This window comes from Qipengyuania gaetbuli (assembly GCF_020171365.1).
In the GTDB taxonomy this organism is placed as follows: Bacteria; Pseudomonadota; Alphaproteobacteria; order Sphingomonadales; family Sphingomonadaceae; genus Qipengyuania; species Qipengyuania gaetbuli_B.
In genome coordinates this window covers 1,011,921-1,125,519 of record NZ_JAIUZO010000002.1, presented here as the reverse complement: position 1 = coordinate 1,125,519, position 113,599 = coordinate 1,011,921, and the positions used below count along the sequence as shown (strand labels likewise).

General features: G+C 65.4%; 106 protein-coding genes and 1 tRNA gene (2 of these 107 only partly in view). 60 read left to right on the top strand and 47 right to left on the bottom strand.

The genetic code is table 11. The features are described from left to right. Both LCL94_RS06060 and LCL94_RS06055 read left to right on the top strand, forming a co-directional pair. Window positions 1–261, top strand: the 3' portion of a protein-coding gene (locus LCL94_RS06060; protein ID WP_224831426.1) for a PAS domain-containing protein. It extends 300 nt beyond the left edge of the window; 261 of the gene's 561 nt are visible here — the last part of the coding sequence; the start codon falls outside the window, past its left edge; its stop codon occupies window positions 259–261. Beyond that, window positions 258–3,662: a CheR family methyltransferase gene (locus LCL94_RS06055; RefSeq protein WP_224831425.1), complete on the top strand. Its 3,405-nt coding sequence runs from the start codon at window positions 258–260 to the stop codon at window positions 3,660–3,662. The genes LCL94_RS06060 and LCL94_RS06055 overlap by 4 nt, the downstream gene beginning before the upstream one ends. 6 nt (window positions 3,663–3,668) lie before the next feature. Here the strand turns inward: LCL94_RS06055 and LCL94_RS06050 are convergent, their stop codons facing one another. Continuing rightward, window positions 3,669–4,025 (bottom strand): response regulator, encoded by a 357-nt coding sequence (locus tag LCL94_RS06050; RefSeq protein ID WP_160608446.1) that lies wholly within the window; start codon window positions 4,023–4,025, stop codon window positions 3,669–3,671. Window positions 4,026–4,109: 84 nt separating this feature from the next. Beyond that, window positions 4,110–5,507 carry a patatin-like phospholipase family protein gene (locus tag LCL94_RS06045; protein WP_224831424.1) on the bottom strand — a complete coding sequence of 466 codons (1,398 nt, stop codon included), beginning with the start codon at window positions 5,505–5,507 and terminating at the stop codon, window positions 4,110–4,112. Between the two features lie 101 nt (window positions 5,508–5,608). Here LCL94_RS06045 and LCL94_RS06040 point away from each other — a divergent pair, with 101 nt between their 5' ends. Next, on the top strand, window positions 5,609–7,204 hold the full coding sequence (locus tag LCL94_RS06040) for a hypothetical protein (protein WP_224831423.1): 1,596 nt from the start codon (window positions 5,609–5,611) through the stop codon (window positions 7,202–7,204). A gap of 3 nt (window positions 7,205–7,207) precedes the next feature. On the opposite strand, the gene LCL94_RS06035 is transcribed toward LCL94_RS06040, so the two are convergent. Continuing rightward, the gene (locus LCL94_RS06035; protein WP_224831422.1) at window positions 7,208–9,982 is read right to left on the bottom strand and encodes a phosphoenolpyruvate carboxylase; all 2,775 of its coding nucleotides are present in this window, start codon (window positions 9,980–9,982) and stop codon (window positions 7,208–7,210) included. 246 nt (window positions 9,983–10,228) lie between these two features. On the opposite strand from LCL94_RS06035, the gene mtnP reads away from it, so the two are divergent. The 4 genes from mtnP to LCL94_RS06015 all read left to right on the top strand — a co-directional run bounded on the left by mtnP (window position 10,229) and on the right by LCL94_RS06015 (window position 16,382). Next, window positions 10,229–11,101, top strand: coding sequence for an S-methyl-5'-thioadenosine phosphorylase (gene mtnP / locus LCL94_RS06030; RefSeq protein WP_160608442.1), 873 nt, complete (start codon window positions 10,229–10,231; stop codon window positions 11,099–11,101). Continuing rightward, the gene (gene glpD / locus LCL94_RS06025) at window positions 11,098–12,582 is read left to right on the top strand and encodes a glycerol-3-phosphate dehydrogenase (protein WP_224831421.1); all 1,485 of its coding nucleotides are present in this window, start codon (window positions 11,098–11,100) and stop codon (window positions 12,580–12,582) included. Before mtnP ends, glpD begins: the two co-directional genes overlap by 4 nt. An 85-nt stretch (window positions 12,583–12,667) precedes the next feature. Next, window positions 12,668–15,805 (top strand): bifunctional proline dehydrogenase/L-glutamate gamma-semialdehyde dehydrogenase PutA, encoded by a 3,138-nt coding sequence (putA, locus tag LCL94_RS06020; protein ID WP_224831420.1) that lies wholly within the window; start codon window positions 12,668–12,670, stop codon window positions 15,803–15,805. A 49-nt stretch (window positions 15,806–15,854) separates the two neighbouring features. Beyond that, window positions 15,855–16,382, top strand: coding sequence for a hypothetical protein (locus LCL94_RS06015; RefSeq protein WP_224831419.1), 528 nt, complete (start codon window positions 15,855–15,857; stop codon window positions 16,380–16,382). Here LCL94_RS06015 and LCL94_RS06010 read toward each other — a convergent pair. Continuing rightward, window positions 16,379–17,449: an AI-2E family transporter gene (locus LCL94_RS06010; protein WP_224831418.1), complete on the bottom strand. Its 1,071-nt coding sequence runs from the start codon at window positions 17,447–17,449 to the stop codon at window positions 16,379–16,381. The two genes, LCL94_RS06015 and LCL94_RS06010, sit on opposite strands and share 4 nt — an antisense overlap. Window positions 17,450–17,468: 19 nt before the next feature. Further along, window positions 17,469–19,997, bottom strand: coding sequence for a DNA topoisomerase (ATP-hydrolyzing) subunit B (gyrB, locus tag LCL94_RS06005; protein WP_224831417.1), 2,529 nt, complete (start codon window positions 19,995–19,997; stop codon window positions 17,469–17,471). 104 nt (window positions 19,998–20,101) lie between these two features. Between gyrB and LCL94_RS06000 the strand changes: the two genes are divergently transcribed. Next, on the top strand, window positions 20,102–21,529 hold the full coding sequence (locus LCL94_RS06000; protein WP_224832671.1) for a M20/M25/M40 family metallo-hydrolase: 1,428 nt from the start codon (window positions 20,102–20,104) through the stop codon (window positions 21,527–21,529). A 48-nt stretch (window positions 21,530–21,577) separates the two neighbouring features. After that, window positions 21,578–22,963 (top strand): L-serine ammonia-lyase, encoded by a 1,386-nt coding sequence (locus tag LCL94_RS05995; RefSeq protein ID WP_224831416.1) that lies wholly within the window; start codon window positions 21,578–21,580, stop codon window positions 22,961–22,963. Window positions 22,964–22,988: 25 nt separating this feature from the next. On the opposite strand, the gene LCL94_RS05990 is transcribed toward LCL94_RS05995, so the two are convergent. Next, a complete protein-coding gene (locus LCL94_RS05990; protein ID WP_224831415.1) occupies window positions 22,989–23,882 on the bottom strand; it encodes an alpha/beta fold hydrolase in 894 nt (297 codons plus the stop codon). Between the two features lie 187 nt (window positions 23,883–24,069). Here LCL94_RS05990 and LCL94_RS05985 point away from each other — a divergent pair, with 187 nt between their 5' ends. After that, window positions 24,070–24,435 carry a PilZ domain-containing protein gene (locus tag LCL94_RS05985; RefSeq protein WP_224831414.1) on the top strand — a complete coding sequence of 122 codons (366 nt, stop codon included), beginning with the start codon at window positions 24,070–24,072 and terminating at the stop codon, window positions 24,433–24,435. 6 nt (window positions 24,436–24,441) lie between these two features. Here the strand turns inward: LCL94_RS05985 and nadB are convergent, their stop codons facing one another. After that, window positions 24,442–26,019: an L-aspartate oxidase gene (gene nadB / locus LCL94_RS05980; protein WP_224831413.1), complete on the bottom strand. Its 1,578-nt coding sequence runs from the start codon at window positions 26,017–26,019 to the stop codon at window positions 24,442–24,444. 134 nt (window positions 26,020–26,153) lie between these two features. On the opposite strand from nadB, the gene LCL94_RS05975 reads away from it, so the two are divergent. Beyond that, window positions 26,154–26,342 carry a hypothetical protein gene (locus LCL94_RS05975; RefSeq protein WP_160608432.1) on the top strand — a complete coding sequence of 63 codons (189 nt, stop codon included), beginning with the start codon at window positions 26,154–26,156 and terminating at the stop codon, window positions 26,340–26,342. A 3-nt stretch (window positions 26,343–26,345) separates the two neighbouring features. On the opposite strand, the gene LCL94_RS05970 is transcribed toward LCL94_RS05975, so the two are convergent. Further along, window positions 26,346–27,284 carry an ABC transporter ATP-binding protein gene (locus LCL94_RS05970; protein WP_224831412.1) on the bottom strand — a complete coding sequence of 313 codons (939 nt, stop codon included), beginning with the start codon at window positions 27,282–27,284 and terminating at the stop codon, window positions 26,346–26,348. A 55-nt stretch (window positions 27,285–27,339) separates the two neighbouring features. On the opposite strand from LCL94_RS05970, the gene LCL94_RS05965 reads away from it, so the two are divergent. The 3 genes from LCL94_RS05965 to LCL94_RS05955 all read left to right on the top strand — a co-directional run bounded on the left by LCL94_RS05965 (window position 27,340) and on the right by LCL94_RS05955 (window position 29,562). After that, on the top strand, window positions 27,340–27,600 hold the full coding sequence (locus LCL94_RS05965; protein WP_090476750.1) for a zinc-finger domain-containing protein: 261 nt from the start codon (window positions 27,340–27,342) through the stop codon (window positions 27,598–27,600). A gap of 42 nt (window positions 27,601–27,642) precedes the next feature. Further along, window positions 27,643–29,067, top strand: coding sequence for a metalloprotease TldD (gene tldD / locus LCL94_RS05960; protein ID WP_224831411.1), 1,425 nt, complete (start codon window positions 27,643–27,645; stop codon window positions 29,065–29,067). 75 nt (window positions 29,068–29,142) lie between these two features. Next, window positions 29,143–29,562 (top strand): hypothetical protein, encoded by a 420-nt coding sequence (locus LCL94_RS05955; RefSeq protein ID WP_224831410.1) that lies wholly within the window; start codon window positions 29,143–29,145, stop codon window positions 29,560–29,562. Between the two features lie 3 nt (window positions 29,563–29,565). Here the strand turns inward: LCL94_RS05955 and LCL94_RS05950 are convergent, their stop codons facing one another. From LCL94_RS05950 to LCL94_RS05925, 6 genes are all read right to left on the bottom strand, one after another. After that, a complete protein-coding gene (locus tag LCL94_RS05950; RefSeq protein WP_224831409.1) occupies window positions 29,566–30,276 on the bottom strand; it encodes an endonuclease III domain-containing protein in 711 nt (236 codons plus the stop codon). 27 nt (window positions 30,277–30,303) lie between these two features. Further along, complete coding sequence (locus tag LCL94_RS05945) at window positions 30,304–31,224, bottom strand: FkbM family methyltransferase (RefSeq protein WP_224831408.1); 921 nt, start codon at window positions 31,222–31,224, stop codon at window positions 30,304–30,306. Between the two features lie 22 nt (window positions 31,225–31,246). Continuing rightward, window positions 31,247–32,821, bottom strand: a complete 1,575-nt coding sequence (guaA, locus tag LCL94_RS05940; protein WP_224831407.1) for a glutamine-hydrolyzing GMP synthase — start codon at window positions 32,819–32,821, stop codon at window positions 31,247–31,249. A gap of 65 nt (window positions 32,822–32,886) precedes the next feature. Next, window positions 32,887–33,384, bottom strand: coding sequence for a hypothetical protein (locus LCL94_RS05935; RefSeq protein WP_224831406.1), 498 nt, complete (start codon window positions 33,382–33,384; stop codon window positions 32,887–32,889). Between the two features lie 42 nt (window positions 33,385–33,426). After that, entirely contained in the window at window positions 33,427–35,433 is a 2,007-nt protein-coding gene (locus tag LCL94_RS05930; protein ID WP_224831405.1) for a toll/interleukin-1 receptor domain-containing protein, read from the bottom strand. A 541-nt stretch (window positions 35,434–35,974) separates the two neighbouring features. Then, window positions 35,975–37,531, bottom strand: coding sequence for a class I adenylate-forming enzyme family protein (locus LCL94_RS05925; RefSeq protein ID WP_224831404.1), 1,557 nt, complete (start codon window positions 37,529–37,531; stop codon window positions 35,975–35,977). A 370-nt stretch (window positions 37,532–37,901) separates the two neighbouring features. Between LCL94_RS05925 and LCL94_RS05920 the strand changes: the two genes are divergently transcribed. The 4 genes from LCL94_RS05920 to LCL94_RS05905 all read left to right on the top strand — a co-directional run bounded on the left by LCL94_RS05920 (window position 37,902) and on the right by LCL94_RS05905 (window position 42,700). Further along, window positions 37,902–38,414 (top strand): energy transducer TonB, encoded by a 513-nt coding sequence (locus LCL94_RS05920; RefSeq protein ID WP_224831403.1) that lies wholly within the window; start codon window positions 37,902–37,904, stop codon window positions 38,412–38,414. Between the two features lie 599 nt (window positions 38,415–39,013). Beyond that, a complete protein-coding gene (locus LCL94_RS05915) occupies window positions 39,014–41,053 on the top strand; it encodes a ribonucleoside-diphosphate reductase subunit alpha (RefSeq protein WP_224831402.1) in 2,040 nt (679 codons plus the stop codon). A gap of 47 nt (window positions 41,054–41,100) precedes the next feature. After that, window positions 41,101–41,367, top strand: a complete 267-nt coding sequence (locus tag LCL94_RS05910) for a hypothetical protein (protein WP_224831401.1) — start codon at window positions 41,101–41,103, stop codon at window positions 41,365–41,367. A gap of 61 nt (window positions 41,368–41,428) precedes the next feature. Beyond that, window positions 41,429–42,700, top strand: a complete 1,272-nt coding sequence (locus tag LCL94_RS05905; RefSeq protein WP_224831400.1) for a glycosyltransferase — start codon at window positions 41,429–41,431, stop codon at window positions 42,698–42,700. A 68-nt stretch (window positions 42,701–42,768) separates the two neighbouring features. On the opposite strand, the gene LCL94_RS05900 is transcribed toward LCL94_RS05905, so the two are convergent. Next, a complete protein-coding gene (locus tag LCL94_RS05900; protein WP_224831399.1) occupies window positions 42,769–43,014 on the bottom strand; it encodes a DUF2171 domain-containing protein in 246 nt (81 codons plus the stop codon). Between the two features lie 391 nt (window positions 43,015–43,405). Here LCL94_RS05900 and LCL94_RS05895 point away from each other — a divergent pair, with 391 nt between their 5' ends. Beyond that, entirely contained in the window at window positions 43,406–44,464 is a 1,059-nt protein-coding gene (locus LCL94_RS05895) for a ribonucleotide-diphosphate reductase subunit beta (RefSeq protein ID WP_224832670.1), read from the top strand. Between the two features lie 147 nt (window positions 44,465–44,611). Here LCL94_RS05895 and LCL94_RS05890 read toward each other — a convergent pair whose 3' ends face one another. From LCL94_RS05890 to LCL94_RS05875, 4 genes are all read right to left on the bottom strand, one after another. Beyond that, on the bottom strand, window positions 44,612–45,007 hold the full coding sequence (locus LCL94_RS05890; protein WP_224831398.1) for a hypothetical protein: 396 nt from the start codon (window positions 45,005–45,007) through the stop codon (window positions 44,612–44,614). Window positions 45,008–45,052: 45 nt separating this feature from the next. Beyond that, window positions 45,053–45,610 (bottom strand): hypothetical protein, encoded by a 558-nt coding sequence (locus LCL94_RS05885; protein WP_224831397.1) that lies wholly within the window; start codon window positions 45,608–45,610, stop codon window positions 45,053–45,055. A 43-nt stretch (window positions 45,611–45,653) separates the two neighbouring features. Beyond that, entirely contained in the window at window positions 45,654–46,109 is a 456-nt protein-coding gene (locus LCL94_RS05880; RefSeq protein ID WP_224831396.1) for a thermonuclease family protein, read from the bottom strand. A 131-nt stretch (window positions 46,110–46,240) separates the two neighbouring features. Beyond that, on the bottom strand, window positions 46,241–46,378 hold the full coding sequence (locus tag LCL94_RS05875) for a hypothetical protein (RefSeq protein ID WP_224831395.1): 138 nt from the start codon (window positions 46,376–46,378) through the stop codon (window positions 46,241–46,243). A 191-nt stretch (window positions 46,379–46,569) separates the two neighbouring features. On the opposite strand from LCL94_RS05875, the gene LCL94_RS05870 reads away from it, so the two are divergent. From LCL94_RS05870 to LCL94_RS05855, 4 genes are all read left to right on the top strand, one after another. Next, window positions 46,570–47,013 carry a DUF1294 domain-containing protein gene (locus tag LCL94_RS05870; RefSeq protein ID WP_224831394.1) on the top strand — a complete coding sequence of 148 codons (444 nt, stop codon included), beginning with the start codon at window positions 46,570–46,572 and terminating at the stop codon, window positions 47,011–47,013. 79 nt (window positions 47,014–47,092) lie between these two features. After that, the gene (locus LCL94_RS05865) at window positions 47,093–47,347 is read left to right on the top strand and encodes a YdcH family protein (RefSeq protein WP_224831393.1); all 255 of its coding nucleotides are present in this window, start codon (window positions 47,093–47,095) and stop codon (window positions 47,345–47,347) included. 17 nt (window positions 47,348–47,364) lie between these two features. After that, window positions 47,365–47,598 carry a hypothetical protein gene (locus LCL94_RS05860; RefSeq protein WP_224831392.1) on the top strand — a complete coding sequence of 78 codons (234 nt, stop codon included), beginning with the start codon at window positions 47,365–47,367 and terminating at the stop codon, window positions 47,596–47,598. A gap of 190 nt (window positions 47,599–47,788) precedes the next feature. Beyond that, window positions 47,789–48,085, top strand: coding sequence for a DUF1294 domain-containing protein (locus LCL94_RS05855; protein WP_222555263.1), 297 nt, complete (start codon window positions 47,789–47,791; stop codon window positions 48,083–48,085). Between the two features lie 113 nt (window positions 48,086–48,198). On the opposite strand, the gene LCL94_RS05850 is transcribed toward LCL94_RS05855, so the two are convergent. Next, window positions 48,199–48,834: a hypothetical protein gene (locus LCL94_RS05850; protein WP_224831391.1), complete on the bottom strand. Its 636-nt coding sequence runs from the start codon at window positions 48,832–48,834 to the stop codon at window positions 48,199–48,201. 94 nt (window positions 48,835–48,928) lie between these two features. On the opposite strand from LCL94_RS05850, the gene argB reads away from it, so the two are divergent. The 5 genes from argB to LCL94_RS05825 all read left to right on the top strand — a co-directional run bounded on the left by argB (window position 48,929) and on the right by LCL94_RS05825 (window position 52,385). Then, window positions 48,929–49,837 carry an acetylglutamate kinase gene (gene argB / locus LCL94_RS05845; protein WP_224831390.1) on the top strand — a complete coding sequence of 303 codons (909 nt, stop codon included), beginning with the start codon at window positions 48,929–48,931 and terminating at the stop codon, window positions 49,835–49,837. 76 nt (window positions 49,838–49,913) lie between these two features. Next, window positions 49,914–50,198, top strand: a complete 285-nt coding sequence (locus tag LCL94_RS05840; protein WP_224831389.1) for a YggT family protein — start codon at window positions 49,914–49,916, stop codon at window positions 50,196–50,198. Continuing rightward, window positions 50,195–51,088, top strand: a complete 894-nt coding sequence (gene folD / locus LCL94_RS05835; RefSeq protein ID WP_224831388.1) for a bifunctional methylenetetrahydrofolate dehydrogenase/methenyltetrahydrofolate cyclohydrolase FolD — start codon at window positions 50,195–50,197, stop codon at window positions 51,086–51,088. The genes LCL94_RS05840 and folD overlap by 4 nt, the downstream gene beginning before the upstream one ends. Further along, entirely contained in the window at window positions 51,085–51,765 is a 681-nt protein-coding gene (locus tag LCL94_RS05830; RefSeq protein ID WP_224831387.1) for a hypothetical protein, read from the top strand. The genes folD and LCL94_RS05830 overlap by 4 nt, the downstream gene beginning before the upstream one ends. Beyond that, on the top strand, window positions 51,762–52,385 hold the full coding sequence (locus LCL94_RS05825; RefSeq protein ID WP_160608408.1) for a MarC family protein: 624 nt from the start codon (window positions 51,762–51,764) through the stop codon (window positions 52,383–52,385). The genes LCL94_RS05830 and LCL94_RS05825 overlap by 4 nt, the downstream gene beginning before the upstream one ends. 232 nt (window positions 52,386–52,617) lie before the next feature. Here LCL94_RS05825 and LCL94_RS05820 read toward each other — a convergent pair whose 3' ends face one another. Together LCL94_RS05820 and LCL94_RS05815 are read right to left on the bottom strand one after the other, a co-directional pair. Further along, window positions 52,618–53,229: an LON peptidase substrate-binding domain-containing protein gene (locus LCL94_RS05820; protein ID WP_160608406.1), complete on the bottom strand. Its 612-nt coding sequence runs from the start codon at window positions 53,227–53,229 to the stop codon at window positions 52,618–52,620. A gap of 4 nt (window positions 53,230–53,233) precedes the next feature. Beyond that, window positions 53,234–54,151: a tetratricopeptide repeat protein gene (locus tag LCL94_RS05815; protein ID WP_224832669.1), complete on the bottom strand. Its 918-nt coding sequence runs from the start codon at window positions 54,149–54,151 to the stop codon at window positions 53,234–53,236. Between the two features lie 206 nt (window positions 54,152–54,357). Between LCL94_RS05815 and LCL94_RS05810 the strand changes: the two genes are divergently transcribed. Then, window positions 54,358–54,432 (top strand) — tRNA-Gly (locus LCL94_RS05810). Between the two features lie 111 nt (window positions 54,433–54,543). Beyond that, window positions 54,544–56,724, top strand: coding sequence for a TonB-dependent receptor (locus LCL94_RS05805; protein WP_224831386.1), 2,181 nt, complete (start codon window positions 54,544–54,546; stop codon window positions 56,722–56,724). 6 nt (window positions 56,725–56,730) lie between these two features. On the opposite strand, the gene LCL94_RS05800 is transcribed toward LCL94_RS05805, so the two are convergent. The 9 genes from LCL94_RS05800 to LCL94_RS05760 all read right to left on the bottom strand — a co-directional run bounded on the left by LCL94_RS05800 (window position 56,731) and on the right by LCL94_RS05760 (window position 64,803). Next, window positions 56,731–57,906, bottom strand: a complete 1,176-nt coding sequence (locus LCL94_RS05800; protein WP_224831385.1) for a saccharopine dehydrogenase family protein — start codon at window positions 57,904–57,906, stop codon at window positions 56,731–56,733. 55 nt (window positions 57,907–57,961) lie between these two features. Beyond that, window positions 57,962–58,747, bottom strand: a complete 786-nt coding sequence (locus LCL94_RS05795) for an acyl-CoA thioesterase domain-containing protein (protein ID WP_224831384.1) — start codon at window positions 58,745–58,747, stop codon at window positions 57,962–57,964. Further along, window positions 58,744–59,298 (bottom strand): dCTP deaminase, encoded by a 555-nt coding sequence (gene dcd, locus LCL94_RS05790; RefSeq protein ID WP_160608403.1) that lies wholly within the window; start codon window positions 59,296–59,298, stop codon window positions 58,744–58,746. Before dcd ends, LCL94_RS05795 begins: the two co-directional genes overlap by 4 nt. Window positions 59,299–59,504: 206 nt before the next feature. Continuing rightward, window positions 59,505–60,131: a TetR/AcrR family transcriptional regulator gene (locus LCL94_RS05785; RefSeq protein WP_224831383.1), complete on the bottom strand. Its 627-nt coding sequence runs from the start codon at window positions 60,129–60,131 to the stop codon at window positions 59,505–59,507. 91 nt (window positions 60,132–60,222) lie between these two features. Beyond that, complete coding sequence (locus LCL94_RS05780) at window positions 60,223–61,020, bottom strand: DUF1295 domain-containing protein (protein ID WP_224831382.1); 798 nt, start codon at window positions 61,018–61,020, stop codon at window positions 60,223–60,225. Beyond that, window positions 61,017–61,643, bottom strand: a complete 627-nt coding sequence (locus tag LCL94_RS05775) for a 1-acyl-sn-glycerol-3-phosphate acyltransferase (protein ID WP_224831381.1) — start codon at window positions 61,641–61,643, stop codon at window positions 61,017–61,019. The genes LCL94_RS05780 and LCL94_RS05775 overlap by 4 nt, the downstream gene beginning before the upstream one ends. 70 nt (window positions 61,644–61,713) lie before the next feature. Continuing rightward, on the bottom strand, window positions 61,714–63,321 hold the full coding sequence (locus tag LCL94_RS05770; protein ID WP_224831380.1) for a carboxyl transferase domain-containing protein: 1,608 nt from the start codon (window positions 63,319–63,321) through the stop codon (window positions 61,714–61,716). Between the two features lie 10 nt (window positions 63,322–63,331). Continuing rightward, window positions 63,332–63,637: an alkylphosphonate utilization protein gene (locus tag LCL94_RS05765; RefSeq protein ID WP_224831379.1), complete on the bottom strand. Its 306-nt coding sequence runs from the start codon at window positions 63,635–63,637 to the stop codon at window positions 63,332–63,334. Next, entirely contained in the window at window positions 63,634–64,803 is a 1,170-nt protein-coding gene (locus tag LCL94_RS05760; RefSeq protein ID WP_224831378.1) for an acyl-CoA dehydrogenase family protein, read from the bottom strand. The genes LCL94_RS05765 and LCL94_RS05760 overlap by 4 nt, the downstream gene beginning before the upstream one ends. A gap of 155 nt (window positions 64,804–64,958) precedes the next feature. On the opposite strand from LCL94_RS05760, the gene LCL94_RS05755 reads away from it, so the two are divergent. From LCL94_RS05755 to LCL94_RS05740, 4 genes are read left to right on the top strand one after another with little or no spacing between them, the layout of a single operon-like run. Then, window positions 64,959–66,479, top strand: a complete 1,521-nt coding sequence (locus LCL94_RS05755; protein WP_224831377.1) for a sensor histidine kinase — start codon at window positions 64,959–64,961, stop codon at window positions 66,477–66,479. Between the two features lie 45 nt (window positions 66,480–66,524). Further along, a complete protein-coding gene (locus tag LCL94_RS05750; RefSeq protein ID WP_224831376.1) occupies window positions 66,525–67,001 on the top strand; it encodes a hypothetical protein in 477 nt (158 codons plus the stop codon). After that, on the top strand, window positions 66,998–67,765 hold the full coding sequence (locus LCL94_RS05745) for an ATP-binding cassette domain-containing protein (RefSeq protein WP_224831375.1): 768 nt from the start codon (window positions 66,998–67,000) through the stop codon (window positions 67,763–67,765). Before LCL94_RS05750 ends, LCL94_RS05745 begins: the two co-directional genes overlap by 4 nt. Beyond that, window positions 67,762–69,300, top strand: coding sequence for an ABC transporter permease/substrate-binding protein (locus LCL94_RS05740; RefSeq protein WP_224831374.1), 1,539 nt, complete (start codon window positions 67,762–67,764; stop codon window positions 69,298–69,300). The genes LCL94_RS05745 and LCL94_RS05740 overlap by 4 nt, the downstream gene beginning before the upstream one ends. Window position 69,301: 1 nt before the next feature. Here LCL94_RS05740 and LCL94_RS05735 read toward each other — a convergent pair whose 3' ends face one another. From LCL94_RS05735 to lgt, 3 genes are all read right to left on the bottom strand, one after another. Next, window positions 69,302–69,715 (bottom strand): DUF2147 domain-containing protein, encoded by a 414-nt coding sequence (locus LCL94_RS05735; protein ID WP_224831373.1) that lies wholly within the window; start codon window positions 69,713–69,715, stop codon window positions 69,302–69,304. Between the two features lie 64 nt (window positions 69,716–69,779). After that, entirely contained in the window at window positions 69,780–70,835 is a 1,056-nt protein-coding gene (locus LCL94_RS05730; RefSeq protein WP_224831372.1) for a class I SAM-dependent methyltransferase, read from the bottom strand. Next, window positions 70,832–71,731, bottom strand: a complete 900-nt coding sequence (gene lgt, locus LCL94_RS05725; protein ID WP_160608388.1) for a prolipoprotein diacylglyceryl transferase — start codon at window positions 71,729–71,731, stop codon at window positions 70,832–70,834. Before lgt ends, LCL94_RS05730 begins: the two co-directional genes overlap by 4 nt. A gap of 173 nt (window positions 71,732–71,904) precedes the next feature. Here lgt and LCL94_RS05720 point away from each other — a divergent pair, with 173 nt between their 5' ends. From LCL94_RS05720 to LCL94_RS05710, 3 genes are all read left to right on the top strand, one after another. Beyond that, window positions 71,905–73,593: a class I adenylate-forming enzyme family protein gene (locus LCL94_RS05720; protein WP_224831371.1), complete on the top strand. Its 1,689-nt coding sequence runs from the start codon at window positions 71,905–71,907 to the stop codon at window positions 73,591–73,593. 2 nt (window positions 73,594–73,595) lie between these two features. After that, window positions 73,596–76,355, top strand: coding sequence for a [protein-PII] uridylyltransferase (locus LCL94_RS05715; protein WP_224831370.1), 2,760 nt, complete (start codon window positions 73,596–73,598; stop codon window positions 76,353–76,355). 85 nt (window positions 76,356–76,440) lie between these two features. Beyond that, window positions 76,441–79,161, top strand: a complete 2,721-nt coding sequence (locus LCL94_RS05710) for a TonB-dependent receptor (RefSeq protein ID WP_224831369.1) — start codon at window positions 76,441–76,443, stop codon at window positions 79,159–79,161. Window positions 79,162–79,244: 83 nt separating this feature from the next. On the opposite strand, the gene LCL94_RS05705 is transcribed toward LCL94_RS05710, so the two are convergent. Further along, a complete protein-coding gene (locus LCL94_RS05705) occupies window positions 79,245–79,907 on the bottom strand; it encodes a YggS family pyridoxal phosphate-dependent enzyme (RefSeq protein WP_224831368.1) in 663 nt (220 codons plus the stop codon). On the opposite strand from LCL94_RS05705, the gene LCL94_RS05700 reads away from it, so the two are divergent. From LCL94_RS05700 to ald, 4 genes are all read left to right on the top strand, one after another. Beyond that, on the top strand, window positions 79,906–80,487 hold the full coding sequence (locus LCL94_RS05700) for a thiamine phosphate synthase (RefSeq protein ID WP_224831367.1): 582 nt from the start codon (window positions 79,906–79,908) through the stop codon (window positions 80,485–80,487). The two genes, LCL94_RS05705 and LCL94_RS05700, sit on opposite strands and share 2 nt — an antisense overlap. 56 nt (window positions 80,488–80,543) lie before the next feature. Beyond that, complete coding sequence (locus tag LCL94_RS05695) at window positions 80,544–82,883, top strand: FtsK/SpoIIIE family DNA translocase (RefSeq protein WP_224831366.1); 2,340 nt, start codon at window positions 80,544–80,546, stop codon at window positions 82,881–82,883. Between the two features lie 9 nt (window positions 82,884–82,892). Then, window positions 82,893–84,443, top strand: coding sequence for a DUF389 domain-containing protein (locus tag LCL94_RS05690; protein WP_224831365.1), 1,551 nt, complete (start codon window positions 82,893–82,895; stop codon window positions 84,441–84,443). A 78-nt stretch (window positions 84,444–84,521) separates the two neighbouring features. Beyond that, window positions 84,522–85,637, top strand: a complete 1,116-nt coding sequence (gene ald, locus LCL94_RS05685) for an alanine dehydrogenase (RefSeq protein ID WP_224831364.1) — start codon at window positions 84,522–84,524, stop codon at window positions 85,635–85,637. Here ald and LCL94_RS05680 read toward each other — a convergent pair whose 3' ends face one another. From LCL94_RS05680 to LCL94_RS05670, 3 genes are read right to left on the bottom strand one after another with little or no spacing between them, the layout of a single operon-like run. Beyond that, entirely contained in the window at window positions 85,638–86,033 is a 396-nt protein-coding gene (locus tag LCL94_RS05680; RefSeq protein WP_224831363.1) for an acyl-CoA thioesterase, read from the bottom strand. It lies immediately after the preceding gene. Continuing rightward, window positions 86,030–87,415, bottom strand: coding sequence for a hypothetical protein (locus tag LCL94_RS05675; RefSeq protein WP_224831362.1), 1,386 nt, complete (start codon window positions 87,413–87,415; stop codon window positions 86,030–86,032). The genes LCL94_RS05680 and LCL94_RS05675 overlap by 4 nt, the downstream gene beginning before the upstream one ends. Next, window positions 87,412–89,562: a S9 family peptidase gene (locus LCL94_RS05670; protein ID WP_412070774.1), complete on the bottom strand. Its 2,151-nt coding sequence runs from the start codon at window positions 89,560–89,562 to the stop codon at window positions 87,412–87,414. Before LCL94_RS05670 ends, LCL94_RS05675 begins: the two co-directional genes overlap by 4 nt. A gap of 155 nt (window positions 89,563–89,717) precedes the next feature. On the opposite strand from LCL94_RS05670, the gene LCL94_RS05665 reads away from it, so the two are divergent. The 6 genes from LCL94_RS05665 to LCL94_RS05640 all read left to right on the top strand — a co-directional run bounded on the left by LCL94_RS05665 (window position 89,718) and on the right by LCL94_RS05640 (window position 95,429). Beyond that, window positions 89,718–91,523 carry an aminopeptidase P family protein gene (locus tag LCL94_RS05665; RefSeq protein WP_224831361.1) on the top strand — a complete coding sequence of 602 codons (1,806 nt, stop codon included), beginning with the start codon at window positions 89,718–89,720 and terminating at the stop codon, window positions 91,521–91,523. A 60-nt stretch (window positions 91,524–91,583) separates the two neighbouring features. Further along, window positions 91,584–91,979, top strand: a complete 396-nt coding sequence (locus tag LCL94_RS05660; protein ID WP_224831360.1) for a VOC family protein — start codon at window positions 91,584–91,586, stop codon at window positions 91,977–91,979. Beyond that, window positions 91,979–92,377, top strand: a complete 399-nt coding sequence (locus LCL94_RS05655; protein WP_224831359.1) for a cupin — start codon at window positions 91,979–91,981, stop codon at window positions 92,375–92,377. The genes LCL94_RS05660 and LCL94_RS05655 overlap by 1 nt, the downstream gene beginning before the upstream one ends. Before the next feature lie 183 nt (window positions 92,378–92,560). Beyond that, the gene (locus LCL94_RS05650) at window positions 92,561–93,235 is read left to right on the top strand and encodes a hypothetical protein (RefSeq protein WP_224831358.1); all 675 of its coding nucleotides are present in this window, start codon (window positions 92,561–92,563) and stop codon (window positions 93,233–93,235) included. 47 nt (window positions 93,236–93,282) lie between these two features. Then, window positions 93,283–94,017: a response regulator gene (locus LCL94_RS05645; RefSeq protein ID WP_224831357.1), complete on the top strand. Its 735-nt coding sequence runs from the start codon at window positions 93,283–93,285 to the stop codon at window positions 94,015–94,017. After that, complete coding sequence (locus LCL94_RS05640) at window positions 94,017–95,429, top strand: ATP-binding protein (RefSeq protein WP_224831356.1); 1,413 nt, start codon at window positions 94,017–94,019, stop codon at window positions 95,427–95,429. The genes LCL94_RS05645 and LCL94_RS05640 overlap by 1 nt, the downstream gene beginning before the upstream one ends. Here the strand turns inward: LCL94_RS05640 and LCL94_RS05635 are convergent. Beyond that, window positions 95,426–96,952: a helicase HerA-like domain-containing protein gene (locus tag LCL94_RS05635; RefSeq protein WP_224831355.1), complete on the bottom strand. Its 1,527-nt coding sequence runs from the start codon at window positions 96,950–96,952 to the stop codon at window positions 95,426–95,428. The two genes, LCL94_RS05640 and LCL94_RS05635, sit on opposite strands and share 4 nt — an antisense overlap. A gap of 108 nt (window positions 96,953–97,060) precedes the next feature. Between LCL94_RS05635 and pabB the strand changes: the two genes are divergently transcribed. From pabB to LCL94_RS05595, 8 genes are all read left to right on the top strand, one after another. Continuing rightward, entirely contained in the window at window positions 97,061–98,869 is a 1,809-nt protein-coding gene (gene pabB / locus LCL94_RS05630; protein ID WP_224831354.1) for an aminodeoxychorismate synthase component I, read from the top strand. Next, window positions 98,870–99,526, top strand: a complete 657-nt coding sequence (locus LCL94_RS05625) for an RluA family pseudouridine synthase (protein ID WP_224831353.1) — start codon at window positions 98,870–98,872, stop codon at window positions 99,524–99,526. Continuing rightward, window positions 99,519–99,923, top strand: a complete 405-nt coding sequence (arfB, locus tag LCL94_RS05620; RefSeq protein WP_224831352.1) for an alternative ribosome rescue aminoacyl-tRNA hydrolase ArfB — start codon at window positions 99,519–99,521, stop codon at window positions 99,921–99,923. The genes LCL94_RS05625 and arfB overlap by 8 nt, the downstream gene beginning before the upstream one ends. A gap of 131 nt (window positions 99,924–100,054) precedes the next feature. Next, on the top strand, window positions 100,055–100,222 hold the full coding sequence (rpmG, locus tag LCL94_RS05615; RefSeq protein WP_050601641.1) for a 50S ribosomal protein L33: 168 nt from the start codon (window positions 100,055–100,057) through the stop codon (window positions 100,220–100,222). Between the two features lie 90 nt (window positions 100,223–100,312). Further along, window positions 100,313–100,975: a LolA family protein gene (locus LCL94_RS05610; RefSeq protein ID WP_224831351.1), complete on the top strand. Its 663-nt coding sequence runs from the start codon at window positions 100,313–100,315 to the stop codon at window positions 100,973–100,975. A gap of 265 nt (window positions 100,976–101,240) precedes the next feature. Continuing rightward, window positions 101,241–102,038 (top strand): exodeoxyribonuclease III, encoded by a 798-nt coding sequence (gene xth / locus LCL94_RS05605; RefSeq protein WP_224831350.1) that lies wholly within the window; start codon window positions 101,241–101,243, stop codon window positions 102,036–102,038. 35 nt (window positions 102,039–102,073) lie between these two features. Next, entirely contained in the window at window positions 102,074–103,096 is a 1,023-nt protein-coding gene (gene ribA / locus LCL94_RS05600; protein ID WP_224831349.1) for a GTP cyclohydrolase II, read from the top strand. Continuing rightward, window positions 103,093–103,593 (top strand): GNAT family N-acetyltransferase, encoded by a 501-nt coding sequence (locus LCL94_RS05595; RefSeq protein WP_224831348.1) that lies wholly within the window; start codon window positions 103,093–103,095, stop codon window positions 103,591–103,593. Before ribA ends, LCL94_RS05595 begins: the two co-directional genes overlap by 4 nt. On the opposite strand, the gene asd is transcribed toward LCL94_RS05595, so the two are convergent. From asd to recQ, 8 genes are read right to left on the bottom strand one after another with little or no spacing between them, the layout of a single operon-like run. After that, on the bottom strand, window positions 103,590–104,432 hold the full coding sequence (asd, locus tag LCL94_RS05590) for an archaetidylserine decarboxylase (protein ID WP_224831347.1): 843 nt from the start codon (window positions 104,430–104,432) through the stop codon (window positions 103,590–103,592). The genes LCL94_RS05595 and asd overlap by 4 nt on opposite strands. 28 nt (window positions 104,433–104,460) lie before the next feature. Then, entirely contained in the window at window positions 104,461–104,724 is a 264-nt protein-coding gene (locus LCL94_RS05585) for a DksA/TraR family C4-type zinc finger protein (RefSeq protein ID WP_224831346.1), read from the bottom strand. Window positions 104,725–104,772: 48 nt separating this feature from the next. Further along, window positions 104,773–105,786 (bottom strand): right-handed parallel beta-helix repeat-containing protein, encoded by a 1,014-nt coding sequence (locus LCL94_RS05580; protein ID WP_412070773.1) that lies wholly within the window; start codon window positions 105,784–105,786, stop codon window positions 104,773–104,775. Window positions 105,787–105,818: 32 nt separating this feature from the next. After that, entirely contained in the window at window positions 105,819–106,079 is a 261-nt protein-coding gene (locus LCL94_RS05575) for a hypothetical protein (protein ID WP_224831345.1), read from the bottom strand. Continuing rightward, window positions 106,079–107,026, bottom strand: a complete 948-nt coding sequence (locus LCL94_RS05570; protein ID WP_224831344.1) for an alpha/beta hydrolase — start codon at window positions 107,024–107,026, stop codon at window positions 106,079–106,081. Before LCL94_RS05570 ends, LCL94_RS05575 begins: the two co-directional genes overlap by 1 nt. 14 nt (window positions 107,027–107,040) lie before the next feature. Further along, complete coding sequence (locus tag LCL94_RS05565; protein WP_224831343.1) at window positions 107,041–107,244, bottom strand: toxin-antitoxin system HicB family antitoxin; 204 nt, start codon at window positions 107,242–107,244, stop codon at window positions 107,041–107,043. Between the two features lie 23 nt (window positions 107,245–107,267). Then, window positions 107,268–108,179 carry an SPFH domain-containing protein gene (locus LCL94_RS05560; protein ID WP_224831342.1) on the bottom strand — a complete coding sequence of 304 codons (912 nt, stop codon included), beginning with the start codon at window positions 108,177–108,179 and terminating at the stop codon, window positions 107,268–107,270. A 56-nt stretch (window positions 108,180–108,235) separates the two neighbouring features. Continuing rightward, window positions 108,236–110,020 (bottom strand): DNA helicase RecQ, encoded by a 1,785-nt coding sequence (recQ, locus tag LCL94_RS05555; RefSeq protein WP_224831341.1) that lies wholly within the window; start codon window positions 110,018–110,020, stop codon window positions 108,236–108,238. 129 nt (window positions 110,021–110,149) lie between these two features. On the opposite strand from recQ, the gene LCL94_RS05550 reads away from it, so the two are divergent. The 5 genes from LCL94_RS05550 to LCL94_RS05530 all read left to right on the top strand — a co-directional run. Further along, window positions 110,150–110,437, top strand: a complete 288-nt coding sequence (locus LCL94_RS05550) for a hypothetical protein (RefSeq protein WP_160608359.1) — start codon at window positions 110,150–110,152, stop codon at window positions 110,435–110,437. A 92-nt stretch (window positions 110,438–110,529) separates the two neighbouring features. Continuing rightward, the gene (locus LCL94_RS05545; RefSeq protein ID WP_224831340.1) at window positions 110,530–110,730 is read left to right on the top strand and encodes a hypothetical protein; all 201 of its coding nucleotides are present in this window, start codon (window positions 110,530–110,532) and stop codon (window positions 110,728–110,730) included. 5 nt (window positions 110,731–110,735) lie between these two features. Then, window positions 110,736–111,917: an acyl-CoA dehydrogenase family protein gene (locus LCL94_RS05540; RefSeq protein WP_224831339.1), complete on the top strand. Its 1,182-nt coding sequence runs from the start codon at window positions 110,736–110,738 to the stop codon at window positions 111,915–111,917. Between the two features lie 3 nt (window positions 111,918–111,920). Further along, complete coding sequence (locus LCL94_RS05535; protein ID WP_224831338.1) at window positions 111,921–113,144, top strand: CoA transferase; 1,224 nt, start codon at window positions 111,921–111,923, stop codon at window positions 113,142–113,144. 19 nt (window positions 113,145–113,163) lie between these two features. Then, window positions 113,164–113,599, top strand: the 5' end (the start) of a protein-coding gene (locus LCL94_RS05530) for an acetyl-CoA C-acetyltransferase (protein WP_224831337.1). It continues 797 nt past the right edge of the window; 436 of the gene's 1,233 nt are visible here — the first part of the coding sequence; its start codon is at window positions 113,164–113,166; the stop codon falls past the right edge of the window.

Genomic DNA, 113,599 nt, shown 5'->3' with positions numbered 1-113,599 from the left:
CCCTTCCTCAACCTCGTCTACATGACCAAGTTGCAATACAACAATGAAATCGCTTACATATTCGGGTCGCAGTTCGAAATCAGAAGGCACGGCGAAGAAGCCCTGCAGATCTACGAAACGGCGCTGAAACAGGATATCCGCCAGCTCGGTTCGATAGCCGGCGAGATGGGGATCGTCATGCTCGGTACTTACGAGCAGCTGGCATCGAGCCACTCGATCATCGCGAAATTGCGGATGTCGTGGCTGAAGGGGGACGGATGAGCGAAGAGAAGGACAGCCTGCCCCCGGTCGTGGCCATCGGCGCATCTGCCGGCGGTCTCGAAGCTCTGCGCGAACTGTTTGCCGGGCAGACCGAGAGCACCGGAATGTCCTTCGTCGTCGTCCAGCATCTCGATCCGACCCACGAATCGCTGATGGCGCAGCTGATCGAACGCTATACGAAGATGAAGGTGACGCAGGCCGAAGGCGGCGAGGCGCTGGAAGCCGACCACATCTATGTCATTCCCCCGGCCCACGGGCTGGCGATCCATGACAACACGCTGGAGCTGACCGAATTTGCCGACCCGCGCGGCCAGCGCCGGCCGATCGACGATTTCTTCGACAGCCTCGCCCAGGACAGGCAGCACAAGGCCGCATGCGTCATCCTGTCGGGGACAGGTGCGGACGGCAGTCGGGGCTTGCGCGCCATCAAGGAAAACGGCGGGCTGGCAGTGGCTCAGGATCCGGCGACTGCCCGCTACGACGGAATGCCGGTGTCGGCCATCGGGACCGGCCTCGTCGACATCGTGGCCCCGCCTTCGGCCATCATCGAGGCAATCGGCGAATTCTTTGCCCGCACGCCTGGCGACGGCTTGCGGGACGAGGCTCGCGAGGTCGCCGACCGGATCGACGAATTGTGCGATGTGCTGCGCGAAACCGTCGGGCATGATTTCTCGCGCTACAAGCGATCGACACTGGTGCGGCGCGTGGCGCGCCGGATGCAGGTGCTCTCGATCGAGGACGCGGGCGAATATGTGGCCCGCATGCGCAGCGATGCCGACGAATGCCAGGCGCTATTCCAGGACTTGCTCATCAACGTCACGCAGTTCTTCCGCGATGCGGACGATTTCCAGTCGCTCAACGAAAGCGTGATTTCCGAACTCGTGCGCAAGTCGCGCGACGGGCAGGAATTGCGCGTCTGGATTCCGGGCTGTTCGAGCGGCGAGGAAGCCTATTCCATCGCCATGCTCTTTGCAGAGGCGATGCGCCGCTTCGAAAAGCGCCCCTACCTGCAGATTTTCGCTACCGACATCGACGACAAGATGCTCGATATCGCGCGCAGCGCGACATATCCCGTTTCGGCGCTGGTCGATATCCCGAGCGATTACCAGCACCGCTATATCATCGGCGGTACGGACACGTTCTCGGTTACCCCGCAAATTCGCGACCTGGTCAGGTTCAGCCTGCACAATCTCGTAAGCGATCCACCCTTCTCCAAGATCGACCTTATCTCATGCCGCAACCTCCTCATCTATTTCGACGAGGAGTTGCAGAGGCACGTGCTGCCGCTGTTCCATTTTTCCCTGCGCGACAGCGGCTATCTCTTCCTCGGCACATCGGAAGGCATCGGCCGGTTCGAAGACCTGTTCGAGACGCTCGACCAGGGCTCGCGGCTGTTCCGGCGAAAGAATGTGAAGAGCAGCTACAACCTCCAGCTCGGCCGTGGCCAGTCGCCTACCTATGTCCGTCGGCGCGAAAGCAGCATGGCAGGCAATAGCGCACCGCAATCCGGATCGACCGAGGTCGCGGCCCTGCGCCGGATTGCCGAACGCTATGCGCCGGTCAGTTTCCTGATCGATGGCGAGGGCACACTGCTCCAGAAATGGGGTGCCGCAGGTCGCTACCTGGAATTCCCGGACCGGCTCGAACGGACGGTCCACATCCCGACGCTGGCGCGGCCGGGCCTGCGGGAAATCATCGGGCCCATGCTGCGAAAGGTGGTCGAAACGCAGGGCAGGCTCGTCAATCGCGACCTCGCGATAAGCACCGAATTCGGGCGCATCACGGCCTCGGTGCTGTGCGAACCGGTCGCGCCGGGCGGATACCTTATGGTGATCCGCGAGACCGGCACGCTGGAGCCTTTCACGGACGAGGAGCTGGACGATTTCGAGGCCGGTGACGGCCAGCTGCAGTTCCTCGAGGAAGAGCTGCAGAACACACGGCATCGCCTGCGCTCGACGGTCGAAGAACTCGAGACGACCAACGAGGAGCTCAAGAGCTCCAACGAAGAAATGATGTCGATGAATGAGGAGCTCCAGTCCACCAACGAGGAGCTGACCACCGTCAATGACGAGCTCAAGACCAAGGTCGACCAGGTCACCGTCGCCAATGCCGACCTCAAGAACTTCGTCGATTCCACCCACCTCATGGTGCTGGTGGCGGACGGGAAGCTCAACCTGCGCAGTTTCACCGATGCGGCACAGGCCATCTTCGGGATCGACGAACGCGATCTGGGTCGCCCGGTCGACCAGCTTCCCAACAGCCTTGCCGACGATCATTTCGTGAGGCTCGCCCGAAGCGCTGCGGAACAAGGGCGGACGGAAGACTACCGCGCGTCCTCCAAGGACGGTTCGCGCGAATATATCATCCGGGCCATCCCCTATCGCCAGATCGACGGGGCCATCGATGGCGCCACCCTGGTTTTCACCGATGTGACCGAAGCCTTGTCGATGGAGCAGAACCTGCGCGAGGAACGCGAACGCCTGCGCCTCGCGCTGGAAGTCGCCAAGATCGGCGTGTGGGAATACGAGCCTACCTCGGACAAGACCGTTCTCGACAAGACCGAGCGCGAACTGCTCGATCTCGACGAGGACGAAGGCAATACGATGGAGCCGATCCTCGCCCGCCTGCCGTCGGAGGACCGCGACCGGGTCAACAATGCGCTGCGCCGCGCGATGGACGGCGAGAGCGATTACGACGAGGTCTTCGCCCTTCCGCTGAAGGACGGCGGTACGCGATATTTGCACGGACTTGGCCGCCGCATCATGAGCAGCGAGGGCGCCAAGTTCATCGGCGTGACCTACGACATCACCAGCGAACGCGAGACACTGGCCCAGCGCGAAATCCTGCTGCGCGAGATGAACCACCGCGTGAAAAACCTGTTCGCGATCATCGCGGCCATGGTGTCGATTTCGCGCCGCGAGGCGACCGATCTCGACAGCTTTGCCGAAGACCTTCGCGACCGGATCCACGCTCTCGGCCGCTCGCACTCGCTAACCTCGCGGCATACGGACGGATCTTCGGTCACCTTGCGCGAATTGCTCGATACGGTCCTTGCCCCTTCGCATTCCCAGCAGAAGATCACCTTCGAGGGACCGGAGGTCGAAGTGCCGACCGCGAAGCTGACATCGATCGCGCTGATCCTGCACGAGTGGGCGACCAATGCGACCAAACACGGCGGACTGCGTGACCACGACGGATCGCTCGATGTCCGCTGGGACAAGGTCGGGAAAGACCTGCGGATCGACTGGGAGGAATGCTGCTCGATTACCGAGGATGAGGCAGGAGCCGGCTTCGGCACGCGCCTACTAGAGGTAACGACCCGCCAGCTTTCGGGCACGATCACGGGCGAAGCGGTGGCGACCGGCTATCGGCGCAGCCTGACCTTCCCGATCGACAGCTAAGCGGCTTCAGGCGAAGGCGGGGCGCAGGGCGGCAAGCAGGTCCTTGCCGCTGACCGGCTTGTCGAGCCGCTTTTCCTGCTCGAATTCGCTGCGCAGTTCCTCGTGGTGCAGATTGGCGCTGACGAAGACGATATAGGTGCCGTTGCTGCGCAGCTGGCGGGCCAGCGGCCAGACCGGGTTCTGGTTCACATCGATGTCGAGGATGGCAGCACGCGGCATTTCGTTGCCGACCATGGAGAATGCCTCGTCGAGCGAAGTCGCGGGGCCCATCACGTCATAGCCTGCCGATTCCAGAGTCATCTCGAAATCGAAGGCAATCAATGCCTCGTCATCGACGATCAAGACCTTGCTACATGGCGACACGAGTGAAACTTCCCCTTCTTGAGAGGAAAAATTCGCCAATCGACATTTGGTTTCGAAACGAAGCGAAGAAACTGCGCGCCGTTCCTAGCGTGCGTCGATCGGGCTGAGCGGCCACCACGGCCCGCCGGTGCGTTGCGCCTTGTGCCGGCCGAGATCGCGCAGGCAGGCCATGAAGCCGGGCTTGAACATCTCCCCCTCCTTCTTGCAGTCCGCCTCGGGGCAGGTGCATTCGAAGCTGTCCCACTGGTCGGCCGTGGTGACGTAGATGTCGCCATAAGGATTGAGCAGGCGCAGGCCCGCGATCGCGCCGACCTCGCTTTCGTTGACGAGCAGGTCGTAGCCGCGCTTGCCGTTGAGGATTGGGTCGTCCTTGCTGTCGAGGTCGGGGTCGGCGATGCGCACGGTCGGTCCGTTGCGCACCACGAAGAAGGCAGGCGTCACCGCCGCGCGCTCTGCACCTGTCGGGTGATGGTCTTCGGGCAGGCCGGCGTGCTTGCATACGTGGTCGTGCATCCGCTCCATCGAGCGTTCGAAGAAGACCGAGCGCCGCACTCCGCCATCGTACAGCACGCGCGACCCCTTGCTCGACCCGGTAACGCGCAACTGCTGGTGGAACACCGGCATGGCGGACGAGGCCATGGCCGCCGCGCACAGGGCATCGACGGCTTTCTCGTTGTCCGGCTCGTCGCGGACGAGGCCGCGCACGTCGACATAGTGGAACTGGCCGCAATTCGCCTCGACGAAGCCGATATAGCCCGCGATGCTCGACTGGCGCAGCGCATCGAGCAGCGTGCCGTCGCCGTTCTCGAAGATCGCGTCGCGGATCCGGCGGCGCAGCGGCGCGGTCCCGGCCTGGGCGCCGCGAAAGGGGAGCATCTTGAGGCCGGTGTTGAGCACGACCTCGCTCTCCTTCTTCGGCGAATAGCCCCATTCGAGCCGTTCCATCGCGTAGCGGCGCGTCTCGGGCCGGGCCTTTTCGTCGAGCGCCACCATCAGCAGCAGGGTCTGCAGCGAACCGGTCGAAATGCCGGTGATGATACGCACCCCGCGCATGGCGAGGTCGTTGCCGCTGGCATCGTGCAGCGTGCGGAACAGGCCTGCTCCGTAGGCACCCCATTGCCCGCCGCCCGACAGCATCAGGACTTTCTCGCCATGTGCTTTCTCGGGCTTGGCCGGATCGTGCGCCAGCTTCAGCTCGCCGGCCGAATGACCATGCAGCGCGCATTCCTCGACCAGCTTTTCCAGTTCGCGGCCCAGCGGGTCCGGTTCGTGGTCGTTCTCGTCGAAAAGATGGTCGTGCGAGACGGGCGCATCGCGCTGGATATCGCGCACGAAGCGGCTCGGTGCTGCATCGTGGACGTGGTCGTGGAAGTGCGAGCAGGGCACATCGTGCGCGCCCCAGTTCAGCAGCTTGCGGCCGACGAAGAAGATGACGAAGGGCAGGCAGAAGCCGATGACGAGGTAGACAAGGTTTTCCAGCATCGGCACATCCCCCCTTGGCTGGCCCGAGCGGTCGGTTTTTACCAATAGGCCGCAGGGTTACAACTCGATTGGAGAGGGCCGACATCGGGAGGGGGCAAGCGATGCGCATCGAACGCAAGGGCGGCGGACCGTGGCTGAACGAGCATCGCTCGATCGCCACCTTCATGCGCCGCACCGTGGAAATCCACCAGGACGGCGAGCAGGAACTGGTCGACGCCCTGCGCCAGCGGCGCGCGGTGATGGGCGACCTCATCGCCTACGAGGCAGAGCGCGACCGCGAATTGTGCGTGACCGGTTCCGGCTGGTCGCAGAGCAAGGTCTTTCGCGGCTTCTCCAGCCATGTCGAAACCGACGAGGACCACGGTATCTGGTCGGTCCCCGATGGCGCTTTTCGCGACGGGGTCGAGGGGCGCCAGCGCTATGTCATCGTCACCGGCGGGACCAAGATTTTCCGCCTGATGGATTGGCTCGGCAAGCCCGGCCGCGACCTGTCGCTGCGCACGGCAGGCTCGCACAAGGGACAGAGCATCGCCGGACTGGCGGGCACCGGATCGCACGGCTCGACGCTGGGCGAGACGGGCTGCGAGGGTCATGTGCGCGCTGTCCTGCTTTCGACGGGCAAGGGCGAGGCAGTGTGGCTTGCGGACCCTGCGCGACCGGTATTGCGCGACGAATGGGTAACGCAGTTCGCCAGCCTCGGCGATCCGGCGCACTTCGCTGCAGCGCAGGTCCATCTGGGCGGCATGGGCTTCGTCTCCGCCTATCTCATCGAGGCGGTGGACGAGTTCTACTGCGGCCTCGTCAAGCGCGCCCGCCGCCTGCCCGCCGACTGGGGCGCGCTGGTCGCACAGGGGCGCTTTGCCGAAGCCATGGGGGATATCGCGGAAGGCCGCGTGCCTCATTATTACGAGCTCACCTTCGACCCCTTCGCCAAGGACGGGCACGAGGTGCTCGAGACGATCTGGCTCAGGATCGATGCCGAGGCCAAGCCCGCACTCGATGCGGAACCGGTCAGTCGCACCGGCTTCGAGGCGCTGGGCGAGCGTGCGGCCAAGGGCCTGAAGGAAGCGAGCGAGAACCCGCTTGCGCCCTTTATGATCGAGGCCAAGCTGCGCGACCTGATCGATGTGCCGGGCATGCTGTTCGAGGATTTCAAGGAACACGCCTGCGACGAGCGCGACGTGCCGCGCACGCTGTCCCAGCTGACCGCCGAATGGAAACCGCACCGCCTCTTCGGCCTGCGGGTGGACGTCTACAACGCGGCTTTCGCCGTGCCGCTTGACCGCCTGCCCGAAGCGCTGAAGATCGCGCGAGAAATGGCAGCCGGGACCCAGGAGAACATCCGCCACTTCAGCAAAGACTTCGTCTACACCGTGCGCTTTGCGAAGAAGAGCCCGGCGGCGATGGGATTCCTGCGGTTCGAGGACAATGCCATCATCAATATCGACGGCCTGCCCAAGAATTTCCCGCTCGGAACCGATGCGCACGTGGCGGCGCAACGCCTCCAGTACCTGCTCGGCAAGGCGGGCATCCCCTTCTCCATGCACTGGGGCAAGGATGCGCAGATGGATGCAAGCGCAATCGCTGGGCAGTACGGACCCGGCGTTGCCGCTTATCGCGCCGCGCGCGAGGCCCTGCTCGGCGCGGACGCGGAGGTGTTCATCTCCCCCGCGCTCGAGAAATGGGGCCTTGCCTGACGCTCAGCCGTGCGCGCCGAACAGGTTCGCGATGGCGGTGGAGATGCGCAGCGAGAGGCCGTGCGCCTGTTCGATCGGGTCGATGTAGTTCGTGCGGATCGCATCGTAGCCTTCGCCCGCCCCGCGCGGGTACTCCCCGCCCTCGTCCATTGCGAAGTCGCTCTTCTGCGGGAAGCTGGTGGGATAGGCGCGGCGTAGCTGGGCCAGCGCCTCGTCCACCCGCAGCGTGAAGACCATCTCCAGCACGTCGGTCCGGCTGATGTCGTTGGCGCGGCTGAAGACCGGAACCGAGACGACTTTCAGGAACATGTGCTGCATCAGCGCCAGGCGCAGCGATTGCAGCACGCCGATGGTCCGGCGCACGCCTTCGCGTTCGGGATGCGGCTCCTCGTCGGGCACGAGGTCGAACAGGCGGTGCAGTTTCAGCGCATCGACCCTCAGGCGCGAGGCAAGGCGGCGGAAGACGCCGTTGCGGTCGTCCTGGATGAGATACTCCGCCAGCGTCTCGCAGGCGCGGGCGAGGTGGTCTTCGGTACCGCGATAGGGGCGGCTGGCCCAGTATGCGGAATTGAACAGCTCGCCATAGGCGGCGACCGTCTTGATGCTGGCCAGCGCGTTGGAGGCGCGCACCAGTCGCATGATCTGCCGTCCGCGCGGGCTTTCGCGCAGCAGCTCGGCAATGTCCTCGTAATTGCTTTCCGCCGCGCTGCCGACGCCGGCGATGATGTTCACCGGATAGCCCAGCTGCTGGAGGATCGCGTTGTGCGGAATGGCGCGGATCTGGCGCAGGCTCATCTCGCGATCGGCATTGATGTCGCTCTGGCGGCGCGACACGCGGCTGCCGGTCGTGTTGAGCAGGCCAAGGCCGAAGGCGGTGATCGCGCGGCTGTAGGTCCGGCTTTCGAGATGTTCCTGCTGGTGGTCCTTGATCGCGCGGTAGAAATCGAGGCTGAGATCGGTCCGGCGGTAGAAGGCATCCGCCGGGGCTTCGAGGTCGGCGGTGGCAGGTGCCCGTTCGGCAATCTCGGACAAGGTCGCCAGCGCCAGTTCCGGCGTCGAGAAGAACAGGTAGCCGTCGCCCCCCTGGAAGCTCGCTTCGGGTTCGATGCGGATGCCTGCTCGGGCGAAGCGGCGCCGCGCCCAGGGGCTGAGCGGCCATTCGAGCCGGTCCTTGAAGCTCGCGGGATGCGCGCCGCGGCCCATGCCTTCGCCATGCGTGTTGAAGACCAGCGCGGCGACATCGGTCAGCCCGTTCGCGGCCATGGCTTCGGCAAGGCGGCCCTGCAGGCGCTCGATTGCAAGGCTCGCAGGGATCTGCCCGACGAAGCGCCCGGCATCGGAAAAGCCGGTCTGGATCGCCACGCGCCCGCGCTTCCTGGCGTAAGCGCGGTAGTCCTCTTCCGCGAGCAGCGCGTCGAGGAAGCGGCCGCCGTGCTCCAGTGCGCTTTCCGTCTCGAACAGGGGCGAGACATCGACCTTGTCCTCGATCCCGAACAACCGCGCGAAATAGAGCGCCGACAGCACGGTCGCGGGCTGTTCGCACTCGGCGACCAGCATGCGGATCGGCGCATCGGCGTCCACATGCTTGAGAATCTGCGCCATGGCGAGGAACTGCCGCACGGCGGTCGAACTTTCGATCGCGAGCGAGGCGAAGTTGGCGGACAGCGGCTTTGCCTCCGCAAGCAGGTCGCGCAGGGCACCCAGCGCGCCCTGGCTGCCGATATCCAGCTCCTCGCCATTCTCGATCCGCGTGCGGATGGCGTTGTGGAGCTGCTTGGCGTTCACGCGGAAATGGATGTTGCCCATGCCGAGGCCGTCTGCGCGCATCGCGGCGGCCAGCGTCTTCAATGCGACGGCCTTGTCGCCATCCGCCCCTGCGGCCTCCTCCTCGAGCTGCGCGATGAGCGGCGCAAGGCTCAGCAGCTTGTCGGGGTCGCCTGCGGTCAGGCGGTTGGCGGCGGCAGACAGGTCCGCCGGCTTGCCGAGATCGCCGGCGAAATCCGCTGCGCTGCGCTCGGTATGCGCCTGGGCTGCGCGCAGCTTGCCGACCAGTTCGTGGCCTGCATCGATTGCGGCAAGGCTGTCGGCATAGCGGCCGAGCCGCTCGGCCTTTTCGGCCAGGCGGAAGCGGATCGAGGTGTACCACTTGATGTCGGTGCGCCCGTCCATGTCGTAGCCGACCCAGCTGGCGAAGCGGAACGGCAGCGGTTCGAGCTCGCGCCAGCGGTCGGGCCACTTCTTCGCTGCGCAGGATAGCAGCGAGGACACGAGCCGGTCGCGCGCATCCTGCGCATGTGCGAGCGCCTGCATCGCTTCGCCATGTTCATAGTCGAGCGTGATCGCGGTGCGCGTCCCATCGGCCGCATCGACCTTCCCGCCTGTGCTCGCTGCCTGTGCGACTGCGCGGGTCTGGCCGGGCGAGAGCAGGAAGGTGGGGTGCGCGGTAAAGACCACGTGCAGCTGCGGATTGGCCCAGTGCGCCGCGAAATCCTCGAAACTGCCGGCGTCGCTGCAAAAGCCATCGAGCCTGCTTGCCGCTGCATCAGGCGTGACCAGGCAGCGCAGCCGATCGGCCCGTGCGCCCAGCGATTCCGCTTCGAGTTCGCCCACCAGCTGCGCCACGTCCTCCAGCGAAACGTCGCCCGCTTCCAGGGTGCGCGAGATGTCGTGCGCCAGCTGGAAGACCGGGTTGAACAGCGGCGTTTCCTGCGTGCGCGCGTGCAATTCGCGCAGGCGGTCGGCCAGCCGGTCGAAGGATAGCGGGGCAAGGTCGGTCAAACGCGAATTCTCCTGTCGTCTTCCAACTCACGAATGCGCGGCAAAGCGGTTCCCGAGTCAAGCGAAGGCCGCAAATGGTGCCATGAATAGGTTTGCGTTCGCGCAGATGTGCCAAGCGGGTGCTTCGCCCTTTACACCTGACGCGTCATTCTCCACCCATTCCGGCACGTTAACCGCAAGCGCCAACCTTCCTGTCACGGCTTGCGGGCGATGCGTGGCCTCTGGGGCAGGAAACGGGATTTTATCATGAGCGACTGGACCATCGGCATCATCGGCGGATCGGGTCTTTATGCAATCGACGAGCTCGAGGATGCGCAGTGGATCGAGGTGAACTCGCCCTGGGGCGAGCCGTCCGACCAGATCCTGTGCGGCACGATCGGCCATGTGCGGGTGCGCTTCCTGCCGCGGCACGGGCGCGGTCACCCGATCATCCCCTCGAAGATCGAGGCGCGCGCCAACATCGATGCACTGAAGCGTGCGGGCTGCACCGATCTCCTCGCTATCAGCGCAGTGGGATCGCTGGCGGAAGACCTGCCGCCGGGCCGCTTCGTCACGGTCGACCAGTTCATCGACAATACCAAGGGCCGCCCGTCGACCTTCTTCGACAACGGCTTCGTCGCCCATGTGCCCTTCGGCGACCCGGTTTGCCCGCGCCTGTCGAAGCACATTGCCAAGGCGGTCGAGAAGGCCGGTGGCGATGTGACGCAGGGCGCGACCTATCTCGCCATGGAAGGCCCGCAGTTTTCGACCCGCGCGGAAAGCAAGCTCTACCGCCACTGGGGCGCGGAAGTGATCGGCATGACCGGCATGCCCGAGGCCAAGCTCGCCCGCGAGGCGGAGCTGCCCTATGCCCTGCTCGCCATGGTGACCGACTGGGACAGCTGGCGCGATAACGAGGCGACCGTCGACGTGGCGGAAATCGTTGCCCAGATGCAGAAGAATTCCGAACTGGCGAAGAAGGCGCTTGTCGCGTTCTGCAAGGGCCTGCCGAAAAAGCGCAATCCCTCGCCCATCGACCGCACGCTCGACGATGCGGTGATCACCGCACCCGCCCACCACGACAAGGAATTGATGGCCAAGCTCGACGCAGTCGCGGGCCGCCTGTTCCGCGCCCGATGAGCGAGCGCTTCGACCTCCTCGTCATTGGCGGCGGGATCAACGGCGCAGGCATCGCGCGCGATGCCGCCGGCCGCGGCCTGTCGGTGGCGCTGGTGGAGAAGGACGATCTCGCTTCCCACACCTCGTCGGCCAGCACCAAGCTGGTCCACGGCGGCCTGCGCTATCTCGAACATTACGAATTCCGCCTTGTCGCCGAAAGCCTGCGCGAGCGCGAGGTGCTGCTCGCCAATGCGCCGCACATCATCTGGCCGCTGCGCTTCGTCCTGCCGCACGAGCCCGGCATGCGGCCCAAATGGATGCTGCGCGCCGGCCTGTTCCTCTATGACCGGCTGGGCGGGCGCAAGACGCTGCCCGGCTCGCACCGGATCGATTTGCGCAAGGCCCCGCACCGCTCGATCCTGCAGGAACACCTGGTCGCAGGGTTCGAGTATTCGGATTGCTGGGTGGAGGATTCCCGCCTCGTCGTGCTGACCGCGGTGGACGCGCAGGAACGCGGCGCGAAGGTGTGGACGCGGACCGAATGCACCGCGCTCGACAGGCGGGCCGACCACTGGGTGGCAACGCTCGCGGACGAAAACGGGGAGCGCAGGGTCGAGGCGCGGGCCGTGGTCAATGCCGCCGGCCCCTTCGTCGACCGCGTTGCCAAACGCGCCCTCGGCAGCGGGACGCCTGCCCATCTGCGGCTGGTGAAGGGCAGCCATATCATCGTGCCGCGCGCCTATCCGGGCGACCATGCCTATATCTTCCAGCAGGCCGACGGGCGGATCGTCTTCGCCATTCCCTACGAGCGCGATTTCACGCTGATCGGCACGACCGACATGCTCTACGAAGGCGATCTCGACCGCGTGGAAATCAGCGAGGAAGAGAAGGCCTACCTGCGCGAGGCGGCGACGCAGTATCTCAAGAGCGGCATCACCGAGGAAGACATCGTCCACACCTATGCCGGTGTCCGCCCGCTCTACGAGGACAACTCAAAGAGCAATTCGACCGTCACGCGCGATTACGTGTTCGAGCTGGAAACCGATGGCGGGGCGCCGATCCTGTCGGTCTATGGCGGCAAGATTACCACCTATCGCAAGCTCGCCGAACACGCGCTGGCCAAGCTCGGGCGGCACCTCCCGCTGCCATCCGGCCCGTGGACGCAAGACGCGCCCTTGCCCGGCGGCGACATGGAGCGCACCGACTTCGCCCGCTATCTGTGGAGCGCGAGCGAGCGCTATCCCTGGCTGCCACCCGAAATGCTGCTGCGCCTTGCCCGCGCCTACGGGACGCGCCTCGACCGCGTGCTCGGGTCTGCCACTTCGCTGGGCGAACTGGGCGAGCATTTCGGAGGCGATCTCTACGCGGCGGAGCTGCGTTACTTGCGCGATTTCGAATACGCCCGCAGCGCCGAAGACGTGCTGTGGCGCCGCAGCAAGCTGGGCCTGCACCTGCCTGCGGAAAGCGCCCCTGCCGTAGCGGAATGGTTCGCGCGCGGCTGAGACCCGCAGGCACACTTCACAAAGCTTGAAAGCGCCTGCGCGCGGGTCCAAGGGGCGCACGTCCACCCAAGCCCAACGGAGTCGCATGGCTTTGCACGATCCTGCCCGCCTTTCCCCCCTTTCCCGCCAGTCGCTGCGCGAGGCCTATCGCGCGGAAGAAAATGCCTGTGTGGCAGAGCGCCTCGGCCAGGCCGGACGGGCGAGCGAGAAGCATGGCGAGGCGGCTGCTCTGGCGGCGAAGCTGATCGAGGGCGCGCGCCGCCGCAAGGCGAGCGGGATCGACGCATTCCTGCAGCAGTACGGCCTTGCCACCGAAGAAGGCGTGGCGCTGATGTGCCTTGCCGAAGCCCTCCTGCGCGTACCCGATGCGGCCACTGCCGACGCGCTGATCCGCGACAAGATCGGCGATATCGACTGGTCCGAGCACCTTGGCGAAAGTTCCTCCACCTTCGTCAATGCGGCGACCTTCTCGCTGATGCTGACGGGCGAGGTGCTGGAACGCCCCGAAGAAGCACAGAAGGGCATGCGCCGCACGCTCAAGAACGCCGTCACGCGGCTGGGTGAACCGGTCATCCGCAAGGCGACCTTGCAGGCCATGCGCATCCTCGGCGGCCAGTTCGTCTACGGCCGCACCATCGACGAATCGCTCAAGCGCGCCGCGCCCGAACGTGCCAAGGGCCTGACCCACAGCTTCGACATGCTCGGCGAAGGCGCGATGACTTTCGACGATGCCGAACGGTACCGCGCCAGCTACGAACGCGCGATCAACCGGCTCGCCCGCGAAGGCACTGGCGATCCGCGGACCTCGCCCGGCATTTCGGTGAAGCTGTCGGCGCTGCATCCGAAATACACCTTCTTCCACGGCGACAAGGCGGTGGCGGACCTCGTGCCCATGCTGCGCCCGCTGATCGCCAAGGCGCGCGATGCGAACATCCACTTCACCATCGATGCCGAGGAAGCCGACCGGCTGGAGCTGTCGATGGATATCATCGAGGCACTGGCGCAGGACGATGCGCTGTTCGTGCGCGCCGACGGCAGCCGCTACGAAGGCTTCGGCCTCGCCATCCAGGCCTACCAGAAGCGCGGTGTGCCGATGTGCGAATGGGTCGCCCGCCTCGCGCGCAAATACGACCGCAAGTTCTTCGTTCGGCTGGTGAAGGGCGCCTACTGGGACACCGAGATCAAGGTGAGCCACGTGGGCGGCTTCACCGATTTTCCCGTCTTCACGCGCAAGCTGGCGACCGATGTCAGCTACCTCGCCTGCGCGGACACGCTGCTTGGCGCAAGCGACGTGATCTATCCCGCCTTCGCCACGCACAACGCCTATACCGTGGGCGCGATCAAGGCGCTGGCAGGCAGCAAGCCGTTCGAGTTCCAGCGCCTCCACGGCATGGGCGAGGACGTCTACGACGCGCTCGCACAGGTCGAGGGCAATGCGCGCACCAACGTGCGCATCTATGCGCCGACCGGCACGCACAAGGACCTGCTCGCCTATCTCGTGCGGCGCCTGCTGGAGAACGGGGCGAACAGCAGCTTCGTCAACCGCATGGCCGATGCCGAAGTGCCGGTGGCTGATCTCGTCACCGATCCGTGCGCAGATCTCAAGGCGCTGAAGCCTTATCGCAATCCGGCCATCGCGCTGCCCAAGGACATCTTCCCCAACCGCAAGAACTCGGCCGGGGTCGACCTGTCGGATCCGCTCGTGCGCGAGCCGCTGCTCGACCGGCTCGATGCGCTGTCCACCCGCCACTGGCATGCCGAGCCGACCTTCGTGTCGGGTGCCGAGGGCGAGGTTGCCCCGATCAACAAGCCGCACGACCTGACCGCCGAAGTCGGCACGAGGCGGGATTCGCTCGACTTCGAGGTCGAGGAAGCAATCACCCGTGCGCTCGACATCCAGCCGGGCTGGAACGCGCTGGGCGGCGAGAAGCGTGCCCTGCTCCTGGAAGAGGCTGCCGACCTGTTCGAGGCGCATACCGAGGAGTTTCTCTCGCTGTGCCAGCGCGAAGCCGGCAAGACCTTGCAGGACGCGGTGCTCGAACTGCGCGAAGCGGTCGACTTCCTGCGCTATTACGCGGTCGAGGCGCGCCGCCTGTTCTCGGCCCCGATCCCGCTGCCCGGCCCGACGGGCGAGGAAAACCGCCTGACCATGGCAGGGCGCGGCGTGTTCGCCACGATCAGCCCATGGAACTTCCCGCTCGCCATCTTCATCGGACCGGCCGCAGCAGCGCTCGCTGCCGGTAACACCGTGGTCGCCAAGCCTGCCGAACAGACCCCGCTGATCGCGGCTCTGGCCGTCAGGCTGTGCCACGAGGCTGGCATTCCGGAAGAAGCCTTCCAGATCCTGCCGGGCGCTGGCGATGTGGGCGAGATGATCACTTCCGACCCGCGGATTGCTGGCGTGGCCTTCACCGGCTCGACCCAGACTGCACAGGCCATCAACCGCAGCCTCGCCTCGCGCGACGGGCCGATCGCAACCTTCATTGCCGAAACCGGCGGGCAGAACGCGATGATCGTCGATTCCACCGCCCTGCCCGAACAGGTCACGCGCGATGTCGTTGCCTCGGCCTTCCAGAGCGCGGGCCAGCGCTGTTCGGCGCTGCGCGTCCTGCATATCCAGGACGAGGTCTACGATTCCATGCTGCACATGATCCGCGGCGCGTTCGAGGCGCTGACCGTGGGCGATCCGGAAGAACTGGCGACCGATGTCGGTCCGGTCATCGACCCTGACGCCAAGGCCGCGCTCGAACGCCATGTCGCCCGTCGCAAGAAGGCCGGGCGGCAGGTCTGGCGCCGCCGCCTGCACAATGGCGCGAGTGCCGGTTGCTATGTCGCGCCGACCATCATCGAGATGGATTCGATCCTCGACCTGAAGCGCGAGAACTTCGGGCCCGTGCTGCACGTCGTGCGCTACAAGGCCGCGGACCTCGGCCGCGTGGTCGAGGAGATCAACGCCACCGGCTATGGCCTCACCCTCGGCCTCCACAGCCGCAATGACGATACGCGCGCCTTTGTCGAAGCGCGTGCGCGGGTCGGCAATTTCTACGTCAACCGCAACCAGATCGGCGCGGTGGTGGAAAGCCAGCCCTTCGGCGGGGAAGGCCTGTCGGGCACCGGCCCCAAGGCGGGCGGCCCGCACTATGTCGCCCGTTTCGCGACCGAGCGGGTGGTCTGCATCGACACGACCGCGGCAGGCGGCAACGCCACCCTGCTGGCGAGCTGAGCGAGACAAGCCATTGCGAATCCATGGCGGGCTGGCATAAACCGCCCCCATGGTTCGCACCCTCCGGCATTTCCTCGTCCTGCTCGCGCTCGCCTGGTCCTCGCTCGCCGCCGCGGAGGTCCAGATCACCTTCCATTCCTTCAACGGGTCGGTGATCGCGGGGCGCTATCCGCACACTTTCATCTCGATGGAAGGGACCCTGGAAGACGGCACCGCGATCAAGGAAAACTACGGCTTCTCGGCCAAGCGCGCGACGATTGCCGTGCTGCGCGGGCCGGTCGAACACATCATCATGACCGAGAAGGAGAAATGGCTGACCAAGACCAATCGCCATTTCACCCTGACCATGGATGACGCCCAGTACTGGAAGGTACGCAAGCTGGTGTCCGAATGGCGCGATGCACCGGGCAAGTTCTACGATCTCGACACGCGCAACTGCATCCATTTCGTGGGCGAGATCGGTCGGATCCTCGGTTTGAAGGTCGCCTATCCGGAAGACATGCTGCGCAAGCCCAAGGCATGGCTCAACCACATCACGAAGATGAACCCGGTGCTGCGGGCCGAGGTGATCGACTAGGCCGCCGCGGCCTGTGCGCGCTGTTCCGACAATATGCCCCAGCCGGCCAGGAACAGGCCTGCCACCAGCGGGCCGATAACGATGCCCGATAGCCCGAAAAGTGCGATCCCGCCCAGCGTGGTGACAAGGATCAGCCAGTCGGGAATGCCCGTGTCGCGGCCCACGAGGATCGGGCGCAGGACATTGTCGATCATGCCGATCAGCGCGACGCCCGACACGATCACGACGATGCCCTGCCAGATCGCGCCGGTCGCCAGCAGGTAGATTGCGGCCGGCACCCAGACGATGGCCGGGCCGACTGCAGGCAGCAGCGAAGCGATCGCCATGATCACGCCCAGCAGCAGCACGGACGGGATGCCGACGATCGAGAAGGTGATTGCGCCCAGCGCGCCCTGCACGAGGCCCACTACCACAGAGCCCTTGATCGTGGCGCGCACGATGCCGAGGAACCGCTCTGCCAGCCGGTCGGCAATCCCGCGTTCGAACGGGAGCGCGCCCAGCACGCTTTCCCCGATCGCACGCCCGTCGCGCAGCAGGAAGAAGGTCACGTAGAGCCCGATGGCAAGGGCCAGCACGAAGCCGAACACGCTGCCGCCGATGGCCAGCGCCTGCTGCGCGATGAGGCCGAGACTGGCCTGCGCGAATTCCTGCGCACGCTGCTGCAGCGCGCCGAGATTGCCCCAGCCGGAGGCTTCGAGCGAGGCCTGGATATTGGCGGGCAGGGCGGCGAACACCTGGTCGAACCACATGCTGACGTCGATCCGGCCTTCCTGGAAGGCGACGACCAGCCCGGCGGCCTCGTCCACCACGGCGCTGCCGATCCAGAAGGTCGGCAGGATCACCGCCACGAAGATGACGCCGAGCGTCAGCAGCGTCGCCAGCGTGTCACGTCCCGGCAGGCGGGCGAGGAACCAGCGTAGCAGCGGCTGGAACATGATCGCCGCCAGCGCTGCCCACAGCAGCGGCTGGAAGAACGGGAGGACGATGACGAGCAGCGCCAGCGTGACCAGCGCGAGGAACAGCAGGAAGCCGCCCTCCTCGATCGAACCCTTGCCCCGCTGTTCCATCCCGCCCCCTGCGACCCGCCTAGACGTCGAGATTGGCGACGTTGAGCGCGTTCGCCTGGATGAATTCGCGGCGCGGTTCGACCACGTCGCCCATCAGGCGGGTGAAGATCTCGTCGGTCACGTCGGCATCCTCGACCTTGACCTGCAGCAGCGCGCGGTTGTCGGGATCGAGCGTGGTCTCCCACAGCTGCTCGGCGTTCATTTCGCCAAGGCCCTTGTAGCGCTGGATCTTCTGGCCCTTGCGTCCGGCGGCCATGACCGTGTCGAGCAGCTGGGTGGGCAGGGTGATCGCATCGCTGCCGGCAAAGGCGGGTGCGTCATTGTCGCCATCGTCGCCGCTGTCGGCATCGACGGCGTCCGCATCGTCGCTTTCGCCCTTCACCAGGCGGATGGGCGCGGCATAGACTTCGGCATGCTCGCCCGCGACGCGGTGCAGCTTGCGTGCCTCGGCGCTGTCGAGGAAGGCCGGTTCGATCTCGTGCACGTCGGTGACGCCGCGCCACAGGCGGCTGAAGCGTACGATGCCGTCGCTACCGATTTCGGCCGACCACTTCGCTTCCGGATCGCCCATCTGCAGGTGAGCTGCCGCACGGGTCAGCGCCTCGGCGCGGTTGCCGGCGGGGTCGAGCGCGCCGGTCAGTGCCATCGCCTCGATCAGTTCCGGCTTGTACTTGCGCGGCACGAAGGCGAACAGGTTGCGCATCCGCAGGCCATGTTCGACCAGCTGGTGCATGCCGGTTGCAGGGATCGTGCCCTCGCGCGTCTCGAGATAGTGGCCAGAAAGGCCCTGATCGATCAGGTAGCGGTCGTAGGCGGCCTGGTCCTTCAGGTAGACCTCGCTCTTGCCGCGCGTCACCTTGTAGAGCGGCGGCTGCGCGATGAAGAGGTGCCCGGCCTTCACGATTTCCGGCATCTGGCGGTGGAAGAAGGTCAGCAGCAGCGTGCGGATATGCGCGCCGTCGACGTCTGCGTCGGTCATGATGACGATCTTGTGGTAGCGCAGCTTTTCGAGGTTGAACTCGTCGCGCAGGCCCGTGCCCATCGCCTGGATCAGCGTGCCCACTTCCTTGGACGAGATGATCCGGTCGAAGCGCGCGCGTTCGACGTTCAGGATCTTGCCCTTCAGCGGCAGGATCGCCTGCGTCTTGCGGTCGCGGCCCTGCTTGGCGCTGCCGCCTGCAGAATCACCCTCGACCAGGAAGAGTTCGCAGTTCTCGGGATTGCGGTCCTGGCAGTCGGCGAGCTTGCCCGGCAGCGAGGCGACGCTCATCGCGCCCTTGCGGCTCATCTCGCGGGCGCGGCGCGCTGCTTCGCGGGCGGCGGCGGCGTCGATGACCTTCTGGACGATGGCCTTCGCCTCGTTCGGGTTTTCCTCCAGCCATTCGCCCATTTTCTCGCCCATCAGGCTTTCGAGCGGCTGGCGCACTTCGGAGGAAACCAGCTTGTCCTTGGTCTGGCTGGAGAACTTGGGATCGGGCAGCTTCACCGACACGATGGCGGTCAGGCCTTCGCGCATGTCCTCGCCCGACAGGCTCACCTTTTCCTTCTTCATGAGGCCCGAGGAGGTGGCGTAATTGTTCAGCGTGCGGGTCAGCGCCGCGCGGAACGCAGCAAGGTGGGTGCCGCCGTCACGCTGCGGGATGTTGTTGGTGAAGCACAGGACGTTCTCGTAATAGCTGTCGTTCCATTCGAGAGCCACGTCGATGCCGATGCCGTCCTTTTCCGCGCTCACCGCGATCGGGTCGGACACCAGCGCCTGCTTGTTGCGATCGAGCCATTTGACGAAGGCCGCGATGCCGCCTTCGTAGAACAGGTCGTGCTGCTGCACTTCCTCGTGGCGCTTGTCGCGCAGCAGGATGCGTACGCCCGAATTGAGGAAGGCGAGTTCGCGGTAGCGGTGTTCCAGCTTGTCGAAATCGAACTCGATGACGTTCTTGAAGGTCTCTTCCGAGGCCTTGAAGGTGACGCGCGTACCCTTCTTGAGGCCGTTGTCGTCTCCGTTCGAATCCACCGGCGGAGCATCGCCCACGATGCGCAGGCTTTCCACGGCATCGCCGTGTTCGAAGCGCATCCAGTGCTCCTTGCCGTCGCGCCAGATGGTCAGTTCGAGCCATTCCGACAGCGCGTTGACGACCGAGACGCCCACGCCGTGGAGGCCGCCCGACACCTTGTAGGCATTGTCGTCCGACGTGTTTTCGAACTTACCGCCCGCGTGCAGCTGGGTCATGATGACCTCTGCCGCCGAGACGCCTTCTTCCTTGTGCATGTCGACCGGGATACCGCGGCCGTTGTCTTCCACGCTGACGGAGCCATCGGGGTTGAGTTCGATCAGGACGAGGTCGCAGTGGCCCGCCAGAGCTTCGTCGATGGCGTTGTCCGACACCTCGAAAACCATGTGGTGCAGGCCCGATCCGTCATCGGTGTCGCCGATGTACATGCCGGGGCGTTTGCGCACGGCGTCGAGGCCCTTGAGGACCTTGATCGAATCCGCGCCGTATTCGCCGTTCTGGCGCTTCTTTTCGGGGGTTGCCGGGGTGTCGTTTTCCATGCCGATTATATAGGCGCGAGGGGCAAGAATCGAAAGGTGCGGCCCTGTCTTTCTTCCACAGGCAATTGCGCTAGGATGCGGGCCGAAACAGGGGGAGAATGACGATGCGCGGGATGGTCCTTGCAGGGGTAGGCGCGGGTCTTGCGGCACTGGCGGCGCCCATGCCCGCAGCGGCGCAGGATGCAGGCGGGCTGCGGCCCGACCAGAAGGAATTCCGCGACCTGTTCGAAGAGCTGGTTGAAACCGACACCTCGCTCAGCAACGGCAGCTGCACGCTGGCGGCGGAGCGGATGGCCGACCGCCTGCGCAAGGCAGGCTTTCCCGAAGACCGGCTGACCCTGTTCGCTACGGCCGAGGCGCCGCGCGAAGGCGGGTTGGTGGCAGTTTATCCGGGCACGTCCGATACGCTCAAGCCGCTGCTCGCCATCGCCCATATCGACGTGGTCGAAGCCAAGCGCGAGGATTGGCAGCGCGATCCCTTCACCCTGTTCGAGGAGGACGGCTACCTCTACGCACGCGGCGTGTCCGACGACAAGGCGATGGCCGCCACGCTGGTCGACACGCTGATCCGCTTCCAGAAATCGGGCTACAAGCCGCAGCGCGCGGTCAAGATCGCGCTGACCTGCGGCGAGGAGACGAACGGCGCCTTCAACGGCGTGGAATGGCTGGTGAACAACCGGCGCGAACTGATCGACGCCGAATTCGCCATCAATGAAGGCGGCGGCGGCACGGCGGACGAGAACGGCAATGTCGTCGAGCAGACCATCCAGGTGGGCGAGAAAATCTTCGCCAACTACGTGCTCGAATTCACCAATCCGGGCGGCCACAGCTCGGTCCCGCGGCCGGACAATGCCATCACCCAGCTGGCCCATGCGCTGGTGAGGATCGGCGCGCACCGTTTCCCGCTCGAATTCAACGAGACGAACCGGACCTATTTCCGCCTCGCAGGCGCCGGACGCGGCGATGCGATCGGCGATGCCATGGTGGCACTGGCCAACGACCCGACGAATGCCGAGGCGGAGGCCGTGGTCAATGCCGATCCCTTCCTCCATTCTAACCTGCGCACGACCTGCGTTGCGACCATGCTGGACGCAGGCCACGCCCGCAACGCGCTGGCGCAAAGGGCGCAGGCGAACGTCAACTGCCGCATCTTCCCCGGCAACACGATCGAGGCGGTGGGCGAGGAACTGGCGCGGATCGCTGGCGAGGAGGGGCTGAAGATCACCATTCTCGAACCGCGTCGCCCCGCCCCGCCGCAGCCGCCGATGGACGAGCGCATCCTCGGACCTTCGCGCGAACTGGTCGAACGGTATTTCCCGGGCGTCCCGCTCGTGCCGGTCATGTCCAACGGCTACACCGATTCCACCTTCCTGACCGCGACCGGCATCCCGAGCTACGGCGTGCCCGGTGGATGGGGTGATCCGGACGGAAACGGGGTTCACGGGCTGAACGAGCGCATCAGCGCCCGCTCGCTTTATGTGGGTCGCGATTTCCTCTTCGACCTCGTCAAGGCGCTGGCGAATCCGGACTGACCGGCATCGCCGCTTGACGCTACGGCAGCGGCAGCGCAGGGCGCGACGATGCTTTCTGTGCTCGATATTTTCCGGATCGGCATCGGTCCGTCCTCCTCGCATACCGTGGGCCCGATGCGGATCGGTGCGCTCTTCGTGCGCGCGCTGGCCAAGCGCGGCAAGCTGGAGGACGTCGCGCGGATCGCGGTCGAACTGCAGGGCTCGCTGGCGCTGACGGGGGTCGGGCACGGTACGGTCGATGCAAGCGTGCTCGGCCTTGCGGGTTTCGTTCCCGACCGGACCTGCCCGGACGAGGCGGCGGCGACGCTGGCGCAAATCCGCGCCGAGGGACGTCTCATGCTGGGCGGCAAGCACGCCATCGCCTTCGATCCGGCAAGGGACATCGATCTCGCCGGACACATCATTCCGGACCTTCATCCCAACGGCATGAAGCTGGTGGCACGCGATGCGGGGGGCGCGGTCCTGCTGGAGCGTACCTATTATTCGACCGGCGGCGGTTTCGTCGCTTCGGAGGCGCAGCTCAAGCGCAAGCCCCGCAACGACCGCGTGGAAACCGGCACCAGCGTGCCGCACGACTTCGGCTCGGCAGAGGAATTGCTGGCCCGCTGCGATCAGGAAGGTCTCTCGATCGCCGAGCTTGTGCTGGCCAACGAGGACGCCTTCCGCCCGCGTGAGAAGACGCTGGCGGGGATCGACCTGATTGCCCAGGCGATGGACCAGTGCATCGATCGCGGGCTCGCCCAGCGCGGCATCCTGCCCGGCGGCCTGAAGGTGGAACGCCGCGCACCGGACCTGTGGGACAAGCTGTCGGCCAATCCCCAGTCCAACGAGCGCGAGCAATTGTTCGACTGGCTCAACTGCTTCGCCATGGCGGTGAACGAGGAAAATGCGGCGGGCGGCCGCGTCGTCACCGCGCCGACCAATGGCGCGGCCGGGATCATCCCCGCGGTCATCCGCTTCTACTGCGTGACCTCTGACGAGAGCCCTTGCCGTGACAGCCGCCGGATTTTCCTGCTGACGGCAGGGGCCATCGGCCTGCTCTACAAGCAGCGCGCCAGTATTTCGGGCGCGGAAATGGGCTGCCAGGGCGAGGTGGGTGTCGCCTGCTCGATGGCAGCGGGCGGCCTTGCCGCGCTGTGGGGCGCATCGCCCGCGCAGGTCGCAAGCGCGGCGGAAATCGGGATGGAGCACAATCTCGGCCTGACCTGCGATCCCGTGGGCGGTCTGGTGCAGGTCCCCTGTATCGAGCGCAACGCCATCGGCGCGGTGAAGGCGGTGAACGCCGCGCGCCTTGCCCTCCACCGCACCGGCGCGGAAAGCTGCGTCAGCCTCGACCAGGTGATCGAGACCATGCGCCAGACCGGCATCGACATGTCGAGCAAGTACAAGGAAACCAGCCAGGGCGGACTGGCCGTGAACGTCATCGAATGCTGACCGCCGCGCTGGGCGGTTCTGAAGGCTAGGCGGCGACGCTTTCGCGTGCGTGACCGGCGATCTCGGCGGCGAGTTCGTCGACGAGGTCGAGCGGGAGGTCATGGCCCCAGCCCGGTATCGTCTTCAGTTTCGCGTCGGGAATGCATTCCGCCGTGTGGCGCCCGCCTTCGCACGGGACCAGCGGATCGTCCTCGCCGTGAAGCACCAGCGTCGGCACCCGCACGTCGCGGAGCATCGTGCTGCGGTCACCGTCGGCAACGATGGCGGACAGGTGCCGGGTCGGGCCTTCGGGATAGAAGCTGCGCCTGACGCTGGCGAGCGTGCGTTCGCGCAGCCTCTCTTCGGGCGAAGGATAGCCGGGCGAGCCGATGGTGCGCGCCAGCATGATGCCATGCGCGACCAGCGCTTCTTCCTCGGTGCTCTTGGGCCGCGTTACCAGCGCCTGGAGCGCTTCCTTACGCGCCGGCGGCAGCTTGGCATTGCCGGTGGTGGAGAAGACCTGCGTGAAGCTGAGGCAGCGATCGGGATACTTGTGCGCGACGTGCTGCGCGATCATGCCACCCATGCTGGCCCCGACGATATGCGCGCGCTCGATTTCGAGCGCGTCGAGCAGGCCCACACCGTCTGCCGCCATGTCGGCCAGCGTATAGGGAACGCGCGGAGTAAGGCCAAGCTTGCCCATCAGCGTCATCTTGACGAGGCCGGGCGCTTTCACGCCGTCGAACTTGTGGCTGAGGCCGATGTCGCGATTGTCGTAACGGATGACGCGGTAACCGTGGCCTGCCAGCGCCTCGACCAGTTCATCCGGCCACAGTGTCAGCTGCGCGCCGAAGCCCATGATGAGCAGCATGGCGGGATCATTGCTGTTGCCATGCTCTTCGTAATGGATGTCGATCCCGTTGGCCTTGGTGATGGGCACGCCTGCGCTCTCCTTCGCTAGTGCAATCCTGTTGCTGCACATGACCGCATTCCGGCCCGCTTGTCTATTGCCGCCTGTGCGGGGCTGAACGCGGGTCCCGAGGCGCGCGAACGGGGTTGTCGCATACTTACAAGACGGAAATCGACATTTTGCTATGCAGGACGCTGAATTTCGGGGGGTTGCGTGAATGGAGCGACGGGGCGCAGAGCGCTACGAAGCGTCTTCCACAATCGAATATTCGTCGGCTGAAAGTCGCGGTGAAGCGCAGATCATGGATCTGTCGCTCGCCGGTTGCCGCCTGCGCGGCCTCGGCGAAGGCATCTCTCGCGGGGACGAGGTCGAATTGCAGCTCCCGGCCGGCATGACGGCGACCGGCACTGTGTGCTGGATCGATGACAGCCTAGCCGGGGTGAAATTCACTGTTCCCATCAGCATGGCGACGCTCGACTATTTCCGCTTCGCGGAAGGCATCACCGTGACCGAGGATGCCGATTTCGACCGCTTCGGCCGCCGGTTGCCTCCTCTCGGTGCAAGGGCCGGCAGCGGCCTCTAGTCCTTTCTAGGGCACCAGCACCGTGTCGCGCGCGACAGGGTTCGTTTCTGGATAATCGAGAATGAAATGCAGCCCGCGGCTCTCGTGCCGCTTGAGGGCGCTGTTCACGATGAGCCCTGCGCATTCGAGCAGGTTGCGCAGTTCGATGAGGTCCGTGGTCACGCGGAAGTGGCCGTAATAGTCCTCCACTTCCTCGCGCAGCAGGCGGATGCGGTGCGCGGCGCGTTCGAGGCGCTTGGTAGTGCGCACGATGCCGACATAGTTCCACATGAAGCGGCGGATCTCGGTCCAGTTCTGCTTGATGACCACTTCCTCGTCGGAATCGGTGACGCGGCTTTCGTCCCACGGCAGGATTTCCGGCGGTTCGTCGAGCTGGTCCCAGCAGCGCAGGATGTCCCTGGCCGCCGCCTCGCCGAAGACGAAGCATTCGAGCAGCGAGTTCGAGGCGAGGCGGTTCGCGCCGTGCAACCCGCTCTCGGTGCATTCGCCCGCGGCCCACAGGCCGGGCAGGTCGGTGCGCGCATCGAGGTCCACCTTCACCCCGCCGCAGGTGTAATGCTGGGCGGGGACGACCGGGATCGGCTGCTTGGTCATGTCGATGCCGAGGCCGAGCAGCTTCTCGTGGATCGTGGGGAAATGCTCCTTCACGAATTCGGGCGGCTGGTGACTGATATCGAGATGGACATAGTCGAGGCCGTAGCGCTTGATCTGGTCGTCGTTCGCGCGCGCCACGATATCGCGCGGGGCCAGCTCCATGCGCTCCGGGTCATATTTCTCCATGTAGCGCTCGCCGGTCACCGGGTTGAACAGGCGTCCGCCCTCACCGCGCACGGCTTCGGTGATGAGGAAATTCTTGACCTCGAGATTGTAGAGGCAGGTCGGGTGGAACTGCATCATCTCCATGTTGGAGACGCGTGCACCCGCCCGCCACGCCATCGCGATACCGTCTCCGGTCGCGCCGCGCGGAGCGGTCGAAAAGAGGTAGACGCGGCCCGCTCCGCCTGCAGCCAGGACGGTCGCCTTCGCTAGGTGTGCGACGACCTTGCCGCTCTCCTCGTCCAGCGCATAGGCGCCCCAGACGCGGCCCGACCCCGAATAGTCCTTCTGGTTGCGGCCGGTGATGAGGTCGATGCAGCTCTGGTTGGGCAGCAGCGTGATGTTCGGGTTTTCCTCCGCCGCCTTGAGCAGGGCCGCCTGGACCGCCCAGCCAGTCGCATCGTTCACATGGACGATGCGGCGGTGCGAATGGCCCCCTTCGCGGGTGAGGTGGAGGTCGCCCTCTTCGCGGTTGAAAGGCACGCCCAGTTCGCACAACCGGTCGATCGCGGCAGGGGCGCGTTCGATGACGAATTCGACCGTCTCGAGATCGTTGAGGCCGGCGCCGGCCACCATCGTGTCGTGGATGTGGTTCTCGAAGGTGTCGCCTGCGTCCAGCACGGCCGCGATGCCGCCCTGTGCCCAGGCGGTCGAGCCGCTGGTCAGCTTGCCCTTGGCCAGCACCAGCACCTTCTTGTGCTGGGCGAGTTCGAGCGCGGCGGTGAGGCCTGCCGCCCCTGATCCGATGACGAGGACGTCGTGTTTCATGGGGCGGTGTCATGCCCATGCAATCGCCATGCGGCAAGCACAGAACGCCTCGCCGATTCCCCGCTTAACACCGCGGATTTGCGCGGTATGCGAGCGTTAACAGGGGTCCCGGGACTTTGGAGGGTCGCAAAAAAATGAAAATGGGTCTGCTTGCCTGCGCCTTCGGGCGCCACGCCGTCGATCATGCCAACATGCGCAAGTCGGGCGGCATGCATGTCGGCAAATGCAAATGCTGCAAGACACCGATGGAAGAGATCGAACCGCACGTCTGGGGCGTGATCAGGGTGAAGGACGCAGGCCTCGGCCCGCGCAACTTCGTCTGAGGATCAGCCAGACCCGGTAAGCTGGACGAAGACATCCTCGAGGTCCGCCTCGCGGGTGGTCACGTCCTCGATACCGTAGCCATGCGACTGGACGAGCGCGAGCACCTGGCCCGCGCTCGCCTTGTCGCGGTCGTAGGTGATGTCGAGCCGGCGCGGTTCCACCACGTCGGCGCGCAGGAAGGCTTCTTCCATGATCGGCCCGCCGAGGTCCTTGTCGACCGTGACGGAGACGATCTTCTCGCGCGCCATGCCGACAAGCTCGCGGGTCGGCTTGTTGGCAATCAGTTCGCCGTGGTTGATGATCGCGATGCGGTCGCAGAGCTGCTCCGCTTCCTCGAGGTAGTGCGTGGTCAGCACCACCGTTACGCCCTCGTCGTTCAATTCCTGCACCAGTTCCCATAGCTGGCGGCGCAGTTCGACGTCGACGCCCGCAGTCGGCTCGTCGAGCACGAGAATCGGCGGTGAATGCACCATGGCCTTGGCGATCAGCAGGCGGCGCTTCATCCCGCCCGACAGCGTGCGGGCATAGGCATCGCGCTTGTCGGCAAGGTGGACGGCGGCAAGCAGTTCCTCGCTGCGCCGGTCCTTCTTGCCGATGCCGTAGAAGCCGCCCTGGTTTTCCAGCACCTCGAACGGGGTGAAGAAGGGATCGAAGACGATTTCTTGCGGTACGATGCCGATCGAACGCTTGGCATTGCGGGGGTTGTCGTCGATGTCGAAACCCCAGATTTCCGCGCTTCCGGAAGTCTTGCGCACAAGGCCTGCAAGGATGTTGATCAGCGTCGACTTGCCCGCGCCATTGGGGCCGAGCAGGCCGAAGACGCCGCCCTGCGGCACATCGAAACTGACGCCCTTCAGCGCCAGCTTGGGCGGCTCTCCGGGACCGGGTGGGGCGTATTCCTTGACGAGGTTGTCGATGCGGATCGCAGGAGGCGTGGTCATGCAGCGTGACCTAGGCTCTTGAGCGCCTCCGTCAAACCTATTATCGGCCCCTCTCATGAGCCTGCCTCCTCCCGAAGTGTCCAAGGTCACCACGCGCCGCGTGTGGTGCGACGGTGCAACCGACATCCGCAGCGGTGAAAACTACAAGCCGATCGCGCTCGGCCATCCCAAGGTCTACCTCGAGATCGACGAGCACGGCTATGTCGACTGCGGCTATTGCGACCGCCGCTTCGTCCTCGAAGGCGGTCCGGCGGACGGCGTCGACCAGTCCACGCTGATGGATATTTCCGAAGGCGGCGATCCGGGCCACCGGTAAGCCCTCTCGCTTATCGCGCGCGAGGTCCCTACATTGGCTGGCATGACGCAAGCCAACGACCCGCACGCACTCCTATACGGCACGAAACTGGACCCGGCAGAGGCGCAGCGCCTGACGCGCCAGTTGCTCTCGTCCTGCGACGACGGGGAGCTGTACCTCCAGTTCATCGCCTCCGAGGCCTTCGGCTTCGACGACGGGCGGTTAAAGACTGCCGACTACAGCCGCGATTCGGGCTTCGGCCTGCGCGGCGTGTCGGGCGAGATGACCGGCTTTGCCCACGCCAACGAGATCAGCGCGGCGGCCATCGCGCGCGCGGGCGAAACGCTGAAACTGCTCGATGCGACGAAGAATCCGCTGGCTGCCCCGCCCGAGCGGACCAACCGCCACCTCTACACCGATGCCTGCCCGCTCGACCTCGTGCCCTTTGCCGAAAAGGTCGCGTTGCTGGAAAAGATCGACGCGGTCGCCCGTGCCAAGGACCCGCGCGTGGCGCAGGTGTCCGCCAGCCTCGCCGCCAGCTGGAGCGTGGTCGAGATCGTGCGTCCCGACGGGCATGTCGCGCGCGACATCCGTCCGCTGGTGCGGCTCAACGTGTCGGTCGTCGCCGAACAGAACGGGCGGCGCGAAACGGGCGCCTACGGTTTCGGCGGACGCCATCTCTACGAACGCCTGTTCGACGAGGGCGCGTGGATGTACGCCATCGACGAGGCGGTGCGACAGGCGCTGGTGAACCTTGAAAGCATTGCTGCCCCGGCGGGCGAGAAGACCGTCCTGCTCGGCCCCGGCTGGTGCGGCGTGCTGCTGCACGAGGCAGTCGGCCACGGGCTCGAGGGCGATTTCAACCGCAAGGGCACCAGCGCCTTTTCGGGCCGCATCGGCGAACGCGTTGCCTCGCCCGGCGTGACGGTCATCGATGACGGTTCGCTCGCCGACCGGCGCGGCTCGCTTACCATCGACGACGAGGGCACGCCCACGCGCGAGACGGTGCTGATCGAGGACGGCATCCTGAAGGGCTACATGCAGGACCGCCTCAATGCGCGGCTGATGGGCGCCGAGCCGACCGGCAACGGTCGCCGCGAAAGCTACCAGCACGCGCCGATGGTGCGCATGACCAATACCTTCATGCAGGGCGGTCAGGACGATCCGGAAGAGCTGCTGTCTCGCGTCGACGACGGTATCTACGCCACCAGCTTCGGCGGCGGCCAGGTCGACATCACCAGCGGCAAGTTCGTCTTCGCCTGCACGGAAGCCTACAAGGTCGAGAAGGGCAAGGTCGTCGCCCCGATAAAGGGCGCGACGCTGATCGGCGACGGGCCCAGCGTGCTGACGCGCGTCAAGGGCATCGGCAACGACATGGCGCTCGACCAGGGCGTGGGCATGTGCGGCAAGGGTGGGCAGAGCGTGCCAGCGGGCGTCGGCCAGCCCAGCCTGCTGATCGACGGGATCACGGTAGGCGGCACCGGCTGAGCGCTTCCAGGGCTCGACTCATCGCCGGTTCATTTTGGCCATGATACAAGGTTATATCCTTCAAGGAGACTCGCGATGATCAGACGCCTTGCTCTTGCTTCCGCTGCCCTCGGCCTGCTGGCCGCTCCCGTCGCTCACGCCGAAGAACAGGCCGAGATGACCAAGGGCGAGGCCAAGCTCGCCAAGATGCTCGAAGGCCGCGTCGCGGGTAAGCCGGAAAGCTGCATTACCATGATCGGCTCACGTCCCCTTACGCGCATCGACGAGACCGCGCTGGTCTACAAGTCGGGCAACACGATCTGGGTGAACTACACCAAGACCCCCGACGCGATCGACGACAGCGACTACATGGTGATTCAGAAGTTCAGCGGTTCGCAGCTGTGCCGCAGCGACCAGATCACCACGCGCGACCGTTTCTCGGACATGTACACTGGCTTCATCTTCCTCGATGATTTCGTTCCCTACCGCCTTGCCGACAAGGAAGGCGAAGGCTGACGCTCAGCCCCGGGCGCGCTTGCGTCCGGTTTCGCATAAAGCGAGCGCGGGGCAGATCCCGCATTCGGGCGAGGCGGGGCGGCACCAGGTCTGCCCGAGTTTCTTCATCAGCAGGTGGTGCTCGTCGTAATCGGCGGCGCTCCATTCGTCCGGCATCGCGGGCATGATCGCATCGAAAGCGCGGTCGGTCGTTGCCTTGGCCGGGACGAGGCCCATGCGCTGAAGGATGCGGGTATGGTGCCCGTCGAGCACGATTGCGCGGCGATCCAGCGTGGAGGCGTTCATCACGCCTGCCGCAATCTTGCGCCCGATGCCGGGCAGCTGTTCCAGCCAGCGCATCGCGGCGAGCGTATCCATGTCGGCGAGGTGCGAGAGGTCGACGGCTCCCCGCAAGGCCACAAGCGCGGTCAGGCTTGCCTTGAGCCGCTCTGCCGCGATGTTGGGATAGGTCTGCGTTGCCAGTTCGGCCTGCAGTTCATCGAGCTGCGCATCGGCGACTGCTTCCCACGAACCGTAACGACGCAGCAGCCGGTCGGTCGCTGCGTTCGACACTTCGGACTTGGTGCGCGCACCGATCACGCCCTGGACCAGCACCCATTCGGGCTTGCGCCATTCGGCTGCCGCGCGCTCGATCCGTCCGAACCGCTGGACGAGCAGCGCCTGCAACCGGCGCAGGATTTCGGTTCGCGGATCGGGGCCGAGGGGGAGCTGCATCCTTCTGAGTCCGCTCGCCCTTCGCCCCTAATTTAAGGGGATCAGCGCGGGACCTACGCACGCGTACCAGATGCTGTTCTTCTCGCCCTGGTCGTTGCGTATCTCCGGAAGAGCGCCGGGATCGACTGACTTTGGCAAGGCGATGAAATTCCGGCAATCCAGCCTGCAATCCGGCAAGACCTCATTGATCATGAAAGTACGATAACCGCTATCTGCGAGAAAGGCGGCGATCTCTTCCGGGCGTTCAGAGGAAATGTGCTGTTCGAAAATTACCACCGGTTGCGACCTTTCGATGATCTCGGAAGCGCCGCGAATGACCTCCGCCTCAAAACCCTCGACGTCCACGTGGAGGAGCGAGATATTGCCAATGCTCTCGCCCGCAATTTCATCCAGTGTTTTCGTCTGGAACGATTGCCCTCCCTCGCCATCATGCGCGAACGAGCCGTGTGATACATCTCCTTCGAGATAGACCGTTTCGCCACTAATGGCGGAACAAACGGCGCGGACGAAAGTGATGTTGCTGGACTTGTTTGCGTCCGCCACCTGTCGAGCAAATTGCAGATTTTCGATGGAAGGGTCTACGGCGATAACCGAGCCGCCGTGGGGCTCGACCATCTTTGCCCAGACGGTCGCATTGTCGCCAATCCAACACCCTATGTCGATGATGGTGCCGGACCGATCGATTTGCTCGCTTGCCATCATCCAGTACACAACTTGGCGCAGCAAGGCTTCTTTATCTGGTCGCTGCCGAAAATGGTTTATCCTGTTGAGGAACCCGCGGCCTTCCGAACGAATCAGGTCGCTTCGCGAGATTTCGGGCAGCCGCACCTCAGTCCCACCATCATGGGGGAAAACGACCCGACCATCGGCCTTCGTTTCGGCACGCAGGGTTTCCGACAGACGCTGCGCAGACCGCAGCACTCCTGCGACCTTGTTGAGAGTTTTCAAAAGACGACCCCTTCCTGTATAGTCACTCCCACTCGATCGTGCCCGGCGGCTTCGAGGTGTAGTCGTAAACCACGCGGTTGATGCCCTGCACCTCGTTGACGATGCGCGTGGCACAGCCCGTCAGGAAGGCGGCATCGAAGGGGTAGACGTCGGCGGTCATGCCATCGGTCGATGTCACCGCGCGCAGGCCGCAGACGCTGTCATAGGTGCGATAATCGCCCATCACGCCCACGGTCTTGACCGGCAGCAGCACGGCAAAGGCCTGCCAGATCGCGTCGTAAAGACCGGCCTTGCGGATCTCGTCGAGATAGATCGCGTCGGCCTTGCGCAGGATGTCGCAGCGTTCCTTGGTGACCTCGCCCGGGATGCGGATCGCAAGGCCCGGTCCGGGGAAGGGATGACGGCCGACGAACATGTCGGGCAGGCCCAGTTCTCGGCCCAACTCGCGCACCTCGTCCTTGAACAGTTCGCGCAGCGGCTCGACCAGCTTCATGTTCATGCGTTCGGGCAGGCCGCCAACATTGTGGTGGCTCTTGATCGTCACGCTCGGCCCGCCGGTGAAGCTGACGCTTTCGATGACGTCGGGATAGAGCGTGCCCTGCGCGAGGAAGTCCGCGCCGCCGACCTTCTTGGCCTCGGCTTCGAACACATCGATGAAAGTCTTGCCGATGAACTTGCGCTTGGCTTCGGGGTCGGTGACCCCGGCAAGGCCTTCCATGAACATCTCTTCCGCGTCCACGACGACCAACGGGATGTTGTAATGGTCGCGGAACATGGTCTCGACCTGTTCGCGTTCGTTCAATCGCAGCAGGCCGTGGTCGACGAAGACGCAGGTCAGCTGATCGCCGATCGCCTCGTGGATGAGGATCGCCGCGACCGAGCTGTCGACGCCGCCCGACAACCCGCAGATCACCTTGCCGTCGCCGACCTGTTCGCGGATTTCGCGCACCTTGGTCTCGCGATAGGCGGCCATGGTCCAGTCGCCCGCAAGGCCGCAGACGTGGCGCACGAAATTGGCGATCAGCCTGCCGCCGTCGGGCGTATGGACGACCTCGGGGTGGAACTGCGTGCCGTAGAACTTGCGTTCCTCGTCGGCGATCACTGCGAAGGGCGCGCCGTCGGAAATGGCGACGATCTCGAAGCCGGGGGCGAACCTGGTCACCTTGTCGCCGTGGCTCATCCAGACCTGGTGACGCTCGCCGACCTGCCACAGCCCGTCGAACAGGGCGCAGTCCTTGGTGACGGTGAGATAGGCCCGGCCGAATTCGCCGCCTTCGCCCGTTTCATGGCCCGGACGGACCTCGCCGCCCAATTGGTGGCTCATGACCTGCTGGCCGTAGCAGATACCGAGGATCGGGATGCCTGCCTCGAAAAGCATCTCGGGCGCGCGCGGGCTGCCCTCTTCGGGTACGCCGGCAGGCGAGCCCGACAGGATGATGCCCTTGGGCTTCAGCCGGTGGAATGCCTCTTCGGCCTGCGTGAAGGGCGCGATCTCGGAATAGACACCCGCTTCGCGCACGCGGCGTGCGATGAGCTGGGTAACCTGGCTGCCGAAATCGACGATAAGGATGGAATCGGGAAGGTGCGCGTCGTCCATGGCGCAAGCGGTTAGGCAGGACGCGCGCGCAAGTCCAGCGCGCCCGCCCCTGCCTGCAGTCGAATTTACAAATCCGGCTTCCGGTTGATGATGACGGGATCGATGATGATCTCCTTGGGTGCCTTGCCCAGGGCGAATTCCATCACCAGGCAATATTTCCATGAATTGCCGTCGTCGTTGTCGTCCTCGAGGATGGCCTTGGTCTGGTTGGAGCCATTGCCCACGGCGAACTGTTTGCCCAGCTTGCCTCCGCCCGCCATCGGCGGCGCGTTGCCCTTGCCCGGAGGCGGCCCGCCCTTCCGCGCGATCCAGAAGGCCTCGTTCACGCTGGCCGGAAAGGCGCACTGGTAGATTTTGTTGTTCATCTCGAAACTGGTGGTCTTGAGGTTGAAGGTCAGCTTGGCGTCTTGCGTGACGCAGGACAGGTCGACGTCTCCATTGTCGGTCACTTCGCTGGCAGTCGAAGCGAAGTGGAAATCGCACTCGTACTGGTCGGTATAGGGTTGCCCGGTGCGTTTCCTCACGTTGCTGATCGTCACGTCGATCGAGATGTCCTTGCTCATCGTCTGGTCCTCTCTCCTGCTGGTTCGTCGAAATGTCCCGCCTCAAAGCCGGTCGTCGATCAGCGGCTTGATGCCCAGCTTCTCCAGGCGGGCGCGAAGCCGCGCTGCCAGCTGGCGCTGGCCGGTCTTCTCGGCCGCGACCGCACGCAGCGCGATGGAGCGGAAGTCGACCCGTTCTCCCTTGGTTTCCGGCACTGCCAGCGCGGCGGCATAGGCCTTGCGGGCGCGGGCGGCATCGCCTTCCTTCCGGTAGGCTGCGGCATGCACCATCCGGCTGGCGATGCGGACGAACTGGCGGTCCGGATCTTTGGGTTCGAGCGCGTCGTCCCACTTATCGGCAATCTCGTGCAGCGCCGCTGCGGACAAGGTGCTGCGATCGGTAATGGCGCGCTGCAGGTCGAGGACGGCCGGAGCGCTGACCGTCCATTCGTAATTCTTCCGGTCCCGCGCGATCAGGTCGGCCTGGATGGATTCCAGCCGGTCGAATTGCCTGCTGGCGAGGGCATCGTCTCCGTCGGACCATGCCAGCAGGGCGCGGTCGCGCAGGGCAGCGCGGCCCAGTTCCTTCACCAGCGTATTGTCCCCGTCAGCGACGAGCACCCTGTCGAAGTCCGCGATGGCAGCATCGAGCGACTTGCGTGCCGCGACGCGGTCGCCTTGGAAGGCCTCGAGCTGCCCGATGTTGGCCAGCGAGAAGATGCGGCCCTTGCGCGCCTCGATATTGGCGGGATCATCGGCCACGACCTTGTCTAGGATCGCCAGTTCCTTGCGCCGTGCCTCCAGCGCCTCGCCCATCCGGCCCAGCGACTGCAAGGTGGAGGCGACCCAGGACAGGCCGCCGGCGATCTCGATCTCGCGGGCGACGGGGCGCCCTTCCTTGACGGAGACGATCTCGGTCAGCTCGATATTGCGGCGGAAATAGTCGAGCGCGCTTGCCAGCTCACCGGCCTCTTTCGCCATCGTGCCGAGGTTCGATAGCGAATAGGCCTCCTCCATCTGCCAGACGAGGTTGGAGCGGTCTTTTGCCGCGAGCCGGTGGGAGATGTCGGCGTAATCCTCCATCGCCTTGCGCGCCTCGCCCAGCCGGCCATGCTGCCAGGCGATGTAGCCGACCCAGAACAGGCTCTGCCCGTGGTTGAACATGCGTTCCGGGTCGTCGGGCTTGCGTTCGAGCAGTTCGGCCGTGGTGCGGGCGGCCTGGCGGAAGGCGGGCAGTGCCTCGGCATTGTTGCCGCGCAGGTTCTGGACCTCGGCCACGAGCATGGTGGCGCGCGCCCGGCGGCCGAGTTCGGTGGCGGACAGGTCGGCCAGCTTCTGGCGGGCGTAATAGTCCATCGCGCGCTTGCCCACGCCGTCGAGCAGTTCCAGCCGGCCGACCGGCTCCAGCTGCTTGCGCAGGTCGGTCAGCATGTATTCGATCAGCCCGTCGGCTTCTGCCCTTTGCTCCCGCGCCTCGTTGCGCTGGTCGATGGCATAGGCGGACAGGGCCGTGGTCCCGATCATGCCGAGGGCCGATGCCCCTGCCACCATGACCAGCTTGCGCTGGCGCCGCGCCGCATCGCGCTGGACGAGATGGTCGAGATCGACACCTGCCAGCCCGGCGACAAGCTTGAGCTTGGCCAGCTTCTTGCCGTCGGCTTCGGGTCGCATGTCGGCGGCGATGGGCTCCGCCTCGCGATCGGTCGGCTCGCCGTTTTCGTAGTGGACCAGCAGCGGGGCGGGGAAATTGCCCGGCGGCTCGCCCTCGACCACCACGGGCATCACGCCGCGGTCGCCATGGATGCGCTTGTAGAGATCGACCTCGCGCGCGATCCAGGGGGATGCGGCGGCGGCCGGCGAACACAGGACGATCAGCGCGTCGCTCGACCGGATGGCCGTCTCGATCGCATCGCCGAGGCTGTCGGAAGCGGGCAGCTCGTCGCGATCCTTGAAGATCGGGCGCAGGCGCTCGGCCCTGCCGGCGGCAATCATGTGCGGAGGCAGGCGATAGGTTTCGAGCGCGCGATGGAGCCAGTTCGCCACCTGCCGGTCGCGGTGCGAATAGCTCATGAATGCCTTGTAGTGACGTTCCGCCAAGTGTGCTCTCCGGATGCGACCCCGGATTCGACTCGGCAACCCCCTCTATTTTTTCGCGATTTTGTCGCAGTCTTGCGCGGGATGCAAATGCGAGTTGCGTGTCGCCCTAGGGAGATGGCGGTTTGGTACTTGCGCAAAACGCAACACACCCTGACCTTTTCTCACTTTTGTTCGTCCGCCAGCAAGATTATTACAACCCTCACATCCGGCGCCGAGGGCACTGCCCCGAGCGTTACCGGAACAGAGATGGCGGCAGATCCTCCCCCCCGAGTTTCCTGTCGTCGCCTTCCTCGCTCGGGACGAGCCGGCCAAGCGCCGATGCGACTCCTAGCGCAATGCCGTCCGGCGCGAGGCGATATGGCAGCGAGTAGAGACGCGGCCGCCCACACCTCCTCTCCCCCCTCCCCCCGTGTCGGCGCCGCGTCTCGAACGCGCCTGTCGCACATCAAGGCACAAGCACGTCGGCGCCGCGTCTCGAACGCTGCCGCCGCACATCCTGCAATGGAATTGGCGGTCAGTCGGGCGTGCCGAGCGTTTCGGCGATCTGGCGCAGTTCCGTCTTGAGCAGCTTGCCGATGTGGCTGCGCGGCATGTCGTCGATCGCGAGCAGCTGGGCGAGCCGCTGCGTCTTGCCGAGCCGGGCGTTCACCGCCTCGCGGATCGCGTCGGGCCCTTCGGCATCCTGCGACAGGGTCACGAAGCCGACCGGCGTTTCGCCCCAGCGGCGCGAAGGCATGCCGATGACCGCCGCCTCGCGCACGCCTGCTTCCTTGAGCAGTTCGTTCTCGAGGTCGACCGGGAAGATGTTGAACCCGCCCGAGATGATCATGTCCTTGGCGCGGCCCACCAGCTCGACGAAGCCCTCGGCATCGACGCGGCCGATGTCGCCCATGCGCTGCCAGGTCTCGCCCGTGGCGGGATCGCTCCAGTAGCCGTCGCGCGTCTGGTCGGGGCGGTTCTTGTATCCGCTCATCATGGTGTGGCTGCGGCCCACGAGGTTGCCGGGCGTGCCGGGCGGGACTTCGCGGTCCTCGTCGTCCAGCACCTTCAGCTCGCTGCCAGGGGCGGGGCGCCCCACGGTGTGCAGCTTGTCGGGGAACTTGTGCGCTTCCAAGAGGCACACGACCCCGCCTTCGGTCATCGAATAGATCTCGATCAGCGCGCCCGGCATCCGTGCCAGCACCTCGCGCTTCAGCTCTGCCGAGAAGGGGGCCGAGGTACAGTATTTGAGCTGCAGCGCCGACAGGTCGAATTCATCGAACCGCGGCTCGTCCATCAGGCGCTGGTATTGCACGGGCACCAGCATGGTGATGGTCGTGCGATCGGCCGCTGCATGGCCGAGCCAGCCGATCGTGTCGAACTTGCCCATCACGCGCACCGTGCCGCCAGCCAGCAGGGCGGGCAGGAAGGCGACCATGGTGGTGTTCGAATAAAGCGGCGTCGATGCCAGTGTGCGCACCGGCAGGCCCGCCTCGAGCCAGCTGGCAGCGGTCGCGGCGAACTGGCGCCAGCGCATCTGGTGCGAATGGACGATGCCCTTGGGCGTGCCGGTCGTGCCGGAAGAATAGATGATGTTGAACGGGTCGCCCGGCTCGGGGACATGGGTTCGCGCAGTGGTGCCGGCGGGAGCCATCCAGCCGGCGAGCTCCTCGTCGAGAATCACGCGCTCCATGCCCGGGAAGGCGCCGTCGCCCATGTCGTCCAGCTTCGCGCGCGTGACGAAGATATGCTGCGCGCCCGAATCGCGCGCCATGGCGGCAAGCTGCTCGGGACTGGCGCTGGTGGTCAGCGGCGCAGCGACGCCGCCCGCCCTGATCGCGGCAAGGAAGACGAGGGCATAGGGAATCGACGAGACGCCGAGGATGGCGACCGACTGTCCGCGTTCCAGCCCGGTCTCGAGCAGGCGCGCGGCGATCCGTTCGACCTGGTCCCCAAGTTCACCCCAGGACATGGTGTCCGCCCCGTCGCGCAGGGCAGGCGCATCGGGCTGGCGCTGCGCCCAGTCCGAAATGATCGCGGAAAAGTCGCCGAAAGGTTCAGCGAGTCGAGCGGCCGGTTCAGTCTCTCCCATGGCGGTTTCCTAGCGGGCTTGTCGTTTCTGTCCAGAATCACCCGGCGCGTGCCGGGCGGGGCCTACGAATTAGGTTGCGCGTTTCAGCGACAAGATATGCCGTTAAGGTTTCAAAACGCCACGTAGATGTGCCGGATTTACCGATTGGCGCAAGAAGATTGCGAATTTGGCGGGAATCGGGGATTTTCCGGTCGTGTTTTTGACATTTGCCGAAATCGGCGTAGCCTCGCGACTGCCCGGACAGTTTCCGCAGACCAGTGCCGGGTCGGATCGACCATAGACCGTCATCGCATACACAAATACCACCAGTCGCACCTCGTGTGATACTCTCTGCGGCCGATCATCCCGCCTTAGCGAAAGGATGATCACAATGTTCAAGCCAACCTATTTCATACTAGCCACTGCGGCGGCAGCATCGATGCTGGCCGTGCCTCTTTCATCGAAGGATGCGGACCAGGACATCATCGTGTCCCCGCGCAGTGACCAGAGCTTCGTCGAAGAAGTGTCGAGCGATCTCGATACCCAGCTGCGCCGGATGCGCTTCGACCCGCGCTGGGAGCCGGCCGGGATCGTCAAGATCCGCTTCCGCGCCGGCGAGGACGGAACGCCTGTCGACATCACGACCTACGAGTCCTCGGGAAGCAAGCGCCTCGATCGTGAAGTCGGCAAGGCCGTGGAGCGGCTCGATTCGCTCACGCCCCTGCCGTCCAGCGCAGGCGACGATCCCATTATCCAGGCCAATGTCATCGTGGCCTACAGCAAGGGCCACATGGAAAGGCTCAGCCGCAAGCTGGCCGAATCGGAGGCCGCACGCCTCGCCTCGGCCGATCCCGCCGAACGGGCGGTGCTTGCCCTCAGCTTCGCGCCGCGTCCGAGTTCCTGACCCTTCCCCCAAGGGCCAGGAGCCGTCTCGGCGTTGGGGCGGTATCTGTCTGCGGGGTGCCGCCCCGCGCCGGGTCTGCCTAACGAAAGGGCTCCGTCTTCGGGCGGGGCCCTTTTTCGGTGCCCGGGCGATGCTCCGGATTCGAAAATTGCGCGCCCGGATTCGCATCCTGCGCAATCCCGGAAAGCCGGCTTTGCCCGCAAAAATTTTTTCGCAGATTCATTTTGGGGCTTGCGCGCGCACAAACTCCAGCTTGGTCCACGCGTCGCTGCGTTGCACCACAATCATACACCTCGCGAAAGCGGCGAATTGACGCATTAAATCTTCATTCACCCTCTTGCGCAGGACTCGGCTCTGATTCACTATCTAGTGGTCGGTCACCGGGGGGTACCCACAAGACCTAGCGAAATACGGCATCCGGACCCATATCGGGCGGGTGCCGCAATCACGCCGGGCCTGTGGGGAAAAAGGGGATAAGTTTCTGCCCCGGAGACCTGCGAAATTGCTAGGCAGGCACTGCGCTTGCCGACTCGGTTGAAACACGAAATCGCAGGCGGGGCGAACAGCCCGCCGGATGACAACGGACGGTGGGGCACACAATGGATTTCAAGAGCGGGGACGAAGCGGCGATGGGACTGGATCTGGACACTCAGGACACCGTCGATGACACCGCGCCCGTCAAGAACAGCGCAAAGGCGCAGAAGGCTGTCGCAATGGAAAACGAAGACAAGGGCAGCGAAGCACTGGTCGCCGAAGCGGCCGGCGCAGCCATGGCCGGCGCAATGGCCGAAGTCGCCAAGGCCGCTTCCGAAAAGGAAGACAGCAAGAAGGTGCTCGACCGCCGTTTCGACGTGAAGACGGATGCCTCGCGCGACGACCTGCTCACCGCTTTCGGCAAGGAAACGCTCGAAGACCGCTATCTCCTGCCCGGCGAAAGCTACCAGGACCTGTTCGCGCGCGTCGCCGATGCCTTTGCCGACGATGGCGACCACGCCCAGCGCCTCTACGACTACATCTCCAAGCTGTGGTTCATGCCCGCAACGCCCGTGCTGTCGAACGGCGGCACCACCCGCGGCCTGCCGATTTCCTGCTACCTCAATTCGGTCAGCGACAGCCTCGACGGCATCGTCAACACCTGGAACGAGAACGTGTGGCTCGCGTCCAAGGGCGGCGGCATCGGCACCTACTGGGGCAATGTGCGCGGCATCGGCGAGCCGGTCGGTTTGAACGGCAAGACCAGCGGCATCATTCCTTTCGTCCGCGTGATGGACAGCCTTACCCTTGCTATCTCGCAGGGTAGCCTGCGCCGCGGTTCGGCTGCCTGCTACATCGACATCACCCACCCGGAAATCGAGGAGTTCCTCGAAATCCGCAAACCCTCGGGTGACTTCAACCGCAAGGCGCTGAACCTGCACCACGGCGTGCTGGTCACCGACGCCTTCATGGAAGCGGTCCGCAACGGCGAGGAATTCGACCTCATCAGCCCGAAGGACGGTTCGGTCCGCAAGACGGTCGACGCGCGCGGCCTGTTCCAGAAGCTGGTTGAAACCCGCCTCGCCACGGGCGAGCCCTACATCGTCTTCTCCGACACGGTGAACCGGATGATGCCCAAGCATCACCGCGAACTCGGCCTCAAGGTCTCGACTTCGAACCTGTGCGCCGAAATCACCCTGCCGACCGGCATCGACCACCTCGGCAACGACCGTACTGCGGTCTGCTGCCTGTCCTCGCTCAACATCGAGAAGTGGGACGAATGGTGCACCGACAAGCAGTTCATCGAGGACGTCATGCGCTTCCTCGACAATGTCCTGCAGAACTACATCGACCGTGCGCCCGACGAGATGGCCCGCGCCAAGTATTCCGCCATGCGCGAACGCTCGGTCGGTCTTGGCGTGATGGGCTTCCACTCCTTCCTCCAGCAGAAGGGCATCGGCTTCGAAAGCCCGATGGCCAAGGTCTGGAACCTGAAGATGTTCAAGCACATCCAGTCGAAGGCCTCCGAAGCCTCGATGGTGCTCGCTCAGGAACGCGGCGCCTGCCCGGACGCGGAAGAAATGGGCGCGATGGAACGTTTCAGCTGCAAGATGGCGATCGCACCGACCGCGTCGATCTCGATCATCTGCGGCGGCACCAGCGCCTGCATCGAGCCGATCCCGGCGAACATCTATACCCACAAGACGCTGTCGGGCAGCTTCGTGGTGAAGAACCCGTATCTTGAAAAGCTGCTCGACAAGAAGAGCAAGAACTCGACCGCGATCTGGAACTCGATCCTCGAGAAGGGCGGCAGCGTCCAGCACCTCGACTTCCTGACGCCGGAGGAAAAGGCGACCTTCAAGACCAGCTTCGAAATCGACCAGCGCTGGCTGCTCGAATTCGCTGCCGACCGCGCGCCCTATATCGACCAGGCCCAGTCGCTGAACCTGTTCATCCCGGCCGACGTCGACAAGTGGGACCTGATGATGCTGCACTTCCAGGCATGGGAGAAGGGCATCAAGTCGCTCTACTACCTGCGCTCCAAGTCGGTGCAGCGCGCCGGTTTCGCCGGCGGGGTGGAAGCGGACAACACCGCCGATGCCGCCAAGTACGAACTGAGCGCGGGCGAGCAGACCGATTACGAGGAGTGCCTCGCCTGCCAGTAAACAATCCCCTGGACGGGACGAACGGGACGGGCCGGCCCACCATGAAGGTGAGCTGGCCCGTCCTGCTTTTCGGCCTGGTGCTGTTCGCCGCGTGGCTCGCGCTGATCCCGGTGCTGCAGGATGCGGCCGGGGTCGATCCGCAGTGTCACGGCAGGGTCTATGGCAAGGCGCGCTTTACCGGGCTGGTCCTCTGCTCGCTCGAGGCGGGCTCGCGCGGCTGGCTGTTCCTCGGCTATCTTGCCTCCTTCCCGGCGCTGACGCTCACATGGCTCAGCGGCAGGTTCCGCGCGATGAGGGCCGGACGGGACAGCTAGAGCGCCCGCGCGGCGCTTAGCGCCTTGCCCTTTCGCGCCTCCCACGGCACCTAGGTTTTCCATGGGTTCGCTGCGCATCCTTTTCATTTCGCCCAATTTCCCGCCCTATGCGCAGGCAGGGGCGGCGCGCACGGGCGCGCTGGCGCGGCACTGGGTCGAACAGGGTCACGAAGTCACCGTGATCGGCGCGCGTATCGGCGCGGCGAACGGCATCCATTCCGGCCTCGACCACGAACACCTCACCGCGATCATGCTCCCGGTCGAGAAGCTGCCCGCCGCCGAAGGGAAGCCCGCGCCTTCCGCCGCGCCGGACAAGCCCGCCAGTCGCCCCAGCCGCCTGCGCCGCTGGCTGTGGCTCTCGCGCCAGATGCCCGACCGCTTCCATCCGCACTGGACCCGCCGTGCGGTCGATACGGCGCGCGGCCTGTGCCTCGCGAAGGGGTTCGACCTCGTCTATTCCTCCGGCCCGCCGCATTCAGCGCATATCGCCGCGCAGAAAATCGCGGCCCAAAGCGGCCTGCCATGGGTGTGCGAGCAGCGCGACCTGTGGGCCGACAATCCCTATATCGACCGCCAGCCGGTGCTGACCACGCTCTACAACCGGTTGGGCCGGCAGGTGCAGCGCCACGCCGACGCCTTCGTCGCCGTCACCGAAACGGCTGCGGGCGAGCTTGCGGCGCAGACGGGCAAGGCAGTGACACTGGCGCGCAACGGCTGGGACGGGGCGGATTTCGCCGAGCTGGAAGATGTGCCCGCGCCGCTCGATCCGGAGCGGCTGACCATCATCCACGCCGGCCTCATCTATGCCGAGCGGCGCGATCCCAAGGCCCTGTTCGAGGCGATCGCCATGCTGGGCGAGGACCGAAGCCGCGTGCGCGCGGTGTTCTATCACGACGAATACGGCTTTCTCGACCAGCGGATCGCAGAATACGGCGTGGCGGACTGTGTCGAGATGCGCGAGTTCCTGCCGCGCAGCGAAATTCTCAGGGTGGAGCGGCAGGCCGACGTGCTGCTGATGTGCCGCTGGCCCGACCCGGCGGAGGACGGGGTGATCCCCGGCAAGCTGTTCGAATATATCGGCGCGCGCCGACCGATCCTGGCGACGGGGCTGGAAAGCGGGGAGGCTGCAGCCATCGTGCGCGAAGGCGGGTTCGGCCTCGCCACGCAGGATGCCGGGCGCATCGCAGAGCAACTCCGCGCATGGATCGAGGCCAAGGACGAAGGCGGCGGGCGCGTGCCCGACCTGCCGGCGGAAACGGCACGCGGCTACACGCGCGACCGGGCCTTTGCCGATATCGACGCAGCGATCGCGCGGACGCTCGGCCGCATATGACAAGACCCCCGCCGGCCGGTGGGCTGGCGGGGGTCTGGCTTGCTCGCGCCGAGGCGCGATAAGTCGGGTCAGGCGCTTTCCATTACCGCCTTGTTGCCAAGGCCTGCGGGGATACGCGCGCCTTCCTTCAGGTAGATGCGGTTGTGGTCGATCTTCTCGACGTCATCCAGCTTGAGGAAGTGGTGGATGTCGTCGGCGCTGTCCGACTTGGTCAGCTTGATCGCGTCGCCATCGACCTCGTCGACGGTGCCGACGTGCAGGCCTTCCGAATTGGCGACTTCCATGTGTTCCTTGATGCGGAGCTTCTCGAACATAAAATTCCCTTTTGTCTGTGTGGGTTACATCTAACCAACGGCCGCAAGGGCGATGCGGTCCACGCTTCGCCGAGGCTCATGCACGGCTCGTTGGATTGGGTCGCAGGGGGCACGAAAAGTTGACGCCCCGACCTCTTGCGAGGCGGGGCGTCGGGGATGCGGAGCCGTAGCCCGCAAAAGGGGAAACCGGACCTGGTCCGCTTAGCCCCGAACCGGCTCGGTGGCCGATTGCTATCCCAACGTCGCATCTGCGCATCGCGTTCCGGCAAATAGTGCTGCGCTAGGAATTTTTTCCCGCGCTTATCCCCGCCGAATCATTCACTCTTGCCTTCGATTCCGGGCTGTGATTCCCTATATGAGTCGTTCACGCGCCAAACCGGAGATCCACAAGATGTCGTTGCTCGAAGCCCGCAAGACCTACAAGCCCTTCGAATACCCCTGGGCTTACGAGTTCTGGAAGCGGCAGCAGCAGATCCACTGGATGCCGGAAGAAGTTCCGCTCGGCGAAGACTGCCGCGACTGGGCGCAGAAGCTGACCGAGCACGAGCGCAATTTGCTCACGCAGATCTTCCGCTTCTTCACGCAGGCCGACGTGGAAGTGCAGGATTGCTATCACGACAAGTACGGCCGCGTGTTCAAGCCGACCGAGATCAAGATGATGCTCACCGCGTTTTCCAACATGGAGACGGTGCACATCGCGGCCTACAGCCACCTGCTCGACACGATCGGCATGCCGGAAAGCGAATATTCCGCCTTCCTCGAATACGAGGAAATGGCCGACAAGCACAATTACATGCAGCAGTTCGGCGTCGACAACGATGAGGACATCGCCCGCACGCTGGCCATGTTCGGCGCGTTTACCGAAGGCATGCAGCTGTTCGCCAGCTTCGCCATGCTGATGAACTTCCCGCGCTTCAACAAGATGAAGGGCATGGGCCAGATCGTCAGCTGGTCGGTGCGCGACGAATCGCTGCACTGCGAAGGCATCATCCGCATGTTCCACGAGTTCGTGCGCGAGCGGGACTGCCTGACCAAGGCGGTGCGCGAAGACATCGTCGACATCTGCCAGAAGACGGTGCGCCTCGAAGACAACTTCATCGACCTCGCCTTCGAGATGGGCCCGGTGTCGGGCATGACGGCGAAGGATATCAAGAAGTACATCCGCTACATCGCCGACTGGCGCCTGGGCCAGCTGGGCATGCAGCCGATCTACATGGTCGACGACCACCCGCTGCCCTGGCTCGCCCCGCTGCTCAACGGTGTGGAGCACGCCAACTTCTTCGAAACCCGCGCGACCGAATATTCCAAGGGCGCAACCCGGGGCAACTGGAACGACGTCTGGGCCAGCTTCGACAAGCGCCAGAGCGCCAAGGCCGCGAACGAGGAAGAAGCCGAAAGCGACGGCCCGGGGCTGTTCGGTGACAGCGAAGGGGCTGTTGCGGCGGAGTGATTTTGAAGTGGCGGTTCGTTCGGGACTGACCTTTGCCAATAGGCAAGCGATAGTAGGTTGCGGGTGGGATGATTGTCCCGCCCGCAATTTTTATCGGCTTGGATTAGCAGGCGCGGATCCCGCTTGGCAGACCGACGCGAATATCCTTCACTCGCCGGTCTTGGCTCCCACCAGCAGGGGCATTGCTCCGAATGTGAATTGACCAACTGTTCCTAAGAGCTGCGGCACTTTCCAGAGTCGTGCGAACCATTCGCTTACGCTCAGTCCCGACAGGCTGGTGGCCAAGACGAGTTCGGCAAGCATCAGAAAGGTGAATGCGCAGACGCCCATTACGGCAGCGCTCGCGAAAGAGTTGATTGAATGCCGGACGCATAGGCTCCGGGCCGACCACCAGCTCGCTATAAGCAGAATCGGCACTTCAAACAGGATGAAGGTCGTCTCGCCCAGCGCCTCGGCGCCCCACAAGGTGCGAACGGTACCCAGCAGAAAGCCGAGCGCAAATATCGTCGCGAAGTAGCTGATGGCGGCGATAACGGTTTTCATGACTGGACTATGCATGACGTTCTCTGCGGCGTCATTACCTCTACCCTAATCGCTCCAATCTCTGCCTTCACCCCAGCCATCGCCCTCGGCGAGGCCAGCTTGCCGCCGCCGCGTCAGTCTGCGCGCAGCACCGGCCAGTAATTTTTCCGCGTACCAGCGGTGGGCGCCTCTCAGGCGGCTCGCGATCGGTCCCTCGTATTCGCGCACGGCGGTGCCGAACCAGATATCGTTCATGCCGGGTTCCGGTTCGGGCAGCGGGCCGCCCACGCCATAAGACACGGCCAGCCAGCAGCAGGTCTTGTCGAGGAAATCGTGCATCAGCAGCTCGTTCGCCTCGCGCACCTCGACCTGCCAGGCGGCGAAGCGTTCGGTCCGGCCTGCGGCCAGCGCGGCGATATCCGCGTGGCTCGCCCCGCGTCCGATGAGGTGGAGCGCCATGCGCTCGGTCAGGAAGACGCGGCTCGAGAAGAACGCCGTGACCAGCTCGCCCAGCGAGACCTCTCCCGGCACGGCGGCGCGAAAGGCGTCGCGGTAGCATTCCGGCCCGCGCTTCCTTGCAAGCAGGCTGTGCGGCGGCAGCGGCGGGGCAGTGATCCGGGTCATCGGCGCAAGCATAGCACAAGGCGGCTTACACGTGGGCGGGACATCATGCGCACCAGTCGCGCCCCTCGCTCCAGCCATCGCCCTCGGCGAGGCCAGCGGCGATCATGTGGTCCGCCAGCGTTTCCTCGCCGCGTGAGGCTGCGCGCAGTTCGCGGCCATAGCGGTCGCGGGGAGGGTCGGTGCCGCCGGTCCAGATGAAGGGGCCATGGGCGAGCCAGGCGTGGAGAGCCGTGCGGGCCGCCTGCGCCTGCGCGCGCTCGGCATTGCAGGCGCCGTCCATTTCCGGCGCGTCGAAGCCGGTCAGGCGCACGCGGCGCTGGCCGATCGCCACCGTGTCGCCGTCGATCACGCAGGCGTTGCCCCCGCGCTGGCCGCACAGGCCGAAGCGGTACGTGACCTCGTCCAGCCGCTCGGGCGGGCCCAGCCTGCCGCCGTTGATGTAAAGCGTCGCCGCCAGCGCTAGCAGCAGCACCAGCCACCACAGGCTGCGCCTGCCCATCCGTCTGCCCCTCTGCCTGCGGCGTGTCGTTCGGAAGCGGATCGGGCGTGCCATTGCCCCCGAACGATAGCGGGCCGGCGCAGGGGTTCAATCCCGCGCCGGCCCGCAATCCGTCCAGCCGTGCAAGCGGCTCAGTAGCGCCGCCGGCGCTCCTCCGCCCCGCGCCGTTCGCCCTCGCGGCGATCGGGCCCGTCGAAAGGAAGCTGCTGCACGCGCCTCTCGCCCGTGCGCCGCTCTTCCCCGTTCCGGTCGTCCATCTTCGTAGCCATGTCGCAACCCCCCAAGTCCTTTCGCGGGACGGTCTATCGGGCCGCGGGTTACTTTTCCGTGTATGTCAAAAAGCATAGCAAAACCGCCCGCGCAGGTATGATTTCCTTAAGTATATGAAGGGCATGCCGCACGCAGCGGCGCCGATGCCGCCCCTGTCCGGACCACGCCTATGCCCTTGCCTTTCAACCCGATGGAGATCGCGACCTATTACCTGATTGCGGTGAATTTCCTCGCTTTCGCCCTGTTCGGTATCGACAAGGCCCGCGCGGAAAACGGCGGCTGGCGGATCAGGGAAGACACGCTGCTCGGCGTTGCCTTCCTCGGCGGGCTACCCGGCGCGCTGGCGGGACGCAGCGCCTTTCGCCACAAGACCCGCAAGCGCAGTTTCAACCAGGGCTTGCTCAGCGTTGCGCTGGTGCAGGGCATCGCCCTTGTTACCGTGTTCTTCATCATGCCTGCCATGCTGGAAACGCCCGAAGAGCGCGCAGCCCGCCATGCCGTGGAACGCTCGGTCACCTACTCCGGCTGCAACGAGGTGCGCGCGGCGGGCAAGGCCCCGCTCCATCGCGGCGAGCCGGGCTACCGATCGAATATGGACGGTGATGGCGACGGGACTGCTTGCGAAGACTACTGAGCAAATTGACCTGCCTCAAAGATGCCGTGACTTCCCCGTATTACCCGATTCCCTGCAACCATTAGGGAAAGGTATCCGCATGTCGCAGCACACGCCCAACGAACTGACCAAGATCTTCGCCCGCGACCGTGAACTGATCACGCAGCTGAAGACGCAGGATGGGCGGTTCGCGCGCCTCGCCGACGACTATCACGAGGTGAACCGCCAGGTGCACCGGATCGAGGCGGAAACCGAAGCGGCCAGCGACGAGCGGACCGAAGCTCTCAAGAAGCAGCGCCTCAGCCTGCTCGACGAGATCACCGCCATCGTCACCAAGGCCCGCAGCGCAGCCTGAACCAAGGAGGCATTACCATGAAGTTCGACCCCGCAAGCCCGATCCGCCTCGCCGCACCCGTGGCCGCAGCCCTGCTGCTGGCCGCCTGCGCGCAGGAAGCGGAGGAAAAGACCTACGCTACGGATGTCGAGGATGCCGGCGGCGGCGAGCTGATCGTCACGCAGGAAGATCCCGACGCGGTGCCGGTCGACACGCCCGACACGCCGATGACGCCGACCGCCGAGGCGGAAGAGGAAGCCCCGGCCGAGTAAGCGCGTCAGGCGCGGCGTGACCACCTCGCTACCTTCGGGAAGCGGGGCCTGAAGGCTTGGCCGGCGCCTGAGGCGCAAAAACAACGATGTCGCCTTTGAACAATACACACGTGTTGCGGTGCAGTATTACTGCGCGCCATAAAGAACACGCGGTGTCGCTGTCTGTACGTCTGCTTTGTGGAGCCACGTCATGTCAGCCCAGTTCGTTGCCCTTGAGTATTTCGTTTATTACCTGATCGCGATCAATCTGTGCGCCTTCCTCGCCTTCGCGGTGGACAAGGCCATGGCCGAAAGCGGCGGGTGGCGCGTTCCCGAAACCAGCCTGCTCGGCTGGGCGATGATCGGGGGCACGCCCGGTGCCTATGCCGCGCGCGCGGCTTTCCATCACAAGGAACGCAAGCAGCCCTTCTCCAACCAGCTCCACGCGCTCGCCTGCGTGCACGTGATCCTGCTGGCGGGAACGCTGCTCTATCTCAGCTTCGCCTGACGAGGCGGCAGGGTTCCCGGGTGCGGTCTGCTTGTTTGCCGCCGTGATCGCACCCCTGTCCCGGCCCGTGTCCCCCAGGGGATGCGGGCCGTTTCACGTAGGCACGCTCCTCCTTACCACCCCCAGGCGGTCGGGGGCGGAGTAACCGGAGACGAGGCGTCGAACTCGACCCGGAACAGGCGGGTGGGATCGTTGCGGCGGGTCAGCTGGTAGGCGAAGCGCGGGGCCTGCGCACCGGCCGGGTCGACCTCGATCCGCCAGACATTGGTGAGCGAGGCGGACAGCCCCTCGCGCTCGAACATGGCGATGGAAAAGGCATCGACGGGGAAGTCCTGCACCCGCGCCGTGCCCGCCGACAGCGTGTCGCCGCCATATTGCGTGACCGCGTCCTCGCTGCCGTCCTCGTGCCGGTGGTCGTGCTTGAGCCTGAGGCCATCTGCCGTGCGCGTGACCAGCCAGGTGCGCGAGCGGTTCCAGCCGCCCGGCGCCTCTGCGTCCTCGACATGGAAGGCGATGGCGACGCGCGTGTCGGAGCAATCCGCCCAGTGCGCCACCATGCGCTTGCCCGCCCAGTCCCCATCGCGCGCGTCGCTGCTGGCGAGCGCGCCCTCGTAAGCTTCGCCGCAATGGCTGGAGAGCGCCTGCCAGAACCGCTCCTGCGTCTCGGGCAGCGGCGGCGCATCGGGGGTGCTGGCACAGGCGGCCAGCGGGAGGAGGGCGGCAAGGGCGAGCGTGCGGTGCATGGTCATGCCGGGCGTGATGGCAGTGCCGCAGGCCGGCGGCAAGCGGTGAGGGGCGCTTTCCCCTTCCCCGCTCGCTGCGCAAAAGCTAAGGCCACCCGCCATGAACGCGAGCGAAACCCAGCCCATGCACGAGGCGAGCACCAAGGCCCAGACGCTGATCGAGGCGCTGCCCTACTTCCAGCGCTATGCCGGCAAGAGCTTCGTGGTGAAATACGGCGGCAACGCCATGGGCGACGAGAACGCCGCACGCGAATTCGCCGAGGACGTCGTGCTGCTGAAGGCAGTCGGCATCAACCCGGTGGTGGTCCATGGCGGCGGCCCGCAGATCGGCCGGATGCTGGAGAAACTGGGCGTCGAGACGCAGTTCATCGACGGGCTGCGCGTCACCGACAAGGCGACCGCCGAGGTGGCGGAGATGGTCCTGTCCGGCGCGATCAACAAGGCGCTGGTTTCCTCCATCGCGCGCGCCGGCGGCAAGGCGGTGGGCATTTCCGGCAAGGATGGCGGCCTCGTCACCGCGCGCAAGGTCGAGCGCACGACCAAGGACCCGGAAAGCAATATCGAGCGCGCGCTCGACCTCGGCTTCGTGGGCGAACCCTGCGCGGTCGACACCACGATCATCGAAACCGCGACGGCGGCCGGCATGATCCCGATCGTCGCCCCGATCGCGGCGGGCGAGGACGGCCACACCTACAATATCAACGCCGACACCATGGCCGGCGCGCTGGCGGCGGCGCTGGGGGCGGCAAGGCTGCTGCTGCTGACCGACGTGCCCGGCGTGCTGGGCAAGGACGGCGCGCTGCTGACCGATCTGACGCCGGCCGACATCGCCGCGTTGCGCGCCGACGGCACGATCAGCGGCGGCATGATTCCCAAGCTCGAAACCTGCGTCTCGGCTGTCGAGGCGGGATGCGAGGCCGCGGTCGTGCTCGACGGGCGCATTCCCCACGCCATGCTGCTCGAATTCTTCACCCAGCGGGGCGCAGGTACGCTGATAAGCGCCCGATAGGGCTTGGCGCGCCGCGTCCGCCACGTGTAGGACGCTGCGACACGGGATTGCTCAGACAGAAACGGGGTTCACCCTAGTGCTTATCACTCTCTACCAGATCCTCGAGATGCTCACGAACGTGTTCGTGATGCTGATCATCATCCAGTTCATCATCGGCCTGCTGTTCGCCTTCAACGTGGTCGGGCGCAACGAATTCCTGATGAGCTTCTACGACGGCATCAACCGCCTGCTGGACCCGGTGTTGAGGCCGATCCGCAACCTGCTGCCGCAGACCGGCATGATCGACTTTTCGCCGCTGGTGCTGATCATCGCGCTCAACATCATCCTTATCGTGCTCGGGAACATCATCTACTCGCTATGACCGCTGAACGGATCGACGGAAAAGCCTTTGCCGCCCTCCTCAGGGAGCGCGTCGGCGCGCTTGCAGGGCAGTTCGAACACAAGGCGGGCCGCAAGGCGGGCCTTGCCGTGGTGCTGGTGGGCGAAGACCCGGCGAGCCAGGTCTATGTCGGCTCGAAGCACAAGGCGACCGTGGCCGCGGGCATGGAAAGCTTCGAGCATCGCCTGCCTGCCGACACGTCCGAGGCGGAATTGCTGGCGCTGGTCGACCAACTCAACAATGACGATGCGGTGGACGGCATCCTCGTCCAGCTGCCGCTGCCCGGTCATCTCGACGAACAGGCCGTCATCGCGAGCATCAGCCCGGACAAGGACGTGGACGGTTTCCATGTCACCAATGCGGGCCGCCTTGCCGTGGGCCAGCACGGCTTCGTGCCCTGCACGCCGCTCGGCTGCATGATGCTGCTGACCGACCGGCTGGGCGACCTCTCCGGCCTCGAGGCCGTGGTGATCGGCCGCTCGAACATCGTCGGCAAGCCGATGGCGCAGCTCTTGCTCGACGCCAATGCCACCGTCACCATCGCGCACAGCCGCACCAAGGACCTGCCCGCAGTGGTAAAGCGCGCGGATATCGTCGTCGCTGCCGTGGGCCGCGCGGAAATGGTCAAGGCAGAATGGCTGAAAGACGGCGCGACCGTGATCGACGTTGGCATCAACCGCCTGCCCCCTGCCGAGGGCGAGGAGAAGGGCAGGCTGGTCGGCGATGTCGACTATGCCGGCGCGCAGAACGTTGCCTCGGCCATCACGCCCGTGCCCGGCGGCGTCGGCCCGATGACTATTGCGGTGCTGCTGCGTAACACACTGGTCGCGGCCTATCGCAATGCAGGGCTGGAAGTGCCGGCTGCGCTGTGACGCTGCGCCTTGCCTTACTCGCCGCGAGCGCGCTGGCTCTCACCGCCTGCTCCACCGCGCCGGGGCCGCGCGATCGCTATGCCCGGTTGCTGACGCCGACCGCCAGCCCCTCCAAGGTCATCGCCACCGAACTCGCCTTCGCCCGCGCCGCGCGCGAAAAGGGACAGTGGACCGCGTTTGCCGAATATGCGGCAGAGGGCGCGCTGCTGTTCGGGCAGAACGGCGCGATCGAGGCCAAGCCCTGGCTCAAGCAGCAGCAGGACCCGCCGCAGGCCGTCGCGTGGGAACCGCACCGCGTGTGGTCGAGCTGCGACGGCTCGATCGCAGTCACGCAGGGGGCTTTCCGCGATCCCGACGGCAAGGTCGGGACGTTCAACACCGTCTGGCAGCGCCAGCGCGATGGCGAATATCTCTACGTCTTCGATTTCGGCATCCCGCAGGACGCCGCGCCGCAAGCGCCGGACATGATCGGAAGCGAAGTGGCTGCCTGCCGCCGCCCGGTCGATGTGGGCGAACCGGATTCCGCCATTCCCCTGCGCGCATCGCGTGACGGTTCGCTGGCATGGGGCTTCCATACGGGTGTCGCGGGCGAGCGGCGATATGTCGTCTGGCTGGCGAAGGAGACCGGCTGGGAGCAGGTCGTGAACGTCACCCTTGGCGCAGGAACGGCCGAATGACCCAGCTCTTCATCTCCGCCTTCATCACGCTGTTCGTGGTGATCGACCCGCCCGGCTGCGCCCCGATCTACGCCGGCCTGACCAAGGGCGCGAGCGCGGCGCAGGCCCGGATGATGGCGATCCGCGCGACGATCATCGCCGGCGTGATCCTGCTCATTTTCGCTCTGTTCGGGCAGGATTTGCTCGGCGCGCTGCATATCGAACTCGACAGCTTCCGCATCGCGGGCGGGCTGATGCTGTTCTGGATCGCCTTCGAGATGGTCTTCGAGAAGCGCACCCAGCGGCGCGAGGAGCGCGCGGAAAAGGTCGCCGCCACGCCCGAGGTGGAGGACGTCTCGGTCTTCCCCATGGCCATGCCCATGCTGGCAGGCCCCGGCGCGATCGCGGCGATCATGCTGCTGATGAACGAGGCGCAAGGGCTGGAGCAGTCGCTGGTCGTGCTCGGCGCGCTGGCCAGCGTGCTGCTGCTCACGATGCTCGCGCTGATTGCCGCCGGCCCCCTGATGCGCCTGTTCGGCGACCGGGTGGAGGCAGTGATCACCCGCCTGCTCGGCGTGCTGCTGGCCGCGCTGGCCGCGCAATACGTGATCGACGGCCTCAAGGGCAGTTTCGGTATCTAGATTTTCGAACCCGCCTCCGCGGGTTCGTCCTCGCTAGACGTGCAGCAAGCTGCACCCGCTGCGGGCGGGCGGTCGCCCTTGCGGTCGGCTGGTCGCCGACCGAAACTTTGCCACATTAAAGGTTCGTTCTTGGCCACGGCAGTCAAAGGCCGACCGGCCGCCCGCAGGGGCCCGTAGCGAAGCGAAGGAATAGCCCCGAGGACGAAGTCGCGGAGGCGACTTCGTAAAGCAATCACTGAAGAGTCACGATCTCGTCGCCGTCGTCGCGCAGGGCGAAGAACTGCATAAGCTGGATCATCAGTTCGCACCGCTCCGACAGGTCGGGGGCCTCGAGCAGGGCCTGCTTGGCCGCCGAATCGAACGGGATGATCTGCGCGACGCCGTTGATCAGCGTCTCGTCGTCCAGCCGCTCGACCGAATCCCAGTCGACCGAATAGCCCTGCATGGCGGCAAAGCGCTTGGCCTCGAATTCGAAGGCGGCGCGCTCGACGCTGGAGAGGACCTCGTCCTCGGGATCGTCGATCAGCTCGGCCTCGATCTGGCGGAAGGCGGTGGTGACGTCGAGTTCGCGCAGCATGCGGAAGCGCGCCTCGCCTTCGAGCACGATATTGTAGCGCCCGTCTTCCAGCGCTTCGACATCGCCGATGCGGCCGACACAGCCGACCTCGTAGAGCGGCGCGTTCTCGCCCCCGCGCTGCGGCTGGATCATGGCGATCAGCCGGTCTTTCGCCAGCGCGCTGCCGACCAGTTCGCGGTAGCGCGGCTCGAAGATGTGCAGCGGCAGCTGCAGCCCCGGGAACAGGATCGCGCCGGGCAGGGGGAAGATGGAGAGACGCTTCGTCAACGGATCATCCGAACAGCAGGCGCGACAGCTTGCGGCGCGTGTCGACCACCCAGGGGTCTTCGAGGCCGACGGCATTGAAGATGTCGATCAGCTTGGCGCGGGCCGCACCCTCGTTCCATTCGCGGTCGGCTTCGACCATGGCGAGCAGTTCGGCTGCAGCCGCATCGCGCTGGCCGGCGGCGAAGGCAGCCTCGGCATAGGCCATGCGCGCGTCCATGTCGGCAGGGTCGGCCGCGGCCTTGTCGCGCAGGGCGGCCAGTTCGCCGTCGTCGACCTTGTTGCCGGCGAGTTCGAGCGCGGCAGCGGCATTCTCGACCAGCGGGTCGGCGGCGAGAGCCGGATTGGCGCGGACGGCCTCGAGGACCTTGCGGGCTTCCTCGACCTGGTCGGCCTGCACCAGCGCGCGGATCAGACCGGCATGGGCCGCGGCGCTTTCGGGTGCCATTTCGGTGACCTGCGCGAAGATACCGGCAGCACGCGGCGCATCGCCATCGGCCAGCACCTGTTCGCCCATGGCGACGAACTGGTCGATCTGCTGGGCGGCCTGCGCTTCCTCGTCACCGCCCGCCTGGACGGGAAGCTGGGCAAGGATCTGGTCGAGCGTCTGCTTTAGCTGCGATTCGCTGCGGGCGTTGGTCAGGTCGGCGACCGGCTGGCCCTGGAACATGGCATAGACGGTCGGGATCGACTGGACCTGGAACTGGGCTGCAATGAACTGTTCCTTGTCGACATCGACCTTCACCAGCACCACGCCCTTGTCGGCATAGTCGGCCGACACCTTTTCCAGCAGCGGGGCCAGCGCCTTGCAGGGCCCGCACCAGTCGGCATAGAAATCGAGGATGACGAGCTTCGTCATCGACGGTTCGACGACGTCCTTCTTGAACCGCTCGACTGCCTTCTGCTCGTCGATGCTCAATCCCATGCTCGCCACTGAAACCGCCTTTCCTGGATGAATTCGTTTCGCCCCATGTGGGCCTTCTTGGCCAAATGTGAAGGACCTGCAGCGCCTGCACAAGGGCGGGCCGGGCAGGGCCAAAAAAGCTGCATTTTTTCTCTTGCGGGACTCAAGAGGCGTTGCTAGTTGCGCGCCTCCCCACCGGGCCTTGCGGTTCGGTAGAGCGCCAGTGAGCGGGCGTAGCTCAGGGGTAGAGCACAACCTTGCCAAGGTTGGGGTCGGGCGTTCGAATCGCCTCGCCCGCTCCATTTTCCCGACATCGATATGTATCCGGACGACACGCAAGTCGTTCGTCGTGCCGCGTGCACATTTGGCGGATTGTGCTTGAAACAGGCGGATCGGGCGCTATGTGGCGCGATATGTTGTATCAGACCAAACGCCCCCTCGCCGCCTCCCTGTCCCTGATCGCGATTGCCGCGGCCCAGCCTGCGCTGGCCCAGGACGCGTCCGCGCCGCCTGCCGATGACCAGGTGACGCAGGAGCAGGTGGAGGACGATCTCCACGACCGCCGCATGGATTCGCGCGGGACCATCGTGGTCACTGCGGCTGGACTGCGCCAGTTCGACCTGCTCGCCGGGACCAGCGTCGTCGAAGGTGCAGCGCTCGACGCCAATCTCGACGGCCAGCTCGGCGAAGTGCTCAATAGCGTGCCCGGCGTTTCCGCCAGCGGCTTTGCCCCCGGCGCCTCGCGCCCCGTGCTGCGCGGTTTTTCGGGCGAGCGCGTCAAGGTGCTGGTCGACGGCATCGGCGCGATCGACGTGTCCAACACTTCGGCCGACCACGCCGTCTCCATCGATCCGCTGACCGCAGAGAGCATCGAAGTCCTGCGCGGCCCCGCCGTCCTCCTTTACGGCAGCCAGGCAATCGGCGGCGCGGTCAACGTGATCGACAAGCGCATTCCGCGCCGCGTCCCGAACGAGGCGTTCCATGTCGATGCCATCGTGCGCGCCGACACGGTCAGCGACCTTCGCGAAGGCGGCGCGTCCTTCGACGTGCCGCTGGGCGGCGGCTTCGTCGCCCATGCCGACGGCTCCTATCGCACTACCGACGATTTGAGCGTGCCCGGCTTCCTCGTGGCGCCCGAACTGCGTGCCGAACTGCTCGCCGAAGCCGACGAGGAAGAGGACGAAGGCAATCTCGGCGAGGCCGAGGAACTGCGCGAACTCGCGCTGGCAGAAGGCAAGCTGTTCAACAGCGGCACGGAAACCTGGACGGCCAATGGCGGCCTTGCCTTCTTCCGTGACCAGTCGAGCCTCGGCGTGTCCTTCGGCATCTACGACACTTTCTACGGCATCCCCATCCGCCCCGGTGCGGGCCACCACGAGGGCGAGGAAGAAGGCAGCGAAGCCGAGGCCGGGGAAGAGGGTCCGGAAACCGTCAACATCGGCCTGCGCCAGTACCGCGCCGACATGCGCGGCGACATCTACCTTGGCGAAGGCCTGTTCGAGAAGCTGAAGATCCGCGCCGGCTATTCCGATTACACACACACCGAGTTCGAAGGTGCCGAAGTCGGCACGACCTTCGACGTGCAGGGTATCGAGGCCCGCGCCGAACTGGTGCAGAACCCGAACGGCCGCTGGCGCGGTTCGATCGGCACGCAGTACTATTTCCGCGACTTCTTCGCCGAGGGCGAGGAAGCCTATGTCGCCCCTAACCGGACCGAGCAGTTCGCCCTGTTCGCCTTGCAGGAATATGGCGACGGCCCGGTCCAGCTCGAAGGCGCGGCGCGGTTCGAGACCACCACGGTCGATTCCACCTTCCTCGGGCTGGAGCGCAATTTCGACACTTTCTCGGGCGCGATCGGCCTTGCCTATGACGGCCCGCAGGCCTTCCGCGCCGGCATCAATTTGTCACGCGTGGCCCGCGCACCGAGCGCGGAGGAACTGTTCTCCGACGGTCCGCACATCGCGACGCAGGCCTTCGAGATCGGCGATCCGGACCTTGGCGTCGAACGCGCCTGGGGTGCGGAATTGTTCGCACGCGGCACCATGGGCGATTTCGAATTCAGCCTCGCCGCGTTCAAGAACTGGTTCGACGATTACATCTACCTGTCCGAAACCGGCGCGGAAGAGGACGATCTGCCGGTCTTCGTCTATCTCCAGCAGGATGCGACTTACCAGGGCCTCGAAGGCGAGCTGATCTGGCGCTTCCTCGACACGGGCTCGCTTGCCCTCGCCGCCGACCTGCGCGGCGAATATGTCGAGGCCGAACTGTCCGACGGCACGCCGGTCCCGCGCATCCCGCCGGTCAGCCTGATGGGTGCGCTCGAAGCGACGAGCGGCGATTTCGAGCTTCGCGGCGAGGTCGAATGGTACGGCGCGCAGCGCAAGGTGGCGCCGTTCGAAACCGAAACCGAGGACTTCACCTTCGTCAACGCGGTTGCCACCTGGCGCCCGCTACGCACCGAGCCGTCGGTCAGCGTGATCCTGAAGGCGGAGAATATCTTCGACGTCAGCGGCCGCCGTCACGCAAGCTTCACCAAGGATTTCGTGCCCCTGCCCGGGCGCAATATCTCGGCGAGCCTGCGCTTCAGCTACTGATCCCGCTCAATCCTCGACGGCAAAGGTCAGGGCGGCGTGCTCGCGCAGCCGCTCGACCAGCGCTTCGCCGAGGAACGAGCCGGGCGTGCCGACCCCGCCTTCGGCCTTGCAGTCGAGCAGCGCCATGCCGGTTTCGCCGAGCATGCGGCTGGTCGAGCCGTAGCCCGGATCGTACTTGCCCTTGACCGCATAGTGCAGCGTCTCGCCGTCGGGCATCTCGGCGATGAACAGCACGTCGTAGAACCCGTTCTCGCGCTCTTCCGGCGTCGGGCCTTCGCCCGGCTTGGGCGGCTTGGCGCCGAAGGGGTTCTTCATCATGTCGGCGAGCGCGCTTGCGGCTGCCTTGCCGGCATCGCCGGGGCTGGTCAGCACCATCTCGTCATAGCGGAAGTCCTCGCCATAGGGGTGGCCGAGCAGGAAGTTCGTCCGGTGGACGTTCTTGGTGTTGATCGGTGCCATGACGAAAGGCGCGGCCCATTTGCCGAGCTTCTCCTCGTAGCGCGGCACGAGGCCCGAGGGCTGGTCGGGTCCTTCGAAGCCGGGCGTCAGGCCGAAGCTGCTCTTGAGGATCGAGATCAGCTTGGGATTGCGCGCCACTGCCTTCATCGTCTCGGTCAGGCTGGCGACCGTGCCGCCCGACGCGCCGCCCGCCATGCCGCGCACGCGCCCCTTGATGCGCGGTGCGGGCTTGCCGAACCGCTCCTTGGCGACCTTCTGCGCCATCAGCACGCCGAGGTCGAAGGGGATGGAATCGAAGCCGGATGAGAAGCAGATCCGCGCGCCGCTGGCCTTGGCGGCTTCCATGTGCTCGTCGATCTTCTGGCGCATCCAGACCGGCTCGCCGCACAAATCGGCATAGTCGGTGCCGGTCTTGACGCAGGCTGCGACCAGCGCGTCGCCATAGAGCTGGTAGGGGCCGACCGTGGTCAGCACGACCTTGGTGCGGTTGCACATGGCCTCGAGGCTTGCCGGATCGTCGGCATCGGCGACCACCAGCGGGGTCGACCCGGGCGCACCGATCTCGTCGCGCACCGCTTCCAGCTTGTCCATGCTGCGGCCGGCCATGGCCCATTTCGGCCCGCCGTCCTTGCCGCCGTATTCGCGCACGAAATGTTCGGCGACGAGGCGGCCGGTATAGCCGGTGGCGCCATAGACGATGATGTCGAATTCGGTGTCAGCCATGGGTTCTCTCCTTTGCCCGCCTGAATGCGCGTGGGCGGCCAGAGAGTCAAAGACGTTAGGGCGCGCGGGGGATTCGCGGCAGCACGCCGGTCTGGCTCGAGATCGCCAGCAGCCGCCCGTCCTCGGCGAAATGGCGGGCCTGCCCGCTCACCGCGCCGCGGTCGAAGGCGGCGAGTTCGGTAACGCTGAGAACCCAGCCCGGCTCGGCGCCTTGAATGAAGCGGAACATGTCGTCGAGGCTCGATCCGCCGCGGGTCGCGGGATGCGCGCCGAGGAAGAAGTCCGACACCATCGCCAGCCAGCACGCGTCGATCGCGAAGCCCGCTTTCGAGCGGCTCCACACAGCCTCGTATCCGCGGTCGGGATTCTCTACGGCAGTCCGCCGCTCCATCTGCCCGACGAGATTGTCGTCGAAGCCGTTGTGGTCCGGCGGTTTTCCTTCGCAGGCATCGGGGCCCGGCACATCGGGCATGACGGCGAAGATGCGCTGCTCGCTCGGTTCGCGCGCGCCGAGTGCGGCATTGATCCGTTGCACCAGCCTGCCGTTAGAGCGAATGTCGGCGAACCACTGCCCCACCGACTGACCGCCGCCGTACTGGTCGCAGGTGATCACCAGCTCCTCGGCATGCTGGGTCGGGGCAAGGAACTGGACCTGCGCCCACAGCAAGGGCTGGTCGCTTTCCAATTGCAGCGCATCGACCGCCGCCGCGAGCGAGGCCCCGCCCATGACGTGCGGCGCGCCTTCGGGACCGACTGTCGCCGGACGGGTGACGGGAAGGATATATTCGCCGCTCCGCTCGCCCGGCACTACGCGCCAGAAGGGGAAGCGGGCAATGCTCACAGCCGCGGCAGGGTCACCCCGCGCTGGCCCATGTATTTGCCCGCGCGGTCGGCATAGGTCACTTCGGGCCGCTCGTTACCCTTGAGGAACAGGAACTGGCACGCGCCTTCGTTGGCGTAGATCTTGGCCGGCAGCGGCGTGGTGTTCGAGAACTCCAGCGTGACATGGCCTTCCCAGCCCGGTTCGAGCGGGGTGACATTCACGATAATGCCGCAGCGCGCATAGGTGCTCTTGCCGAGGCAGATGACCAGCACGTCCTCAGGGATGCGGAAATATTCGACCGTGCGGGCGAGCGCGAAGCTGTTGGGCGGGATCACGCAGACGTCGGTATCGCGATCGACGAAGCTGTTGCTGGCAAAATCCTTGGGATCGACCACCGCGCTGTCGACATTGGTGAAGATCTTGAACTCGGGCGCGACGCGCGCGTCGTAGCCATAGCTCGACAGCCCGTAGGAAATGCAGCCTTCGCGGCGCTGCGCTTCGACGAAAGGCTCGATCATGCCTTCGTTGAGCGCCTTGTCGCGGATCCACTTGTCGGAAAGAATCGCCATGTCAGTGTGATTCCCCACCCGCGCCGCTCGGGCAAGCGGGAGGGGCGTTTAATCCCCTCCCGTGTCGTTTCCGACCACCGCGTGGACCGTGTGGCCCCGCTCCGCCAGCGCTTCCATCAGCCCTGCGCTATAGGGCCCGATGCCGATCGGTTCGGGCGCATAGTTTAGGCCGATGAAAAGGATTCGGCGACTTCGCGCGTTCCCGCTCACGCCGGACGCAGGCCGCTCACGCCGGAGGCACCGCCGTCGGCCGCGGAAAGGCCGGCAAAGAGCGTGTCGATGATGGCGGCGAGCTTGTCCTCGGTCAGCCGCTCGTCGACCGTCTGCAGCAGGTCGGGACTGGTATAGGCCACGGTCATCTGGTTGATCAGCGTGAGCGCGCGGTCGATGTCCAGCCCCGGGAAGTGCCCTTCGGCCTGCGCTTCGGCAATCAGTTCGCACAGGTAATGGTCGGCAAGGTCGACGAAGCTGCGCACGCGTTCGAACCGCCGCGCACCCAGTTCGCACAATACGGCGAAGGCGGACGGGTCGCGCCGGAATTCCGCGCGGTTGCGGCGGAAGCGGCGGACGTAGAATTCGTAGAACTTGCGGTTGGGCGGCAGGTCGCTTGCCAGCACTTCTTCCATGATCGCGACATGGGGTTCGAACCAGAGTTCGACCACCGCATCGAACAGGTCCGATTCCTCGGGGAAGATCGCCTCGATGCGCGCCCGGGAAACGCCGACCTCTGCCGCAAGGATTTCCGGCGTAACCTCGCCCCCGCGCCGACCGGTAAGGTCCATGGCATAGGCGGCAAGGCGCGCCCGTTCCTGCCTGAGGTCGGGCGTGTTCATGCGCGGCGGGCCGGTTGGTCGGTCATTGGCATACAGGATAGTGTCCGCGAGCCGCGGGTGCCAGAGCATTGGTGCGAAAAAGGCGGTTTTTTCAGGCGGCGGAGCGCGGCGGCCACGGAATGAAGGCCGATGTGCGGCGCTTGTATTCCTCGTAACCGGGGCGCGAATGCTTCATGCCCTTTTCCAGCAGCGCCGCGCCCGACCACTTCACCAGCGTGAAGGTGAGGAACAGCGGACCGGCGACGGTCAGCGCCGCCACTTCCCAGGCGATGCTCGCCGCGACCAGCCAGATGCCCCACCAGGCACAGGCATCGCCGAAATAGTTGGGGTGGCGGGTATAGCGCCACAGCCCGCGGTCCATCACCTGGCCCTTGTTGGCCGGATCGGCCTTGAACTTCGCCAGCTGCCAGTCGCCGACCCATTCGAAGAAAATGCCCACTAGGTAGAGGGCGATACCAGCCCAGGCGATGAAGGTGATCGGGGCGGGTTCCGCGCTGCTGAGGATACCCAGCTGTGCTGGGGAGGAGACGAGGAACAGCAGGACTGCCTGCCCCAGCCAGACCTTCGTCAGCGCGGCGATGGCGAAGCGGCCTTTCTCGCGGTCCTTGCGCAGCATGCGTTCATAGCGCTTGTCCTCGCCTTCCGCGCGCCAGCGGCGCAGCAGGTAGATGCCGAGCCTGAGGCCCCAGGCGGCCGTCATCGCCAGCAGCAGGTTGGCAAGGGCGCCCGGCTGGGCAAGCTGCATCCAGCTGGCAAAGGCCATCAGGGCCATGCCTGCGCCCCAGAAGGAATCGATGAAGGACACATCGTCGATCTGGACGGAAATCACCCACAGGATGAGCACCACGCCGACCAGGATCGCGGCATTGGCAAGCAGGGCATCGATCATGCGGTTTTCGCCTCCTCGATCAGGCCCAGCGCCTGGGCCTCCAGAACCTTGTAACGTTCGTAATCCGGCAGTTTCGAGCGCATGAAGCGCGCGATTTCAAGCAGCGTCTCGCCGTAATCGGCGGTCGGCACGATGGCCGGGCCGAAGCCGAGTATGCGTCGCTCGTTGCACACCCAGGCCGGAACGATCGGCACGTTCGCTGCCCGCGCGATGTTGTAGAAACCCGATTTCCATTCGCCGTTCGAGCTGCGCGTGCCCTCTGCCGCGATGACCAGCGCAAGGCGGTCGCGCCGTTCGAATTCGGCGGCGACCTGCTCGACCACATTGCTGCGCTTGGTGCGGTCGATGGGAATGCCGCCCATGTCGAACATGAAATTCCTCATCATCCCCTGGAACAGCGTGTGCTTGCCCATGAAATTGGGCTGCACGCCCTCTTCCGCCGTCGCCCCGATGAAGAAGACGAAATCCCAGTTCGAGGTATGCGGAGCGCCGGCGATGACGAATTTGGGCAGGTCGGGCAGGTGCCCATCCAGCTTCCAGCCCTTCCAGCGGTAGAGCACCATGATGATGCGCCGCACGATGCGGCTCAGAAGCGAAGGCTTCCGGAAATTGGCTTGCGACATTCTCTCTCCTGCCTGCGAGCCCTAGCAGTTACGTAGCGGAATGCGAGAGGGATGCGAGGATTCCTGCCGACTACATCCGGAACACGCCGAACTGCGGCTTTTCCGGAATCGGTGCTTCCAGAGTGGCTGCGAATGCCAGGCCCAGCACGTCGCGGGTCTGGACCGGGTCGATCACGCCGTCGTCCCACAGGCGGGCGGTGGCGTAATAGGGATTGCCCTCGTCCTCGTATTTCTGGCGGATCGGGGCCTTGAATTCCTCGGCCTGTTCGGGAGTCCAGCTGTCGGCGTCGCGGTGGACAGTCGCCAGGACGCTGGCCGCCTGCTCGCCGCCCATCACGGAAATGCGGGCATTGGGCCAGGTGAACAGGAAGCGCGGCTGGTAGGCGCGGCCGCACATGCCGTAATTGCCCGCGCCGAAGCTGCCGCCGATGACCACGGTGACCTTGGGCACGGTCGCGGTGGCGACGGCAGTGACCAGCTTGGCCCCGTGCTTGGCAATGCCTTCGGCCTCGTACTTGCCGCCGACCATGAAACCGGAAATGTTCTGGAGGAACAGCAACGGGATACGGCGCTGGCAGGCAAGCTCGATGAAATGCGCACCCTTCTGCGCGCTTTCGGAAAACAGCACGCCATTGTTGGCCAGGATCGCCACCGGCATCCCCCAGATATGGGCGAAGCCGCATACCAGCGTGCTGCCGTAATGTGCCTTGAATTCGTGGAACTCTGACCCGTCAACGAGGCGGGCGATAATTTCCTTCACATCGTATGGCGCGCGCACGTCTTCGGGCACGAGCGCATACAGATCTTCCGCGTCGAACTTCGGCGGGCGCGGTTCAACCAATTGTACCCCGTTTGCGGCAGCGTAATTGTCGCCGAGGTGGCTGACGATATCGCGCACGATGGTGAGCGCGTGCTCGTCGTTTTCGGCGAGGTGGTCGACCACGCCCGATTTCTTGGCGTGCAGGTCGCCGCCGCCAAGATCCTCGGCGCTGATTTCCTCGCCGGTGGCTGCCTTCACCAGCGGCGGTCCGGCAAGGAAGATCGTGCCCTGTTCACGCACGATCACAGTCTCGTCCGACATGGCGGGAACATAGGCACCGCCCGCAGTGCAGCTGCCCATGACGCAGGCGATCTGGGGAATGCCAAGCGCGCTCATGTTCGCCTGGTTGAAGAAGATGCGCCCGAAATGGTCGCGGTCGGGGAAGACCTCAGCCTGGTGCGGCAGGTTCGCCCCGCCGCTGTCCACGAGGTAGATGCACGGCAAGCGGTTCTCCTGCGCGATCTCCTGCGCACGCAGGTGCTTCTTGACCGTCATCGGATAGTACGTGCCGCCTTTGACGGTCGCATCGTTGCACACGATCATGACCTGCCGCCCCGACACCCGGCCGATCCCGGCGATCATGCCGGCGCCGCTGATCTCGTCGCCGTAGAGGCCGTTGGCGGCCAACTGGCCGATCTCGAGGAAGGGTGCGCCCGGATCGAGCAGGCGTTCCACCCTTTCGCGGGGCAGCAGCTTGCCGCGGCTGACATGCCGTTCGCGGTGCTTTTCCGGCCCGCCGAGCGCGGCTTCGGCGACATGCTTGCGCAGTTCCTCTGCCAGCGCCTTGTTGTGATCGAACCGCGCCTTGGCGTCGGGCGCCTCGCGGTCCAGCTTCGTGGTGAGAGCGGGTGCTGTCATGCCTGTGGTCTTACCGTTTCTTCACGAATTCGGCACGCAGGACGAGGCCCTTGATGCCGGGATATTTGCAGTCGATTTCCTGCGGGTCGCCGGTGAGGCGGATCGCTTTGATCAGCGTGCCCTGCTTCAATGTCTGGCCCGCGCCCTTGACCTCGAGGTCCTTGATCAGCGTCACCTGGTCGCCATCGGCAAGCAAATTGCCGACCGCATCGCGAACCTCGACCGTCTCGGCCGCCGCCTGTTTGGCAGCCAGTTCGGAAGCCGGCATCCATTCGCCGCTGTCCTCGTCGTAGACGTAGTCCTCGTCTCCGCTCATCCGGCAGCGCCGATCAGTTCGCGGCCGATCAGCATGCGGCGGATTTCATTCGTTCCGGCACCGATGTCGAGCAGCTTGGCATCGCGCATGTAGCGCTCCACCGGCCAGTCGAGCGTGTAGCCTGCGCCGCCCAGCGCCTGCACACTCTCGGCCGCTACGCGGAAGGCGTTTTCCGAGGCCAGCAGGATCGTGCCTGCCGCATCGAAGCGGGTGGTCTGCCCGGCATCGCAGGCCTTGGCGACGGCATAGGTGTAGGCGCGCGCGGATTGCAGCGCGACATACATGTCGGCGACCTTGGCCTGCATCAGCTGGAAAGAGCCAATGGGCTTGCCGAACTGCTGGCGTTCGCGAAGATAGGGAATGACCGTGTCGAGGCAGGCCTGCATCACGCCGAGCTGGAGGCCGGCGAGCACGACGCGCTCGTAGTCGAGGCCGCTCATCAGCACGCCGACGCCGCCGTTTTCGGGGCCCATCACGTTCTCGTCGGGAACGAAGCAATCGTCGAACACCAGCTCTGCAGTGGGCGAGCCGCGCATGCCGACCTTCTCGATCTTCTGCCCGATCGAGAAACCTTCGAAATCCTTTTCGATCAGGAAGGTCGTGATGCCGCGGCTGGCCGCTTCGGGCGAGGTCTTGGCATAGACCACCAGCACGTCCGCATAGGGGGCGTTCGTGATCCAGAACTTGGTGCCGTTGAGGACGTAGCCGCCATCGACCTTGTCCGCCCGGGCCTTCATAGAAACGACGTCCGAACCGGCGCCCGCCTCGCTCATGGCAAGGCTGCCGACGTGTTCGCCGCTGATCAGCTTGGGCAGGTATTTCGCCTTCTGGTCGTCATTCGCCCAGCGCGCGATCTGGTTGACGCACAAGTTGGAGTGCGCGCCGTAGGACAGGCCGACCGAGGCACTGGCGCGGCTGACTTCCTCGACCGCGATCACGTGTTCGAGGTAGCCGAGGCCAAGACCGCCGTCCGCTTCGTGAACGGTGATGCCGTGGAGGCCGAGTTCGCCCATGGCGGGCCACAGTTCCGCCTTGGGAAACCAGTCCTCGCGGTCGACCTTGGCGGCGAGCGGGGCGATCTGTTCGTCGGCGAAGCGCGAAACGCTTTCGCGGATCATGTCCGCATTGTCGCCGAGCTGGAAATCGAAATCGGGGGTGGCGCGCATGATGTCTCCTGCTTGCCCTCTGTTGGGGCATTCTCTTGCCGCGCGCGATAGCGAAGGAATGGCGGTCGGGCAAACCGCTTGGTGCCGCAAGCGGCGGCCCAGTTACCGAACTGGACTCTGGCCCGGATGGCTTTATTTATAACGGCACGGATACAATGGCTTATCGACCCCGCCTTCCCTGGCCCACTGGCGCCAGCCCCAACTCTGCCGTGTGCGGGGAAGAGGACCGGCTTGCCATCATGGCGTCCTACGGGCTCGATGCGCTGGAAGGCGCACCGGAATTGTCGCGCATCGTCCAGTTTGCCGCAACGCTTTGCGAAGCGCCGATCGCGCTGGTTTCACTGGTGGAAGAAGAGCGCCAGCGGTTCCTTGCCAAGCAGGGGCTGGAGGTCGGGGAAACCCCGCGGCCGACCAGTTTCTGCGCCCATGCAATGCTCGGCGATGCGACGATGGTCGTGCCCGATGCAACGCTGGACCCGCGTTTCAGCAGCAACCCGCTGGTCACCGGCGCACCCCATATCCGGTTCTATGCCGGTGCCCCGCTCATCTCGAGCGAGGGTGCGCCGCTCGGCTCGCTCTGTGTCATCGATACAGTTCCGCGCGAAGGGTTGAGCGACCTGCAGCGCGAAGGGCTGGAAGTCCTCGCGACGAGTGTCATGCAGCGGTTGCTGATCCAGCGGCAGGACCGCGCTGCCATTGCGGCGCTCGAGGCGCGGCAGCGCGAATTGCAGCACATGCTCGATTCGGTGCCGGGTATTGCCTGGTCGGTCGATCACGAGGGCAATTTCGACATGTTCAGCGGGCGCTGGAAAGAGGTCACAGGCCGCGACCCGCCGCGCACAGCGGATGCCTGGGCGGACTTCATCCATCCCGATGACTATGCCCGTAGCCGCGCCAGCTGGGACAAGGCCTTCGGCGAGGAACGGCTGTTCAACGACGAGTGGCGGCTGCGGCAGGCGGACGGCAGCTATCGCTGGGTGCTGAGCCGTGCCATGCCGGTCGACGGGGAGCCGGGCGGCCGCCGATGGTTCGGGACAGTCATCGACATCGACGAGGCGCACCGCACCTCCGAAATGCGCGATTTGCTGGCGAAAGAGCTGTCCCACCGGATCAAGAATATCTTCGCTGTGGTCTCCGGCCTCGTGACCCTCCACTCGCGGGGCAAGGAAACCGTGGCGGATTACGCCGAGGCGCTGTCGACGACCATTCGCGCGCTGGGCAAGGCGCACGACTACGTCCAGCCGGCATCGCCGAGCCGCAAGGAGCATCTGGTCGGGTTGCTCGATGCGCTGCTGGCACCCTACCAGGATGGCGCTGCGGCGCGGATCGAGATTTCCGGCGGCGACGTTGCAATCGGCCCGCGCGCGGCGACGCCGCTGGCGCTGATCATTCACGAACTTGCCACCAATGCAGCCAAGTACGGGGCCCTGTCGCGGGACGGCGGCAAGGTCACGGTCGGCGTCAATGCCGATTGCGATGGCGAAGGCACGGTGTGCCTCTCGTGGCGCGAACAATCCGACGGTTTTGCGCAGGCCGAGCAGGCGAGCGAAGGCTTCGGGTCGCGCCTCCTGCGCACGGCTGTCGAAGGTCAGCTGTCGGGCCAGTTCACCCGCGAATTCGAAGACGACGGCCTGAGGGTCGAACTACGGATCCCGTCTGCATCCATCGCCGGATAGGGGCAGGGGTCGCCAGCGGCGGGTACAGGGGTTATGCCGGATACCATGAAATCACTCGTCAGCTCTGCCGTCCTCCTTTCCGCCGCCCTTGCTCTGTCCGCCTGCGCGGCCGAAGAGGATGGAGCTGCAGACGGTCCGGCCGATGTCGCGGCCTCTACCGAAGCGGCCGAAGAGGCGAGGGAGCTGAAGGAATTCGTCGGCACGGCTTGGCGCGTCTCTGCCGAGGACGGTGCCCGCTATGTCACCTATCTGGACGCGGAAGGGCGCTACCGCGACCTGCGCAACGGCGATCCCTGGCAGGAAGGCGGCTGGTCGCTGGAAGCGGCCCCGGACGACGAAGACGGCCAGGTCCTACTCTGTTTCCGGCCCGAAGGGGACAATGTGAGCGAAAGGTGCTGGGAAACGGGCAAGCTCAACGATGACAAGCTCATCGTAACTTCGGGTGGCGGTCGCCGGGTCCAGCTCGAAAAGGTCGCCTACGAGGCGCCGCAGGACGCAGAAACCGCCGAAGCCGCACAGTGAGCGAATCCGGCGAGACGGCGCTTTCATTCGAGGGTGTCTGCAAGCAATTCGGCAATGTGCGGGCGGTCGAATCCGTCACCCTCGCCATCCCCTCAGGCCAGTTCGTCGCGCTGGTCGGTGCCTCGGGTTCGGGCAAGTCGACATTGCTGAAGACCGTCAACCGGCTGGTCGATCCCGATGCCGGGCACGTGGTCCTGCAAGGGCGCGAAGTCGCCTCGGTCCCACTTGCGCGCCTGCGCCGCAGCATCGGCTATGTCTTCCAGTCGGTCGGGCTCTTCCCGCACATGACGGTGGCGGAAAACATCGGGATCGGGCCGCGTATCGCGGGGGAACCGGTGGGCACGGCGCGGATTTCCGCCCTGCTCGAACTCGTCGACCTCGACCCCGGCATGTCCACGCGCATGCCTGACGAACTCAGCGGCGGGCAGCGCCAGCGCGTCGGCGTCGCGCGGGCGCTGGCGAGCGAGCCGTCGATCCTGCTGATGGACGAACCCTTCGGAGCGCTCGATCCCGTTACGCGCGACGCGCTTGGTGAACGGGTGCTCGACCTTCACCGCCGCCTCGGGTTGACCACTGTCATGGTAACGCACGACATGACCGAAGCCCTGCTGCTGGCCGACCGCGTGCTGGTGATGGAGGCGGGTCGCATCGTGGCAGACGAGACCCCGTCTGCCCTCGTTGCGGGTAATGGCGGCGAGGCGGCGCAGGCGCTCGTTGCGGTGCCGCGTCACCAGGCGCAGCGGCTGGCGGAGCTGTCTCGGTGACCGGCCTGCTCGACGCCATCACGGGGCTCGGCGACCAGCTGGCCGCCCATGTCCTCCTGTCGGCTGCGGCCATCGCGCTGGGCATCGCCGTGGCGCTGCCGCTGGCGGTCTGGGCCAGCCGTGCCCCCGCCGTGTCGCGCGCATCGCTGGCCTTTGCCAGCCTCGTCCAGACCATTCCGGCGCTTGCCCTGCTGGCGCTGTTCTTCCCGATCCTGCTGAGCCTTCGTGCGGTTTTCGGGGAAGGGTTGCCGACGCTGGGTTTCCTGCCCGCGCTGCTCGCGCTGGCGCTCTACGCCCTGCTGCCGATCCTGCGCAATGCGGTGACCGCGCAGGCCAATCTCGATCCCGGCGTGATCGAGGCGGCGGAAGGCGTGGGCATGAGTTTCTGGCAGCGCCTGCGCCTGGTGGAGGCCCCGCTGGCCGCGCCCTATGTCATGGCCGGGATCAGGACGGCAGCCGTCTGGACCATCGGTGCAGCCACGCTGGCGACCACCATCGGGCAAAAGAGCCTGGGCGACCCGATCTTTGCCGGCCTGCAGACGCAGAACTGGATCCTTGTCCTTGCCGGGTGCCTTGCCAGCGCCGGCCTCGCCCTCCTGGCGGACACGCTGCTGGGCACGATCGAGCGCGGTTTTCGCGAGCGGCGGCGCGGTCTCTGGCTTGGCGGGGTGCTGGCCGTGGCGCTGGGCGTCGCCGCGGCGCTGGTAGCGCAGTTCGGGGGAGAGAGGGACGAGGGGCGCATCGTGATCGGCGCCAAGGGCTTTTCGGAACAATACATCCTCGCCCGCCTGATCGGCCAATGGCTCGAAGCGGAAGGCTTCGCCGTCGAATATCGCGACGGGCTGGGTTCGGCAGTGGCCCACAGCGCGGCAGCCAGCGGCGAGATCGATATCTATGTCGATTACACGGGTACCATCTGGACCAACCAGATGAAGCGCACCGAGAACCCGCCGCGCGAGCGGATGTATCGCGAGATTGTGGAATGGGAGGAGGCGAATACCGGAATGGAGGTGCTCGGGCGGCTCGGTTTCGAAAACGCCTATGGCCTCGCCATGCAACGCGAAACCGCGACTTTCGGTGAATTCCATTCCATTACAGACGTGGCACGGCGCGGGCAGGCGATGGTGATCGGCGGCGACCCGGAATTTTTCGAGCGGCCCGAATGGATTGCGGTGCGCGATGCTTACGGCCTGCGCTTTGCCGAGCAGCGGAATTTCTCGCCCACCTTCATGTACAATGCGCTGCGATCCGGCGAAGCGGACATCATCGGTGCCTATACGTCAGACGGCCGTATCGTCGCCGACCGGCTCGTCATCCTCGACGATCCGCTAGGGGCATTCCCCAACTACGATGCGGTGTTGCTGCTGAGCCCGCAGGCTGCCGGGAACGGCGCGTTGAGGGCCGCGCTGATGCCGCTGATCGGGGCGATCGACGTGCACATGATGCGCGAGGCGAATTTCTCGGTCGACCGCGAACAGGACAAGCTCGGCTTCGACGAGGCTGCCCGACGGCTGGCCGAAAAGGCCGGCCTCTAGTTCAACGGGCGCGGGTCCAGACCTGCGTCTGGCAGAAGGGCCCGATGCAGCCTTTCACTTCCAGCCGGTTGGCGTCCTTGCGCCTGATTACCGAGCGATAGGTCTTGCCGCTCTTGGGATCGTAGATCTGGCCGCGCCACAGTTCGGCATCTTCGCTGAAGCCGGTGAGGACCGGCATGCCGAGGAGCTTGCGCTGGCGCAGCTTCGCATCGGCATTGTTCACATCGCGCTGGTCGAGGCCCTGCGGCGGTGCGACGAGGAACTTGGTGATCCGGCCGCAGGTCGAACTGCCACACTCGCCGATCGTGATCACCGCGTCTTTTTCGGCCGTGATCCAGCGCCCCTCGATCGGCTGGGCGGCCAGCAGCGGGGTTGCGCAAAGCAGCGCGGCGAGTGCCAGGCTCGTTTTCCTCATGCCATTCTCCATCCGCGCCAAAGCGATTGCCGGTTACAGCTTTTTGGCCGGGTGCATATGAACCTCAGCCGAAGCCGGCGCCCTGCGGCCAGCCGGGTGCTGAAACGGCCATTACCTTGAACAATTCGCCCATCTCGTCTGCTGAAGTCAGGCGGTGGAATGCCTGCGAGACGGCCTGCGCGTGATCGGGGCTGCGCCGGGCAAGCGCCTGTGCCCGAAGGCCCATGCCCATGGCGAGCAACCATTCGCCCTGTGTGGCGGTGGCCACCTGCAGGCCCGCCCCACGTGCGATATCCGCCAAAGTGGCAAAATCGACATGGGCGGTGAGGTCCATCTCGCCCGGATGGTCGAACACGCCGACCTTTTCGTGCGCGCGGAGAGCCTGCAGCGTTTCCCCGTTGCGGGGCTCCAAATGGCCGTAGTCGATGAACAGCGCCGCGCCGCCCTGATCGCGCAGCCGCTCGCCGAGCGCGCTGATCAGAGCGGCAGCTGCGGGACAAGTCTCGATGACGGTGCCCACCGGCACATCGCAGCGGTCCTGCGGAACGGCCTCGTCCATGGGATTGGGGCCGGCAGCGAAAACGAAGCGGTCATCGTCCAGCGCGACCATCCGCTCGCGCCAGCCATCGGGCGTGTTGACCAGCTGGCGGATCGGAAGCGCGTCGATGAATTCATTGGCGACCACGACCAGCGGCCGGTCGTCGGGCAGCGTGTCGATAGTGTCGTGGAAACGGGCGGCGACCAGCGCGTCGGCCTGCTTCTCGCGCAGCGCCGAGGAGCCTTCCACAAGGTGGATTTCGGGCTGGAGGCCCTGGCTGCCCATGGCACGCAGCGCATCGCGCGCGAGCGTGCCGCGTCCCGGGCCCAGCTCCACCCAAGCGATCTCGGGGCGGTCTGCCCGCAGCCACAGGTCGGTGCACCACAGCCCCACCATCTCGCCGAACATCTGGCTGATTTCGGGTGCGGTGGTGAAATCGCCGCCCGCCCCCAGGGGATCGCGGCTGGTGTAATAGCGCGCGTTGCTTTCGCCCATGTAGCGCGACACGGGCATCGGCCCGTGCCGCTCGATCAGCCGCCTGAAGCTTTGCGCAAGCGGCGTTTCGCCGCCGGCTGCGCTCATGCCGATTGCGGCGCGGCGGGTTTGGCCTTGCCGATCGGCTGGCGGGTAAAGGCATAGATCATGACGATCACGCCGACCGCGATCATGGGCAAGCTCAGCCACTGGCCGCGCGACAGGCCGGTTTCCGCCACCACATAGGCAAGGTGCGCATCGGGTTCGCGGAAGAACTCGCTGACGAAGCGGCCGATGCCCATGCCGATGGTGAACAGGCCGACCAGCAGGCCGGGACGGTAGCGCGCCCGGGTTTTCCAGAACAACGCGATGAGGAGGATGCCCAGCAGCAGCCCTTCAAGGCCAGCCTGGTAGAGCTGCGAGGGATGGCGTGCGACATCGCCGCCGCCCGGGAACACCATGGCCCAGGCAATGTCGCCTTCCACCGGGCGGCCGTAAAGCTCGCCGTTGATGAAGTTGGCGATGCGGCCCAGCATGTAGGCGAGCGGCACGTTGACCGAGATATAGTCGCACACCCGCAGCCAGTTGAGGCCGCCACGCAGGGCCACCCAGCTGATCGCCACCAGCACGCCGATGACGCCGCCGTGGAAGCTCATCCCGCCGTCCCACAGGCGCAGCAGGTCCCAGCTCACGAATTCGCCCGCGGTGAAGCCGGTGAACAGTTCGGGCTTATAGAAGGCCGCGTAGCCGAGCCTTCCGCCAAGGATCACGCCGAGCGTGCAGTAAAAGAATAAATCGTCCGCATGGCGCTGCGCCATCGGGCTTCCGGGCGCCTTCACCATCTTCGACAGGTGCCAGTACCCCAGCAGGATGCCGAGCAGGTAGGCGAGCGAATAATAGCGCAGCTGGAAACCGCCGATGTCGAACAGGTAGGGCCTGAGACCCAGTTCGGCCCACTGGATCGGTTCGGCAGAAGCTGCAGTTGCAGCCAATAGTGACAGCAAGGTTTTATCCCCTTAGAGACGTGTCGAAAGCCGCGTGCGCGACCCGTTGCGGGGCGGCTTTTGGCATAGCAGGGGTTTTGGGGAAAGCCTGCGTCGCAACTTCATCGTCCAGCGGGCGATGGGAAGCGATTTGTCGCCTTGCGCGTGAAATGGAGAGAGGAAACCGAACGACCATGCCGACCGAACTCGACAAGGATATCCATCGTTTTACCGCAGCCGTGACCGCCCCGGGTCAGATGTTCGAACTGAAGACGGTCGAACGCCGCGGCGTCGAAATGCCTGCATTCGTCAATGCGCCGCCGAGCCTGGCGCATTACTTCGCCCACTTCTGCAACGAGAAGAAGGACGAACTCTTCCTGGTCGATGGCGACCTGCGCCTGACCTTCGGTGACGTCTACGCCGCCGCGACCAAGGTCGCCCACGGCCTTGCCACTTTCCACGGCGTCAAGAAGGGCGACCGGGTCGGCATCGCCGCCCGCAACTCCGCCAACTGGATGATCGCCTACATGGGCACGCTGATGGCCGGCGGCTGCGCTACGCTGCTCAACGGCTGGTGGACGGGCGAGGAACTCGCTTACGGCATCGACCTGTGCGGCTGTTCGCTGATCCTTGCCGACGCGCCGCGCGCCGCGCGCATGGAAGATGCGGACATCAAGGCCAAGGTCGTCATCTTCGGTCACGGCGAACCCGCCTCCGGCCTGTCCGAGATCTGGGCAGATGGCGATACGGCGATGAAGATGCTTGGCGAACTCGGCCCGTCCGACCTTGCCACCATCCTCTACACCTCGGGTTCGACCGGCCATCCCAAGGGCGCCTATTCGGATCACCTCGGCGTGGTGTCGGGCACGATGAACTATGTCGCGCAGACCGCCATGATCCTGCAGATCCTGACCGAGCGCGGTGAGGCCCCGACCGTCCAGCCGTCCGCGCTGGTCGCCGTGCCGCTGTTCCACGTCACCGGCGAAATCCCGCTGTTCCTCCAGAGCTTCGCCCTGGGGCGCAAGCTGGTGCTGATGCCCAAGTGGGACGCGCGCGAGGCGCTGCGCCTGCTGGACGAGGAAAAGGTCACCTATTTCGTCGGCGTGCCGCTGATGAGCTACGAAATGGCCACCCATCCCGAGCGTGACCAGTTCGACCTGTCGAGCTGCAAGAGCTTTGCTGCCGGCGGTTCGCCGCGCCCGCCCGAACACGTCAAGAAGATCAAGGACGCCTTCCCCGAAGGCTTCCCGCTATTGGGCTACGGCCTCACCGAAACCAATGCGGTGGGCTGCGGCAATCTCAACGAGAACTACATCGCCAAGCCTGGTTCGACCGGCATGGCGTCGAAGCCGTTGGTCGACCTCGCCATCCTCGACGATGACGGCAACAAGCTGGCATCGGGCGCAGTGGGCGAGGTCTGCATCCGCTCGGTGTGCAACTTCCTCGGCTACTGGAAGAACGAGGACGCGACCAAGTCTGCCTATACGGACGATGCCTATTTCCGCACCGGCGACCTCGGTTACGTCGACGAGGACGGATACCTCTTCATCGTCGACCGCAAGAAGGACATCATCATCCGTGGCGGCGAGAACATCTCCTGCATCGAGGTGGAAGAGGCCATCTACGCGCATGAAGCGGTGGCCGAATGCAGCGTCTTCGGCGTGCCGGACGAACGCTTCGGGGAAATCCCGGCGGCGGTCTACATGACCCACCCGGGCAAGGATTTGACGCCCGACGATCTGCGCGAATTCCTTGCCGAGCACATCGCGGCCTTCAAGATCCCCGCGCATGTGTTCCGTTCGACCGACCACCTCCCGCGTCTCGGCACGCAGAAGGTGGACAAGCGCACGGTCAAGGCGACTTTCGCCAAGGAGCTCCTCTAGGCTTGGGCGAGCCCCGGATCCCGGACCAGCGCGCAATCATCGACCGACGGGCGCTAGCCTCGCGGATCGAGGCGCTGGCCGGCGAGCGGGGCGCAAAGGCGCGCGGCGAAGTCGTTGCCGCGCTGAAGGAAGCGCTTGAGGCCGGGCGGGCCGAAATGGAAGCCCGGCTGACGGCACGCCCGTCTGCGGGTCATGCCATCGCGGGCGGGTACTCGTTCCTCGTCGACCAGCTGATCCGCGTCATCCACGAATATGTGACGCGCTTCGTCTACCCGGCACCGAACCGCTCTTCGGGAGAGCGGCTGGCGATCATGGCGGTAGGCGGATACGGTCGCGCCGAAATGGCACCCCATTCCGACGTCGACATCGCCTTCCTCGTGGGCGAACGGCGCAACGCCTGGTGCGAGCAGGTGGTGGAAGCGATGCTCTACCTGCTGTGGGACCTCGGCCTCAAGGTCGGCCATTCGACCCGCACGCTGGACGAGGCGATCCGCCTTGCGAAGGACGACCTCACGATCCGGACCGCGCTTCTCGAAGGGCGCTATGTCTGGGGCGACCGCGACCTCTATGAAGAGGGCGAGCGACGGTTCACCGCCGAGGTGGTGAAGGGAAACGAACGCGCCTTCCTCAGCCAGAAGCTGGAAGAGCGCAACGCTCGCCACCGCCGTATGGGCGACAGCCGCTATGTCGTCGAACCCAACGTCAAGGACGGCAAGGGGGGCTTGCGCGATCTCCAGACGCTCTACTGGATCGGCAAGTTCCTCCACCGTGTGCGCAGTGCGTCGGAACTGGTCGATGTCGGGCTGATGACCGACAATGAATACCGCACCTTCCGCCGGGCAGAGCGGTTCCTGCTCGCCGTGCGCTGCCACATGCACATCCTGACCGGCCGCGCGGACGACCGGCTCACCTTCGACTTGCAGCGGCGCGTGGCGGAGCGGATGAATTTCGCCGACCGCCCGGGCAAGAGCGCGGTCGAGCGGTTCATGCAGTTCTATTTCCTGCAGGCGAAGCGGGTGGGCAGCCTGACCGGCGTCTTCCTCGCCCATATCGAGGACGACCTGGCCCAGCGCGCCGCGCGTAGCGGCTTTTTCGCGACCTTCCGGCAGAAGCCGCGCGTCCTCAAGGGCTACCGCGTCTTCGGCGGGCGTATCGCGGCGCCCTCGGACGACTATTTCCGCAAGGACCCGGTCAGGCTGGTCGAGATCTTCCAGGTCGCCGAGGCGGAAAGTCTCGACATTCATCCGGAGACCATGCGGCAGGCGGCGCGCGATGCGAAGCTGATCGACAATGCCGTGCGCGAAGACCCGCGCGCCAACGCTCTGTTCCTCGACCTGCTGAGCGGCCGTAACGATCCCGAAACGGTCCTGCGGTGGATGAACGAGGCCGGCGTGTTCGGCCGCTTCGTGCCCGATTTCGGCAAGGTCAACGCGCAGATGCAGTTCGACATGTACCACCACTACACGGTGGACGAGCACACCATCCGCGCCATCGGCCTGCTGAGCCAGATCGAAAAGGGCGAGCTGAAAGCGGACCATCCGCGCGCAACCCGCCTCATCCACAAGGTCAACTCGCGCCGTGTCGCCTATGTCGCCGCGCTGCTTCACGACATTGCCAAGGGCCGCAAGGGGGACCATTCCATCCTCGGCGCCGAGGTGGCGCGCGAGCTGTGTCCGCGCTTCGGCCTGAGCGAGAACGAGACCGAACTGGTCGCCTGGCTGGTGCTCAATCACCTGCTGATGAGCCATGTCGCGCAAAAGCGTGACCTCACCGACCCCAAGACGATCGAGGATTTCGTCGGCCAGGTGCAGAGCACGGAGCGCTTGCGCCATCTCGCCATCCTCACCGCGGTCGATATCCGCGCGGTCGGGCCGGGCACGTGGAACAGCTGGAAAGGCCAGCTGCTGGGCGAGCTTTACGACACGGCGTCGGAGCGTTTGCGCCTTGGTCACATGCGTCATGGCCGCAAGGAAAAGGTCGCCGCGAAGAAAGCGCAGGCCGCCGAACTGCTGGGCGACAAGGCCGCCCTGATAGAAGAGTTGTCCGCAACCTTCGACGATTCCTACTGGATTGCAGAACCCGTCGACATCATCGCCCTCAACCTCTTGCACTACGCGGCGGCGCGCGAGCTCGAGCACGCGCTTTCGGTCCATTGCGAGTATTACGAGGCGCGCGGGGCAACGCTCGTCACGGTCATCGCCGCTGACCACCCGGGCCTGTTTTACCGTATTGCCGGCGGAATCCACCTGGCCGGCGGCAATATCATCGATGCCCGCATCCATACGACGCGGAACGGCTGGGCGCTCGACAACTTCCTCGTCCAGGACCCGCATGGCGCGCCTTTCCGGGAAGCTTCGCAGCTGAAAAGGATCGAGACGACCATCGCCGATGCGCTGGCGAACCGCATCGATCTTGCGCCCAAGCTGGCCCAGCGTCCCCTGCCACACAGCCGTTCGCGCGCCTTCGATGTGAGCCCGCGTGTCCTGTTCGACCACAAGGCGTCCAACCGCTTCACCGTGATCGAGGTCAATGCCCGCGACCGTCCGGCGCTGCTCAACCGGCTTGCAAGAGTGTTGTTCGAAAACCGCTTGGTGGTGCATTCCGCACACATCACCAATTACGGCGAACGGGCCGCAGATACCTTCTATGTCACTGATCTTACAGGCGGCAAGCTGGTGGAAGGGGAGCGTTTGAACACTATCGAGGCGCGCCTCGTCGAAGCGGCAAGTGATGCAATGCAGGCACGGTTGGAAGACGCCTGACAGCCGTTTGACGTTTGATAGTTGCGTTTTGCATACCTATTCGCCATCCAAAATTTCGAGAGAAACACAGAGGAGAGGTCTTCCCATGAGGAAAACATCAGTTTCGTTGCGCACGCTCGCTTTCATGGGTGCAGGTCTTGCACTTGCCCCGCAGACGGCTTTTGCCCAATCCGCCGACGCTGCGGACAGCGGCGATGTCGAGGCGGATACGCCGGTCATCATCGTTACCGCCCAGGGCCGTGCCCAGGAACTGGCAGACGTCCCCGTGGCAATTTCGGCAGTTTCGGCCGAAACGCTGGAAAACTCCGGCACCACCGACATCCGCGAGCTGAACCAGGTCGCCCCGTCGCTGCTCGTTTCCTCGACCGGTAACGAAGCCAACGGTTCGGCGCGTATCCGCGGTATCGGCACCGTGGGCGACAACCCGGGCCTCGAAAGCTCGGTTGCCGTGTTCGTCGACGGCGTCTACCGTTCGCGTTCGGGTAACGCCCTGTCGGAACTCGGCCCGCTCGACCGCATCGAAATCCTGCGCGGCCCGCAGGGCACGCTCGGCGGCCGTAACTCCTCGGCCGGCATGCTCAACATCTTCACCGCGCCGCCCAGCTTCGCGTTCGAAGGCCATGCCAGCGCCAGCTTCGGCAACTACAACGCCCTGCGTTTCGAAGGCGGCGTCAACGCCCCGCTGTCGGACAGCGTTGCAGCCCGCATCGACGGTGTCTGGTTCCAGCGTGACGGCTTCTACACCGACGTCACCAATGACACCGACGTCAACAACCGCGATCGTTACCTCGTTCGCGCGCAGGTCCTGTTCGAGCCGAACGACGACGTAAGCTTCCGCCTGATCGGCGACTATTCCAAGAAGGACGAAGCCTGCTGCGCTGCGACCTTCGTGCAGCCCGATTTCGCCCAGTTCGCACGTGTTTCGCCGGGCCTCGACCCGTTCGCGAAGCCGGTCGGAGCATCGCCTGCGCTGACCAGCACGAGCAACCCGATCGTCAACGTGCTACTCGGCCTCGGCCAGGATCCGCGCGCCCTTTCGCAGTCGACCTTCGACCGCAACATCTACCCGACTGCCGGTCGCAGCTATGACGGCGAGACCGAGGATTACGGTATCTCGGGCGAACTCAACTGGTCGCTCGGAAATGTGAACTTCACCTCGATCACCGCCTATCGCGAGTATGCGAATACGCAGGGTTCGGACACCGACTACACGACCGTCGACATCCTGTACCGTGAACCCGGTGACAATGCCGGCGCGCGCGAGTTCGCGACCTTCACGCAGGAATTCCGCCTCAACGGTACGGCGTTCAACGACAAGCTCGACTGGCTGGTCGGCGCCTATTACGCCAACGAAGACCTGCAGACGCGCGACAACCTGCGCTTCGGCAATGACTACGGCACTTTCGTGAGCTGCCGTATCGCGCTCGCCATCAACCCGGCGCTGGTCAACCCGGCGGCACAGGACTGCCTCGGTGCCACCGGCCGCGGTGCGCTGCAGGCTGCAAACGGCGGTGCCGGTGCCTTTGGCGCAGCCACCCCGGCAATCCTGGCCGGCATCACCAACTTGTCGAACGTCAACGATCTCGGCGGTACGGGCGATGTGTACAACCAGACGAGCGAAAACTTCGCCGTCTTCACGCACAACATCTTCCACATCACCGATACGCTCGACCTGACCCTGGGCCTTCGCTACACCAGCGAAACCAAGGACTTCGACGCGACCTTCAGCAACGACAACGTGATCTGCCCGCAGAACCGCGCGCTGCTGTCGAGCTTCCTGACGACGCCGCTTGCTGGCCTTGCCGGCGGCATCATCGCGCTGTCGTGCCAGGGCAACTCGACTGCCGAACTCGACGGCGTGTCGCTTTCGGACTCGCGTGACGAAGACAAGCTCACCGGCACTGCCATCCTGAGCTGGAAGCCGGTCGATGACCTGCTGGTCTACGGTTCGTACTCGCGCGGCTACAAGGCCGGCGGTTTCAACCTCGACCGTTCGGCACTGGGCAACCCGGTGACCCTGCGCGTCGCGAACCTCGACCCTGCGATCCTGCAGTTCGACGAGGAAACCGTAGATGCCTACGAAGTGGGCCTGAAGTACTCGGGTCGTCGCTGGGGCGTCAGCCTTGCCGCGTTCCGCCAGGAGTTCAGCAACTTCCAGCTGAACACCTTCAACGGCTCGGTCTACCTGGTGCAGAACATCAATGGCTGCTCCACCAGCCTGAGTGGCGGTGATCGCGACGCGAGCGCTGCCACCGGTGCCTGCGCTGCGGACGATGTGAGCCCGGGTGTGGTTTCGCAGGGCTTCGAATTCGAAGCCTCGCTCAGCCCGATCCGCGACCTCACCATGACCATGGGCATCACCCACGCCGACACGCGCTTTGCCGACGATGTGGTTGGTAGCGATGCGGGCGCTCCGCTCGATCCGGCGCTGCGCCTGCTGCCCGGCGACAACATGTCGAACGCACCGGCATGGGTCGGCACCAGCTCGCTGACCTGGACCCCGCCGATCGGTGACAGCGGCATGGAGGGCCTGTTCTTCATCAATGCCCGCATGACCAGCGACTACAACACCGGTTCGGACCTGCTCTACGGCAAGGAACAGGACGGCTACATCCTGGTCAACGGCCGCATCGGCCTCACCAATATCGCCGACCGCTTCTCGATCGAGGGCTGGGTGCAGAACATGTTCGACGTCGATTACACGCAGGTCGCGTTCAACACCCCGTTCGTCGCACCGCAGCAGACCTACTCGGCGTTCCTCGCCGAGCCGCGCACCTACGGTGTCACGGTCAAGGCCAAGTTCTAAACTCGGCGCCGGTTACGGCAAGAAAAGGAAGGGCGCTGCCGGAAGGCGGCGCCCTTTCCCTTTGGCAGACTAGGGATTGACGGTCAGCCGCGCGCGCCGAACAGCGCGGTGCCCACGCGCACGTGGGTCGCACCGAGCATGATGGCGGTTTCGAAATCGCCGCTCATCCCCATGGACCGGCCGGGAAGGCCGTTGTCGCGCGCCAGCTTGTCGAGCAGTGCGAAGAAGGGCGCAGGCTCGATATCGGCCGGAGGGATGCACATGAGGCCCGCCAGCGGAATGCCTGCCTCCCGTGCCTCGGCAACCAGTGCCGGCAGGTCGGCAATCGCACAGCCGCCCTTCTGGTCCTCCTCGCCCACGTCGACCTGGATGAAGCATTCGGGACAGCGTCCCGCCTTCTCTTTCGCCTTGGCCAGCGCTTTCACGAGGCTGGAGCGGTCGAGCGAATGGATCACGTCGAACAGTTCGACAGCATCCTCCGCCTTGTTCGACTGCAACTGGCCGACCAGATGCAACACCGCTGCCGGAAAGCGCTCTTTCAGCTCGGGCCACTTGCCTTGCGCTTCCTGCACCCGGTTCTCGCCGAAATGGCGCTGACCTTCGACCAGCAAGGGCTCGATCGCTTCTGCGGGATGCGTCTTGCTGACGGCGACGAGCGTCACCTCGCCCGGATCGCGGCGGGCAATCGTGCAGGCCTTGGCGATTTTCGCCCGGACCTCTTGAAGCGGAGTCTCTGCCTTTTCCATGGCGAGGCGCTATAGCGTCCCCATGCACGCGCGCCAGTCCCTCCCACTGCTTTGGCTCCTTTCGGATGTGCGCAACGATGCCGGGCTGGAGCAGGCGCTCGAGAGATTGCCGCAGGGGTCGGGCATCGTCTTCAGGCATTACCACCTCGATCCCGCCGCCCGCCGCGCGCGTTACGTTACGCTCTGCGCCAAGGCGCGGGTGAGGCGACACCTCGTGATCCTCTCGCGGGCAGACTGGGAAACGGTCGCCGCGTGGGATGCGGACGGCCTATACGGCTCGCCGGAGCACCTCCCGGGCGACCCGCCGCCGGGCAAGTTGTGGCTCGCGACCGCGCACGACAGCGAGGAGATGCAGCAGGCCCTCGCGCTAGGTGCCTCGGGCATCTTTCTCTCGCCCGTCTTCCCCTCGGCCTCGCACCCGGGCGGCGAAACGCTCGGCGTGTTCGGTTTTCGCGTGCTCGCGCAGCAATCCCCGGTGCCGGTGATCGCGCTTGGCGGGATGGACGAGGCGCGCGCAAGGGAACTCGATTGGCCGCGCTGGGGCGCGATCGACGGACTCGCCTCGACGAAGGTCGCTTGACGGGCGACTCCTGCCCGATTCATACTGCAGATTCACGACGGACCAGGGGAAAGACAATGGCATCGCGCGCAGGCGCCAAACCCGATTGGCGGGCGGCTTTCCGCCGTTCGCTGCGCCGTGCCACGCACATGGCGGGCGCCGCCTTCCTGCTGTTCATGCTGGTGTTCCTCGCCCTGTCGCTGGCCAGCTATACGCAAACCGATCCCAGTGCCTCGACTGCTGCGGCCGGTACGCAGGTGGCAAACTGGATGGGAGCAAGCGGCGCCTGGATAGCAGAGCGCGCCTATTTCTATTTCGGTCTTCCGGCCTTGCTTCTGCTGCCGCTGCTGTGGATCTCGGCCCGCCGCCTCTGGACGGGTGTCGAGAATGCCGACGAGCAGGAAACGCCGGGCAAATGGTGGGGGCCCTTTGCCCTGCTGCTCTTGGCAATGGCTCTGCTGGGAACGGTCGTCGCTCTGTTGTTCGACACCAGCCCCGGGCCCCTTCCGGCTGGCGCGGGCGGGCTTGCCGGCCTGCTGGGCGCAGGCGGTATCGATGCAGTGGCGACCCGCTTCGGCGGCGATTTCAGCGGCTGGATTACGGGCGCGCTCGGTGTCGTGTCGCTGGGTGCCGGACTGGCGCTGGTAACGAAGGTCTTCGCGCTCGACTGGGCGCAATTCTTCACCCTGCCGCGCTTCTTCGACCGGCGCGTCGAACTGTCCGATATCGACCTGCCGCTGGTCCCGAAGAAGGCGCGCCGCGCCCGGCCCAAGGTGGACGAGGACGACGACGATGCGGACGAGGACGTGCCGCAGGAACGCCGCCGCGCGCCCGAAATCGCCGATCCGAAGCCTGCTCCTGCACGCTCGCAACCGGCCAAGGCGAAGCAGCGCGACATGTTCGCCAATTACCAGCTGCCCAGCCACGATTTGCTCGACGATGCGCCGCCGCATTCGGCGCAGAAGCTCGACAAGATCGCGCTGGAGCGCAATGCGCGCCTGCTCGAAAACGTGCTCGACGACTTCAATGTAAAGGGCGAGATCACCGCGGTGCGCGCCGGTCCGGTCGTCACCATGTACGAGCTGGAGCCGGCACCCGGCATCAAGGCCAGCCGCGTGGTCGGGCTTGCCGAAGATATCGCCCGCAACATGAGCGCGATCAGCGCGCGCGTCTCCCCCATTCCGGGCAAGACCGTAATCGGCATCGAACTGCCCAACGCCGACCGCCAGATGGTCAGCTACAAGGAACTGGCGACCTCGGCCGCCTTCGTCGACAGCAAGGGCTCACTGCCGATGATCCTGGGCAAGGACATCGCGGGCGAACCGATCATCGCCGACCTTGCAGCCATGCCGCACCTGCTGGTCGCAGGTACCACGGGGTCGGGCAAATCGGTGGGGCTCAACGCGATCCTGCTGTCGCTGCTCTACCGCTTCACACCCGACGAGTGCCGCCTGATCCTGATCGATCCCAAGGTCCTGGAGCTCAAGACCTACGACGATATCCCGCACCTCCTTTCACCCGTGGTGACCGAGCCGGCGAAGTCGGTCCGCGCGCTGAAGTGGGCGGTCGAGGAAATGGAGCGGCGCTACCGCATGATGAGCAGCGTGAATTCGCGCAACATCGCGGGCTTCAACGAAAAGGTGAAGGCGGCCGCCGCCAAGGGCAAGCCGTTGGGCCGCCGCGTGCAGACGGGCTTCGATGCGGAAACGGGCGAGGAACTCTACGAGGAAGAACAGCTCGATTACCAGCCGCTGCCGCTGATCGTGCTGATCGTGGACGAGCTGGCCGACCTCATGGTCACTGTCGGCAAGGAGATCGAGGTGCTGATCCAGCGCCTGTCGCAAAAATCGCGTGCCGCCGGCATCCACCTGATTATGGCGACGCAGCGCCCCTCGGTCGACGTCATCACCGGCGTGATCAAGGCGAACCTGCCGACACGCATCAGCTTCAAGGTCACCAGCCGCATCGACAGCCGCACGATCCTTGGCGAACAGGGCGCGGAGCAGCTGCTGGGCAAGGGCGACATGCTCTACAAGCCGAACACCGGCGCGATGATCCGCGTCCACGGCCCCTTCGTCGCCGACGAGGAGGTCGAGCGGGTGGCCGATCACTGGCGCGCCCAGGGCAAGCCCGACTATGTCGATGCCGTTACCGAAGAGCCGGAAGACGGCGGCTTCAATTTCGAGGACGATTTCACCGCTTCCGACAATCCGGAAGAGCGCAAGTACCGCCAGGCCTGCCAGATCGTGGTCGAGAACCAGAAGGCGAGCGGCTCGTGGCTGCAGCGCCAGATGGGGGTCGGCTACAACACCGCTGCCAAGTGGATCGAGCGGATGGAAAGCGAAGGGCTGGTCGGGCCCGCAAACCATGTCGGCCGACGCGAGATTTATCGCGACCAGGACGGCAACCCGATCTAGGGAGACACGATGGCCCGTATCGTCACGCCTGAAGCCGAAGAAGCGGACCGCCGCCCCACGCCGGGCTGGGTTCACAGTCCGATCGGCCGGGCGCTGGTCCCGCTGCGCCGGTGGTGGTTCGACAGCGTTATCGAAGGCGTCGACCATACCGCCGTTATCGCCAATGTCGCCGGCGAGAGCGATACCAGCCCGCGCTATATCTTCATGATCATGATGTCGGCGGGCATTGCCATTCTCGGCATGCTGCTATCATCGCCTGCGGTCGTCATCGGCGCCATGCTGCTGTCACCGCTGATGAGCCCGATCATCGGTGCGGGCTTCGCGCTGGCCTCGGGCAAGATCAAGTGGCTCAAGATCAGTATCCGCGCACTCGCCATCGGGACGATTGCGGCGGTCCTGTTCACCGCGCTCATCGTCTTGGTGTCGCCCCTGCAGACCGTCACGCCCGAGATCGCTGCCCGTACGCAACCGAACCTGTTCGACCTGCTGGTGGCATTGTTTTCCTCGCTGGCAGGCTCCTATGCGCTCATTCGCGGACGCGAAGGCACAATCGTCGGCGTCGCCATCGCCACGGCGTTGATGCCGCCGCTTGCCGCTGTCGGTTACGGTCTTGCCACCGCCAACTGGACGGTCTTCGGCGGCGCGCTGGCGCTCTACATCACCAACTTCCTGACCATCGCCCTGTCGGCAACGATCATGGCGCGCCTCTACGGTTTCCGCACCGATCTGTCGGCGCGGCAGGGTTGGTTCCAGAACGTCGGCATCTTCGTGGTCTTCATCGCGCTGGCTATTCCGCTCGGCTTTTCGCTGCGCGACATCGCCTTCGAGGCCACCTCGCAGCGCGTTGTGATCGATACGATTTCCGACAGTTTCCCGGACAAGGCGCGGGTCAGCGACACCGCCATCGACTGGGATTCCGAGCCGCTTCAGATCAGCGCCACGGTCTTCACGCCCCAGTTCAACACCGGCGCGAACGAAGAGATCAAGCGCCGCCTCGAGCGCCGGTTCGAACGCCCCGTGACCGTCGTCATCGAACAGCTGCGCGTGGGCGCCGACCCGGGTGCGGCCGAGCAGGCGGAACTGGTGAAGGCGCGCGCGGAACAGCAGGCCGCGGCGACCGAACGGCAGATCTCCGAAATGGTCGGCGAACTCGCGATGGTCGCAGGCGTCCCCAAGACCGAGGTCACTGTCGACCGCGACAATCGCCGGGCCGTGGTGGAGGCATCGCAGCTGCCGGGCCTGACACTGGACGGCTGGCGCATGCTGGAAGGCCGTGTCGACGCAGGCATGCCGGGATGGACCGTCGAACTGCACCCGCCGATGTTGCCGCTTCCCGCCATCACGCTGATCGACGGTCAGCCGGACGAGGCGGGCAAGGTCGCCATGGACGTCATCGCCTGGGCTGCGGACCGCCGCGGACTGGGTGTCGTTCTGGCCGGGCGGGGCGAGGCCTTCGATTCGGTCGCTACGGCATTGCGGGCCAAGGGCGTGACACTAACGCAAACCGATGGCGGTTCCGCCAGCCGTATCGAAGTGCGCTGGCAGGCGCTTCCGCAATAAGATTTCGCGCGCCCCGCCCGTGCTTGCGGGTGGGGCGTCGCGGGCGTAACGGCTGGTTCCGAGAAGGAGACCCAGGCAATGCGCATCGGCTGCCCCAAGGAAATCAAGAACCACGAATATCGCGTCGGCTTGACGCCCGAAAGCGCGCGCGAGCTGACGGCGCGCGGACACGAGGTGTGGATCGAGACCGGCGCAGGTCTCGGCATCGATGCGACCGATGCGCAGTATCAGGCCGCAGGCGCGAAGATCGTCGAAGGGCCGGACCCCATTTTCGCCGAGTGTGAAATGGTGGTGAAGGTCAAGGAACCGCAGGCGGTCGAACGGGCCAAGCTGCGCGAAGACCAGATCCTCTACACCTATCTCCACCTTGCGCCCGATCCGGAGCAGACCAAGGAACTCGTGGCGAGCGGTGTCACCGCGATCGCCTATGAAACGGTGACCGGTCCCAACCGTACGCTCCCGCTGCTCAAGCCCATGAGCCAAGTGGCAGGCCGCATGAGCGTGCAGGCCGGCGCCACCGCGCTCGAAAAGGCCCATGGCGGGCGCGGCGTGCTGCTGGGCGGCGTTCCGGGCGTGATGCCGGGCAAGGTCGTCGTCATCGGCGGCGGCGTGGTCGGCTTCAATGCCGCCCAGATGGCCGCAGGCCTTGGTGCCGACGTCACCATCCTCGACCGCGATCCCGAAGTGCTGGAGCGTGTCGGCACGCATTTCGAAAGCCGCGCCAAGACGCGCTTCTCCAATGTCGCGAACCTACATGACGCAGTGTGCGGTGCCGACCTCGTCATCGGTGCAGTCCTGATCCCGGGCGCTGCCGCACCCAAGCTGGTCACCCGCGAGATGCTGGGCGACATGCAGAAGGGCGCGGTCCTCGTCGACGTCGCGATCGACCAAGGCGGCTGCTTCGAAACCAGCCGTCCCACGACCCATGCTGAGCCGACCTACGTGGTCGACGACATCGTGCACTATTGCGTCGCCAACATGCCCGGCGCCGTCGCGCGTACCAGCACCTATGCGCTGAACAACGTGACGCTGCCGCACGCGCTGCGCATCGCCGATCTCGGCTGGAAGGAAGCCCTGCGCACCGACCCGCACCTGGCAGAAGGCCTCAATGTCCACGCCGGCGAAGTGACCTACGAAGCCGTCGCGCGCGAACTCGGCTACACCTACCGTCCGACCAGCGAACTCGTCGGCTGATCAGTCCCGGAAGGGTGCCAGCACTTCGCTGCGCACCCTGACGAGGCGCTGGGTTTCCCGGTCGAGCATCGCCCATGTGGTCGATGCCGAAACGATGACCTTGCCCGCCTCGTTGCGGAACTCGACGCGGCGCACGGATGTCGCTCCGCGCGGCTCGCCCTCGATCCAGGTCTGGCCGGTGACCGCCTGGCCTTCGTCGACATTGCCGCGGTAATCGATCTCGTGCCGGGTCACGACCCAGAAACAGGCGGCACGGTCTTCCTCGCGCGCGGTGCTTTCCCAGTGGCTGGTCGCAAGGTCCTGAATCCATTGGACCCAGACGGCATTGTTGACGTGCCCGAGCTCGTCGATGTGCTCGGGCCGGGCGGTGAATTCTTTCGAGAACAGTTTGGTCATGCGGTGCATCCCGGTGCGCGGCGGCCCACGCGCGCCAGCATGGCGCACAGGTCTGCCTGCGGTTCGTCGGACCCGTCGTGGATGAAGCGGCGGACGCGTGCGGCAAGATCCGGGTCCTTGCTCTCGCGGGTCAGCTGGGCGAGCCAGTCGCTTACCGACACGATCCCGTCACCGCCCATGTCGCGACGGTTCGCCTCGATCAGCGAGCGCCAGAAATCGAAGAAGTCGCGCGACCCGTTTTGCTGCGCCGCCCCTTCGGCGATCATGCCGAGCACGGTGCCGCAGGCGTAATTAGCGCGGTAATCGCGGCGGCTGTCGGCCTCGTCGAGCGGTCCCTTGGCCGAAAGCTCGATGCAGTCCTTCCACTCGCGCGCGATATCGAAGCCCGGTTCATGGGCCGGGTCGATCGACTGGATCAGCCGGTAGGCGAGCAGCGAGGCGCCGCCTTCGCTGATCCAGGCCGCTGTCTGGTCGGGATGCCTGACCGTCTGGCCGAGCCAGAAATGCGCCGTCTCGTGCGAGAGGAACCAGCGGACCGGCTGGATTTCGTCCGGCAGCTTTTCGAGCATGCCTTCGCCTTCGAAGCGCAGGGTCACGATCCCAGGCAACACGCTGCCGCCGCGGCTGATGCGGCCCGGCGTCGGTCCGGCCCATGTCGCTATCACCATGGGCTTGCCGCCCAGCGCAGGCGAGCGCAGCCGATCGGTCAGGCCGTCGAGCGCCTGCGGCAGGAAGCTGCCGAGTTCTCCCAGCATCCAGCCCGGGATGGCCGGATCGAGCAGGCCCGTGAAATGCTCGGTGGCGATGAATTCAGGCGACCCGAAAATGACATAGGTATCGCTGTCGTGTGTCGTGACCGAGGAGAATGCGCGCCCCTTGTAGGTGAGGTCGCCGGAGCCGTTCGTGAATGCGAACTCGGCCACAGGCTCTTGCGAAGCTGCGAAGCCCGTCTCGCCCGCCCAGGGCTTGGCAAGGAAGTGGCCGGTAAAGAGCGCCACGGTCCCGTCGCTGAAGACCATCGCCGGATCGTAATCGGCGAACAAATCCTGACCGAAAGGCTCGAAGGCAATCGTCACGCTGTCCGGCATCGCGTCGCCGGTGGTGCGCAGGACGTCGCGTTCCCCTTCGCGGACCAGCTCTACGCCGGGAGTCAGGACCTTCCAGCTGGCGAGGCGCCAGCTCGCATCGAGTTCGCGCGCCCGGTTGGACCGCACGAAAGCCCAGTCCTTCGCGCCCTCGGGGAACGTGAAGGTGGCGCGCCAGTCGTCGCCGGTATGACTGACCTCGACGCGCAGTGTCGGCTCGTCGGCGCGATCCCCGGCTGCAAGCGGCGCTGCGAAAGCAGCGAGGAGGAGGGCGAGCACCCCCCTCACCAGCCTCATTTTGTCATCCCGAGCTGCCACAGGATAAAGGCGTATTCCTCCGCAACCTCATAGATCGAGGCGAAGCGGCCCGACTTGCCGCCGTGGCCTGCACCCATGTTGGTCTTGAGGAGCAGCTCGTTGTCGTCGGTCTTGTATTCGCGCAGCTTGGCGACCCACTTGGCGGGCTCCCAATAGGTGACGCGCGGATCGTTGAGGCCGGCGGTGACCAAGAGCGGCGGATAGTCCTGCGCGATGACCTGGTCGTAAGGCGAGTAGCTGAGGATATAGGCGAAGGCCTGCTTGCTCTCGATCGGGTTGCCCCATTCCGGCCATTCGCCCGGCGTCAGCGGCAGGTCCTTGTCGAGCATGGTGTTGAGCACGTCGACGAAGGGCACATGCGCCACGACCGCGCCCCAAAGGTCGGGATCGGTGTTGAGCACGACGCCCATCAGTTCGCCGCCGGCCGAACCGCCGCTGGCGGAGATCTTGCCCTTCTGCGTGTAGCCCCTGTCGATCAGGCCCTTAGCCACGTCGACGAAGTCGTTGAACGTGTTGGTGCGCTCGTTGAGCTTGCCCTGCAAATACCAGTTGCGGCCCAGATCATCGCCGCCGCGGACATGCGCTATGGCGAAGGCAAAGCCGCGGTCGACCAGGCTGAGGCGCGTGGTCGAGAAGTTCGGCGGATAGGCGAAGCCGTAGGCGCCATAGGCATAAAGGTGCAGCGCGCCGCCCATCGGGCGATCCTTCAGGCTGACGATGCTGACCGGCACCATCGTGCCGTCGCGCGCCTTCACCTCGATCCGCTCGACCTTGTAGAGCGAAGGGTCGTAGCCGCTCGGGATTTCCTGCTGCTTGAGGAGTTCGAGTTCGCCCGTCTTCACATGATAGTCGAACACCGAATCCGGAGTTACCATGCTTTCATAGGCAAGGCGCAGTCTGTCGGTATCGTATTCGGGATTGTTCGACAGGCCGGTCGAAAAACTCGCCTCGGTAAAGGCGACCGGCTTCACGAGGTTCGGGTCCTCGTAGGAACGCAGCTGGATCTGGTCGAGGCCGCGCAGGCGCCCTTCGGTGACGTAGAAGTCCTTGAACAGCTCGAAACCGGACAGGTAGAATTCGTCCGAACCGGGGATCAGCGTCTTCCATTCGCCGGGCTTGTCGAGGCTGGTCGTGGCGAGGCGGAAGTTCACGTGATCGTCGTTGGTGTGCACGTAGAGCACGCCGTCGCGCACATCGACGTCATACTCGCGGCCACGCTTGCGCGGGGCGACGAGGATCTGCTCGCCGGTCGGATTGTCGGCGCGGACAAGGCGGATCTCGCTCGTCTCGTTGTCGCCGGTGGCGATGACCAGCCAGTCTTCCTGCGCGGTCAGGCCGGTAGCGACGCTGAAGCCTTCTTCCTGCGTCTCGCGGTAGAGTTCGACGTCCTCGGACACAGGCGTGCCGAGCACGTGCAGCGTCGCGTCATGGGTGCGCCACTGTTCGGTGCTCTTGCCGTAGACGATGCCCTTGTCGCCCATGACCCAGGTCGGGCCGGAACGCGTGCCGGGGATCTCGTCCGCCAGCATTTCGCCCGTCTCGAGGTCCTTGATCACGATAGTGAAGCGTTCGGACCCATTGGTGTCCGTCGAATAGGCGAGATAGCGACCGTTATTCGACACGGAGAAAGCACCGAGGCGGAAATAGTCGAGCCCTTCGGCAAGCTGGTTCTCGTCGAGGATCAGCACCTTGTCGCCGCCGGCCACCGGCTTGCGGTACCACTTGCGGTATTCCGCGCCTTCCTCGAACTCGGTCCAGTAGAGCCAGTCGCCGTCCTTCTGGGGCACCGTGGAATCGTCTTCCTTGATGCGCGCCTTCATCTCTTCGTAGAGTTCGTCGACGAGCGCCTTCTGCGGCTCCATCCGCGTCTCGAACCAGGCGTTCTCCGCCTTCACATAGGCGAGGATGTCCTCGTCATCGACGACCGGATAACCCTGGTCCTTGAGCCAGTGATAGGGGTCGGAAATCGTGATCCCGTGGTGGGTATAGGAATGGTCGCGCTTCTCTGCAGAGGGCGGCGAGGTCGGTGCAGTCACGGAAGTCCCTTCGGATGTTTGCGCGGCAATCGGGGTGCCGGCGAGAAGTGAGGCAGCAGATAGGCACGCGGCCATTTGCTTCAAAGACATGAATCATTTCTCCCCGGGGCGGCACAAAGGTGGAAAGCCGTGCCGCGAGTGGCTAAGTTGGCAAAGTGACTATGCGGCGGGACGCCTCGCCGCAAGCGCGCTCTCCACCGATGCGGGAGGGCGCCCGACGAACGAATACTGGAAGGATCGCCGCCATGCTTATGCAGACCCACGAAGCGCGTCTCGATGCGCTCAGGACCGAACTCGAAAAGCGGGGCCTCCATGGTTTCGTCGTGCCGATTTCCGACGAGCACATGAGCGAATATGTCGGCTCCTATGCCCAGCGCCTGCACTGGCTGACCGGCTTCGGTGGCAGCGCGGGCAGCGCGGTAGTGCTGAAGGACCGGGCCGCCATGTTCACCGATGGCCGCTACACCGTCCAGGTGCGCGAGCAGGTCGACGGCAAGCTCTACGATTACGAGGACGTGCCCGCGACGAGCCCGGCCAAGTGGATCGCCGCCAATGCGCCGCAGGGCGCGAAGATCGGCTATGACGCATGGCTGCACGGCATCGGCTGGGTGGAAGAGGCAGAAAAGCTGTTCGCCAAGAAGGGCATCGAACTGGTCGCGGTCGACGGCAATCCGATCGACGCGGTCTGGGGCGACCGGCCCGAGCCGAGCAAGGCGGCGGCCGTCCCGCACGACGACCGCTTCGCCGGCCGCTCCAGCGCCGACAAGCGCGCCGAGATCGCCGACTGGCTGAAGCGCGAAGGATACGACGCGACCGTGATCAGCGCGCTCGATTCGGTGGCATGGCTGCTCAACATGCGCGGCACCGACGTCGACAACACGCCGGTGGCGCTGTCCTATGTGCTGGCCCATGCCGACGGCACGGCCGAGCTGTTCATCGCGCCGGACAAGGTCACGCCGGAACTCTCGCAGCACCTCGGCAATGCCGTGCGCATTCGTGACCGCGACCAGTTCGAGCCTGCGCTGGCAGAACTCGCGGGCAAGACCGTGGCGGTCGATCCCAAGCATGCCGTCGCCGGTATCTTCCACGCGCTCCAGGCGGGCGGGGCGAAGGTCGTGCGCGACGACGATCCGACAGTCCTGCCCAAGGCAATCAAGAACGAGGCCGAACGCCAGGGCCACCGCGATGCGCAGGCGCGCGACGGCGCGGCCATGGTCAAGTACCTGCGCTGGATCGAAGAGAATGCGCCTTCGGGCGAAATCGATGAACTGGGTGCAGCAGCCAAGCTGCGCGAACTGCGCGGCCTCAGCCCCGATATGAAGGATACCAGCTTCGACACCATCAGTGCTGCAGCCGGCCACGCGGCCCTGCCGCATTACAAGGTGGACGAGGACAGCAATATCCCGATCCCGCCGTCCAGCATCTACCTGTGCGATTCGGGCGGCCAGTATCCCGACGGCACGACCGACATCACCCGCACCGTGTGGGTCGGCCCGGGCGAGCCGACGGCGGAAATGATCGACCGCAACACCCGCGTGCTGAAAGGCCATATCGAGCTCGATCTTGCCCGCTTCCCCGACGGGACACCCGGCGGTGCGCTGGACGTGCTGGCGCGCATGCACCTGTGGCAGGCGGGCATGGACTACGGGCACGGCACCGGCCATGGCGTCGGCAGCTACCTGTCGGTCCATGAAGGCCCGCAGCGCATTTCCAAGCCGGGCGGCGCATTTCCCGGGACAGAAACCCCGCTGCGCGAAGGCATGATCCTGTCGAACGAGCCGGGCTACTACAAGCCGGGTGCCTACGGCATCCGCATCGAGAACCTCGTGCTGGTGGTCGATGCGCAGATCGAGGGTAGCGAAGGCAAGTACCTCACTTTCGAGACGCTCACGCACGTGCCGCTCGACCGCAGGCTCGTCGACAAATCGCTTCTGACCGAGCGCGAGATTGCATGGTGGAACGCTTACCATGCCAAGACCCGCGACATCCTTGCGCCGCAGCTCGAAGGCGATGACCTCGCTTGGCTCGAACGGGAATGCCGCCCCTTGTAGCACGCCAGATGTTCCCGTAATGTTCCGACGGTCGCGAGTCGTTTTGGAAGGAGCAGGCTGATGATCGGTTACGTTACACTGGGGACCAATGACCTCGCGCGCGCGGCGAAGTTCTATGACGCTATCGCCGCCGAAATGGGCGTCGGGCGCATGATGGATTTCGACACCTTCATCGCCTGGGGCACATGGGACGGCGGGGCCGGCATCGCTGCCACCAAGCCGTTCGACGGCGAAGCGGCCAGCGTTGGCAACGGCACGATGGTGGCGCTTGAAGCGAAGGACCGCGACCAGGTCCAGCGGCTCTACGACATTGCGCTCAGCCACGGCGGGTCCGATGAAGGCGCGCCCGGCCCCCGCGGCGAGCCGGACGAGAACGGCATGGTGTTCTACGCTGCCTATTTCCGCGATCCGGATGGCAACAAGCTCAACGCCTTCCTCATGGACAAGGTGGCCTGATGTCCGAGGCGCGCCGTCTCGCCGACAGCTTCCTCCATTTGGGGCTGGGCGCGACGGCAGTACCTCAGCCGCCCTTCGACGGCTACGAGTGGTACGAGGGCTATGGGCGGCGTCACGGCGACGATGGTGGGGAGGGCCGACTGGTCAGCCAGCACAGCTTTACCGAGGACTGGCCTGCGTGGGAAATGCATCCGCACGGATCGGAAGTCGTGATCTGTACCGCCGGCTCTATAGTGCTGCACCAGGAACATCCTGACGGCGTGCGGGAAAGCGTGACGCTGGAAGCGGGTGAATATGCCGTCAATCCGCCCGGCGTCTGGCACATCGCCGATATCGAGGCTGCGGCCACGGCCATCTTCATCACTGCCGGGGAAGGAACCCAGCACCGCCCGCGTTGATCTTGCGGCCATGTGAACGGCGCATCCCTGCCGCGACAAAGCGATACAATTCTTCCCGATTGCGGCATAAAGCTGCGACATGGCGTGCCTAGACAAGGGGGCATGAGCTGCGGCGTTGTCCCGACATACCCTCCCCCCAGACCCCGGCGCGTCGCAGCTCTCCCGTTTTCAGGAGATTGAACCATGAAGAAGATCGCCCTTTCGCTTTCAGCAGCAGCCCTTGCCCTGACCGGCACCGCCGCGCTCGCCAACCATCACGGTCAGCGGCCCAATCCCGATGCCAATGGCGACGGTAACGTGACCCGCGCCGAAATGACCGCCCATGCCGACAAGGCCTTTGCCCGCATGGATGCGAATGGCGACGGCGCCATCAATGCGCAGGACCGTGCCGGACACCGTCAGGAGATGTTCGCCAAGGCGGATGCCAATGGCGATGGCGAACTCTCGCAGGCCGAGCTGAAGGCCATGCACGAAGCGCGCAAGGAACGCCGCGAACAGCGCCGCGAAGCGCGCGCGCCCCAGCGCGAAGCCCGCATGGCCGAACATTTCGCTCGCATGGACACCGACAAGTCGGGCGGCCTCTCGCAAGAAGAGCTGAAGGCCATGCACGAGGCGCGCGGCGAACGCGGCAAGGAAGCGCGCAAGGGTCGCCGCGGCGGACGTGGCGGCGGCATGCAGATGCTGCGCACGGCCGATGCCAATGGCGACAAGAGCGTGACCCGCGCCGAATTCGACGCGGCTCTCAAAGCGCATTTCGCCAAGGCGGATGCGGACGGCAACGGTGTCATCACCGCGGAGGAACGCGAGGCCATGCACGAGGCGCGCAAGGAGCGCCGCATGGAACGCCGCGGCCAGTAAGGCGCTTGCTCCACCCTCTGCCCGCACGGTAGGCGCAGTGACGAGACATGACCGAAACTGCCCCCACCAAGCTCCTGCTCGTCGATGACGAGCGCACCCTGCGCGAACCCCTGGCCGAATATCTGACCGGCCAGGGGTTCGTGGTGCAGGAAGCCGAAAGCGCTGCTGCCGCGCGCAGCCTGCTGATGCGCGAGACGCCCGATCTTGTCCTGCTCGACATCATGATGCCGGGCGAGGACGGCCTGTCGCTCTGCCGCCACCTCGTCGAGAGCCGCGGCCTGCCGGTTATCCTGCTGACCGCCAAGGGCGAGGCGATGGACCGGATCATCGGCCTCGAAATCGGTGCCGACGACTATGTCACCAAGCCTTTCGAACCGCGTGAACTGGTTGCCCGCATCCGTTCGGTCCTGCGCCGCGCCGACCGCGCGCCCGACCAGGCCGACGAGGAAATGCTCTATTCCTTCGAGGGCTGGCAGCTCGATCCGCTGAAGCGCCGCCTGACCGATCCTGAAGGGACGCTTGTGCCCATCTCGACCGCCGAGTTCCGCATGCTGCGCGCCTTCTGCGACCACCCCCGCCAGGTCCTCGACCGCGACCGCCTGCTCGACATGGTGCAGGGACGCGAGGCGCAATTGTTCGATCGTGCGGTCGACAACCAGGTCTCCCGCCTGCGCCGCAAGATCGAAGCGGACAGCCGCGACCCGCAACTCATCCAGACTGTGCGCGGCGGCGGTTACCGGCTCGCGGCCGATGTCGTGCGCATTCAGGGCGGGAAGGGCTGATGCGCCTGATGCCGCGCAGCCTGCTGGGCCAGGTGATGCTGGCGCTCGCCGTCGCACTGCTCGCCGCGCAGGCGATTTCGGCAACGCTGCTCTACCGTGCGTCCGAACAGCGGCGCGAACTCGCGCTCATGCATGCGGCGGCCTTCCAGCTACTCGCCGGCTCGCAGCGTAGCGAGGGGGGGCGGGACTTTCGCGCCATCGATCGCGAGATGGCACGCCCCCTTCGCCCCCGCGGCGATGGTCGCACACGCCTGCCGCGCCGCTTGCGCTACACAGAAAGCGCCGCCAGCCCCCTGAAGCCCGGCGAAAACCGCATGACCGAGCGCGAGGAAATGCTGGCAGGCCTGCTCGAGACGCAGGGCATTCCCGTCGACCGGGTCGAAATGACCATCCGCCCGATGCGCGAGGACGAGCGGGTCCTTCAACTTATGCGCGAGCGGCCCCGCCTGCGCCGGCGGCACGGTGATATGCCATCGGACCTGCTGGTCGTCGGTCTGCGCCAGCAGGGCAGCGACACCTGGCAGGTCGCGCGCCTGCCCGTCCCGCAGCGCGACCGCGCCCCGGTCCGCACGCTGGTCATGCAGAGCATCATCATGTTCGTGCTGCTGGTAGGCATCCTCTACCTCGTCCTGCGCCGCATCACGCGCCCGCTCAATGCACTGGCCGAGCGCACGGCGCGCTTCGGCACTTCGGGCGTGGCTGCGGAGCCGCTCGAACCGACGGGCCCGGATGACGTCAGTCGACTGATCACCGCCCACAACGCGATGGAGGCGCGGATCGGCGCCATGCTCGATGAAAAGGACGTGATGCTGGGTGCCATAGGGCACGATCTCAAGACGCCGCTCGCCGCCTTGCGGGTGCGGGTCGAAGGAGTGGAGGATGCAACCGCGCGCGAACGCATGGCGGAAAGCATCGAGGACATTACCCGCACGCTCGACGACATCCTTTCGCTGGCGCGCCTCGGCAGGGCGAACGGGGACGCGGAGCGCACCGACCTTTCCGCGCTGGCCGCCTCCGTGGTCGAGGAATTCGAGGATATGGGCGAGCCTGTCAGCCTGGCCGAGGGGGAACGGCTGGTCGCCCCGGTCCATGTCACATGGCTCAAGCGAGGGCTCAGGAACCTCGTCACCAATGCGCTGCGATACGCAGGGTCCGCCCGCGTGGCAGTGCTGCGCGGCGAGGGCGGCATTGTCCTGCGGGTCGATGACGAAGGGCCGGGCATTCCGCCCGACCGCATTGCCGACATGCTCGAACCCTTCGCCCGCGGAGAGGCCAGCCGCAACCGAGCGACCGGCGGTGCCGGCCTCGGCCTCACGCTGGCGCGCGCGGTGGCCGAACAGCACGGTGGCAAGCTGGTGCTGGCAAACCGCCCGGAAGGCGGGTTGAGAGCGGAAATCCGCCTGCCGGCCTAGCGCATCAACCCGCCGACGATATTGCGCACGAAGGCATTGAGCCCGGTGCGTACCGGGTCGGCGCTCGACTTCTTGCCCAGCACCGTCGCCACCGCGATCGAGGTGAGCGAGCCTGCCGCAGCAGTGGCAGCGGCCTTGCCGGCCTTGCCCCACATGGACGTCGTCTTGCGGCTGCGCTTGGCAACTTCCTCGCGGCCCTGCTCCTCGACTTCGGCAGCGGTGGCGGAGGCATCCGCGGCCTTGGCGGCCAGCACTTCCTCAGCGCTCTCGCGGTCGACCGCTTCGTCGTATTTCCCGTCGATGTCGCTCACCGAATTGATAATCGCCCGCTCTTTCTCGGTAACCGGGCCGAGGCGGGAATGGGGCGGCTTGATCAGCGTGCGCTGGACGATGGAAGGCGCGCCGTCCTCGTCGAGCGTGGACACCAGGGCCTCGCCCACCTTCAGCTGGGTGATCGCCTCGGCGACATCGAGGTCGGGATTGATGCGGAAGGTTTCGGCGGCCGCCTTAATTGCCCGCTGGTCGCGCGGGGTGAAGGCGCGCAGCGCGTGCTGAACGCGGTTGCCCAGCTGGCCGGCAATCTTTTCGGGAATGTCGATCGGGTTCTGGGTGACGAAATAGACACCCACGCCTTTGGACCGGATCAGGCGCACGACCTGTTCGACCTTGTCTTCGAGGGCGTCGGGAGCATCGTCGAACAGCAGGTGCGCCTCGTCGAAGAAGAACACCAGCTTGGGTTTCTCCGGATCGCCTACTTCGGGCAGGGTTTCGAACAGTTCGGCCAGCAGCCACAGCAGGAAGGTCGCGTAGAGCTTGGGGCTGCGCATCAGCGTGTCGGCGGCGAGTACGTTGATGACGCCGCGCCCCTGGTCGTCGACCTTGAGGAAATCGTCGATCTCCAGCGCCGGCTCGCCGAAGAAGCGGTCGGCCCCTTGCGATTCGAAGCTCAGCAACTGGCGCTGGATCGCACCGACCGTGGCGCGTGCGACATTGCCGTACTTGCCCGACATCTCGCTCGCATTCTCGCTCGCGAAAGCCAGCATCGACTGCAAGTCGCCGAGGTCGAGCAGCAACAGGCCGTTGTCGTCGGCATAGCGGAAGATGATGTTGAGGACGCCTTCCTGCGTCTCGTTGAGGTCGAGCAGGCGGGCGAGCAGCAGGGGCCCCATCTCCGACACCGTGGTGCGGATCGGGAAGCCTTTCTCGCCATAGAGGTCCCAGAAGACGGCGGCGTTATCGGCATAGGCATAGTCGTCCATGCCCAGTTCCTTCGCGCGGCCTTCCAGCTTGTCGGCGTGCTTGAACTGGGGCGAACCGGCCATGGAGATGCCGGAGAGGTCGCCCTTCACGTCGGCCACGAAGACCGGCACGCCGCGCGCGGAGAAGCTTTCCGCAAGACCTTGCAGCGTGACCGTCTTGCCGGTGCCCGTCGCACCCGCGATCAGGCCGTGGCGATTGGCCTGCGCCAGCCGCAGGAACTGGTTCTCGCCATTTGCGCCCAGACCCAGGAAAATATCGTCCATCGACCCTCTGTCCCTCTCGTCAACTGTCGCCTTCGGTGTGGCGCAGGGGGAGCGGCAAGGTCAAGCAATCCCTCGACATGAGCGGCGGCTGCGGTAAAGGCTTGGCCCATGGCGGGCCGCGAACCTTTCGTACTTCTCGACGATGCACGCGATCATGGTGCAGCCGATGCGCTGCTCTATTCCGGCCCGCGCCAGCTGTTCATTGCCACGCGCCCTGACGAGGTCGCCGGAGCGCTGGCAGCAGCCGATGCCGCGCGCCGCGAAGGCGGGGAACTGGCTGGCTATATCGCATATGAAGCGGGGCTTGCGCTGGAGGATCGGCTGTCGGGCCTTGCCGCGGAAAAGTGCGGCGGGGCGGGGCCGCTGGTCTGGCTCGGCCTGTTCGACGAGCCGGAGCGGATCCCGGCCGGCGAGGTGGAAGGCTGGCTGCAGCAAAGGGCGGAAGGGACCGGAAGCGTCGGCCCGCTCGAACCGCAGCTTTCGCCAGGCGGATATGCCGCTGCCTTCGAGCGGCTGCAGGAAGCCATCCGCGCAGGCGATATCTACCAGGCCAACCTGACCTTCCCGCTGGCGGGCAATTTCACCGGCGATCCCATGGGCCTATATGCCGCGCTGCGCCCGGCTGCTCAGGCGGGCTATGGCGGCGTGATTTTCGACGGGTCGCACTGGCTGCTCAGCCTCAGCCCCGAACTATTCGTCTCGCTGAAAGGGCGCGAAGCCAAAGCCAAGCCGATGAAGGGCACCCGCCCGCGCTCGGCAGACCCGGAGCAGGATGCGGCGCAGGCCGCGGAGCTGGCGGGTTCGGTCAAGGACAAGGCCGAAAACCTGATGATCGTCGACCTGATGCGCAACGACCTCGCCCGCGTGGCCGAGGCCGGCAGCGTGCGGGTGGACGAACCCTTTGCCGTCGAAAGCTATCCGACGGTGCACCAGATGGTCAGCGTCGTGCGCGCAAGGCTGAACGAGGATGCCGGCGCCACCGACCTGGTGCGCGCTCTGTTTCCCTGCGGCTCGATCACCGGCGCACCCAAGATCCGCGCGATGGAACTGATCCACGAGGTCGAGCGCGATCCCCGCGGGCCCTATTGCGGGGCGATCGGACGGATCGGCGCGGACGGCGATGCCGCATTCAACGTCGCCATCCGCACGCTGCGCCTGACCGAGATCGAGAACAGTCGCGGCAAGGCCGTGCTGGGCGTCGGCGGGGCAATCGTGGCCGACAGCGATGCACGCAGCGAATGGCGCGAGGCCGTGCTCAAGGGGGCCTTCGCCCGCGCGTCCTCGCCTGCCCATAGGGCAGCCCAGTTCGACCTGATCGAAACCATGCGTTTCACCCCGGAAGAAGGCATCGCCTTCCTGGAAGAGCACCTGCTGCGCATGAAGAACAGCGCAGCAGAGCTCGGCTTTGCCTTCGATCGCCACGAAGCGCGCAACCAGCTCCATGCGCTGTGTTTCGTAGTCGAGAAGGCCAGCCGGATCAGGCTGATGGCCGCCCGCTCGGGCGCTCTTGCGCTCGCGGTGGAGGACATGCCGCCTGCCTGGAGCGAACCTGCCGAATGCGTGCTGCTGCCGCTGCCGGTCGATCCGGGCGACTGGCGCCTGCGGCACAAGACCAGCGACCGCGGCTTTTACGAGGACGCGCAGGGCGTGGCGCGCGCCAACGGGGCTCAGGAAGCGCTCTTCGTGCGCGAGGACGGGCTTGTGACCGAAGGATGCGTCACCAATATCTTCGTCGAGCGCGATGGCGTATTGCTGACGCCGAGGGCCGAAAGCGGCCTGCTTACGGGCATCCTGCGCCAGCACCTCCTCGAAACGGGAGAGGCGCGGGAAGCCGACCTTACCATCGCCGACCTGGAAGCAGGGTTCTTCCTCGGCAATTCCCTGCGCGGCATGATGCGCGCAAGACTGAAAGACTAGATGACCGACATTTCCATCCTGTTCGAAGACGGCGAAGCCCTTGTCATCGACAAGCCCGGCGGCCTGCCGATCGAACGCCCGCGCAAGGGTGGCCGCAGCCTCGAGGACCATTTCGCGCAGCTGCGCCTCGGTTTCCAGCGCGACCCCGTGCCGGTCCACCGGATCGACACCGATACCAGCGGCTGCCTGCTGCTGGCCCGCAATCCCAAGGCGCTCAAACGCTTCGCCAAGGCTTTCGAGGACCGGCTGGTCGAGAAGCGCTATCTCGGCATTCTGGCGGGCATCCCGGCTGACGCGGAAGGCACGATCGAACTGTCGCTCTCCAAGATCAGCAGCGCGGAAAAGGGCTGGCGGATGATCGCGGCGAAGAAAGGCAAGCCCTCGGTGACGCACTGGAAGGTCTTGGGCGAAAAGGACGGTCGCGCACTGGTCGAATTCCGCCCGGAGACGGGGCGCACCCACCAGATCCGTATCCACTGCCAGGCCGGCCTCGGCCTGCCGCTGCTGGGCGACCCGGTCTATGGCGATGGCAAGGGCGCACCGCGCACCATGCTTCACGCCGCAGGGCTGGTCGTGCCGCGGGAAAAGAAGGATCCCATCGAGGCGAACGCGCCCTTGCCGCGCGATTTCGCGGCGCTCGGATTTTCGGATGGGTAGGATCGTCGACAAGGCGATGGAAATTGCCGAGGAGAAGTTCATCGCTTCTTCCGGCCCGGGCGGCCAGAACGTCAACAAGGTCGCCACCGCAGTGCAGCTGCGGGTAGATGTCTACCAGCTGGACCTGCCGCCCGACGCTTTCGAGCGGCTGAAGGAGCTGGCCGGCAGCCGGTTCACGCAGGATGGTGAGATCGTGCTGACCGCCAACGAGCACCGAACGCAGGAACGCAACCGCGAGGCGGCGCGCGCACGGCTGACCGCAATGCTCACCGAAGCGCTGACACCTCCGCGCAAACGGGCCAAGAGCCGCGTCAACCGCGTCGGCAAGGTCAAGCGGCTGAAGGCGAAGAAAGCCCGCGGCGAGGTGAAGGCGAACAGGGGCAAGGTGCAGGTCTAGCCGCACGGCGCTGCACGCTTGACTTTCGCCCGTGAATCGCCCAATGGGCGCGCCGGACGGCGGTGCAGCTCGCGCCGCCCTTATTTTTTCGGCCCTGAAACGGCCCATCTTTAGATCTTTAGGAACACGCCATGGCGAAGCCCGCAACCGTCAAGATCAAGCTCGTCTCGACCGCCGACACGGGCTTCTATTACGTGACCAAGAAGAACCCCCGTAACCACACGGAAAAGTTCACCTTCCGCAAGTACGATCCCGTCGCGCGCAAGCACGTCGAGTTCAAGGAAGCCAAGATCAAGTAATCGGCCGCGGGCAGATGCCCGGGCTAGCTGAACGGCGGGAACGCATCGAGTTCAGTGACAGTTCAATGCTCCGACGCTAAATCCCGGAGCATGAACACCTTGACCATCTTCAAGACCAAGCCTTTCGCATCGGCCATCGCTCTCGCGGTGGCCGCAGCGATTCCTGCATCCTTTATCGCTGCGCCCGCCCCTGTCGAAGCGGCTGCCGGCGATCTCGACCGTGCGGTCGAGGCCCTGCGCGGCATCAGCACGATGAAGGCCGATTTCGTCCAGACCGACCGCAATGGCCAGTCGGTGTCGGGCGTCATGACGCTCAAGCGCCCCGGCAAGATCCGCTTCGAATACGAAAAGTCGGTTCCCCTGCTCGTCGTCTCGAACGGCAAGTCGATGTACATGGTCGACTACGAGGTGAACCAGGTCCAGCGCTGGCCGATCAAGAATTCGCCGCTCGGCGCGCTGCTCGATCCCAGCCGCGACGTGAAGCAGTACGGCAAGCTGATCCCGACCGGCCACAGCGATGTCATCAGCATCGAGGTGCGCGATCCCAAGCGGCCCGAATTCGGCGCGATCACGCTGATTTTCTCCCGCGATGCAGCCTCGCCCGGCGGTCTCAGGCTGACCCATTGGGTGGCCCTCGATTCGCAGAATCATCGCACCACGGTGCGCCTGCGCAACCATCGCTACGGCGTGACGGTGGCCGACAGCGCATTCACCTTCCGCGACCCGCGCAAATCGTCCCGTCGCCCGGGGTAAACGCTCTGGCGACGAACCGTTCGCCTGATGCGATTTTCCGCTGCGCAATGTTCATTGAGCAGCAAGCCGCGGACGCCTATTTATGAGTCTACGAAGCGACGGAAGGCAATTTCCCCCCTGTTGATTGCCACCCCTCAAAATCGCTTCGTTCCAAGCGTGACGAACGCTCACAAGGAACCCTCGAGCCATTTGCCCCCGGCTCGAGGGTTTTTTGTTGTGCGCGGCAGGGTGGACCGGTCGGCATTGCGGCCCTATCTCCGCCCGCATGGTCTCAGTTGCTTCCTGGAACATTAATTCCGTCCGCCTCCGCATGCCGATCGTCGAGCGATTCCTTAAGGAACAGGCGCCCGACATCCTCTGCCTGCAGGAAATCAAGTGCCAGGAGCACCAGTTTCCCTTCGAAGCCTTTCGCGCGCTCGGTTACGAGCATTTCGCGATCCACGGGCAAAAGGGTTATCACGGCGTCGCCACGGTGGGGAAAGTACCGTTCCGCGATTTTTCCAGGCACGACTGGCAGGACAATGGCGAGGCGCGCCATGTCGGCGTGGAGCTGACCGACCCGCAGCACCAGGGCATGATCGTCGAGAATGTCTACGTGCCTGCAGGCGGCGACGAGCCCGACCGCGAGATCAATCCCAAGTTCGGCCAGAAGCTCGATTTTCTCGAGCGCATGACCCGCTGGGCGGACAAGGTGGATCGCCCGACGCTGATCGTGGGCGACTTCAACATCGCGCCGCTCGAAAGCGACGTGTGGAATCACAAGCAGCTGCTCAAGGTGGTCAGCCACACGCCGATCGAGGTGGAGGCCCTGCAGCGCTTCATGGACGCGCACGGCTGGGCCGATATCGGGCGCGAGCACATTCCCGCCCCTGAACGCTATTACAGCTGGTGGAGCTACCGCGCGAAGGACTGGCAAGCGAACGATCGCGGGCGGCGCCTCGACCACATGTGGGCCAGCCCGGAACTCGCCAAGCAGGCGACCGGACATAGCGTGTACGAGGATGCGCGCGGCTGGGAAAAGCCGTCGGACCACGTCCCGCTGGTGACGGAGTTCACGTTCTGAACGCAGCCTCGCCTTCCCGCCGTGCGGCGCAGGCAGTGGACGCGCTCCGCCATGGCTGGCCGCTGGCGATCGCGGGTGCGCCGCTGCTCCAGCCGGTGGAGACGGCGTTTGGCGAAGTGTCGGGCGACACCATGCTGATTTCCGCGAGCCGGGCGGCAACGCTCAAGCTGGCGAACCAGCGCGAAGCGGCAGTTCCGCGCCAGCCCGTGCTGCTGCGCGGGGCGGAAGGTTTCGACCTGTCGCACGCATTGGCCGTTGCGGACCCGGCGCTCGACCTCAATGCGCCGATGAAAGGCCCGTTCAAGGCCCTGCCTCTGGAATGGGAAGAACAGGCACGCGCGGCGCTGGAACTGGCTCGCATTGCCGGAATCCTGCCCGCCTTCCTGGTGGATCCGGTCGGGGCGGGAGAACCGGTCGCGCTCGAAGCGGCCGACCTTGCGGAATTCTCGGACGCGCAGGCACTGCGGATCGCCTCGCGTGCGCACTTGCCGGTTGAGGCTGCTCCCGAAGCGAAGATCGTCGCATTCCGCAGTCCGGACGATACGCGCGAACACGTGGCGCTCGTCATCGGGAAGGAGCGGTCGGACCGTCCGCCGCTGGTGCGGCTGCATTCCGAATGCCTGACCGGTGACGTGCTCGGCAGCCTGAAGTGCGACTGCGGCCCGCAGCTCGATGCAGCGCTTCACGCCATGGCCCATGAAGCGAGCGAGGGCGGCTGGGGCGTCTTGCTCTACATGCGCCAGGAAGGGCGCGGCATCGGGTTGATCAACAAGCTGCGCGCCTACCGCCTGCAGGACCAGGGCTTCGACACGGTCGATGCGAACACCCGGCTCGGCCTGCCGGACGAGGCGCGCGATTTTCCCACCGCAGCGCGCATGCTCGACTTGCTCGGCGTGCGCGATATCCGGCTGATGACGAACAATCCTGCCAAGGTCGATGCGCTCGCCGGCCACGGGGTCAGCATTGCCGAGCGTGTGCCCCACGCCCTGCCGGACAACCCGCACAATGCCCGCTATCTTGCGACCAAGCGCGACCGGGCGGGCCATTTGCTGCCGTGAGCGCGATCACCATCCGGCCGGAGCGCGCCGGTGACGAGGCGGTGATTCACGAACTCACCGAAGCGGCCTTTCGCGACATGCCGTTCAGCGAGGGGGACGAGCAGGACCTCGTCGATGCGCTGCGGAACGAGGGAGACCTGACCCTGTCGCTGGTTGCCGAGGACGGGACGCGGATCGTCGGCCACATCGCTTTCTCGCCGGTCGCGATTTCGGACGGCACGCGGGACTGGTACGGCCTCGGCCCCGTCAGCGTCTGGCCCGAACTACACGGGCAGGGCATAGGCTCGGCGCTCGTCAGGCGCGGCATCGCCGACATTCGGGCAAAGGGGGCGAAAGGCATCGTCCTGCTTGGCAGCCCGGACTATTACGGCCGCTTCGGGTTCGAGCACGACCCGCAGTTGCAGTATCCAGGGCCGCCGGCGGAATACTTCCAGCGGCTGGTACTGGATGGCCCTGCGGCGACCGGTGTCGTGCGCTACGTGCCCGCCTTCGGTTAGAGACGCCGCCCCAGCGCCTGTCCCATGCGGACGGCGTCGCCGGGCTTGAATTCCGCCAGCCATTCGACCTTGCCAGGTTCGAACAGCAGCACCACGGTGGAGCCGAGGATGAAGCGCCCCATCTCGTCTCCGGCGGAGAACGCATGCTCGCCCGCTCCGAAATCGCGGCGTTTGAGGTGAGGCGAATGGGTTTCCTCTAGGCCAGACCACACGGTCTCGATCCCGGCCACGATCATCGCGCCGACCATTACGCTGGCGAAGCTGCCGTCGGGCCCGTTGAACAGGCAGGCAAGCCGCTCGTTACGGGCGAACAGGCCGTCGACATTCTCCGCCGTGACCTGGTTCACCGAAAACAGTTCGCCCGGTACATAGGTTGCGGAGGTTAGCGTTCCGGCAGCAGGCATGTGCACGCGGTGATAGTCGCGCGGGCTAAGATAGATGGTGGCAAAAGCGCCGCCTTCGAAGCGTGCTGCCGCCTCGGCATCGCCGCCCAGGAGCTGCGCTGCAGTGAAGTGCCTGCCTTTGGCCTGGAAGATGCGCCCGTCTTCGACGCGCCCGATCTGGCTGATCGCGCCATCGGCGGGAGACAGGATGAACTCTTCCGCATCCGCCAGCGGGCGGGCGCCTGGCTTCAGTTCGCGGGTGAAGAAGTCGTTGAAGCTGCGGTATTCATCGATGCCGCGCGCGGCCTCTCCCATGTCGACGTCATAGGCGTCGATGAAGCGGCGGATCATCAGGTCTTTCAGCCAGGGCATCTCGCTGGAGGCGAGCGCCCCCGCCGAACGCGATACCGCATGATGCGGCAGGATATGCTGGAGCCAGATGAAGGGTGAGGACATGGGGGAGCGCCGTGAACGCAATCGCGCCTCAGCGCAACTGGCTGTCCTTGCTGCCGCGCCGGTTTATCGCCGAATGGCGAACCGCTGCATCGCGGCCCGACTGGCACGCCACGCAGGTTCGCACACCCGGCAGGGCGGCGCGGCGCTTCTCGGGGATTTCCTCGCCGCATTCGTCGCAATATTCGGCGCTTTCCCCGCGCGGCATTCGCGCGCGCGCCGCGCTCACCGCGTCGCTTACCGTGTCGTCGATCTGGTCCTGAACCGCGCCGTCGCGCGCCCATCCGCCTGCCATTGTCCTAGCTCCTCGACCCAAGAACGGGTGTAGGGGCAGACGCGTTCCTCAGCGCGTTTCGAACGGCTTGAGATTGGGGCCGAGCGCGTTCCTGCCGATAGCCAGCCGGTCGCCCGTCCAATCTGCTACGAATACCGGTTGGCGGGTGATGCCGGGCGCAAGGCGAGCATCATTGCCCTCGATCACGAGGCCGTCGGAGGAATATTTCGCGCCTTCGGCACCGACGGCGATCAGGGTCGACCAGTTTTCCTTGTCCTTGCCCTGCACGAACCAGTTGCCGGTGATCGATCCCGCACCGCCGGAGGGCAGGTCGATCATGTAATTGGTGCCGCGACCGCTGGTATCGTCGAAGCTGTTGTCGGAAATCGTGTTCCGCGAGGCGCGCGACTTCACGTAATGGCCGCCGCGCCCTTCCTCGAACCGGCTGCGGGTGACGACCAGTTCGCCATAATCGCCGATGTAGATCGAATGTGCGCAGCCGCCCCGTCCTTCGCAGGTGCCGAGACGGGTGAAGGTCGACTTGTCGATGGTGATGCGGCTCTGCTTGCCGTTGACGGTCAGGATGCCTTGTTCGCTGTCGCGGAACCAGCTCTGGCTCACGTCGAGCGTGCCGTTTTCGAGCCTTATGCCTGCACCGTTCTTCTCGGGCACGCGCATATTGGTGAAAGTGAGGCCCGTGACCCGCGCCGCTTCACCGCGCAGGACCAGCGCGGCCTTGCCTTCGCAGATCGTGCCGTTGAGCACCGTCCGGCCCGGTTCCTGCGCGCGGTATTCGATGCGGCCCGAGCGCTGGATAGCGCATTGTTCGTGGATGCCGGGTGCGATGAGGATCGTGCCGCTGCCCTGGCCGATGGCGTCGACTGCCGCTTGCAGGCTGGAGAAGCCCTGGCCTGTTCCCGCGATAGTAAAACTCGAGGACACCGGCTGCGCCATGACCGCGGCCAGCGGGATCACCGCGACCGCAAAGGCCGCGACGCCGCCGACGATCCAGCGCGGCAGGCGTTCGGCGGCAAGGGCGAAGGGCGAAACCATCGCTTTTGCATAGGAGACAATGGTTAACATCGCGGAAAGACTGCCCTCCGCAGGCTTCGGGATCAATCCTTCTTGCCCCAGCGCCATTTCCACCCGCCGCGGGTCTTCGCCTTGGCAATGAAGGTGAGGGCCATGGTCGCGACGAAGAAGATCGCGATACCGACAGGCGCGCCGACTTCAGCGTCCCACTCGATGAGCAGGCCCGCTGCAAGCATGATCGCAACATAGCCGACAAGCACGACCCAGCCCTGCCAGGCGACGGGCAAGCCCGAGCCATAGCCATGGCTCTTTGCAGCGAACCAGGCTCCGTCGTCTTCGCTCATCATTCACCTCCTTCGACGAAGCCGGCAATGGCATCGACCAGCCCTTGCGCGAGCGGCAGGGAAGGATCGCCATAGGCGGCGAGGTTCGCCGCGCGATCGTCGCCCGGTACGTCCTTGAGCACGTGGTTCATGTCGGGGAGCAGGGCATACCGCGCAGAAGGTTGCGATGTGCGGAACAGCTCTCCGTCGGTTTGCGGGACCTGGATGTCCTTGCCGCCCTGGACAATGAGGATGGGCAAGCTGCTCTTCGCAGCCATGGCCGCCGGATCGTAACGCATGGCATCGATCAGGAAGCTCTGCACCTGCGGCGCGAACAGTCCTTGTAGCGCGGGATGCATGCCCGACACGTCGACCTTGTCGCCCGCTTCCAGCGCATCGATTGCCGATAAAGCATCGGCAAGGATCGGAGAGTTGGCGGGATTGGCTGTCAGTTGTTCGCGCAAGAGAGTGCCGAAACTGCGGGCAGGCGCTGCGACCAGAACGACGCCGCAGATATTCTCGAGCCGCTCCTGTGCTGCGAGAGCGACCAGCCCGCCCTCGCTATGGCCGAGCAGCCAGACGCATTCGCGCCCCGTGACCGCGCGGGCGAGCGTGGACCAGGCGAGCACATCGTCGACATAGTCGGAGATGGTGACCGCATTCGGATCGGCGACAGCCGCCTTGCTGGCGAACAGGCCGCGCTTGTCGGCACGCAGGGTACCGATACCGCGTTCGGCAAGGTCCTCGGCCAGCAGCTTGTAGGGGGCTGCAGTCACACCCATAGGATTGTTGCCGTCCTGGTCGGTCGGCCCCGATCCGGGGATGACCAGCACCACCGGCTTGCCTTCGGCCGGAGCGACGAAGGTCCCGGCAAGCGAGCCTTCCGGCCCCGGTGCCTCAACCGCGACCTGTGCTGCAGCGGGCGCGGCGCCCGTTGCGAGCACGGCCGCTGCGATTGCTGTCTTCATAGTTGCGACCATACTCAATCCTCCCTGGCAGGCCGTCCGCGCTGGGGCTGCGGACTGGTCTTCACCCTGATCCCGCGCCGCTCCAGCGCTTCGCGCAGCAGCATCTCGATCTGCGCATTGGCGCTCCTGAGTTCGTCCGCCGCCAAGCGCTCGATCGCGGCATGGACTGCCGGATCGAGGCGCAAGGCGAAGGCTTTCTTTGCTGGTGCTCTGGCCACGAGGCCTCTCCGTCAGGCGCCGATCAGTAGATCGAACCGGCGTTCACGACCGGATGGGCGTCCTTCTCGCCGCACAGCACGACGAGCAGGTTCGAGACCATGGCGGCCCGGCGTTCGTCGTCGAGATGGACGATATCGTCCTGCGCAAGCTTGGTCAGCGCATCCTCGACCATGCCCACCGCGCCGAGCACGATCTTGGCACGGGCGGCGATCACCGCGTCGGCCTGCTGGCGCTTGAGCATCGCGCTGGCGATCTCGCTGGCATAGGCGAGGTGGGTAAGGCCCGCCTCGTCGACTACGACGCCGGCGACCTTGAGCCGGTCGTTCAGCTCTTCCAGCAGCTCGCGGTTCACGGTTTCCGCGCCGCCGCGCAGCGTCACTTCCTCGCCTTCGAAATCATCATAGGGGTGGCGCGAACCGACCGTGCGGAGGCCCGCCTCGATCTGGATGTTCACGAACTCCTTGTAATCGTCGACGTCGAAGCTGGCCTGCGCGGTGTCGCGCACGCGCCATACGACGTTACAGGCGATCTCGATCGGGTTGCCGCGCAGGTCGTTGATCTTCACGCGTTCCGAATGGACGTTGTGCGCGCGGGCGGAGATCTTGTTGCGCCCCATCCACGGCCAGATCCAGCGCAGGCCTTCGGTCCGCTCCGATCCCTTGTATTCGCCGAACAGCGTGATCACCACGGCCTGGTTCGGCTGGATCATGAAGAAGCCGGCCGAAATGACCAGCACCGCCGTGACCGAGAACACCAGCGAGCCCACGAAGAGGATCTTCGCGCCCTTCGATGCCCCGCTTTCGGGCGCCATGCCCGGCAATACGAATGCCAGCAATGCGATCAGTGCAACCAGCACCAGCAGCATCACATAGCCGTTGTAACTCGTGGCCACGCTTTCGCGGCTCGTCTTCATCCCTGCTAGTTCGACGGACATCTCACACTCCTCCGATATAATTATGATATCATGATTATATCAAAAGATGCGGGTCGTCAATGATTCGCGATTTCTCTCAGGAATCGCTCGCCATAGGCATCGAGCTTCTTCGCGCCCACGCCGCCGAGCCGCCCCATTTCGGCAAGGCTCGACGGGCGCGATGTGGCCATTTCGCGCAGGGTCGAATCGTGGAAAATCACATAGGGCGGGACCTGTGCTTCCTGCGCCAGTTCGCGGCGCAAATCGCGCAGCGCCTCGAACAGCGGGTCGCCCACGGGGTTCGCTGCCGCATCGCCCCGGCGGGAACGCGAACGGCGCGGCGGCACGACGATTTCAACCCCGCGCTCGCCTTTCAGGATTTCGCGCGCGGCACCGCCCAGTGCCAGCCCGCCGTGTTCGGTCGGGACGAGGTCGCCGCGAGCCTGCAGCGCGCGGCCGAGCGGCTGGAGCAGGCGCGCCTCTTCGCCCTCGACGATGCCGAAGACGCTCAAGCGGTCGTGCCCGCGTTGCCGCACGCGTTCGTCGTCCGCGCCGACGAGCACCTTCTGGAGATGGCCCATGCCGAAGCTCTGCCCGGTGCGGTAGACTGCCGACAGCAGCTTGCGCGCCAGCTCGGTGGCATCGGTCACGGCAGGCGGGTCGAGACAATTGTCGCAATTGCCGCAAGTCCCGGGCGGATCTTCCCCGAAATGGCGCAGCAACACGGCCCTGCGGCACTGCGGTGTCTCGACCAGTCCGGCTAGCGCATCGAGCCTGGCGCGTTCGGCGTTACGGCGGTCTTCGGGCACCTCGGCCAGCCGCTGGCGTGCCGTGGCGAAATCGCCCGCGCCCCAGAACAGGGTCGCCAGCGAAGGATCGCCGTCGCGACCCGCACGGCCCGTTTCCTGGTAATAGCCCTCGATCGACTTGGGCACGCCGACATGGGCGACGAAGCGCACGTCGGGCTTGTCGATGCCCATGCCGAAGGCGATGGTCGCCACGATCACCATGTCCTCGCTGGCGACGAAGGCGGCCTGGTTGGCCGCGCGTGTCTCTGCCGGCAGGCCCGCGTGATAGGGCATGACGCTGCGACCCGTCGCGGCGGCGAGCTTTTCGGCGAGCTCTTCCACCTTGCGGCGCGTCTGCGCGTAGACGATGCCCGGACCCGGCTGGCTTGCCATGAGGTCGGCGATCTGGCGCACCGGGTTGTCGCGCGGGCGGATCGCGTAGCGGATGTTCGGCCGGTCGAACCCTGCTAGAACCAGCCCGTCATCGGGGATGCCGAGCTGCGCCATGACGTCGCGGCGAGTCTGGCTGTCCGCCGTCGCGGTCAGGGCAAGGCGCGCAACCTGCGGGAACTGGTCCATCAGCGGGCGCAGCATGCGATAGTCGGGACGGAAGTCGTGACCCCATTCCGAAACGCAATGCGCCTCGTCCACGGCGAACAGCGCGATGGGTGCCGCGGTCAGGAAGTCGCGGAAGCCCTGCTGGCTGGCCCGTTCGGGTGCGACGTAGAGCAGGTCTAGCTCGCCGGCGCGGAAGGCGTCCTGCGTCTCGCGCCAGTCGGCATCGGCGCTGGTCAGCGTGGCGGCGCGGATGCCGTTGGCCCGCGCGCTGCGCAACTGGTCGTGCATCAGCGCGATCAGCGGGCTGATGACCACGCAGGTCCCTTCCAGCATGACCGCGGGAAGCTGGTAGGTGAGCGACTTGCCAGCCCCTGTCGGCATGACCGCCAGGGTGGACTGTCCGTGCAGCACCCGCTCGACGACGTCTTCCTGCCGGCCGCGGAACCCGTCGAAGCCGAAAGTCGCGCGCAGGGCCGTGCGGGCGCGTTCGAGTTCGGAAGTCGCAAGCGGGGACATGCCACCCCTCTTGCGGCACGCTTCGCGCGGCGCAACCGGCGCAGATGCATTTTCCCCTTGGACCTTGGGCGCAGGGCATATTAACCACCCTCCGCCCGCGCCGACGTGCGCGATCGAAAGGAGATACAGATGAAGTTCCGCATTCTTGCCGCCGCCACTGCCTCGCTCGCCCTTGCCGCCTGCGGCAGCGCCGACGACGCATCGACGGAAGCCGAAGCCGACACCGTCGAAATCGCTGCCGACGAAGCGCTCGAAGAAGTGACGGAAGAGCCGGTGGCCGATGCTTCTGCCAACGACGTTTCGGAAACCGCTGCCGCAGCGGAAGCCGCCGAAGCCGCCTCGATCGAGGAAGCCGGCGACAATGCCGCCGCCACCGCCGAAGCGGCGATGGACGCCATGGCCGAGGAAGGCCAGTAATGGGCTGGCGGGCGGACCCGTTCGCAGGGTCCGCCCGCTCCCTTGCCGTAGGGGATTTTGCGCAGGCGCGGCGCGGCGATAGGTTCGCCGCCATGACCCGACTCGCGATCCCCTGCGCACCCGCCCTCCTGCTGCTCGCCGCCTGCGGCGATGCCGGTGACGAGGGGCCCGAGCCTGTCAGCGTCGAAGAGGCGCAGGCGCTCGAAGATGCCGCCAGCATGCTCGACGAGCAGCGGCTGGAAACCGAGGTCGCACCAGAGAAAAACGAAACAGAATTACCGGAAGAGGAGTGAGCCCCATGTCGACCGTCAACCCGGGCATGGATTCCGACGTTTTCGACCAGTTCCTCGACCAGCTTGAACGTTATGTCCGCGAACGGCTGATCCCCGCCGAGGCGGAAGTGATCGAGACCGACAAGGTCCCCGACGATATCCTCGCCGAAATGAAGGACATGGGCCTGTTCGGCCTGACCGTGCCAGAGGAATACGGCGGCGCAGGGCTGAACGTGACGCAATATGCGCGAGTGGTGCAGACCATGGCTTATGCCGCGCCGGCCTACCGCTCGATCTTCTCGATCAATGTCGGCATGTTCAATTCCGCGATCAAGAACGGCGGTACCGACGCGCAGAAAGCCGAGTGGTGGCCGAAGATCGCCAGCGGATCGATCGCCTGCTTCGGCCTGACCGAACCGGGCTCCGGCAGCGACAGCGCTGCGATGCAGACCTTCGCCAAGCCCGACCCGGACGGCAATGGCTGGATCCTCAACGGCACCAAGCGTTACATCACCAACGCGCCCCACGCCGACGTCGCGCTGATCATGGCGCGCACCGAGAAGGAGGCGCTGCCCAAGAACGCGCATGTATCGGCCTTCATCGTGCCGATGGACACGCCGGGCATCTCGACCGGCAGCCCGGACAAGAAGATGGGCCAGTCGGGCAGCCATATCTCCGACGTCATGCTCGACGACGTACACGTTCCCGGCGAGGCGCTGCTGGGCGGCGAGACGGGGCAGGGCTTCCGCTTTGCCATGATGAGCCTCGACAATGGCCGCATATCGGTGGGCGCGGCCAGCACGGGCTATGCGCGCCGCGCGCTCGACAGCGCGATCCGCTATGCCAACGAGCGGCAGGCGTTCGGCGAACCGATCGCCAATTTCCAGCTGATCCAGCAGATGCTGGCGGAAAGCTGGACCGAGATCTACGCCGCCGAGGCGATGATGGCGGACGTGACCGCACGCGTCGATCGCGGCGAGAACGCGATCAAGCAGGCTGCCGCCTTCAAGGTCTTCGCTTCGGAAATGTGCGGCCGCGTGGTCGACCGCGTGGTGCAGATCTACGGCGGCGCGGGCTATCTTGCCGAATATGATGCGGAGCGGTTCTTCCGCGATGCGCGCATCTACCGCATCTACGAGGGTACGACGCAGATCCTCCAGCTGCAGATCGCCAAGCACATGCTGCGCGATTACGCTGCGGGCCTGTAAGGGGTGTACAAGCTCCTCAGCGATCTCTCGATCATCGAGACATCGAGCTTCGTCGCCTCGCCCACGGCCGGCCTCTACTGCGCGCAGATGGGGGCCGAGGTGATCCGCGTCGACCACAAGGAAGGCGGGCTCGACTACGACCGCTACATGCTCACCAAAGAGGGGCGCAGCTTAAGCTGGGAGAACCTCAACCGGGCGAAAAAGTCGGTCGCGCTCGACCTGCGCAGCGCGGAAGGGCGCGAACTGCTGGTCGAACTGGCGGCGAAGACCGGCAATCTCATCACCAATTTGCCGGAGAAGAGCTTCCTGTCGCACGAAGCCGTAGCGGCGAAGCGCAACGACCTCGTCAGCGTGCGCATCATGGGCTGGCACGACGGGCGGCAGGCGATGGACTTCACGGTCAATGCGGCAAGCGGCTACCCGCTGATGTGCGGGCCGGAAGACTGGGACCCGGCCACCGCCCCTCCGGTCAACCAGGTGCTGCCCGCCTGGGACTTCATCACCGGCGCCTATTGCGCTTTCGCCATGATCGCCGCGATCCGCCACCGCGACCAGACGGGCGAGGGCAGCGAACTGCGCGTGCCGCTGGGCGACGTTGCCATCGGCACGGTTGCGAACAGCGGGGCGATGGCCGAAATGCTCTATCGCGGGGCGGACCGCGAACGGCTCGGCAATGCGATCTGGGGCGCATTCGGACGCGATTTCCGCAGCAAGGACGGCACGCGTTTCATGGTCGCCGCGCTGACGCCCAAGCAGTGGGACGGCCTCGTCACCGCTTTCGGAGTGGAGGCGGAGATTGCTGCGCTGGAGCAGGAATGCGGAGTGCGCTTCGCCGATGGCGACCGCCCACGGTTCGAGCATCGCCACGCCCTGTTCGACCTGTTCCAGTCCCGCGCCGATGCGCTGTCGTGGGACGATCTCGCTGCGCGAATGGGCGCGCAAGGGTGCACTTTCGAGCGTTACCGCACCATGCACGAGGCGGCGAACGATCCTGTGCTGGTGGACGGAAACCCGCTGTTCACGCGCACAAGCGCCAATCCTTCGGGCTTCGAATATCCGGCCACCCGCAGCTTTGCGAATATCCCGGGACGCGAGGCAGCGCCTCCCGCACCGGCGCCCTATCTGGGGCAGCATACGGAGGAGGTCCTCGCGACACGGCTCGGCCTGTCCTCCGGCGCGATCGGCGACCTGATCGACCGCGACATCGCCCGCCTTTCCGATGCCTGATTTCTTGAGGGATTAGACCATGAACCAGCTTCGCCGCGTCGCCATCTGCAAGCCCTTGCGCACGCCCGTGGGCAAGTATCTCGGGAGCCTCGCCCCGCTGGAAGCGGGCGCACTGGGTGCGGTCATCATCAAGGCGCTGGTCGATCGCTCGGGCATCGACCCTGAGCGCGTCGATGATGTCGTCTTCAGCCAGGGCTACGGCAGCGGCGAGGCCCCGGCCATCGGGCGCTGGAGCTGGCTCGCCGCAGGACTGCCCATCGAAGTGCCCGGCATGCAGCTCGACCGGCGCTGTGGCTCGGGCCTGCAAGCGGTCGCTACGGCGGCGATGATGGTCCAGACCGGCATGGCCGACTGCGTGCTGGCCGGCGGCGTCGAGAGCATGAGCAATGTCGAGCACTACACGACCAAGGCCCGCCACGGTGCGCGTCTTGGCGACATGGTGCTGTGGGACCGTC

Coding starts and splice junctions, on each gene's coding strand:
- LCL94_RS05865 (WP_224831393.1), top strand. CDS start 47,093: ATGTCGCAGCACACGCCCAACGAACTGACCAAGATCTTCGCCCGCGAC.
- arfB (WP_224831352.1), top strand. CDS start 99,519: ATGGGTAGGATCGTCGACAAGGCGATGGAAATTGCCGAGGAGAAGTTC.
- LCL94_RS05925 (WP_224831404.1), bottom strand. CDS start 37,531: ATGGGAGAGACTGAACCGGCCGCTCGACTCGCTGAACCTTTCGGCGAC.
- LCL94_RS05880 (WP_224831396.1), bottom strand. CDS start 46,109: ATGGGCAGGCGCAGCCTGTGGTGGCTGGTGCTGCTGCTAGCGCTGGCG.
- LCL94_RS05720 (WP_224831371.1), top strand. CDS start 71,905: ATGCCGACCGAACTCGACAAGGATATCCATCGTTTTACCGCAGCCGTG.
- dcd (WP_160608403.1), bottom strand. CDS start 59,298: ATGGCGATTCTTTCCGACAAGTGGATCCGCGACAAGGCGCTCAACGAA.
- LCL94_RS05645 (WP_224831357.1), top strand. CDS start 93,283: ATGACCGAAACTGCCCCCACCAAGCTCCTGCTCGTCGATGACGAGCGC.
- LCL94_RS05675 (WP_224831362.1), bottom strand. CDS start 87,415: ATGAGGCTGGTGAGGGGGGTGCTCGCCCTCCTCCTCGCTGCTTTCGCA.
- LCL94_RS05670 (WP_412070774.1), bottom strand. CDS start 89,562: ATGTCTTTGAAGCAAATGGCCGCGTGCCTATCTGCTGCCTCACTTCTC.
- LCL94_RS05610 (WP_224831351.1), top strand. CDS start 100,313: ATGAACACCTTGACCATCTTCAAGACCAAGCCTTTCGCATCGGCCATC.
- LCL94_RS05930 (WP_224831405.1), bottom strand. CDS start 35,433: ATGAGCTATTCGCACCGCGACCGGCAGGTGGCGAACTGGCTCCATCGC.
- LCL94_RS05695 (WP_224831366.1), top strand. CDS start 80,544: ATGGCATCGCGCGCAGGCGCCAAACCCGATTGGCGGGCGGCTTTCCGC.
- LCL94_RS05655 (WP_224831359.1), top strand. CDS start 91,979: ATGTCCGAGGCGCGCCGTCTCGCCGACAGCTTCCTCCATTTGGGGCTG.
- LCL94_RS05635 (WP_224831355.1), bottom strand. CDS start 96,952: ATGGACGATATTTTCCTGGGTCTGGGCGCAAATGGCGAGAACCAGTTC.
- LCL94_RS05800 (WP_224831385.1), bottom strand. CDS start 57,906: ATGGCTGACACCGAATTCGACATCATCGTCTATGGCGCCACCGGCTAT.
- LCL94_RS05705 (WP_224831368.1), bottom strand. CDS start 79,907: ATGGAAAAGGCAGAGACTCCGCTTCAAGAGGTCCGGGCGAAAATCGCC.
- LCL94_RS05710 (WP_224831369.1), top strand. CDS start 76,441: ATGAGGAAAACATCAGTTTCGTTGCGCACGCTCGCTTTCATGGGTGCA.
- LCL94_RS06000 (WP_224832671.1), top strand. CDS start 20,102: ATGCGCGGGATGGTCCTTGCAGGGGTAGGCGCGGGTCTTGCGGCACTG.
- LCL94_RS05660 (WP_224831360.1), top strand. CDS start 91,584: ATGATCGGTTACGTTACACTGGGGACCAATGACCTCGCGCGCGCGGCG.
- LCL94_RS05575 (WP_224831345.1), bottom strand. CDS start 106,079: ATGAGCGAAGACGACGGAGCCTGGTTCGCTGCAAAGAGCCATGGCTAT.
- LCL94_RS05780 (WP_224831382.1), bottom strand. CDS start 61,020: ATGATCGATGCCCTGCTTGCCAATGCCGCGATCCTGGTCGGCGTGGTG.
- ald (WP_224831364.1), top strand. CDS start 84,522: ATGCGCATCGGCTGCCCCAAGGAAATCAAGAACCACGAATATCGCGTC.
- LCL94_RS05545 (WP_224831340.1), top strand. CDS start 110,530: ATGACCCGACTCGCGATCCCCTGCGCACCCGCCCTCCTGCTGCTCGCC.
- asd (WP_224831347.1), bottom strand. CDS start 104,432: ATGTCCTCACCCTTCATCTGGCTCCAGCATATCCTGCCGCATCATGCG.
- LCL94_RS05735 (WP_224831373.1), bottom strand. CDS start 69,715: ATGAGGAAAACGAGCCTGGCACTCGCCGCGCTGCTTTGCGCAACCCCG.
- folD (WP_224831388.1), top strand. CDS start 50,195: ATGACCGCTGAACGGATCGACGGAAAAGCCTTTGCCGCCCTCCTCAGG.
- LCL94_RS05640 (WP_224831356.1), top strand. CDS start 94,017: ATGCGCCTGATGCCGCGCAGCCTGCTGGGCCAGGTGATGCTGGCGCTC.
- LCL94_RS05540 (WP_224831339.1), top strand. CDS start 110,736: ATGTCGACCGTCAACCCGGGCATGGATTCCGACGTTTTCGACCAGTTC.
- xth (WP_224831350.1), top strand. CDS start 101,241: ATGGTCTCAGTTGCTTCCTGGAACATTAATTCCGTCCGCCTCCGCATG.
- LCL94_RS05755 (WP_224831377.1), top strand. CDS start 64,959: ATGGCTTATCGACCCCGCCTTCCCTGGCCCACTGGCGCCAGCCCCAAC.
- mtnP (WP_160608442.1), top strand. CDS start 10,229: ATGAGCGACTGGACCATCGGCATCATCGGCGGATCGGGTCTTTATGCA.
- LCL94_RS05580 (WP_412070773.1), bottom strand. CDS start 105,786: ATGTTAACCATTGTCTCCTATGCAAAAGCGATGGTTTCGCCCTTCGCC.
- nadB (WP_224831413.1), bottom strand. CDS start 26,019: ATGAAACACGACGTCCTCGTCATCGGATCAGGGGCGGCAGGCCTCACC.
- guaA (WP_224831407.1), bottom strand. CDS start 32,821: ATGGACGACGCGCACCTTCCCGATTCCATCCTTATCGTCGATTTCGGC.
- LCL94_RS06045 (WP_224831424.1), bottom strand. CDS start 5,507: ATGCTGGAAAACCTTGTCTACCTCGTCATCGGCTTCTGCCTGCCCTTC.
- LCL94_RS05625 (WP_224831353.1), top strand. CDS start 98,870: ATGACCGACATTTCCATCCTGTTCGAAGACGGCGAAGCCCTTGTCATC.
- LCL94_RS05885 (WP_224831397.1), bottom strand. CDS start 45,610: ATGACCCGGATCACTGCCCCGCCGCTGCCGCCGCACAGCCTGCTTGCA.
- LCL94_RS05765 (WP_224831379.1), bottom strand. CDS start 63,637: ATGAGCGGAGACGAGGACTACGTCTACGACGAGGACAGCGGCGAATGG.
- LCL94_RS05805 (WP_224831386.1), top strand. CDS start 54,544: ATGTTGTATCAGACCAAACGCCCCCTCGCCGCCTCCCTGTCCCTGATC.
- LCL94_RS05895 (WP_224832670.1), top strand. CDS start 43,406: ATGTCGTTGCTCGAAGCCCGCAAGACCTACAAGCCCTTCGAATACCCC.
- LCL94_RS05560 (WP_224831342.1), bottom strand. CDS start 108,179: ATGTCCGTCGAACTAGCAGGGATGAAGACGAGCCGCGAAAGCGTGGCC.
- LCL94_RS05650 (WP_224831358.1), top strand. CDS start 92,561: ATGAAGAAGATCGCCCTTTCGCTTTCAGCAGCAGCCCTTGCCCTGACC.
- LCL94_RS05680 (WP_224831363.1), bottom strand. CDS start 86,033: ATGACCAAACTGTTCTCGAAAGAATTCACCGCCCGGCCCGAGCACATC.
- LCL94_RS06015 (WP_224831419.1), top strand. CDS start 15,855: ATGGTTCGCACCCTCCGGCATTTCCTCGTCCTGCTCGCGCTCGCCTGG.
- LCL94_RS05785 (WP_224831383.1), bottom strand. CDS start 60,131: ATGAACACGCCCGACCTCAGGCAGGAACGGGCGCGCCTTGCCGCCTAT.
- LCL94_RS05760 (WP_224831378.1), bottom strand. CDS start 64,803: ATGCGCGCCACCCCCGATTTCGATTTCCAGCTCGGCGACAATGCGGAC.
- LCL94_RS05855 (WP_222555263.1), top strand. CDS start 47,789: ATGTCAGCCCAGTTCGTTGCCCTTGAGTATTTCGTTTATTACCTGATC.
- LCL94_RS05730 (WP_224831372.1), bottom strand. CDS start 70,835: ATGAGCGCAGCCGGCGGCGAAACGCCGCTTGCGCAAAGCTTCAGGCGG.
- pabB (WP_224831354.1), top strand. CDS start 97,061: ATGGCGGGCCGCGAACCTTTCGTACTTCTCGACGATGCACGCGATCAT.
- LCL94_RS05920 (WP_224831403.1), top strand. CDS start 37,902: ATGTTCAAGCCAACCTATTTCATACTAGCCACTGCGGCGGCAGCATCG.
- LCL94_RS05550 (WP_160608359.1), top strand. CDS start 110,150: ATGAAGTTCCGCATTCTTGCCGCCGCCACTGCCTCGCTCGCCCTTGCC.
- LCL94_RS06055 (WP_224831425.1), top strand. CDS start 258: ATGAGCGAAGAGAAGGACAGCCTGCCCCCGGTCGTGGCCATCGGCGCA.
- rpmG (WP_050601641.1), top strand. CDS start 100,055: ATGGCGAAGCCCGCAACCGTCAAGATCAAGCTCGTCTCGACCGCCGAC.
- LCL94_RS05955 (WP_224831410.1), top strand. CDS start 29,143: ATGATCAGACGCCTTGCTCTTGCTTCCGCTGCCCTCGGCCTGCTGGCC.
- LCL94_RS05870 (WP_224831394.1), top strand. CDS start 46,570: ATGGAGATCGCGACCTATTACCTGATTGCGGTGAATTTCCTCGCTTTC.
- LCL94_RS05995 (WP_224831416.1), top strand. CDS start 21,578: ATGCTTTCTGTGCTCGATATTTTCCGGATCGGCATCGGTCCGTCCTCC.
- LCL94_RS05985 (WP_224831414.1), top strand. CDS start 24,070: ATGGAGCGACGGGGCGCAGAGCGCTACGAAGCGTCTTCCACAATCGAA.
- LCL94_RS05750 (WP_224831376.1), top strand. CDS start 66,525: ATGAAATCACTCGTCAGCTCTGCCGTCCTCCTTTCCGCCGCCCTTGCT.
- tldD (WP_224831411.1), top strand. CDS start 27,643: ATGACGCAAGCCAACGACCCGCACGCACTCCTATACGGCACGAAACTG.
- LCL94_RS05825 (WP_160608408.1), top strand. CDS start 51,762: ATGACCCAGCTCTTCATCTCCGCCTTCATCACGCTGTTCGTGGTGATC.
- LCL94_RS05950 (WP_224831409.1), bottom strand. CDS start 30,276: ATGCAGCTCCCCCTCGGCCCCGATCCGCGAACCGAAATCCTGCGCCGG.
- LCL94_RS05570 (WP_224831344.1), bottom strand. CDS start 107,026: ATGAAGACAGCAATCGCAGCGGCCGTGCTCGCAACGGGCGCCGCGCCC.
- LCL94_RS05770 (WP_224831380.1), bottom strand. CDS start 63,321: ATGACAGCACCCGCTCTCACCACGAAGCTGGACCGCGAGGCGCCCGAC.
- LCL94_RS05690 (WP_224831365.1), top strand. CDS start 82,893: ATGGCCCGTATCGTCACGCCTGAAGCCGAAGAAGCGGACCGCCGCCCC.
- putA (WP_224831420.1), top strand. CDS start 12,668: ATGGCTTTGCACGATCCTGCCCGCCTTTCCCCCCTTTCCCGCCAGTCG.
- LCL94_RS05935 (WP_224831406.1), bottom strand. CDS start 33,384: ATGAGCAAGGACATCTCGATCGACGTGACGATCAGCAACGTGAGGAAA.
- LCL94_RS05860 (WP_224831392.1), top strand. CDS start 47,365: ATGAAGTTCGACCCCGCAAGCCCGATCCGCCTCGCCGCACCCGTGGCC.
- LCL94_RS05965 (WP_090476750.1), top strand. CDS start 27,340: ATGAGCCTGCCTCCTCCCGAAGTGTCCAAGGTCACCACGCGCCGCGTG.
- LCL94_RS05585 (WP_224831346.1), bottom strand. CDS start 104,724: ATGGCAGGCGGATGGGCGCGCGACGGCGCGGTTCAGGACCAGATCGAC.
- LCL94_RS05905 (WP_224831400.1), top strand. CDS start 41,429: ATGGGTTCGCTGCGCATCCTTTTCATTTCGCCCAATTTCCCGCCCTAT.
- LCL94_RS06040 (WP_224831423.1), top strand. CDS start 5,609: ATGCGCATCGAACGCAAGGGCGGCGGACCGTGGCTGAACGAGCATCGC.
- gyrB (WP_224831417.1), bottom strand. CDS start 19,997: ATGGAAAACGACACCCCGGCAACCCCCGAAAAGAAGCGCCAGAACGGC.
- LCL94_RS05915 (WP_224831402.1), top strand. CDS start 39,014: ATGGATTTCAAGAGCGGGGACGAAGCGGCGATGGGACTGGATCTGGAC.
- LCL94_RS06010 (WP_224831418.1), bottom strand. CDS start 17,449: ATGGAACAGCGGGGCAAGGGTTCGATCGAGGAGGGCGGCTTCCTGCTG.
- LCL94_RS05875 (WP_224831395.1), bottom strand. CDS start 46,378: ATGGCTACGAAGATGGACGACCGGAACGGGGAAGAGCGGCGCACGGGC.
- glpD (WP_224831421.1), top strand. CDS start 11,098: ATGAGCGAGCGCTTCGACCTCCTCGTCATTGGCGGCGGGATCAACGGC.
- LCL94_RS05850 (WP_224831391.1), bottom strand. CDS start 48,834: ATGACCATGCACCGCACGCTCGCCCTTGCCGCCCTCCTCCCGCTGGCC.
- LCL94_RS05890 (WP_224831398.1), bottom strand. CDS start 45,007: ATGAAAACCGTTATCGCCGCCATCAGCTACTTCGCGACGATATTTGCG.
- recQ (WP_224831341.1), bottom strand. CDS start 110,020: ATGTCCCCGCTTGCGACTTCCGAACTCGAACGCGCCCGCACGGCCCTG.
- LCL94_RS05975 (WP_160608432.1), top strand. CDS start 26,154: ATGAAAATGGGTCTGCTTGCCTGCGCCTTCGGGCGCCACGCCGTCGAT.
- LCL94_RS05970 (WP_224831412.1), bottom strand. CDS start 27,284: ATGACCACGCCTCCTGCGATCCGCATCGACAACCTCGTCAAGGAATAC.
- argB (WP_224831390.1), top strand. CDS start 48,929: ATGAACGCGAGCGAAACCCAGCCCATGCACGAGGCGAGCACCAAGGCC.
- LCL94_RS05665 (WP_224831361.1), top strand. CDS start 89,718: ATGCTTATGCAGACCCACGAAGCGCGTCTCGATGCGCTCAGGACCGAA.
- LCL94_RS05700 (WP_224831367.1), top strand. CDS start 79,906: ATGGCGAGGCGCTATAGCGTCCCCATGCACGCGCGCCAGTCCCTCCCA.
- LCL94_RS05815 (WP_224832669.1), bottom strand. CDS start 54,151: ATGGGATTGAGCATCGACGAGCAGAAGGCAGTCGAGCGGTTCAAGAAG.
- LCL94_RS05900 (WP_224831399.1), bottom strand. CDS start 43,014: ATGTTCGAGAAGCTCCGCATCAAGGAACACATGGAAGTCGCCAATTCG.
- LCL94_RS05775 (WP_224831381.1), bottom strand. CDS start 61,643: ATGTCGCAAGCCAATTTCCGGAAGCCTTCGCTTCTGAGCCGCATCGTG.